109 protein-coding genes and 1 pseudogene (1 of these 110 only partly in view) are annotated in these 115,343 nt (G+C 32.1%); 85 read left to right on the top strand and 25 right to left on the bottom strand.

The annotated features are described in order from the left end of the window. Nucleotides 1-254 precede the first annotated feature (254 nt). The 29 genes from QO263_RS05820 (at nt 255) to QO263_RS05960 (ending at nt 32,625) form a co-directional block, all read left to right on the top strand. Nucleotides 255-1,577 (top strand): tyrosine-type recombinase/integrase, encoded by a 1,323-nt coding sequence (locus QO263_RS05820; RefSeq protein ID WP_285627530.1) that lies wholly within the window; start codon nt 255-257, stop codon nt 1,575-1,577. Between the two features lie 423 nt (nt 1,578-2,000). Beyond that, nucleotides 2,001-2,354, top strand: a complete 354-nt coding sequence (locus QO263_RS05825) for a hypothetical protein (RefSeq protein ID WP_285627533.1) — start codon at nt 2,001-2,003, stop codon at nt 2,352-2,354. 22 nt (nt 2,355-2,376) lie between these two features. Continuing rightward, nucleotides 2,377-2,757 (top strand): DUF3846 domain-containing protein, encoded by a 381-nt coding sequence (locus QO263_RS05830; protein WP_285627536.1) that lies wholly within the window; start codon nt 2,377-2,379, stop codon nt 2,755-2,757. Nucleotides 2,758-2,872: 115 nt separating this feature from the next. Continuing rightward, nucleotides 2,873-3,799, top strand: coding sequence for a DNA-methyltransferase (locus tag QO263_RS05835; protein ID WP_285627539.1), 927 nt, complete (start codon nt 2,873-2,875; stop codon nt 3,797-3,799). Next, complete coding sequence (locus QO263_RS05840) at nt 3,777-4,391, top strand: BglII/BstYI family type II restriction endonuclease (RefSeq protein WP_285627542.1); 615 nt, start codon at nt 3,777-3,779, stop codon at nt 4,389-4,391. Before QO263_RS05835 ends, QO263_RS05840 begins: the two co-directional genes overlap by 23 nt. 834 nt (nt 4,392-5,225) lie before the next feature. Next, complete coding sequence (locus tag QO263_RS05845) at nt 5,226-5,525, top strand: PDDEXK family nuclease (RefSeq protein WP_285627545.1); 300 nt, start codon at nt 5,226-5,228, stop codon at nt 5,523-5,525. Between the two features lie 30 nt (nt 5,526-5,555). Next, nucleotides 5,556-6,047, top strand: coding sequence for a TnsA endonuclease C-terminal domain-containing protein (locus tag QO263_RS05850; RefSeq protein WP_285629218.1), 492 nt, complete (start codon nt 5,556-5,558; stop codon nt 6,045-6,047). Next, nucleotides 6,031-8,094, top strand: coding sequence for a TnsB C-terminal domain-containing protein (locus QO263_RS05855; RefSeq protein ID WP_285627548.1), 2,064 nt, complete (start codon nt 6,031-6,033; stop codon nt 8,092-8,094). Before QO263_RS05850 ends, QO263_RS05855 begins: the two co-directional genes overlap by 17 nt. Continuing rightward, on the top strand, nt 8,075-8,923 hold the full coding sequence (locus QO263_RS05860; RefSeq protein ID WP_285627551.1) for an ATP-binding protein: 849 nt from the start codon (nt 8,075-8,077) through the stop codon (nt 8,921-8,923). The genes QO263_RS05855 and QO263_RS05860 overlap by 20 nt, the downstream gene beginning before the upstream one ends. Continuing rightward, on the top strand, nt 8,907-9,461 hold the full coding sequence (locus QO263_RS05865) for a hypothetical protein (protein WP_285627554.1): 555 nt from the start codon (nt 8,907-8,909) through the stop codon (nt 9,459-9,461). The genes QO263_RS05860 and QO263_RS05865 overlap by 17 nt, the downstream gene beginning before the upstream one ends. A gap of 146 nt (nt 9,462-9,607) precedes the next feature. Beyond that, a complete protein-coding gene (istA, locus tag QO263_RS05870) occupies nt 9,608-11,098 on the top strand; it encodes an IS21 family transposase (protein ID WP_285627557.1) in 1,491 nt (496 codons plus the stop codon). 58 nt (nt 11,099-11,156) lie between these two features. After that, nucleotides 11,157-11,900 carry an IS21-like element helper ATPase IstB gene (istB, locus tag QO263_RS05875; protein ID WP_285622950.1) on the top strand — a complete coding sequence of 248 codons (744 nt, stop codon included), beginning with the start codon at nt 11,157-11,159 and terminating at the stop codon, nt 11,898-11,900. Between the two features lie 32 nt (nt 11,901-11,932). After that, nucleotides 11,933-13,216, top strand: a complete 1,284-nt coding sequence (locus QO263_RS05880; protein WP_285627560.1) for a TnsD family Tn7-like transposition protein — start codon at nt 11,933-11,935, stop codon at nt 13,214-13,216. A 397-nt stretch (nt 13,217-13,613) separates the two neighbouring features. Further along, nucleotides 13,614-13,934, top strand: a complete 321-nt coding sequence (locus tag QO263_RS05885; RefSeq protein ID WP_285627563.1) for a hypothetical protein — start codon at nt 13,614-13,616, stop codon at nt 13,932-13,934. Nucleotides 13,935-13,946: 12 nt separating this feature from the next. After that, nucleotides 13,947-14,201 (top strand): hypothetical protein, encoded by a 255-nt coding sequence (locus QO263_RS05890; RefSeq protein WP_285627566.1) that lies wholly within the window; start codon nt 13,947-13,949, stop codon nt 14,199-14,201. A 147-nt stretch (nt 14,202-14,348) separates the two neighbouring features. Next, on the top strand, nt 14,349-14,531 hold the full coding sequence (locus tag QO263_RS05895) for a hypothetical protein (RefSeq protein WP_285627569.1): 183 nt from the start codon (nt 14,349-14,351) through the stop codon (nt 14,529-14,531). Nucleotides 14,532-14,667: 136 nt separating this feature from the next. After that, nucleotides 14,668-15,405 (top strand): IS4 family transposase, encoded by a 738-nt coding sequence (locus tag QO263_RS05900; RefSeq protein ID WP_285627571.1) that lies wholly within the window; start codon nt 14,668-14,670, stop codon nt 15,403-15,405. Nucleotides 15,406-16,173: 768 nt separating this feature from the next. Continuing rightward, the gene (locus QO263_RS05905) at nt 16,174-16,506 is read left to right on the top strand and encodes a helix-turn-helix domain-containing protein (RefSeq protein ID WP_285627573.1); all 333 of its coding nucleotides are present in this window, start codon (nt 16,174-16,176) and stop codon (nt 16,504-16,506) included. A gap of 9 nt (nt 16,507-16,515) precedes the next feature. Further along, nucleotides 16,516-17,385, top strand: coding sequence for an ImmA/IrrE family metallo-endopeptidase (locus tag QO263_RS05910; protein WP_285627575.1), 870 nt, complete (start codon nt 16,516-16,518; stop codon nt 17,383-17,385). After that, complete coding sequence (locus tag QO263_RS05915) at nt 17,372-18,229, top strand: hypothetical protein (protein ID WP_285627578.1); 858 nt, start codon at nt 17,372-17,374, stop codon at nt 18,227-18,229. The genes QO263_RS05910 and QO263_RS05915 overlap by 14 nt, the downstream gene beginning before the upstream one ends. A gap of 1,022 nt (nt 18,230-19,251) precedes the next feature. Next, nucleotides 19,252-22,548, top strand: a complete 3,297-nt coding sequence (locus tag QO263_RS05920) for a serine/threonine-protein kinase (protein WP_285627580.1) — start codon at nt 19,252-19,254, stop codon at nt 22,546-22,548. Between the two features lie 2 nt (nt 22,549-22,550). Then, nucleotides 22,551-23,885 (top strand): hypothetical protein, encoded by a 1,335-nt coding sequence (locus tag QO263_RS05925; RefSeq protein WP_285627582.1) that lies wholly within the window; start codon nt 22,551-22,553, stop codon nt 23,883-23,885. 92 nt (nt 23,886-23,977) lie between these two features. Next, the gene (locus tag QO263_RS05930) at nt 23,978-24,457 is read left to right on the top strand and encodes an NUDIX hydrolase (RefSeq protein WP_285627584.1); all 480 of its coding nucleotides are present in this window, start codon (nt 23,978-23,980) and stop codon (nt 24,455-24,457) included. A gap of 276 nt (nt 24,458-24,733) precedes the next feature. Then, on the top strand, nt 24,734-25,213 hold the full coding sequence (locus QO263_RS05935) for a hypothetical protein (RefSeq protein ID WP_285627586.1): 480 nt from the start codon (nt 24,734-24,736) through the stop codon (nt 25,211-25,213). A gap of 1,148 nt (nt 25,214-26,361) precedes the next feature. After that, complete coding sequence (glmS, locus tag QO263_RS05940) at nt 26,362-28,188, top strand: glutamine--fructose-6-phosphate transaminase (isomerizing) (protein WP_285627589.1); 1,827 nt, start codon at nt 26,362-26,364, stop codon at nt 28,186-28,188. A gap of 518 nt (nt 28,189-28,706) precedes the next feature. Then, nucleotides 28,707-29,150, top strand: a complete 444-nt coding sequence (locus QO263_RS05945) for an NUDIX domain-containing protein (protein ID WP_285627592.1) — start codon at nt 28,707-28,709, stop codon at nt 29,148-29,150. A 402-nt stretch (nt 29,151-29,552) separates the two neighbouring features. Then, nucleotides 29,553-30,635 carry a DUF1848 domain-containing protein gene (locus tag QO263_RS05950; RefSeq protein WP_285627594.1) on the top strand — a complete coding sequence of 361 codons (1,083 nt, stop codon included), beginning with the start codon at nt 29,553-29,555 and terminating at the stop codon, nt 30,633-30,635. Between the two features lie 205 nt (nt 30,636-30,840). Then, entirely contained in the window at nt 30,841-31,554 is a 714-nt protein-coding gene (cwlD, locus tag QO263_RS05955; protein ID WP_285627596.1) for an N-acetylmuramoyl-L-alanine amidase CwlD, read from the top strand. A 420-nt stretch (nt 31,555-31,974) separates the two neighbouring features. Continuing rightward, entirely contained in the window at nt 31,975-32,625 is a 651-nt protein-coding gene (locus QO263_RS05960; protein WP_285627598.1) for a phosphatase PAP2 family protein, read from the top strand. A gap of 85 nt (nt 32,626-32,710) precedes the next feature. On the opposite strand, the gene QO263_RS05965 is transcribed toward QO263_RS05960, so the two are convergent. Continuing rightward, complete coding sequence (locus QO263_RS05965; protein ID WP_285627600.1) at nt 32,711-33,811, bottom strand: AI-2E family transporter; 1,101 nt, start codon at nt 33,809-33,811, stop codon at nt 32,711-32,713. Between the two features lie 77 nt (nt 33,812-33,888). Continuing rightward, entirely contained in the window at nt 33,889-34,725 is an 837-nt protein-coding gene (locus tag QO263_RS05970; RefSeq protein ID WP_285627602.1) for a putative ABC transporter permease, read from the bottom strand. Between the two features lie 143 nt (nt 34,726-34,868). On the opposite strand from QO263_RS05970, the gene QO263_RS05975 reads away from it, so the two are divergent. Further along, entirely contained in the window at nt 34,869-35,594 is a 726-nt protein-coding gene (locus QO263_RS05975) for a TrmH family RNA methyltransferase (protein WP_285627604.1), read from the top strand. 92 nt (nt 35,595-35,686) lie between these two features. Here the strand turns inward: QO263_RS05975 and QO263_RS05980 are convergent, their stop codons facing one another. Then, nucleotides 35,687-36,118 (bottom strand): C40 family peptidase, encoded by a 432-nt coding sequence (locus QO263_RS05980; protein WP_285627606.1) that lies wholly within the window; start codon nt 36,116-36,118, stop codon nt 35,687-35,689. Between the two features lie 195 nt (nt 36,119-36,313). On the opposite strand from QO263_RS05980, the gene yedE reads away from it, so the two are divergent. Genes yedE through QO263_RS05995 form a run of 3 tightly spaced genes read left to right on the top strand, consistent with a single transcriptional unit; the run spans nt 36,314 to nt 37,945 of the window. Further along, nucleotides 36,314-37,459, top strand: a complete 1,146-nt coding sequence (gene yedE / locus QO263_RS05985) for a YedE family putative selenium transporter (protein WP_285629220.1) — start codon at nt 36,314-36,316, stop codon at nt 37,457-37,459. Beyond that, complete coding sequence (locus tag QO263_RS05990; RefSeq protein WP_285627609.1) at nt 37,452-37,661, top strand: sulfurtransferase TusA family protein; 210 nt, start codon at nt 37,452-37,454, stop codon at nt 37,659-37,661. The genes yedE and QO263_RS05990 overlap by 8 nt, the downstream gene beginning before the upstream one ends. Nucleotides 37,662-37,669: 8 nt before the next feature. Further along, a complete protein-coding gene (locus QO263_RS05995; protein WP_285627611.1) occupies nt 37,670-37,945 on the top strand; it encodes a putative Se/S carrier protein in 276 nt (91 codons plus the stop codon). Nucleotides 37,946-38,025: 80 nt separating this feature from the next. On the opposite strand, the gene QO263_RS06000 is transcribed toward QO263_RS05995, so the two are convergent. The 5 genes from QO263_RS06000 to QO263_RS06020 all read right to left on the bottom strand — a co-directional run bounded on the left by QO263_RS06000 (nt 38,026) and on the right by QO263_RS06020 (nt 43,169). Beyond that, the gene (locus tag QO263_RS06000) at nt 38,026-39,615 is read right to left on the bottom strand and encodes an ABC-F family ATP-binding cassette domain-containing protein (protein ID WP_285627614.1); all 1,590 of its coding nucleotides are present in this window, start codon (nt 39,613-39,615) and stop codon (nt 38,026-38,028) included. Nucleotides 39,616-39,841: 226 nt separating this feature from the next. Next, a complete protein-coding gene (locus QO263_RS06005; protein ID WP_285627616.1) occupies nt 39,842-40,042 on the bottom strand; it encodes a hypothetical protein in 201 nt (66 codons plus the stop codon). 3 nt (nt 40,043-40,045) lie between these two features. Next, entirely contained in the window at nt 40,046-41,368 is a 1,323-nt protein-coding gene (locus tag QO263_RS06010; protein WP_285627618.1) for a helix-turn-helix domain-containing protein, read from the bottom strand. A 319-nt stretch (nt 41,369-41,687) separates the two neighbouring features. After that, on the bottom strand, nt 41,688-41,843 hold the full coding sequence (locus QO263_RS06015) for a hypothetical protein (RefSeq protein ID WP_285627620.1): 156 nt from the start codon (nt 41,841-41,843) through the stop codon (nt 41,688-41,690). 3 nt (nt 41,844-41,846) lie between these two features. Continuing rightward, nucleotides 41,847-43,169: a helix-turn-helix domain-containing protein gene (locus QO263_RS06020; RefSeq protein WP_285627623.1), complete on the bottom strand. Its 1,323-nt coding sequence runs from the start codon at nt 43,167-43,169 to the stop codon at nt 41,847-41,849. 210 nt (nt 43,170-43,379) lie between these two features. On the opposite strand from QO263_RS06020, the gene QO263_RS06025 reads away from it, so the two are divergent. Further along, the gene (locus tag QO263_RS06025) at nt 43,380-44,372 is read left to right on the top strand and encodes a diaminopimelate dehydrogenase (protein ID WP_285627626.1); all 993 of its coding nucleotides are present in this window, start codon (nt 43,380-43,382) and stop codon (nt 44,370-44,372) included. 206 nt (nt 44,373-44,578) lie between these two features. Here QO263_RS06025 and QO263_RS06030 read toward each other — a convergent pair whose 3' ends face one another. Continuing rightward, complete coding sequence (locus tag QO263_RS06030) at nt 44,579-44,773, bottom strand: hypothetical protein (RefSeq protein WP_285627629.1); 195 nt, start codon at nt 44,771-44,773, stop codon at nt 44,579-44,581. 276 nt (nt 44,774-45,049) lie between these two features. On the opposite strand from QO263_RS06030, the gene QO263_RS06035 reads away from it, so the two are divergent. The 4 genes from QO263_RS06035 (at nt 45,050) to QO263_RS06050 (ending at nt 50,877) form a co-directional block, all read left to right on the top strand. After that, complete coding sequence (locus QO263_RS06035; RefSeq protein WP_502928700.1) at nt 45,050-45,631, top strand: TetR/AcrR family transcriptional regulator; 582 nt, start codon at nt 45,050-45,052, stop codon at nt 45,629-45,631. Between the two features lie 11 nt (nt 45,632-45,642). Continuing rightward, on the top strand, nt 45,643-47,751 hold the full coding sequence (locus tag QO263_RS06040; protein ID WP_285627632.1) for an efflux RND transporter permease subunit: 2,109 nt from the start codon (nt 45,643-45,645) through the stop codon (nt 47,749-47,751). After that, nucleotides 47,738-49,678 carry a YhgE/Pip domain-containing protein gene (locus QO263_RS06045; protein WP_285627635.1) on the top strand — a complete coding sequence of 647 codons (1,941 nt, stop codon included), beginning with the start codon at nt 47,738-47,740 and terminating at the stop codon, nt 49,676-49,678. Before QO263_RS06040 ends, QO263_RS06045 begins: the two co-directional genes overlap by 14 nt. A 305-nt stretch (nt 49,679-49,983) precedes the next feature. Further along, the gene (locus QO263_RS06050) at nt 49,984-50,877 is read left to right on the top strand and encodes a GNAT family N-acetyltransferase (RefSeq protein ID WP_285627638.1); all 894 of its coding nucleotides are present in this window, start codon (nt 49,984-49,986) and stop codon (nt 50,875-50,877) included. A 123-nt stretch (nt 50,878-51,000) separates the two neighbouring features. On the opposite strand, the gene QO263_RS06055 is transcribed toward QO263_RS06050, so the two are convergent. Further along, a complete protein-coding gene (locus QO263_RS06055) occupies nt 51,001-51,498 on the bottom strand; it encodes a hypothetical protein (RefSeq protein WP_285627641.1) in 498 nt (165 codons plus the stop codon). 526 nt (nt 51,499-52,024) lie between these two features. On the opposite strand from QO263_RS06055, the gene QO263_RS06060 reads away from it, so the two are divergent. From QO263_RS06060 to QO263_RS06070, 3 genes are read left to right on the top strand one after another with little or no spacing between them, the layout of a single operon-like run. Further along, a complete protein-coding gene (locus tag QO263_RS06060) occupies nt 52,025-52,639 on the top strand; it encodes a TetR/AcrR family transcriptional regulator (protein ID WP_285627643.1) in 615 nt (204 codons plus the stop codon). 23 nt (nt 52,640-52,662) lie between these two features. After that, nucleotides 52,663-53,466, top strand: coding sequence for an alpha/beta fold hydrolase (locus QO263_RS06065; RefSeq protein WP_285627646.1), 804 nt, complete (start codon nt 52,663-52,665; stop codon nt 53,464-53,466). 54 nt (nt 53,467-53,520) lie between these two features. Continuing rightward, nucleotides 53,521-53,871 (top strand): DUF2200 domain-containing protein, encoded by a 351-nt coding sequence (locus QO263_RS06070; protein ID WP_285627649.1) that lies wholly within the window; start codon nt 53,521-53,523, stop codon nt 53,869-53,871. 147 nt (nt 53,872-54,018) lie between these two features. Here QO263_RS06070 and QO263_RS06075 read toward each other — a convergent pair whose 3' ends face one another. Next, nucleotides 54,019-54,903 (bottom strand): LysR family transcriptional regulator, encoded by an 885-nt coding sequence (locus QO263_RS06075; protein ID WP_285627653.1) that lies wholly within the window; start codon nt 54,901-54,903, stop codon nt 54,019-54,021. Between the two features lie 254 nt (nt 54,904-55,157). On the opposite strand from QO263_RS06075, the gene QO263_RS06080 reads away from it, so the two are divergent. The 13 genes from QO263_RS06080 (at nt 55,158) to QO263_RS06140 (ending at nt 73,206) form a co-directional block, all read left to right on the top strand. After that, nucleotides 55,158-55,751 (top strand): isochorismatase family protein, encoded by a 594-nt coding sequence (locus tag QO263_RS06080; protein ID WP_285627656.1) that lies wholly within the window; start codon nt 55,158-55,160, stop codon nt 55,749-55,751. A gap of 32 nt (nt 55,752-55,783) precedes the next feature. After that, on the top strand, nt 55,784-56,848 hold the full coding sequence (locus QO263_RS06085; RefSeq protein ID WP_285627658.1) for an NCS2 family permease: 1,065 nt from the start codon (nt 55,784-55,786) through the stop codon (nt 56,846-56,848). Nucleotides 56,849-57,343: 495 nt separating this feature from the next. Beyond that, nucleotides 57,344-58,036: an IS1096 element passenger TnpR family protein gene (locus QO263_RS06090; protein ID WP_285627661.1), complete on the top strand. Its 693-nt coding sequence runs from the start codon at nt 57,344-57,346 to the stop codon at nt 58,034-58,036. Between the two features lie 164 nt (nt 58,037-58,200). After that, the gene (locus QO263_RS06095; protein ID WP_285627662.1) at nt 58,201-58,560 is read left to right on the top strand and encodes a DpnII family type II restriction endonuclease; all 360 of its coding nucleotides are present in this window, start codon (nt 58,201-58,203) and stop codon (nt 58,558-58,560) included. Nucleotides 58,561-58,755: 195 nt separating this feature from the next. Further along, nucleotides 58,756-59,352 carry a DUF1819 family protein gene (locus QO263_RS06100; RefSeq protein WP_285627665.1) on the top strand — a complete coding sequence of 199 codons (597 nt, stop codon included), beginning with the start codon at nt 58,756-58,758 and terminating at the stop codon, nt 59,350-59,352. After that, entirely contained in the window at nt 59,353-59,931 is a 579-nt protein-coding gene (locus QO263_RS06105) for a DUF1788 domain-containing protein (RefSeq protein ID WP_285627667.1), read from the top strand. It abuts the gene before it with no gap. An 18-nt stretch (nt 59,932-59,949) separates the two neighbouring features. Next, nucleotides 59,950-63,531, top strand: a complete 3,582-nt coding sequence (gene brxC, locus QO263_RS06110; protein ID WP_285627669.1) for a BREX system P-loop protein BrxC — start codon at nt 59,950-59,952, stop codon at nt 63,529-63,531. 17 nt (nt 63,532-63,548) lie between these two features. Beyond that, nucleotides 63,549-67,190 (top strand): BREX-1 system adenine-specific DNA-methyltransferase PglX, encoded by a 3,642-nt coding sequence (pglX, locus tag QO263_RS06115; RefSeq protein ID WP_285627671.1) that lies wholly within the window; start codon nt 63,549-63,551, stop codon nt 67,188-67,190. Between the two features lie 13 nt (nt 67,191-67,203). Next, nucleotides 67,204-68,268: an AAA family ATPase gene (locus QO263_RS06120; RefSeq protein WP_285627673.1), complete on the top strand. Its 1,065-nt coding sequence runs from the start codon at nt 67,204-67,206 to the stop codon at nt 68,266-68,268. Continuing rightward, nucleotides 68,265-69,008, top strand: a complete 744-nt coding sequence (locus tag QO263_RS06125; RefSeq protein ID WP_285627675.1) for a DUF3226 domain-containing protein — start codon at nt 68,265-68,267, stop codon at nt 69,006-69,008. The genes QO263_RS06120 and QO263_RS06125 overlap by 4 nt, the downstream gene beginning before the upstream one ends. Before the next feature lie 16 nt (nt 69,009-69,024). After that, entirely contained in the window at nt 69,025-71,580 is a 2,556-nt protein-coding gene (pglZ, locus tag QO263_RS06130) for a BREX-1 system phosphatase PglZ type A (protein WP_285627677.1), read from the top strand. 256 nt (nt 71,581-71,836) lie between these two features. Then, nucleotides 71,837-72,580, top strand: a complete 744-nt coding sequence (locus tag QO263_RS06135; RefSeq protein ID WP_285627680.1) for a L,D-transpeptidase family protein — start codon at nt 71,837-71,839, stop codon at nt 72,578-72,580. A 119-nt stretch (nt 72,581-72,699) separates the two neighbouring features. Next, complete coding sequence (locus QO263_RS06140) at nt 72,700-73,206, top strand: ferritin (RefSeq protein ID WP_285627682.1); 507 nt, start codon at nt 72,700-72,702, stop codon at nt 73,204-73,206. Nucleotides 73,207-73,304: 98 nt separating this feature from the next. On the opposite strand, the gene QO263_RS06145 is transcribed toward QO263_RS06140, so the two are convergent. Continuing rightward, nucleotides 73,305-73,520, bottom strand: coding sequence for an alpha/beta-type small acid-soluble spore protein (locus tag QO263_RS06145; RefSeq protein WP_285627685.1), 216 nt, complete (start codon nt 73,518-73,520; stop codon nt 73,305-73,307). A gap of 140 nt (nt 73,521-73,660) precedes the next feature. Next, entirely contained in the window at nt 73,661-74,212 is a 552-nt protein-coding gene (locus QO263_RS06150) for a manganese efflux pump MntP (RefSeq protein WP_285627687.1), read from the bottom strand. A 282-nt stretch (nt 74,213-74,494) separates the two neighbouring features. On the opposite strand from QO263_RS06150, the gene QO263_RS06155 reads away from it, so the two are divergent. The 3 genes from QO263_RS06155 to QO263_RS06165 are packed head-to-tail and all read left to right on the top strand — an operon-like array spanning nt 74,495 to nt 76,215. Then, nucleotides 74,495-75,619 carry a sodium ion-translocating decarboxylase subunit beta gene (locus QO263_RS06155; RefSeq protein WP_285627689.1) on the top strand — a complete coding sequence of 375 codons (1,125 nt, stop codon included), beginning with the start codon at nt 74,495-74,497 and terminating at the stop codon, nt 75,617-75,619. 1 nt (nt 75,620) lies between these two features. Next, nucleotides 75,621-75,740 carry an OadG family protein gene (locus tag QO263_RS06160; RefSeq protein WP_285627691.1) on the top strand — a complete coding sequence of 40 codons (120 nt, stop codon included), beginning with the start codon at nt 75,621-75,623 and terminating at the stop codon, nt 75,738-75,740. 52 nt (nt 75,741-75,792) lie between these two features. Further along, nucleotides 75,793-76,215 (top strand): metal-dependent transcriptional regulator, encoded by a 423-nt coding sequence (locus QO263_RS06165; RefSeq protein WP_285627695.1) that lies wholly within the window; start codon nt 75,793-75,795, stop codon nt 76,213-76,215. 50 nt (nt 76,216-76,265) lie between these two features. On the opposite strand, the pseudogene feoB reads toward QO263_RS06165, so the two are convergent. Next, a pseudogene (gene feoB / locus QO263_RS19130) lies at nt 76,266-78,443 on the bottom strand (ferrous iron transport protein B). Between the two features lie 32 nt (nt 78,444-78,475). After that, nucleotides 78,476-78,754 (bottom strand): FeoA family protein, encoded by a 279-nt coding sequence (locus QO263_RS06180; protein WP_285627705.1) that lies wholly within the window; start codon nt 78,752-78,754, stop codon nt 78,476-78,478. A 438-nt stretch (nt 78,755-79,192) separates the two neighbouring features. Here QO263_RS06180 and QO263_RS06185 point away from each other — a divergent pair, with 438 nt between their 5' ends. Then, nucleotides 79,193-80,479, top strand: a complete 1,287-nt coding sequence (locus QO263_RS06185) for a histidine--tRNA ligase (protein ID WP_285627707.1) — start codon at nt 79,193-79,195, stop codon at nt 80,477-80,479. A 166-nt stretch (nt 80,480-80,645) separates the two neighbouring features. Here the strand turns inward: QO263_RS06185 and QO263_RS06190 are convergent, their stop codons facing one another. The 3 genes from QO263_RS06190 to QO263_RS06200 are packed head-to-tail and all read right to left on the bottom strand — an operon-like array spanning nt 80,646 to nt 81,704. Next, entirely contained in the window at nt 80,646-81,218 is a 573-nt protein-coding gene (locus QO263_RS06190) for a manganese catalase family protein (RefSeq protein ID WP_285627710.1), read from the bottom strand. A 16-nt stretch (nt 81,219-81,234) separates the two neighbouring features. Continuing rightward, a complete protein-coding gene (locus QO263_RS06195; protein ID WP_285627713.1) occupies nt 81,235-81,501 on the bottom strand; it encodes a spore coat protein CotJB in 267 nt (88 codons plus the stop codon). A gap of 20 nt (nt 81,502-81,521) precedes the next feature. Further along, nucleotides 81,522-81,704, bottom strand: coding sequence for a spore coat associated protein CotJA (locus QO263_RS06200; RefSeq protein WP_285627716.1), 183 nt, complete (start codon nt 81,702-81,704; stop codon nt 81,522-81,524). 526 nt (nt 81,705-82,230) lie between these two features. Between QO263_RS06200 and QO263_RS06205 the strand changes: the two genes are divergently transcribed. Further along, the gene (locus tag QO263_RS06205; protein ID WP_285627719.1) at nt 82,231-82,608 is read left to right on the top strand and encodes a hypothetical protein; all 378 of its coding nucleotides are present in this window, start codon (nt 82,231-82,233) and stop codon (nt 82,606-82,608) included. A gap of 137 nt (nt 82,609-82,745) precedes the next feature. After that, nucleotides 82,746-83,150: a GNAT family N-acetyltransferase gene (locus tag QO263_RS06210; protein ID WP_285627722.1), complete on the top strand. Its 405-nt coding sequence runs from the start codon at nt 82,746-82,748 to the stop codon at nt 83,148-83,150. A 226-nt stretch (nt 83,151-83,376) separates the two neighbouring features. On the opposite strand, the gene QO263_RS06215 is transcribed toward QO263_RS06210, so the two are convergent. Together QO263_RS06215 and QO263_RS06220 are read right to left on the bottom strand one after the other, a co-directional pair. After that, nucleotides 83,377-83,718 carry a hypothetical protein gene (locus tag QO263_RS06215; RefSeq protein ID WP_285627726.1) on the bottom strand — a complete coding sequence of 114 codons (342 nt, stop codon included), beginning with the start codon at nt 83,716-83,718 and terminating at the stop codon, nt 83,377-83,379. Continuing rightward, nucleotides 83,719-84,990, bottom strand: coding sequence for a DUF1576 domain-containing protein (locus tag QO263_RS06220; RefSeq protein WP_285627729.1), 1,272 nt, complete (start codon nt 84,988-84,990; stop codon nt 83,719-83,721). 335 nt (nt 84,991-85,325) lie between these two features. Between QO263_RS06220 and QO263_RS06225 the strand changes: the two genes are divergently transcribed. From QO263_RS06225 to QO263_RS06305, 17 genes are all read left to right on the top strand, one after another. After that, nucleotides 85,326-85,874, top strand: coding sequence for a rubrerythrin family protein (locus tag QO263_RS06225; protein ID WP_285627731.1), 549 nt, complete (start codon nt 85,326-85,328; stop codon nt 85,872-85,874). Nucleotides 85,875-85,971: 97 nt separating this feature from the next. After that, the gene (locus QO263_RS06230; RefSeq protein WP_285627734.1) at nt 85,972-86,115 is read left to right on the top strand and encodes a hypothetical protein; all 144 of its coding nucleotides are present in this window, start codon (nt 85,972-85,974) and stop codon (nt 86,113-86,115) included. Between the two features lie 214 nt (nt 86,116-86,329). Then, nucleotides 86,330-88,240: a ribosomal protection-like ABC-F family protein gene (gene abc-f / locus QO263_RS06235; protein ID WP_285627737.1), complete on the top strand. Its 1,911-nt coding sequence runs from the start codon at nt 86,330-86,332 to the stop codon at nt 88,238-88,240. A gap of 73 nt (nt 88,241-88,313) precedes the next feature. After that, complete coding sequence (locus QO263_RS06240) at nt 88,314-88,547, top strand: hypothetical protein (RefSeq protein ID WP_285627739.1); 234 nt, start codon at nt 88,314-88,316, stop codon at nt 88,545-88,547. Nucleotides 88,548-88,654: 107 nt separating this feature from the next. Further along, a complete protein-coding gene (locus QO263_RS06245; protein ID WP_285627741.1) occupies nt 88,655-89,365 on the top strand; it encodes a PrsW family intramembrane metalloprotease in 711 nt (236 codons plus the stop codon). A gap of 82 nt (nt 89,366-89,447) precedes the next feature. After that, nucleotides 89,448-90,668: a CapA family protein gene (locus tag QO263_RS06250; protein ID WP_285627743.1), complete on the top strand. Its 1,221-nt coding sequence runs from the start codon at nt 89,448-89,450 to the stop codon at nt 90,666-90,668. 312 nt (nt 90,669-90,980) lie between these two features. Continuing rightward, nucleotides 90,981-92,072, top strand: coding sequence for a dipeptide epimerase (locus QO263_RS06255; protein ID WP_285627745.1), 1,092 nt, complete (start codon nt 90,981-90,983; stop codon nt 92,070-92,072). 215 nt (nt 92,073-92,287) lie between these two features. Next, on the top strand, nt 92,288-93,109 hold the full coding sequence (gene cdaA, locus QO263_RS06260; RefSeq protein ID WP_285627747.1) for a diadenylate cyclase CdaA: 822 nt from the start codon (nt 92,288-92,290) through the stop codon (nt 93,107-93,109). Beyond that, nucleotides 93,102-94,319, top strand: a complete 1,218-nt coding sequence (locus tag QO263_RS06265) for a CdaR family protein (protein ID WP_285627749.1) — start codon at nt 93,102-93,104, stop codon at nt 94,317-94,319. The genes cdaA and QO263_RS06265 overlap by 8 nt, the downstream gene beginning before the upstream one ends. A gap of 128 nt (nt 94,320-94,447) precedes the next feature. Beyond that, the gene (buk, locus tag QO263_RS06270; protein ID WP_285627752.1) at nt 94,448-95,539 is read left to right on the top strand and encodes a butyrate kinase; all 1,092 of its coding nucleotides are present in this window, start codon (nt 94,448-94,450) and stop codon (nt 95,537-95,539) included. Continuing rightward, nucleotides 95,532-96,437: a phosphate butyryltransferase gene (ptb, locus tag QO263_RS06275; protein WP_285627754.1), complete on the top strand. Its 906-nt coding sequence runs from the start codon at nt 95,532-95,534 to the stop codon at nt 96,435-96,437. Before buk (QO263_RS06270) ends, ptb begins: the two co-directional genes overlap by 8 nt. Nucleotides 96,438-96,448: 11 nt before the next feature. Next, nucleotides 96,449-97,522: a butyrate kinase gene (gene buk, locus QO263_RS06280; RefSeq protein ID WP_285627756.1), complete on the top strand. Its 1,074-nt coding sequence runs from the start codon at nt 96,449-96,451 to the stop codon at nt 97,520-97,522. Nucleotides 97,523-97,539: 17 nt separating this feature from the next. After that, entirely contained in the window at nt 97,540-98,214 is a 675-nt protein-coding gene (locus QO263_RS06285; protein WP_352169483.1) for a nucleotide-binding protein, read from the top strand. Nucleotides 98,215-98,298: 84 nt separating this feature from the next. Then, on the top strand, nt 98,299-98,529 hold the full coding sequence (locus tag QO263_RS06290) for a 4Fe-4S dicluster domain-containing protein (RefSeq protein WP_285627762.1): 231 nt from the start codon (nt 98,299-98,301) through the stop codon (nt 98,527-98,529). 21 nt (nt 98,530-98,550) lie between these two features. Continuing rightward, a complete protein-coding gene (locus QO263_RS06295) occupies nt 98,551-99,612 on the top strand; it encodes a 3-methyl-2-oxobutanoate dehydrogenase subunit VorB (protein WP_285627765.1) in 1,062 nt (353 codons plus the stop codon). Next, nucleotides 99,612-100,358 carry a thiamine pyrophosphate-dependent enzyme gene (locus QO263_RS06300; protein ID WP_285627768.1) on the top strand — a complete coding sequence of 249 codons (747 nt, stop codon included), beginning with the start codon at nt 99,612-99,614 and terminating at the stop codon, nt 100,356-100,358. Before QO263_RS06295 ends, QO263_RS06300 begins: the two co-directional genes overlap by 1 nt. A gap of 1 nt (nt 100,359) precedes the next feature. Continuing rightward, on the top strand, nt 100,360-100,899 hold the full coding sequence (locus QO263_RS06305) for a 2-oxoacid:ferredoxin oxidoreductase subunit gamma family protein (protein WP_285627769.1): 540 nt from the start codon (nt 100,360-100,362) through the stop codon (nt 100,897-100,899). Between the two features lie 101 nt (nt 100,900-101,000). Here QO263_RS06305 and QO263_RS06310 read toward each other — a convergent pair whose 3' ends face one another. Genes QO263_RS06310 through QO263_RS06320 form a run of 3 tightly spaced genes read right to left on the bottom strand, consistent with a single transcriptional unit; the run spans nt 101,001 to nt 103,293 of the window. Beyond that, nucleotides 101,001-101,801: an ABC-2 transporter permease family protein gene (locus tag QO263_RS06310; RefSeq protein WP_285627772.1), complete on the bottom strand. Its 801-nt coding sequence runs from the start codon at nt 101,799-101,801 to the stop codon at nt 101,001-101,003. Then, nucleotides 101,798-102,685, bottom strand: a complete 888-nt coding sequence (locus tag QO263_RS06315) for an ABC transporter ATP-binding protein (RefSeq protein ID WP_285627775.1) — start codon at nt 102,683-102,685, stop codon at nt 101,798-101,800. Before QO263_RS06315 ends, QO263_RS06310 begins: the two co-directional genes overlap by 4 nt. Beyond that, nucleotides 102,685-103,293 carry a TetR/AcrR family transcriptional regulator gene (locus tag QO263_RS06320; protein WP_285627777.1) on the bottom strand — a complete coding sequence of 203 codons (609 nt, stop codon included), beginning with the start codon at nt 103,291-103,293 and terminating at the stop codon, nt 102,685-102,687. Before QO263_RS06320 ends, QO263_RS06315 begins: the two co-directional genes overlap by 1 nt. A gap of 180 nt (nt 103,294-103,473) precedes the next feature. Between QO263_RS06320 and QO263_RS06325 the strand changes: the two genes are divergently transcribed. The 3 genes from QO263_RS06325 to QO263_RS06335 all read left to right on the top strand — a co-directional run bounded on the left by QO263_RS06325 (nt 103,474) and on the right by QO263_RS06335 (nt 107,436). Then, nucleotides 103,474-104,436 carry a P1 family peptidase gene (locus QO263_RS06325; protein WP_285627780.1) on the top strand — a complete coding sequence of 321 codons (963 nt, stop codon included), beginning with the start codon at nt 103,474-103,476 and terminating at the stop codon, nt 104,434-104,436. 227 nt (nt 104,437-104,663) lie between these two features. Beyond that, nucleotides 104,664-106,010: a phosphoglucosamine mutase gene (glmM, locus tag QO263_RS06330; RefSeq protein WP_285627782.1), complete on the top strand. Its 1,347-nt coding sequence runs from the start codon at nt 104,664-104,666 to the stop codon at nt 106,008-106,010. Nucleotides 106,011-106,335: 325 nt separating this feature from the next. After that, nucleotides 106,336-107,436, top strand: coding sequence for a C39 family peptidase (locus tag QO263_RS06335; RefSeq protein WP_285627785.1), 1,101 nt, complete (start codon nt 106,336-106,338; stop codon nt 107,434-107,436). A gap of 106 nt (nt 107,437-107,542) precedes the next feature. Here QO263_RS06335 and cuyB read toward each other — a convergent pair whose 3' ends face one another. Then, complete coding sequence (gene cuyB / locus QO263_RS06340; protein ID WP_285627787.1) at nt 107,543-108,277, bottom strand: cysteate racemase; 735 nt, start codon at nt 108,275-108,277, stop codon at nt 107,543-107,545. A 422-nt stretch (nt 108,278-108,699) separates the two neighbouring features. On the opposite strand from cuyB, the gene QO263_RS06345 reads away from it, so the two are divergent. From QO263_RS06345 to QO263_RS06365, 5 genes are all read left to right on the top strand, one after another. Continuing rightward, nucleotides 108,700-109,437: an OmpA/MotB family protein gene (locus QO263_RS06345; RefSeq protein ID WP_285627789.1), complete on the top strand. Its 738-nt coding sequence runs from the start codon at nt 108,700-108,702 to the stop codon at nt 109,435-109,437. 139 nt (nt 109,438-109,576) lie between these two features. After that, nucleotides 109,577-110,767: a carboxylate--amine ligase gene (locus QO263_RS06350; protein WP_285627792.1), complete on the top strand. Its 1,191-nt coding sequence runs from the start codon at nt 109,577-109,579 to the stop codon at nt 110,765-110,767. Between the two features lie 33 nt (nt 110,768-110,800). Continuing rightward, nucleotides 110,801-112,285 carry a UDP-N-acetylmuramoyl-L-alanyl-D-glutamate--2,6-diaminopimelate ligase gene (locus QO263_RS06355; protein ID WP_285627795.1) on the top strand — a complete coding sequence of 495 codons (1,485 nt, stop codon included), beginning with the start codon at nt 110,801-110,803 and terminating at the stop codon, nt 112,283-112,285. Nucleotides 112,286-112,334: 49 nt separating this feature from the next. Next, nucleotides 112,335-114,182 (top strand): asparagine synthase (glutamine-hydrolyzing), encoded by a 1,848-nt coding sequence (gene asnB, locus QO263_RS06360; RefSeq protein ID WP_285627798.1) that lies wholly within the window; start codon nt 112,335-112,337, stop codon nt 114,180-114,182. Between the two features lie 214 nt (nt 114,183-114,396). After that, entirely contained in the window at nt 114,397-114,717 is a 321-nt protein-coding gene (locus tag QO263_RS06365; protein WP_285627801.1) for a putative heavy metal-binding protein, read from the top strand. A 133-nt stretch (nt 114,718-114,850) separates the two neighbouring features. On the opposite strand, the gene ytaF is transcribed toward QO263_RS06365, so the two are convergent. Beyond that, nucleotides 114,851-115,343, bottom strand: the 3' portion of a protein-coding gene (gene ytaF, locus QO263_RS06370) for a sporulation membrane protein YtaF (RefSeq protein WP_285627803.1). The gene runs 131 nt beyond the window's last position; only the last 493 of its 624 coding nucleotides appear in the window; its start codon lies off the right edge, out of view; its stop codon occupies nt 114,851-114,853.

A 115,343-nucleotide genomic window follows, 5' to 3' on the forward strand; every position in this document is an offset into this window, starting at 1 on the left:
ATTGGAAGGGGGTGTAGCCAAAATAGCACCAGAGCAATTTAAAGGGTGTTTCCAGGGATTTTAAGGTTGAATTGGTATGGAAGTATGGGTAGGGGTGTAAAAGTGGTTTAAAACAAATTCTGTGGGTTGGGTGTTTTTGTAAAGTGAAAAAAGAAAGAAATATTTATAGGTTTCTATTGAAAATGTGTAATTTCTCAGTTACAATCCCACACCTAGTTGTAGGAAGTTTAAAACAAATAAGGAGGATATAAACAATGGCAAGTATAGAACACAGAGGTGGAAAGAGTTACAGAGCTTCCTTTTATCATAAAGGAAACAGAGCTACTAAGGTATTCGAGGCAAAGGATGAGAAAGATGCAAAACTAAAAGCAGCAGTCATGGAAGTTAGATTTAGAGAAACAGGTAGTGTAGATGGAGAAACAAAGGCTGATAAAGAGGGTTTACTGGTAGCTGACTTAGCACAGGAATACATGAACATTAAAACAAGGGGAGATGACCCAATAAAAGAGAAGACTAGACAGAAATATCAAGACCTATTAGATAACTATATACTTCCATATTGGAAAGGACGTATAGCAAACTCAATTACACCTTTTGAGGTAGAAAAGTTTAAACAGTTTCTATGTACACCAGAGGCAAGAGTAAATAAAAATAAGAAAGAACCATTTGCTAAGAGTACAATATCAGAGATATATAAGCTGTTTGCTTACATGATGAATAAAGCTGAAATATGGGAATTCATAGATAAGAACCCCTGTAGAAAGATAGAAATGCCTAAAGTACCAAAGAGGGAGAAAATATATTATAGACCTGAAGAAATAACGGAGTTGCTAAGTTTAATCAAAAGGGATACTCAATTAGAGTTAGCTAGGACAGAGCTAATGAAGGAACAGACTAATTTTAAACCATTCACGGTACAGAAAAAAATAATAACAGCATTGAAAAATCAATTGGTAATAAACATTGCAATTAAAACTGGGTCAAGACGTGGAGCAATTGCAGCATTGAGAAGAGGTGATATTAATCTAACAGATAAGTATATTACATTTAGTAGGCAGGTAGTGTATACACCAGGTAAAGGAACATATTTAGAAGAAGGATTAAAGACACAGGATAAGAACACAGTATTTATCAATGACAGTTTAGTTGAGATGATAGAGAGATACTATGTAGAGCTTGATAAATTGTTTGAACTATCAGATGGAAAAATACCGAAGACTGATTTGTTATTTATGAAAATGAGTGATACACAGAAATACAAAGCAGGTGATTTATTAAATCCAGATAATATCAGTAGTGAATTTAAACGGTATATTAAAAGGAAAGGCTTAAGGGAGATACCATTTCATAAACTTAGGAGTACAAATATAACCTATCTTGCAAATAGTGGGGTAGATTTAGTAACTGTATCTGAATTAGCTGGACATAGTGATACTTCTGTAACTAAGGACTATTATGTGGCAAGTTATGATTCGTCAAAAGTGGATGCAGCTAACAAGTTCAATACAATAGATGAAATGGTTAAGAACTATGGTAAGGAAGATAACTCAAGTGGTTTATTAGAAGAAAGACTATAGTTTACAAGGTACACATGAACACTAATAGGACAAGTCAATATTGGTGTTCATTGTGTACATATATAATAGGAAGGAATTGCAAGTACGAACAGAACGAAACAATATTGGTGAAGACTATATACAATCTATGTAATGAGAAATATCAAGACCTAATAGGACAGAACAATATTAGTGAAAACTATGAACTATGGTATTGATGGTAGATATAGGAGTAACTAATAGGACGAAACAATATTGGTGAAAACTGTAGACTATGGTAGTAATGAATGTACATTTAGTAATCAAGTGTTGTTTAATTGTTACCTATATATAATAGAACAAAACAATATTGTGGAAAAAGCTAAACAATGGTAAATGAAAATCGGCTAATAAACAGACATAGTTTTTATTATTAAATAAATCAATTATTAGGAGGAAGAAACTATGGATGACTTAACTAAACTATTAAAGTATATTGAGGGAGAAAATTGTGAAAAGAGTTACGAGGAAACTTTAAAAGAAAGGATAACAGAGTTAGAGAACCAGATAACATTAAAGGATATGGAGATTAAGCAATTAAAAGAAGAAAATGTTGAATTAGAAAAGAAGTTGAACCATAAGAATTCATCAGACAAGCCTAAAACAATGCGTGGTTACAATAATAGAGTACCAGAGCATAAGGTGAAATATATGGTTGAGCAATACAGTAAAGGTGATTCAATTGCTTCAATTCATAGAGCTATTGGTGTTAGTGAAAATACAATTAGTAAGATACTAAAGAAACAAGGCTTGAAATAATAATCATTAGGAGGAGATTAGAATGAAAGTAGTTTATATAGAACCAAATAAGAATGCAGAGATTAGAGAGATTGGTTCAAGACTTGAAGATATGCAAGGCATAGTAGGTGGTAGTATAGAAATGACACGTCCATTTAATGATCCAGTTGCTATAATAAGTAACGATGAAGGAAAATTGATGGGTTTAGAACCAAACAGAGGGTTAACATATAACAATGGAGAATTATACGATATAATAGTAGGAACATTCTTCATATGTTTAGCAAGACCAGATAGTGAAGATTTTGAAAGCTTAACAGATGAATTAGCCAGCAAGTATTTAAAAATGTTTTACGAGTCAGAGAAATTTATGGTAGTCAATGGAGTGTTATTATCATTCAAATGTGATACAGAGCATATATAATTTAAACGTGAAGACAGCAGCTATATCAGTTGCTGTCTTTGTGTTTAGAAAATTAAAGATTGAAATAATTGTTTAGTTGTGATAAAATTATACGTTGACGAAGGAGACTGATAAAATGGAATTATTAGACTTTAGATATGAATGTGAAGACGCTTTAGAATTTAGTAAAAAATTAGAGGATAACTCTGTTAAATTGATTATAACATCACCACCATATAATATAGGAAAAGAATATGAAACGAAAACAAGTATAGAAGAATATATATCAAATATGGAACCAATGATAGCTGAATTTGTTAGAATACTCAGAGAAGATGGTAGTATATGCTGGCAAGTAGGAAATTACGTAGATAACGGAGAAGTGTTCCCATTAGATATATACTTCTACATGATGTTTAAGAAACATGGCTTGAAATTAAGGAATAGAATCATCTGGCATTTTGGTCATGGACTACATTGCACTAATAGGTTTAGCGGAAGATATGAAACAATACTATGGTTTACTAAGAGTGATGACTACACGTTTAACTTAGATGACGTAAGAGTTCCAGCTAAATACCCAGGTAAGAGATATTACAAAGGAGATAAAAAAGGACAAGTTAGTGGAAATCCAAAAGGAAAGAACCCTGAGGACGTATGGGAAATGACATTAGATAGATTATATGATGACTGGGAGAAGTTAGTTTGGAATATACCAAATGTTAAGGCTAACCATGTAGAGAAAGTGGATCACCCTTGTCAATTTCCAATAGAACTTGTAGAGCGTTGTGTTTTAGCAATGACAAATGAGAATGACATAGTATATGACCCCTTTGCAGGTGTTGGTTCTACATTACTTGGAGCATTGAAGAATAACAGAGTTGCATATGGAACAGAACTTGAGCAGAAATACATTGACACTGGTTTATCCAGAATAGACCAATTAAAACAAGGCACCTTAAAGACTAGACCTATATATAAAGAAATTCATAAGCCGAAACCGACGGATAAGGTTGCTCAGATACCAGAGGAGTGGAAGGATGAAAATAGCACAGGTATATAGTCATTTGAATGGACTTGAGTTTTTAATGGTACACAAGCCTCAATTATGGGAAGAAATAAAACAGGCAATAGAGGCTGTTGATGCTTCTTTAGTTATGGATAAGATAAGCAAAGAGAAAACTATGGTAGGCAGAAAGTTATATAGTCCATCTGGTTTAAATAAGTTATTCAAAGCAGAGTTTAAACAGAGAGATTGGGAAGAGGTCAGAGTACCATATTGTGTAAACGAGGATTTAGATACTACAAGACAGATTGCCAACATTTTAGATAGAAACGAGCAAAGAAAGATTATAGAAGAGAATGGGTTTAGAAGTTTCAATACATATAATCAAATTGACTTCGTTAAGGATAGAGTAGCAATCGAGATACAATTTGGTAAGTACTTTTCAGTTCAATATGACTTACACGTAAAGCATACTTTCTTCTATGGTATAGGAGATATAGACGTAGGAATTGAAATAATACCAAATCATAATCTTATGAGTCAAATGTCTACAGGTGTAGCTTGGTACGAGAACGAGCTAATGAATATAGTTCGTGAGGGTAGGTCAAATCCATCAGTGCCAATTATACTTATAGGTATAGAACCTTGAGAAATAAATATGAACATTTGGAGTTAAAAATAAGGATTTTTGAAAAACTACCCATAGATCTCACATTTTTAAAGTGTGTAGAAAAAAATTAAGAAATTGAGAAGTGTTGAAAGCATTGATATGGCTGGTTTGTAGAAGTTATATTAATGAAAAAATAATTTGATACCACAGTTCTCAAAGAGATAGAAAAGTGTCGACATACACAAAAGTATGTTTACAATTACAAAGATTGTTCACGAAAGATACAGAGCGTCAGACTGGGAAACCAGCCTGGCGTTTTTTAGTTGTGTAAAACCAGATCCTCCCGCCTCAAACATTTCCGAAATCCCAAAACCCTATTTCCCCGCAGCCTAGTAAAATCAATATATATAAAAATATAAATAAATACCCCCCTATGCATATCGCACTTACATCTCATATAATTGTTCCTATTTTTCCACGAGCAAACTTTGTCATTCTTCACTGCTCATGAGCAAACTCGCTTGTCATTTTCTCATTTTTTATCTCTTTTTTTCTATTTTTTAAGTAAATGCAACCCACGAACAAACTTTGTCACTTAAAGTAACTTATGGGCGATAGGGCTTGCAACCACTCGCTTACCAGCCGAGCAAACATTGTCAGTGGATGAGCAAACTCGCGTGTAACTGGACATAGTAGAAAAAATAAAAAGCATAAAAATAAAGTAAGATTCTGAAGAAATATTCCAATACCTGTTCTTTTGTATTTAGAAAAATTAATTGAACTAGTTAAAATTTAATAAATACTATATATTGAAAACTTTTATGTTCTGCGTTAACATCACATCCAAGAAGTATGAAAGAAAGGAAGATTTATATGGCAAAAAGAGATACTACTTGGACTGTGGCTAAGTATAAAAGGTTTTTGTCTGAAAATCGTGGTGGTGGTGAGTTATCCTCGTATAGGCCTTGGCTTTCAATACAAGACTTTCCGTCAAAAGGCAGAGTATCACGTGTAAAAGGCTGGAAGACAAATAGAATACATCATTTCTTTTCAGATATACAAACGAGATGTTTTTATATGTTTGAATGGAATGATGAAGTATTAGATATTAGAGAGCATTATCCACTTTTAGATTTAGTAGAGGTAGTGAAAGAGGATAAAGACCTTAAATAAGATTTTTTTACTAATGAAGAGCCTCCATATATCCTTACTACTACATTTATACTTACTTTAAGAAATCATAAATATGTTGCAAGGACAGTAAAATCATCAAGTGAGTTAGAGAAAAAGTCTGTATTAGAAAGATTGGAAATAGAAAGGCGATACTGGACAGCAAAAGAAATTGATTTTGGAATAATTACTCAAAAAGAAATACCAATTAAAATGGTAAAAAATATAGAGTGGGTACATCAAAGTTTATATACTTTTGAAGAAAGAGGTTTAACAAAAAGTTTATTGGAGAATTATTGTACCATTCTAATTAATAAATTTAGAGACAGTAATTATTCAATAAGGAAAATAACTTCAGATTTTGATAAAGAAAATAATGTATCAGATGGCACAGGACTATACATATTTAAATACCTTCTAGCATCTAAATTTATAACTATTGAAATGAATGAATCAATAGATATAACAAAAAGTAATCCAAAAATAGTTATTGATTGGGGTGCAAGATATGCTTCGAATCAATAGTGTGATTTTATTTGAAACAAGTCAGGGTAAAAGATATGAACGAATTCTATACCGTTACAAGGATATTATTTACCTAATTGATATTTACGATAATTCAATGCCTACTGCAGTTCCAGAATCCTTTATTCGGAATGGGTTGAATGATGGGACAATACTTGTTTTGGAAAATGAACCATATATGATAATCAAAGATGAAGAGGATATTCTCCCTAAACATAAAGCCATAAGAGATAAGGCTTATAATGCCATTAAAAATATTGTTATATTTGAGCCTGATATATACATCTCTGATAAGAGAGTTAAACTTGTCAGAGAATATGTTGATAATATCCACGAAGCAACAGTTATGAGATATCTAAAGCGGTTTTGGCAGAGAGGTATGCATAAAAACTCCTTACTACCTGACTATTATAAATGTGGGAAGACACAAGGTGATAAAGTAATCAATAATACTTTTATTATTACCCCAGAAACGGTAAAAATTTTCAATGCTGCTCTTAATAGATTTTATTATAATTCATCACAGAAGACATTGACATTAACCTATGAACTTATGATTAAGGAATACTTTAGTGAAAATGGAATAGTAAATGATGAAATTCCTACCCTAAGACAATTTAGATATTGGTTTAATAAGGAAAGAAATATCAAAAAGGAAGTATCGACTAGACAAAGTGCAAAGCGATATGAATTACAACATAGGGGACTTACAGGATCTGCTACTGAAGAAGCCTTTGGTCCGGGAGCAATATTTCAAATAGATGCAACTGTGGGGGATGTGTATTTAGTGTCCCAATATAATGGAAATTGGATTATAGGAAGACCAGTTATATATACTGTTATGGATGTATTTTCACGTTGTGTAGTAGGAATTAATATATCTTTGGAAGGACCAAGTTGGATTGGAGCAAGTATCGCCTTAATTAATGCTGCTACTGATAAAGTGTCATTTTGCAGGAAGTACAATATAGAGATTAATAATGATGAGTGGAATTATTGTAGTACCTTACCTGAAGCAATTGTGGCAGATAGAGGAGAATTGGAAGGTGAAAATATAGAGTCCTTAATATCAGCATTTGGAATAAGGGTCCTAAATACTAGCCCATATAGAGGCGATATGAAAGGAATTATCGAAAGGTATTTTGATACACTAAACCAACATACTAAGCCATTTTTACCCGGAGCAATCAAAAGCCAATACCGTGAAAGAGGAGAACAAGATTATAGACTCTCAGCAACTCTTGATTTGAAACAGTTTACTCAAATTATAATTAAATGTGTATTGTATCATAACAATCATCACTATTTAAAAAATTATACCAGAAGTGAAGATATGATTGCAGACGGAGTGGAGCCCATACCCAAGTTAATCTGGGAGTGGGGCATTGCTAATCGAACAGGACGGTTAAGAACAGTCAATGAAGATTTATTGAAACTAAATCTACTACCAAATGACAAAGCAACTGTAACGCAGCACGGGATAAAATTTAAAGGTATGCTCTTTGGTTCTAAAATTTCAGTAAAAGAACGATGGTTTGAGAAGGCTAGAAACAATGGGGCTTGGAAAGTTGACATATCATATGATCCACGAGATATGAGTTATATTTATATTAAGTACGAAGATGGTAGAAAGTTCGATAAGTGTTTTTTACTAGAACATCAGTCAAGATATAGGGAAAAATCTATCGAAGAAATAACCTATCTACTAGAATATGAAAAGATGCAGGCTAAAGCCTCAAAGAAGATAGAACTGCAAAATAAGATTAATCTATTAGAAGATATAGAGAATATTATAGAGCAGGCAAAAGATGATACTAAAAATGAAGTTGAAGAAGGTATAAGTAAAAAGAGGCGTATTCAAAATATTAGAGATAATCGTAATTTTGAGAAGCAACAGGAGAGGAAACAAAATATTATCGAAATAAGACCAGAAGAGACTAAGATAGTAGTTGAAGAAAAGTCTTATGGTGATACAGAGCAAGATATGGTTGAATTACTGTTAAAAGTGCAGAAGGAGGGGAAAGACCGTGCAGGATTTGATACATAATGCAGAATATAAGGAACAGATTATTTCAGAATATAAAGGTAATCCATTTATAGAAGCATTACCTGAGATTACATCGTCAAATGAAATAGTATCAAAGTTAGCATATTTTCCTCCCTATGATAAAGAGGAAAGACAATTAGATAGTCAATATAGAACTCATCTTGTTGGCCGTCTATATGATGTTTTTCAGCCTCTAATGATACATTTAGATTTGGAAAGCAGAATTAGTAGAGTTTTAAGGCAAGGATATATAGGAAGAAATATATTGGATAAAGCCTATGTTTCAAACCATTATCGTAGCACTGCAGGCTCTTTCACACTTTTAGGAGTCTCAGGTATGGGGAAAACCACTGTTGTAAATAGGATATTAACAAGGTATCCACAAGTTATTGTCCATAGCAAATATAAAGATAGAGAACTTTCAAGATATCAGGTAGTTTTCTTAAGACTAGAATGCTCTTACGATGGAAGTATTAAAGGCTTATGTTTATCATTCTTTAATAAGGTTGACGAAGTATTAGGAACTGACTACTATTCAAGATTTGGCAGCGGTAAACTTTCAGTTGATAATATGCTTGTCGCTATGACTAATATTGCTAAAAATATTTCATTGGGACTTTTAGTAATTGATGAGATACAAAACCTTAGTAAATCCAAATCCGGAGAAGCCGATAGGATGTTGAACTTTTTTGTTAACTTAGTCAATACTATAGGATTGCCAGTATTGTTAATCGGGACTCCTGAGGCTATGGGGGTATTACAAGGAAAGTTTAGACAGGCTAGGAGGGGCTCAGGGCAAGGAGATTTAGTATTTGAAAGGTTTAGATAATGATATGAACTTCAGATTACTTATAAACGTAATATGGGGCTATCAATGGACTAAAAAACCTACTGTATTGACAGACGAACTGACAGATACTCTATATGATCAATCCCAAGGAATTATTGATATAACAGTGAAACTTTATGACCTTGCTCAAACAAAGGCAATTTCAAGTGGGAAAGAGGCTCTTACTCCTGAATTAATAAAACAAGTGGCTAATGAAAGTTTAAGGTTAGTAAAGCCAATGTTAAATGCACTTCGTACAGGGAATGTAAGGGAGATAGCAAAATATCCTGACATATACACTGGAAATATTGATTTGAATTATGAGGAGTCGCATAAAGATAAGTTTGTAATACCTACTATTAATAAACCATCTGTAGTAGAGAGTGATGAAAAGCCAGTAAAAATTAAAACAAAGAAGATACCTCCAAGTGAAGAAAATGATATTAGAGTTATTGTACAAAATGATGCAGGAGAAGGATTAACTACCTATGTGATATTAAAAAATTACGGATTAATTAAAGGGTTTGAGGTTGTATGATGACATTCTTTCCTACACCTGTGACTGGTATAATAAAAGGGAGAAATTTTGGCAAACAAAAACGGAGAATATTTTCCAACTTAATACAATAATACCTTATCTTCTGATAAAATTAAAGATAAGTTTTATCAGGGGAGGAATACAGCTTGAAGGGATGGAATATGTTTGCTGAAATTAAGCAGTATAAATTAAAAGGATTCAATAAGTCTCAAGTAAGTAGATTTCTTAATATTAACTACAAAACAGTAGATAAATACTGGAACATGTCTTATGAAGAATATGCAGAACTAAAGGAGGATGCTAAGAGTAGAAGTAAAAAGGTTGATAAATATATGGAGCTAATATTATCTTGGATAAAGGAATTTAGAGATATTTCAACTGCTCAAATATTTGATTGGCTTAGAGAAAGGTATGGTGAAGTGGATTTTAGTGATAGAACATTAAGACTTTATGTAAAAGATTTAAGAGAAAAACATGGACTGCCTAAAGTTCCTTGTGCAAGGCAGTACGAGGAGATTCCAGAGCTTCCAATGGGATATCAAGCACAAGTAGATTTAGGTCAAACTTGGTTATCCAAGCGTGATGGCTCAAAAATTAAAGCATATTGTTTTGCAATGGTACTTTCTCATTCAAGATATAAATTTCTATGGTGGAGAGACAAGCCTTTTAATACCCTATCATTCATAGAAGCTCATAATAAAGCTTTCGAATACTTTGGAGGCATGCCAAAAGAAATAGTATATGACCAAGATAGGATTTTGGCAGTATCAGAAAACCATGGAGATATTATCTTCACTGAAATGTTTCAAAACTACATAAGTAGCATGAAATTTAAGACTAGGCTATGCAGAGCTTTTGACCCAGAAAGCAAAGGAAAAATAGAAGCAGTAGTCAAATATGCAAAATATAACTTTGCAAAGCATAGAGCCTTTATAGATATTGATTTACTAAATGAAGACTCATTTAAATGGTTAGATAGAACTGGTAATGCTAAAGTACATGAAATAACAAGAAAGGTACCTAAAGAAGTGTTTACTCTGGAAAAGGAACACTTACAGAAAGTACCTAGCCTGTTTGAAAATATTCAACTTAATGATAGTTTAACCTATTCTGTCAGAAAAAACAATACCATATCATACAAACAGAATAGATATCAGGTTCCAAAAGGTACATATAGACCAGGTAAAGAAGTTAGGCTAATAATAAAAGATAATAAAATGAGTATAGTTGATTTAGATACTGAATTAGTTATTGCAACTCACAGTATCAGTAATCAAAAGGGCAAGCTAATTCAAATATATCATCCAGAAAGAGAAAAAAAGAAAACCAAAGATCAAATGTATGATAAAGCCTTTAAAGCTCTTGGAATGACAGATGAAGCAAAAGAGCTATTAGATAACATACGAAAAGAAAAAGAGAGATATTGTAGAGATCAGTTTGGATTAATAATATCAGTAGTAAAGGATTATGACGAAAAGCTAGTAGGACAAGCAGTAGAATACTGTGTAAAACGAAAGCTATTTAGTGCAGGAATGTTTAAAGATACACTAGAATATTTGAGTATAAAAAAGAAACAGGTTCAGAAAAGAAATATGATAAAGCAAATCTATCCATCTCTTCAAAGTACCAAGATGTAAAACCAGAGATCAGAAACATTGATGAATATATAAATGCTTTGAAGGGAGATAAAAAGACATGGATAAACTAGAGCAAATTAAAGAACATGCAAAAGAACTTAGCCTGAATTACTTAAGAATTAACGCAGATAAAATTATTGAGGAAGCTGATTTAAACGATTACTCATATCAAGATATATTAATAAAAATACTTGAAAATGAAATAGAAATAAGAGATAAAAAAGCACAAGAAAGAAGATTAAAGAATGCAGGATTTCCGGTAATAAAGAAAATAGAAGACTTTGACTTAGATTTTCAAAAATCTATAACAAAGAAACAGATAAATAGGCTATTAGAAATGGAGTGGATAGATAGGATGTATAATCTTATCTTCCTAGGCCCTCCAGGTGTAGGAAAGACGCATCTATCAATTTCATTAGGATATAAAGCAGTAGAATTAGGGTATAAGGTTAGCTTTGTAACAATGGATAACCTGATGCACGTACTAAAAACACACGAAATATCAAGAAAGAGCAAAGGAAAAATGAATAGAATACTATCTTCAAGCCTTGTAATAATAGACGAACTAGGTTACCTTCCAATAACAAGAGAAGAAGCAAATCTATTTTTTCAGTTAGTATCGGCACTTCATGAACAGGCTTCAATTATTATCACATCTAATAAAGGCTTAGAAGATTGGACAGAGCTATTAGGAGATCCTGCTTTAACAACAGCAGTATTAGACAGAATTACATACAGATGTGAGCTTTTTAGCATGTCTGGCAAGAGCTATAGACTAGAACACAGAAAGTCATTATTCTAATGTTCAAACTGGGAAAAATTCAGTAAAATTATTTGCCGAAATTTCTCCAAAAACACTTGCCAGTAACAACACCATATCAAGATGAAATACTATACAGTGTTTTTGCTAGATATCACGATAAAAGTCCAAATTTCAATGGTAGTGAAACTGCAAGGGATCTATTTAGTGTAAATCGTATAGTGTGTAGTCTGGAAATTCCAACACTATTGGCTAATTTGCTCCAAAATATGCCCTTAAACAGTCCTTTCGATGCAGACAGGCTAATAGTCGAACATACACTATTTCCGTTTTATGCAGCCTTTTTAAGCCTTAAGAATAAGAATATAATAAGACAGTATTTGTTATATGGAGATGTTGAGATATATAATAAAATTACAAGTATTATAAACCCATTGGCTGAAAATAAATTCTTAAGATTTTGCTCAAAGTGCAATAAAGAGGATTTGGATATATATGGCGAACTATATTGGCATAGGATTCATCAGGTAAGAGGTATTTATATTTGTCCCATTCATAAAACACCTATTTATGATAGTAATGTATCATTTGAAGAGAATAAATATAAATATGTAGTAGCAACGGAGAAAAACTGTATTGTTGAAAGTGAAATTGCGTATGAGCCAAAGACCTATGAAAGATTACTGATTATTGCAGAGGATATGGACTGGATTTTAAATAATCCAGTTATTAATACTAATATTAAGGACCAATACTTAAATCAGTTGAAGATATTGGAGTATGCTACAGTCAATGGAGGCCTACGCCAAAGAAATCTTATTGCTGACTTTGAGGCCTTTTGGGGTAATGAAGTACTTCAAATGACACAAAATACGATTACTAAAACTAATAACTGTAATTGGCTTTTTAAGATGGGATGGAATAAAGCAACTATAGAAGATCCATTAAAGCATATATTACTTATGAGGTTTTTAAGTCTACCACCAGATGTGCTATTTAACCATAATATAGAGTATCTTCCTTTTGGTAAAGGACCATATCCTTGTTTAAATCCTGTCTGTGTACAGTATGAGAATGAAATAATTGAAAATGTAGAAATTAGGAATAGTTATAAAACTAAAAGTCCAATCGGATATTTTACCTGTCCAGAATGTGGTTTTTCTTATTTAAGACGTGGTCCAGATGAGAAAATAGAAGATAGATATAGGTATTCAAGGATTGTGGATTACGGGTATTACTGGAGAGAAGAATTAATGCGGTTATTAAAATATAATAGCGTGCCAAAGGTTGCAAAGATAATGGGGACAACCCATACTACTGTTTATGATTATATAAGAAGGTTAGGAGTTAGAAAGTAACTGAAGCAGTAATAGAATCTGACAAATATCTCGAAAAATATTGATATAAATATTTGACAAAAGAAAAATGTTGAGTTATTATCTAAGCATAAAACACTACAGATTCCATATTTGAAGATACTTTTGTTAATAGGTTGATAAATGACTTTATAAGATATGTAACTGAACTGTAATGTTACTGAGCAAGAAGTTGTGGTAATATATATATTAGTATATATTTTTTTATCGATTAGGTACAGACAATTAAATAATTAATAATTATAGAATTCTAACAGAGCAAAATTTAATCAGTGTTATGTAACACTGGTGTTTTGCTCTGTTTTTGTTTTCTTAAAAGGAGGTGTAACCTAGTATGAAAATAAAAATGTTGTGAGTGTTTGGAAAGGAGGTTGAATAGATGGCAATTATTTATGCTAATGAAAGTACAGGAGTTATAGCAAAAGCATCTGATCTAACTGGTATTAAAGAATTGGCAGGAGATCTTGGTTTCAAGATACTGATTAATAATTATAGGTCTTTCTTCTATGGAATCTATAGAAGATTCAATTCTGAAACCAAGAAATATGAGTTCAGAAAAGTATCTAAAATTAACGAGGAAAAAGAACAAGTGCTCTTAAATCAAGGATTCGAAAAGATAAAAGATGCTTATAGTAATCAAATTCCAAAGGAATTCTTATGGAAATGTGCCTATGAAAATAGCAACTCTAATATTTATTAAGGGGGTTATAGAATGCGTGATGAGACAAGTATTATGGATGTACTTCGCTATATAGCGAGAAGAATGGAGGATATTGAAAATTGTGGAAAGGTTGTTGACAAGAAACAAGATGATAAGTTTCTTATCCTCAAAAAAAGATATGATGAATTAGCAAAACAAATGGAAATTGTAGACTCCATATATTATGAGTATGCAATGTATATTCAGGATCTAACTACTAAAATAATCTCAGAAGAAAAAACCATAACCAGTAATACTGAAATTTAGATTAATTATTTAATAGGGCAAAAGAAGAAAAACAAAAGTATGTAACATAATACAATGAAAGCATTCTATCAAAGCATAAAGAAAAAAGAAAACTATAGCATTCTAACATAGCAAGCCCTTTTGTGGTAAAGCAAAGGAGGTAAATAAATGGAGGAAAAAAGATTCATTTCACAAGATGTAGACTATGATTATGATATAGCAGAAATAAACTTGCAAAGAAAATGGGATTCTCCATATGAATACACTACATCTGAAGATTATTGTGATGAATATGGTTGCTTTATTTGTTTTAAGTGTAAAAGATTAATAAATATCACTAGTGTTCAATAAATGGATAAAATATCCATTAACAAAACCTAAGTACCATTCATTGAATCTATTACCATAAATTTAGATATAAAAAAGCTAGTAACCTTTGCTTTAATATAATTATCCCCAATTACAATAAGCAGGAGGTTACTAGCCATTGAACAAGAATAATTATATCACTATTTTTGAAGAACTTTTAGATATCATTAATTGGAATTTATTGAAACAATCTACTTACAAGCTAAACACTGACTATTTCGCTGCACAAAATCATTTGAAAGCCTTGATTTACTTTCATATAGCTAAGTTGGATAGTTTAAGAGACCTTCATAATTTTATGCAATCTGATTCAGATATAAAAGAAATAATTCAAGGTGTTAGTCTTGGGTCGTTGTCTAACTACAACAACAATATTAAATTCGAAGCATATATGCCAATAATGAATGAAGTTATTAAAAAAGCTATGATTTTACTACCTATAAATAAAGATTTTCAAATACCGTACCCTGTTAAGTTAATAGATTCTTCTACTGTTGGTATGACTTTAACATATTTTAAATGGGCAGAATTTCGTTCAACTAAAGCTGGAATAAAGCTCCATACTAAATATGACCTTGGAAGAGGTATTCCAGAAGTTATTGTTGTCTCAAATGCCAAACATCACGATAAAAGTAAAATGAATCAGTTAATGACAGATAAAAATTGTATTTACGTTTGTGATAAGGGTTATGTCGATTATAAAAAGTTTGACCAATTTACTAATGATGAAAAACTCTTTGTAACAAGATTAAAAGATAATGCAGTAGTAGAAGAAGTTGAAAACCTTAAGGTTTCTCACTGTGATATACCACTTTTAGATAAAAACATAACTATTGTTTGTATATCTAGGCAATAAATATATAAATAAAACTAAAAACAAGTACAGAATTATCAAAGTGATAGATGCTGAAAATAAAGAATTAACTTTTGTAACAAATATCCAAGACTTATCTAGTGAAGAAATAGCATGGTTATACTGAAAATGGATATAAGGTTGGTTTTGTAAAAGGAAGGTCTTTCGCCTATTTTATCTATTACAAAGAGATACCTCCTTTATATGAAAAAGTTAGCGGTATTGATAAGAATTTCTTAATTCATCAGTGCAATACTCTTTTATTTATTATTAATATTCAAGAATTTTCAAAAAGAATACTTCATTTTTTTGAGAATACTAATGATAGAATAACATCAGAAGGTTTGAATACATTAATTTGTAATTATCTAACTCTTGTTTATGGTAGCGTGGAAAATTATCAAAAGAAAAAAGAAGAATTTAGAGAATTGTATGAGGAAAAAATTAGGGAAGAGAGTGAAGAGTAATCTCCATTTCTTTTACTATAGCCTAGGGATACTAGAAAAATATATTTCATTCGATATCCTCAACATAATATAAATTATGCTGCCGAAGGATGCTTTCTACTGTAATACATTATATATATACTGAAAATTCTTCATAGTTTACAGGTTGTATAAGGTTTAAAGTGCAACATAACTTATAGGGTTTACTTTTGAATAAATTTTTTCCCTCGTAAAATTGCATATTAGAAATTATTGTGAGTTGATTTGAATAAAAAGTTGCTAAAATAGAAATAATAGAATATACTATTATTGAGGAGTGATGATTATGAAGACTATTGGTGAAAAAATTAAAGAGTTAAGAGAGTCTAAAGATTTAAGCGCGAAAGACCTCTGTGCTTTTATTGATATTAATACTTCAACTTACAGTAAATTAGAAAACGATAAAAAATCAATCGATGTTGAGGAACTTAAAAAACTTACAAATTTTTATGATGTGTCTGCAGATTATATATTAGGCACTAATGATATCCAAGAAGATATTGTTATGTATATGAAAAGAGATAAGAATTTAAATAATAGTGATATTGAAGAAGTTCAAATGATATTATCAATGATGGATGAAGCAATAACACTTCAAAATATGAGAGAACGAATCTAGGAGGTTTTTATGTTATCACCACAAGAGATAGAAAGAATTGAGAAGAAGGCTGTTGAGCAGCGTAAGATATATGATTTAGGTGATGAATCTCCAATTGGGCTCAAAATATTTAGTTATATAGAAAATATTTTCGATTCGTATATATTACTTTATCCACTAAAGACGAGAAAAATTGCTGGATTTACGAGAAAGCAAGGAGAGACAATCCAAATCTTTGTAAATACAAGTTTTAATTTGAGTTTTCAGGTATTTGCTGCTGCGCATGAACTATATCATTTGATTGATTTAAAAGAAAAGAGAATAGATAAATTTATAGTTTGCAATGATGAAGATATTTCTGAAAGTATCGATGATAGTGGTTCAAGTATTGAAGAGATAAAGGCAAACTATTTCGCGGCTGCATTTTTAATGCCAAAAGTTGTAATAGAAAATAGATTTAGCAATCTTAAAAGTAAAAAGTGTTTAGAAGTAGATCTTGTTCTTGAAATTATGAAACTCCAATATGAATATGAAATTCCTTATAAAACAATCTTAAAAAGACTTAAAGAATTAAGAATAATAGGCAATGAAGAATTTCAAAAACTTAAGGACTATGATGAACAGATCTTAGAATATTGTAAGATGTTGGATGAAGAAATGCGCAAGCGTGTTGATGAACTTGAGCATACCAACGGAAGGAAATATCATTCTTTAAATGTCCCCAAGATCGCTTATGATGTATATCGTAATAATATCATTTCAATTAGCAAACTAGAAAGTATAGTTAATAAATATGATAAGACACTTGATGATTTTAAGGTTGTAAAGCCAGAAGTAAACACAATAAAAATAGACTTTTCGAATTTCGGGACAGGAGATGATAAAGATGAGGAAGATTAGTTCTCCTGTCCTTTTTGATGCTAATATACTTATAAATTTTAAAGGACAGTTAAAATTCCTGTTCAGTTTTTTTGAAAATGTAATAATACATAGAAAAGTTTTTAATGAAATTGTTGGACAAGCACTTAAGGATGAGTTAATATCGGTATCAAATGTTTCTAATATTATTTATGTAGAAGACAATTTCCCGACCGATGAGGTTGGAAAGAAATTACTTGAAGAATGTGATAAAGAACTGAAAGATTCTTTTAATATAGAAGATTTAAAAGATCTGGGTGAATATAAAACTCTACTATACGCTAAATTTAATAATGTATTTATTCTTTCTTCACAAGATACAACAGTTTGGAGATTTGTTACTGAATCAAAATACTTTAAAGGATTGAAATGTATAACAGTGCAAGACTTTGCCTATTTATTGTTTTTAAATGCCGAAAATAAAAGTGATAGAAAAATTGCTAGAAATCTTTACAAGGCTTTCGCCAGAGAAGAACATCCATTTGAATGTTTTAAAATATTTATGGAGCGAAATGATAATGAAATCCCGGTATTTATAGAATTTGAAAATAATAGGATAAGTAATTTTCAACAATTGGTTCAGGGATATTTTAACTATTATGTAGATACATCGTATTGTGAAAGTAAAGAGGTAGAATATGAGATATCCAATTTAGCAAGTAACAATACAGGAAATTGCTTAAGTTGTATTTACTCTAGGATTGATAAAAATAATGTAGATTATTCTATAAGAAAATGTTTGTTTGATTATTCATTAAATGATGAGCAATGCTCTGAAATTCGAGAAGGATTTTCTATGAGGATTAGAAATAGAATCAAAGAATAATTATCTATAGCCCGTAAATTCGGGCTTTTACTATATCAGTTAGTATTTTATCCAGACATAAAACCCTTTAAAATAATATAAATTGTATCGTCATAAAAAAGAAAAGGTGACTAGCTTGACTTTTAATTTTTATATAATCTTCAACTCGAGTGTAACACAATTAAAAAAGAGTTAATCTCATAAAATGGCTTAAAGCCTTGAAAAATAAACATTCCTTTAATAATGCCATAATTTATGTCTTATTAGTGTAACATATTGGGCTGCCTTATAACAGTAAGCGTGATATAATGAGACAAGCATTAAGAATAGTAAAGAAATTAGCGGTCGCCTATATTATCTATATGAAAACATTGAGGGATTTACCAAAGAAGACATTATAAATAAAGCCAAAGAGATTCAACATTGTATATATGAAAGAAGAAAAAACTATGCCCCTATTCCAAATATATTCTATCACTTGAACAGGAAGAAGTACCAAAGTTTCTCTAACCAGTATATTTTGGATCTAAAGAAAAAATTACAAAATTCATCTGAATGATATTTATATATAAGAATAATTGAATTAAAATTATGGATTCATTATTACACTATATATAATGTAGGAAAATTTTATTAATAGTAAAATCTAATATTATATTATTACAATAGATTTATTGTTCATTGCCAACATACACAAAAGTATGTTTACAATTACAAACTTTATTCACGAAAGATACAGAGCATCAGACTGGGAAACTAATTTAGTGCATTTTATTTTTGTAAAAGAACACTCTCCCGCTAGAAAGAAATCCAATATTATTTTAGAACGAATAGAAGACGGTGATTAATATTAGTCAGTCTTCTATTTTTTGTGGCAAGAATTTACAATATCATATATAATTATAATAATAGATTTAGTCGATACCAAGTATAAAAGTATAACTATGTATCATTATGTTGTATTGGTCGCGTTAATTCGTCATTTTATTAGAACAAGATGTATTGAATGAATGCAATAAAGAAGTAAGGAGGGGTTGGGTAGGATGGTACTAAGCAAATATGAAGTCGTAAGAATATTAAAGCCAGGAAATAACAGTTATTCAGAGGTATCTAAGATTAAGGATATATCCACAGAGAAACATTATGCTATGAAAATAATTAAGGGAATTAATACTCCTTTGTATAATGTAATTTTTGAAAGAGAAGTAGGGGCATTAACAAAATTAAGAATGTGTAGTAATATTGTCAGATTAGAACATTATGATATTCACAATGATGATAATTATGGAAAATGTGGACGAGTATTTCTAGAATATATTGAAGGGGAACAACTGCAAAAAATTGATGTTCTAGAATTAAATACTATTGAAAAAGTCAAAATTATAGAGCAATTGATAAGTGCTATTCAGATAGCACACGAAAATAATATAATACATAGAGATATAAATCCTAAGAACATAATGATTACTCCAGATAAACAAGTTAAATTAATTGATTTTGGAATTAGTAAAATAAAAGATATGGTAAACTCTGATACATTATTTCAGTTTGCCACCAATAAATATGCTGCCCCAGAAGTCCATACTCATAGTGAGAATGCTACGGAAAAAAGTGATATATATTCATTAGGAGCAGTATTATATTTTATATTTACGGGAGAAGAGCCACCAATAGCAAATGAGTTTGAAGCAAAATTAGAAAAGACTGGTGGAATTGATATAGAATTTAAAGAAATAATCAAAAAAATGGTAAAGTTATCGCCTGAGGATAGATACAATAATATTTTTGAAGTTAGAAAGGTATTAATAAAGTTATTTAATAGATTTACTAAGCAAAATAGAACTTATATCTTTTCAATTGATTCAAGTAAAATAGTACATATGAGAAATCTTTCTTTAGTTCCTAATAATGATAATTTTGCTGACATAATAGAAAATTACATTAATGAAGATTTTTTGGAAGCCTATATATTTATTGAAAATGATGATAAAGAAGATAAAACAGAGGAGTTATATACGCTTTATGGTATTCACTATTATTTTGAGTGTTATTATGATGATAAGAACCAGATATTCCGTATTACTAAAGTAGATAAGTTACAACCTTATAAAAGAGAGCATATTAAGAGAAAAGCAATGTATGTTAATGGGGATGTTAAGTTTATTTTGAGTGGAAAAAGAATACCTTCTAATAATAATTTTGAATTAACAATTAGTACTAAAGATAGCAAAAAGGACTTCTTATCTTCTTCTAATGTCAATAACGAATACACGAAGAAGTTTTTCGCGTGGCATAAATTACTGGATATAATGGAAATAGAATATAAGAAGAATGTTATTAGAGTAAACTATGATTCATTTAAAATAGAAGATAATGTTTGTGTTTTTTCTATTAATGAACAGGATTATTATTTACTTGATGAAAATAAGGATGAAATTACATTTATATATGAAAATACGAAGGGCAAAAGAAATAAGGTTGTTGAGATAGGAAATCTAAAGAGTATTTATATTGATAATGAAAAATTCTATTTAAAATTAAATAATATAAATACAGGGTTGAAGTCAAAGTTACCTAAAAGTGGAGTTATATGTGAAGATTATAGAAGAAATCTTTCTTTGATTAATAGAGAAAAAAAGGCCTTAAATTCTTTTAATAATGAAGACTATGTAAGTCCCTCAAATTTAAAAAGCATCTTTTCTGGCATACAATCAGCAAGTTTTTTTAATGCACCTACAGGAAGAGTTTATTTTAACGAATTACTAGATGGAACACAGAAAAAGGCAGTTACTAAAGCGTTAAATTCTCAAGATATATCACTTATACAAGGGCCACCGGGTACAGGAAAAACTAATGTAATAATCGAGATTTTAAGACAAATACTTGAAATGAACAACCAAGGGCAAATATTTAAACAGAAAATTTTGCTAGTATCTCAAGCACACGCTGCTGTGGACAAGATGCTTGAAGATTTAGATCAAACTTCTAGTGATAATATAAAAGTTATTAGAATAGGAAGAGATGAAAATTTATCAGATACTGTTAGGGAGAAATATGCCGTAGATTATGCACAATCAAGATGGGTTAATAGAATTATTGACGGTAGTAATAATTTTGCACAAAATTTGTTATCATCTTTAGAAGTTGATAAGGAAGAGTTCGATAAGTATTGTGAAGCGATTATGGAAACTAAGTTTTCTAAGGGAGAAGATGAAAAATCATATGAAAGTGCTATGTCTTTTATAACATATTTCGAAGAAAAGTATAAAGAACTATTAGAGACAAAGGACTTCAAATCTCTTCAAATACAAAAAGATTGGGTAAATAGAATTGTTGGTAGAATGGATATTCAGCAGCACTTTATAAAAAATGCTGAGATTGTTTCAGGAACTTGTACAGGTGTTATATCCAATTATGTAATAAATGATATGGTATTTGACTATGTAATAATCGATGAAGCAGCAAAAGCAACATTTCCAGAATTATTAATATCCATTATTAGAGCAAAAAAAATTATAATGGTTGGCGATCATAAGCAACTTCCACCAGTATTGGACGAAGAACTAATAAAGAATAGTAAGCAAACATTTATTGAGAGCAACTTAGATTTTAATACATTATATAATAGTATATTTATGAAACTATTTGAACATCTTCCTAGTGAAAATAAGCAAGTGTTAAATACACAATATAGAATGCACCCCACTATTGGAACAATGATAAGTCAACTTTTTTATGATAATCAAATTTTAAATGGAGTTTCAATAAAAGATAGAAAGCATAATATCAAGAAGTATATGGACTTAGCCATTGTTTGGCTAGATACCTCAAAGTCACCAGATAGATTTGAGGAGAATATTTCAACTACGTATAGGAATTTGCTAGAGGCAAATATTGTAAAAGAACAATTAAAACTTATAAATAACAGTATAGATAGTTCTGAGTATGATGTAGGGGTTATTACACCATACAGTGGGCAAAAGAATTTAATTCGTAATGAAATACAGCAAAATACCTATGATAACATAAATAGTAATGTAGTAGTGAATTCAGTTGATGCTTTTCAGGGCGGTCAAAAGGATATAATAATTTATTCTACTGTCAGAAGCAGTGATAAACACAAAAATATTGGATTTCTAAAATCCGAAGAAAGATTAAATGTTGCATTTTCAAGAGCGAAAAGACTTTTAATAATAATTGGAGATGCTGAGTTTTTAAGTGATACAAGCATTAATGACAACAAGTTTCCATTAATAATAAAATATATAAAGGAAAATCCGGAACATTGCAGGATCATTGATTATCTTTCTTTAAATGCAGACGGAAAGAGGGAGGTTTAAATATGTGGAATATTGCTTATGATTTAAATAGATTAATTCCTCCTATAAAAAGTGGCTATAACTTTATTAAATCGATAAAGTTATATATACCGTATAAAGAAATAGGACTTAAGACATTGGTTAGAAAAGAACAACCATTACCCTTTTTTTATGAAATAATACTGAAGTTAGTTGACTGTAAATATAATGAAATACATAATATTTCAGAATTGACTGGTGTAGAAGAAGAAATTTTAAATGATGTAGTAGGTGAGATGTCAGGGAGCGACTTATTATACATCAAGAGTAACATAATTACTTTAACACCTAAAGGAAAGGAATCATTGAATAAATTAAAAAGGACTGTTATTGAAAAAGAGGAATTAAATAGGATTTATATAAATGCTATTACTGGTGAAATCAAGGATTTAGATCGTACATATAAAAAACCTGATTATATGTGTCCTTGTTTAGACGAAAAAATTAAAATTACTGATGAATTTATTACAAACCATTTTAGTGATTTTGATGAATATTACCAAAAGAGACAGGAAGACTACGAAGTTAAAGAACAACACAATAGTGTTAGAAATGAAATTTACCAGATTATTGGGAAAGAATATGAAAAATTATGTTATGTTGAAGAAAGAGCATTTATATATAAGAATATAAGAGATAATGATTTATTATTTGAATGTGAAAATGATCCAGAGAATATATATGGAAACACTCTTGCAAGACAAGTATATGACTGCACTGGCGCAAGAAGTTTTTTAGTTCCTCCTTTTCATTGTGATAAGTATTTAGATATACAAGTTGGTATAGATGGTGAAAAAAAGGAGAATACTGAAAAGTTAGTACAAGTTTTATCGAATAATGCTACTTTAGACAATAAAGATAAGGAAGAGATAGAAGAATACTTTTTTATGGATAGATATTTATTAGAGAATGAGTATTTCGATATCCTAACTTCATTAAAAAATATTAAACCATCGGAAGTTGTAATATCATCAGGAGAATTATCGAAGATATTAAATGATGAAGTTATTTCAGCATTACAATCAATTATTAATAAAACTAAAATTTATATTATATGTGATAAGAATGAATATAAGATTAGTCAATTAAAAAGTAGATTTATGAATTATATTAAGAAAAATCGAAATAGAATACAGTGGATTGAACAAGAGAACATTACTCAAACGGATATAGTATTATATCCTCAATGTTTAATTAACATTGAATATAACCCTATTCCAGTTGGAAAAGACTATTTAATAGAAGAGGTTCCAGAGATAATCTTTGATAGAGAAAAGATAAAGATTAAGAAAGATAGTCTATTAACCAAGAGTAAATGATTCTTTATCAATTTTAAAACTAGTTTGCTTGGAATTTACTAATAATCATTTATATTGGTAACTGAAAATACGAATCTAGAAGGGGGATATAAATGAAGTATGATTGTGGATTTACCAAAGACAATGGATGGTTCAGATATAAAGCAGCAGCAATAATTATTGAAAATGGGAGTGTACTTTTTGCTAAAAACGATAGGGATGATTATTACTATCCAGTTGGAGGAGGTGTTCATATAGGTGAAATGGCTGAAGAGGCTGTTGTGAGAGAGGTATATGAAGAAACAGGTATACACTATGAAATTGATAGGTTAGCATTTATTCACGAGAAATTCTTTACTGGTAGTGGTAGTCTTGAAGGTTATAATTGCCACGAAATTGCATTTTACTTTTTAATGAAGCCAAGGGGAACACAAAAACTTAATTGTAATAGTTATTCAGGTGGGTTTAAAGAGTATATGCATTGGCTACCAATAAATAACCTATCAAATTACAAGGCATTTCCTACTTTTTTTATTGATAAATTATCAAATATACAAAGATACGTAGAACATATTGTTACGGATGAAAGATAGATAGATAAATTGTAAGTTTATGGTTAGGTTAATACGCAATCTTTACATCTTATGTCATAGTGCTAGATTTATATTGACTCAAGAATAGTTTTAATAATTAAATAAATGGATCACAAATAGATTATTCAGATAAATTTTGTTTTATTGGAAAAACAGATGAGGAGTTATCATTGGTATGCAACACAAGATTGGTACCCCAAAATGCAATTGAATGTGATAATGGTTGGAGGCTTTTTATTTTGGGATAATTAAAAATGAAGCAAAACCCATTAATTTTTGGAGGGAGAGGCTACGAAAAGAATTATTGCATTTGTATCTACTTTATTGGTTATGACATTACTCTATGCTGGATGTTCTAATACCATAGAGAGTCCTGAAACAATAATATTTCCAATTATATCATTGAAAAGTACAGGGGAAGAAATAAATCCTAAATACTATGAAAATGGATTCGATTTTAATTATGACAATCTTCCAACATTAGAACTAATAGAAAATGAAGACATATTAGAGATATATTCATTAGATGACTTTTCTAAAACGGTTGTTATTGGTGAGGATTATTACGAATATACAGAAAATACAGGAACCGTATATAAGGAAACTTATGAACTAGATAAAGAAAGCAATAATATCGTTTCACTTCCTATTAATAGACGCGGTAATGTGAAAAATGAACAGGCAATTTATTATCTAGCAAATGGCGAAGCAAGACTTGTTTTTCGAGTGATACTGCCAATAGGTAAAACAGGTTAAGACAACGTAACATTAATTTTGATTTTGTTTTTATTATTCCTAAAGGTATTCTATACTTTAAAGACGAAGGAGTAACAACCATAAACTATCTGATGTTAAGATTTATAAATACCCTATATATATAAATACCCTATATATAATGTAGGAAAATTTTTATTAATGATAAAGATCTAATAATTGAAATTTGTTACAATAGATTTATTTGTTCATTGTCGACATACACAAAAGTATGTTTACAATTACAAAGATTGTTCACGAAAGATACAGAGCGTCAGACTGGGAAACCAGCCTGGCGTTTTTTAGTTGTGTAAAACCAGATCCTCCCGCCTCAAACATTTCCGAAATCCCAAAACCCTATTTTCCCGCAGCCTAATAAAATCAATATATATAAAAATATAAATAAATACCCCCCTATGCATATCGCACTTACATCTCATATAATTGTTCGTATTTTTCCACGAGCAAACTTTGTCATTCTTCACTGCTCACGAGCAAACTCGCTTGTCATTTTCTCATTTTTTATCTCTTTTTTTCTATTTTTTAAGTAAATGCAACCCACGAACAAACTTTGTCACTCAAAGTAACTTATGGGCGATAGGGCTTTCAACCACTCGCTTACCAGCCGAGCAAACATTGTCAGTGGATGAGCAAACTCGTGTGTAACTGGATAAAAAGAGTTTAAAGCGTCAGAGGAAAACACCTCTGGCGTTTTTTGTAGAATTTTATATAAAAAAGGTTTATATAAAAAAATTAAAAGAATTTCGCTAAATTGTTGCAAAATCATGAAAAATAACATATAATACTATTACTGTGTTTTAATTACTGATTCCCGATTATTTTAGGAGGTGAGGCTTATAGAATACGAGACGACAATTAAATATTAAGCGCCAGAACTCAATAATTTGAGTTGACGAGGTCATGGTTTATCGAAAAATTCGGCGGGTGCCATGCGGTGTTACTACCACCGTCAACGGTTGTACAAAATCCATAAGCAATTATGGGGACAAAAACGACTAGGTAGGCTTAAGCTCATTAATCAATGGGCTTGTTTGTCATGTCTAAAAAAGACATTTATTTGAAAGACTAAGAATATAGGAATCTAGAGTATTATAAAAAGATATAAAACGAATTATAAGGAAGTGATAATTATGTGTGGAATAATAGGATATATAGGAGCTAAGGAGGCTTCACAAATACTAATAGATGGATTAGAAAAGTTAGAATATAGAGGATATGATTCAGCAGGAGTTGCAATATTAAATGAAGGAAAAATTGAAGTAAGGAAATTCAAAGGAAGATTATCTGTACTAGAAGAGAATATAAAAGAAAAACCTGTAAAGGGCAGTATGGGCATAGGACATACTAGATGGGCAACTCATGGGGAGCCATCTGATGTAAATTCCCATCCTCATAAGAGTAATGATAATAAAATAGCAGTAGTTCATAATGGAATAATCGAAAACTACATGGAAATAAAGGAAGAGCTTCAGAAACTAGGATATAGCTTCATATCGGAGACGGATACAGAAGTAATATCACATTTATTAGATCATTACTATAATGGGGACATTTTAGACACAGTGAAAAAAGTAATAAATAAAATTGATGGAGCATATGCACTAGGAATAATCCATGCAGACAATCCAGATATGCTCATAGCAGTGAAAAAAGATAGTCCACTGATAGTAGGCATAGGAGAAGATGAAAACTTCATAGCATCAGACATACCTGCTGTATTGAAGTATACAAGAAAGGTATATATATTAGAAAGCGGAGAAATGGCTATAGTAAAGAAGGATAGCATAAGCCTAATGAAAACAGACGGTACTCCAATCACTAAGGATATATATGATGTGACATGGGATATAGAGGCAGCAGAAAAAGGTGGATATGAGCATTTTATGCTAAAAGAAATCTATGAACAGCCAAAGGCGATTAAAGACACATTATTACCAAGAGTAAGTAATAATGGGGAGGTTAAGCTTGACTCTATTAATCTATCAAAAGAATATATAAAAGGCACTAAAAGAATCTATATAGTTGCATGTGGAACAGCTTATCACGCTGGCCTGCTTGGTAAGGACATGATAGAAAAGTATGCTAAGATCCCAGTGATAGTAGATGTAGCATCAGAATTTAGATATAGTGAACCATTCATAGACCAAAATACACTTGTAATAGTAGTAAGTCAATCAGGAGAGACAGCCGATACGTTAGCTGCCTTGAGACTATCTAAAGAAAAAGGCGCTAGAGTTTTAGCAATAACTAATGTGGTGGGTAGTTCCATCTCTAGAGAGTCAGATGATGTATTATATACTTGGGCTGGTCCAGAGATTGCAGTAGCCTCTACAAAAGCATATACTACGCAGATAGTAGCCTTGGCTCTAGTAGCATTAGAAATGGCTAAAAAGAAAAATAGTATAACTGATGAAGAGATAAACATGATTATTAAAAGCTTAAAAAAACTTCCCAGCAGACTTGAGGAAGTATTATCAAATGTTGAAAGCATAAAAGATACTGCCGAAAGAATCTATAGCTCACAAAGCATATTCTATATCGGTAGAGGGATAGATTATGATGTATCTAGAGAAGGCTCCCTTAAGCTAAAAGAAATATCCTATATACATTCTGAAGCCATAGCAGCAGGTGAATTAAAACATGGTACATTAGCATTGATAGAAGAAGGCACACCAGTAATTGCATTGGTAACACAGGATAAATTATACGATAAGATGCTAAGCAATATTAAAGAAGTAAAGGCAAGAGGCGCATATGTCGTAGCAATAGCAAAGGAAGGAAATATAGAAATTGAAAAATCAGCTGATAGGGTGATTTTCATTCCAAAGACAATAGATGAAGTTTCTTCAGTACTAAGCATAGTTCCCCTCCAACTGCTGTCATATTATGTAGCATATAAAAGGGGCTGTGACATAGATAAACCGAAAAATTTAGCTAAAAGTGTAACTGTAGAATAAATATCATATTTCCTAGGAAATAGTGTCGAATGTCCCATAAAAAGATTTCTCAAAACTAATCTATAAATATTAAAAACTCGTATAAAAAAATAAAAAAGTCATGGTGAAAATAGAGTAGAAGACCTATTAGAGCCATGGCTTTTTATTTTGCATAAGGAATAAATCTGAAATCATTAAAATTAAAGGGCATGAAGGGCATGGAGTTTTGACATGAGCTTTTTATTTGCATATATAGTTAGGGTAGAGAGATAAGGGAAAAATAAAGAAACTTATGTCAAAAATAATAAAGCTGTATCAAATAAATAATGAAGTTATGGTAATAAATTTAATATATAATAGTATATAGTGTGACCAATTTGTTTATTGAAATGGAGGACTATTATGGAGATAAATACCATCAAAGAGAATAATATTGAAATTGCTATTGTAAGAAGTAGCGAAATATTCATAAAAGATGCTCAGTCGGCATTGGATTTTATGGCGACAGTAAGATAAAATCGGAGGTGTCATATAGAATTATGATTAAATATCCTGAACCAACTGTAAGTGCTATTATTTATAATCCTGAAGGGAAAATATTACTATGCAAATCTCATAAATGGGAAAACAAATATGTAATTCCTGGAGGCCATATTGAATTAGGAGAAAAAATGGAGGAAGCATTGAAAAGAGAGATACTAGAAGAGACAGGTTTAGATATTTATGATATTAAGTTGATTGGCTTAAAAGAAAGTATATATAGCGATACGTTCTACGAGAAGAAACACTTTATTTTCATTGATTATCTATGTAGGACAGACTCAAACCATGTTTCCTTAAATGATGAAGCAGAAGAATATGAATGGGTTGATATAAAGGAAATTGAAAATTATGATTTAGGGGGATTTACAAAAGAATTATTATTGAGATTAAGAAATAAGAATGAACCTCAAGATTATATAGAGATATTTTATAATTATTAGAGGTAGTTTTTCTTTCAAGGTGACACAACATAAAGAAAAATATTTAGAGTTAGAGTTTAAGACAAGAAATAGGTATGGTAAATAAGTAATAAATGCATAATTCATTTGGGGATATGCTTATTGCTATTTTTCAAACAACAAATAAAGTGAAAAATAGCAATAAGCAACTTTTTTGATGTTAACATTTTATATCTATTGTTTATCTATGATCAATTGACGTTGTAGGAATTAAACAATGTTTGCATTTAATAATTGATGCTTTGAGATAGTATGTAAGCTATTACCTTCTTTGTGTTATAATATGCCAAAGAAGGTGATTTTTCATATTAAAAGAGAGATACGACTTTATCATTTTTTAAAGCAGAGAAGTAAATTACTGAATATTAACTGGGAGTGTTTTTAATGGCTTCAAATAAGTGGGATACTATTGATATAGATACCAGTGAAGGTAGAGTAAAGGGGATTGCACCAATTATTATTTCAGCGAGCCGTTCAACAGATATACCTGCATTTTATTCTGAGTGGTTTATTAATAGATTAAAAGAAGGATATGTTAAATGGATAAATCCCTTCAATGGGAAGCCACAATATGTATCTTTCCACAAGACTCGAGTAATAGTATTTTGGACGAAGGATGCTGAGCCTATTATCCCACATCTGAAAGAGATTGACAGTAGAAGAATCAATTATTATTTCACATTTACAATAAATGATTATGAAAAAGAAGGTTTTGAGCTAGGGGTAAGGAGATTGGACAGAAGAATAGATACCTTTAAGAGGCTTTCAGAAAAGATAGGGAAAGAGAAAATGATTTGGAGATTTGATCCACTAATAATTACGGATAAAATTAACGTGGAAGCCTTATTAGATAAGATTGCTAAGATTGGAAATGGGCTTCCAGATTATACCAATAAACTTGTAATAAGCTTTGCAGATATTTCTGCATATAGAAATGTACAAAATAATTTGAGAAAAAATAATGTTAACTATATTGAGTTTACTCCTGAGACGATGGAAGCTGTAGCTAAAGGATTGTACGAGATTAATAAAGATTGGAAGCTAGAAATAGCAACTTGCTCAGAAGGCATTGATTTAAGCAGATATAATATTAAAAAGAATAAGTGTATTGATGACGATTTAATGATTAATGTGTTTTCAGATGATAAAGAACTAATGGATTTTTTAGATTATGATAATATTGGCAGCACAACGAAAGCTAATGAGCAAATACAATTAAACTTTATTGAAAACACGTACGAGTACATCCTAGGAAAGAATGCTGATAATAGCTTTGATAGATGGAGAAGGCTTAAAGACAAAGGGCAAAGGGAATGCTGTGGATGCATAATAAGTAAGGACATTGGGCAATACGATACTTGTAGCCATCACTGTATATACTGTTATGCCAACAAAACACCACATATTGCAAAGAATAATTATCAAAGATATTTAAAGTCTAATAAAAATGGGGAGTCAATAATTTGATATAGGTGTAAATTATAAAATATGATTTTTAAGGAAAGCACGGCGTCAGATTGTATATCAATTTGACGTTTTTTTATTATGTATAAAAGCTTAAGATTGTAGCATTCTAAATATTCCCATAACATAATAGTAATATCGCCATCAATATAAAAATAGTATTAAGTATCATCTTTTTTAGGTAAATATGTTAAGGGGTGTTATTTTAATGAGGTTAGTAATGATAAGAAAAGAAGTACTATTAGTTTTACCTTTACTTATAATAGGGATAGTCTTTGTGTTTATGGAAAAAAACGATTCAGTTCCTACAATGTATCTGCCTATTACTGATAAAATAATAGCCATAGATGCAGGGCATGGGGGAATTGATCCAGGGGCAGTAGGGAAGCAAGGAGTTGAAGAAGATGAAATAAACCTTCAAATAGCTTTAAAGCTTAGAAAGTTAATAGAGGAAAATGGTGGGATAGCTATACTCACAAGAAATGATGGAGAAGGTCTATATACTGGAGAATCAAAAACCGTCAGAGATAAAAAGAATGAAGATCTTAGAAATAGAAAAATAGAAGTCAATAATAGTGAACCAGATGTATTATTGTCAATTCACTTAAATAGTTTTCCAAAATCACAATATTATGGAGCACAGACCTTCTATAAAGCTGGATGTGAGAAAAGCAAAAATCTAGCATACTTAATTCAAGAAGAGCTTAAGAATGTATTAGATAAAAATAATAAAAGAATTCCTCAGTCAAGAGACAATATTTATTTAATAAGAGAAGCAGAAGTCCCAGCAGTTTTAGTTGAATGCGGTTTTTTATCAAATCTCCAAGAAGAAAGCAAGCTAAAAGATCCTAAGTATCAACAAAAAATAGCATGGGGAATTTATATAGGAGTTATGAGATACTTTAATGAATATGAAAAATGACTGTGAATCAGAAATACTAAAAATGCCATTTCAATAGATAATGAAAATCATAATTTGCTGTGTTAATAATATGTGAATAATATTTTGTGGATAACTTCAAAGACTGTGGAAAACCTATTATTATGTAAAGTATAGCCTTGTATTACTTTTAAATTAGATATTAGTTATGTTTACATAAGTTATCCACCACCGATTGTGGATAATGTGGATAAAGTGGATAGAAAATTGAGAATCTATATCAACTGAAAGAACTAGGAATTAAGTACTAATTATCTTAGATATTTAGTTGCAAAGATATAATGGAATTTTTCTATAAATAAAACTTTGATAATTTTAGATTCTATAATAGAATATGAATAAGGCAATGGATAAAAATTTATGCTACTTTGGCGACAAATGAATCATAAGGTGGTTGATAGAATGATAAAAAATAAATCTACTATAATTGGGGCTATAATTTCTCTAATATTATTAACAGTATTCGTTTTTTTAGCTATAAAGGTATCAGCAATAGATGGAGGAATATTATTTGATCATAAGATTATTTCTTCTGTTCATGAAAATATTAATCCAGTTGTAAAGAATTTTATGATTGCAATTAGTTTTATGGGATCAGCCAAATTTTACTTTATTATAGCACCATTTTTAATATGGTATTTACTAAAGAAAAAGCATTGGATAGAGCTTTGTGCCTTAATAATATCTATATTGGGAAGTGTATTAATAAATCATTTATTAAAAATATCCCTTGAAAGAGCTAGACCCTATGAATTCTTTTTAGTTGAGCAAGGTGGCTTTAGCTTTCCCAGCGGGCACTCAATGAATACTCTTAGCTTTTATGGAATGGCTGCATATCTTTACTTAAGGAACAAAAAGTTGGACTTAAGCAAAGTACTTATTTGGATATTTACCATAGCTTTTATAGGTCTTATGGGATTCAGCAGAGTATATCTAGGAGTGCATTGGCCTACAGATATAATCGCAGGCTATAGTGCGGGCTTTATATGGATATATATATGTATATTAGGTGTAGAGGCTGTACATAAAAGATTAAAATATAAAAGCGACTAACTTAAAACAAATTAGTCGCTTTTGTAATCCTAGAGATTTTTGATAGAATATATTGATGCGTTAAGTATTGATTAATGTTTTTTATTTATAGACTTATATTTTTCTCAGATAATTTAGCTTCTACATATTTCTGAATCATTGTCTTAATAACGGCTGTGACAGGTACTGCTAGAAGCATTCCCATTACTCCAGCTACTCCTCCGCCAATGGTTACAGCAGTTATTATCCAGAATGGACTTAGGCCTACATGCATACCCAGTATCTTTGGACCTAAATATAACCCATCAAACTGTTGTAGCAGGAATATAAATATTAATACCCATAATGCTTTAATTGGGCTGTAGAACAAAGTGATTACAGTAGCAGGTATCATGCCTATAAATGGTCCGAAGTAAGGTATCATATTGGTTACACCTACTATAGTACTTAATATCAATGCATAAGGTGTTCTTAGCATAGCCAAGCCTATAAAACACAATATGCCTATTATAGTTGAGTCAATTATCTTTCCAATTAAAAAGCTGGAAAACTGCAGATTGCATTCTCTACCTACTTCAATTATTTTTTCTGCTTTCTCAGGTGTAAAAATAGCATACATAAGAGCCTTAAATTGCTTTTTAAATAATTCCTTATCCTTAAGCATGTATATAGATATGATTAAGCCTAAGGCAAGGTTTATCAAGATAGATGTTAAAGCTGATGTAATAGATATAAGCTGAGCTATGGTTCTATTTAGTACTGGGTTTAAGTAAGAAGTTATTTGATTAATAATATTAGAAAGATTTTCATAGAGATAATCTGTTACTCCAAATCTATCCAGTATACCAAAATTCAAAGTATGGGTGTTAAAATATTCTTCAGTGATTTTAACGAACTTTGGAATTTCATTAAATAAATTTTTCAAGCCTATTGCAATTTTAGGAGTAAGAATTGTTATTATTAAAGTTATGCAAACCAATAGTATTGCATAAACAATCAATATGTTCCATATTCTTTTGAATTTAAACCTTTTTTCAATTTGACAGAGCAATGGATTTAGTATATAGGCAATGGAAAATGCCCATATAAGTGGCTGCAACAGAGTAATGAACGGCGAGAATGAGCCGGGAACAGTGATGAATTTGAATAATAGTATTGATATAATTATGATCGGCAATAAGTGTAAATAACCTCTTTTTTTCTTCATAGTAATCCACTCCTAAATAGTAATTATCTTCATTATATCATTAGTTAAGCAGAAATCGTATAGTATAGGAATTTTGTTTATTTATTAATTTCTTTTTTTATCTCATTAAGAGCACGTTTAAATTTGTCTATTTTTAAATGTGGAAAGGCTTTAATAATTCTCTTATGTGAGGAACTTCGCTTTTGAAGTAATTCCTCGTATTCTGCCTTAAATCCTTTAATTTTATGTCTAATATCAATTAACACTTCACTGATATCTTCTTTCTTCCCATGCAATACTCCTTCTAGTTTAGCTACCACTTCCTTCTTTTCTTGAACTAAGTGTTCCTTAATAGCGGCTTTATCAAGATTTTCTAGTTTTTCTGTCAAGTCTCTAAGTAATTGATGCAGCTTTAAAATATTTGCTACAGTAGTGACAAGATCTATAGACATCCCAATAAGTATGATATAAGTCAGACTATATATTATAGAAGACGGAATAGAATGTATAAACCCTTCAATAAATGGATGGATAAATAAAACAACTATTGAGGCTGCAATACCCCAGATAACAGAGAAGCTTAAGCAAATATAACCGCTTAAGTTATATGGAACATTACTGTAGTCCCACCATTTTGCATGAAATATCGATTCTAATAAATAGCCAGTTATATATTCTAATACAGAAGTAACAAATACAGCACTAAAAAATAATAATATAATATTGCTGCTAACAGGTCTTAATAACAATAATACCAACAAAACACCAAATCCATAAACAGGGCAATATGGTCCGGCTAAAAAGCCACGGTTAATAAATCTATTTTCTTTCCAATATGCATAACATACTTCTGTACACCATCCTAGAAAAGAATAAACTATGAAATAACTAAGTAATTCTTTAATAGAAATAGAAAAAAGGTAAATATCATCCATATGATTTCCTCCTTTAGCATATAGGTATTATAGCATAATAAAAAAAAGAAGAGCAATAAAAAAACTATAGATATTATATATTCAAATGAAAAAAATAGTATAATAATATTATGACTATACAAAGATAAGGTGGAGGTGATTTTATGGACATTCAATTAAAACCATATAAGAAGGATTTCGAATATGCATATTCAATAGGAGTATTTCCAACATTAGAATTACTTAAGTATAAGAAAGAAGAAGTCCTAATGGTTCTACTAGGCTCTGCTGGTAAGGAAAATGAAGGAGTAAAAAAAATAATAGATTTATGTAATGAATATAATATTCAAATTCAAATAAATGATAAGGCTATAAATAGAATATCAAAAAAAGAAAATAGCTATGCTGTAGGAGTGTTTAAAAAATATGAGCAAAGGCTAGATGAGCAAAAGAATCATGTTGTATTAGTGAATCCTAGTGACATGGGAAACTTAGGAACTATTATAAGAACTATTTTAGGCTTTGGAATAAAAGATTTAGCAATAATTAGACCTGGAGTGGATATATTTGATTCTAAAGCTATAAGAGCATCTATGGGAGCCATGTTTAGACTTTCGTGTCAGTACTTTGAAGATTTCGACAGCTATAATGCTACATACAATCGAGATATATATACATTCATGCTCAATGCAAAAAAAAGTCTGCATGAAATCCAAATAGAGGCTAACAGACCATTTTCATTAGTCTTTGGAAATGAGGGAAGTGGTCTAGGGGATGAATTTAAAGACATAGGTACAAGTATAATAATTCCCCATAGCAATGAAATAGACTCATTGAATCTTTCCATTGCAGTGGGGATAGCAGTTTATGAGTTTACGAAAAATTTATAAATCCTTCTAGAACTCAGGATGATAGTCTTCATGTCATACTGAACGTAGATACATTCGCTTCGCTCAGTATGACAGTAAAAATAGTAGTAGAATTATTCTATAAGCCTTATTGCTCCTCTAAATCTTCTTCCCCAATGGCGTTCAAGCTTACTAATAAGCAGACCGCTCTTTGGAGACATGTGAACAAATTCCCTATTGCTTATCATGATTCCCGCATGGGTAATTACATCATGACTGATTACGAAATAAGCCAAATCAAGAGGTTGCAGCTCGTCAATACTGACATTCTTGTAGCCTAAGCTTTTTATACCCCGGATATATCTTTCAGGATCAGTTCTATACCATTCTTCTTCTATAGGCTTTCCATCATCACTTGGAATGTCTATTCCAAAATCTTTGTAAAAAAGCTTTATAAATCCAAGACAATCGATGCCTTCCTCTAAATTTCTTCCATTACGGAGAAATTTAGCATACTGATATTTTCTAATACCTTCGTTAATTTTTTCCTGGATATTTTTATTCATAGGAATTATCCCTCCAAAATATGTATATGAAGTAAATAAACAATCATATTACATAATATGAATTGACTATGTAAATATTGAATAGATAGTAAAAAATATATTTTCCCTTGTATGGACACATTTGTAAAACCTATAAGGCAAGCATATGTTATAGATAAATTTAATTGTTAATAATGTGACAAGCTTAATATAATTATATATGGTAGTACAAATAAACAAGAATGGAGTGATAACATGAGGAATGCAAAATGGAAGATAATAGGCTCAGGAGCAGTGCTAGGAATACTTGCAGCACTACTTGTGAAGTTTGGCAACCCAGTGAATATGGGCATATGTGTTGCTTGCTTCTATAGAGACATTGCAGGAGCCTTAGGTCTTCACAGAGCAGCAGTAGTACAATATATAAGGCCTGAAATAATTGGATTTATACTTGGTGCATTTATATTTGCTAAGGCCAAAGGAGAATTTAAGGCAAGAGGTGGTTCTTCACCAATTTTACGTTTCGTATTTGGATTTTTCATGATGGTAGGTGCATTAGTATTTTTGGGCTGTCCACTTAGAATGATTCTAAGACTTGCAAATGGAGACCTAAATGCACTAGTAGGCTTAGTAGGTTATATAGTCGGTATTTTAGTAGGTATACAGTTCTTAAAGAGAGGCTTCACGCTGGGCAAGAGTACAAAACAACCTGAAATATCAGGATACATAATGCCTGTAATAGCAGTAGTATTATTAATATTCTTAGTTGTAGCACCTGCATTCATATTCTTTAGTACAGAAGGACCTGGATCTAAGACAGCTCCTATTTTAATGTCATTAGCAGCAGGACTTATAGTAGGACTAATGCTTCAAAGAACTAGACTTTGTACAGCAGGTGGATTTAGAGATGCATTTTTAATAAAAGATTTTCATTTTTTATGGGGTATAATAGGAGTATTTGTATTTGCACTTATAAGTAATCTAGTATTTAATCCAGCTGCCTTTAAAGTTGGTTTTGCAGAGCAGCCAATAGCACATAGCGAACATTTGTGGAACTTCTTAGGTATGGCTTTAGTAGGTATTACAGCAGTGTTACTTGGAGGTTGTCCATTGAGACAAACTATTCTAGCAGGAGAAGGAGATACAGATGCAGCTGTAACTATACTAGGATTAATCGTAGGAGCAGCATTTGCTCATAACTTTGGTTTGGCATCTAGTGCATCTGGAACCACTGCAAATGGAAGAATTGCAGTTATAGTTGGATTCGTAGTAGTCATAGCTATTGCAATATCAGTGGTAGCTACAGCAAATAAGAATAAAAAGAATTTTGCTCAAAAAGAAGGGGGTCAGGTAAATGGCTAATATAGTTGATGCAAGAGGAAGATCTTGTCCTGAGCCAGTTATAATGACTAAGAAAGCAATAGATAGTGGATGTGAAAATATAGAAGTTCTTGTGGATGCAAAAGTAGCAGTTGAAAATATCAAGAGATTTGCTACTAGTAAGGGATACACAGTAAACGTAGAAGAAAAAGAGGATGAATTTACTCTAAATATAAGAAAATAGGTGGAGCTGTGAGAAATTATTATTGCATAGTTACATTTCATACTACTAATCATGCTCTTACATTTGAAAAGATGTTAAAGAGAAAAGGAATAGATGTTAAGCTAATGCCTGTACCTAGACAAGTCAGTTCAAGCTGCGGAACAGCAGCACAATTCCCATGTGAACTGAGAGATAAAATTAGTACGATATGCTTGGAGCAGCATATAGAAATAGATGAAATTCACAAAATAGAAGAAAAACATAACAACGGGATATTGTCAAAATTGTTTGGGCAGACAAGCTAAAAGGCAGAATTGATAAGGGATATGTGCAAAGAGCCATATCCCTTATCTTTATTATTTCACACTTCTAATGGAATTTGAGTTTACTTCTCTACAGATTCAAGATATTCATCGTAAGTCGTTATTCTATCAATTAATCCCGAAGGAGTGATTTCAATAATTCTATTGGCTATGGTTTGTATAAACTGATGGTCATGAGAAGTAAATAGAATGTTGCTTTTATAATCCCTAAGACCATTATTTAACGCTGTAATAGATTCTAGGTCTAAATGGTTTGTAGGCTGGTCTAAAAGCAAAACATTTGCCGTACTTAGCATCATCTTAGAAAGCATACATCTTACTCTTTCTCCACCAGAGAGTACTTTAGCTTTTTTCAAGGCTTCTTCACCTGAAAACAGCATCCTACCTAAAAATCCTCTCAAATAGCTTTCGGATTTTTCTTCAGAGAATTGACGCATCCAATCTACAAGATTTAATTCCACATCATTAAAGAATTCAGAATTATCCTTAGGAAAATAAGCTGTAGTTATGGTAACACCCCATTTAAATTCTCCACTATCAGGCTCCATTTCTCCCATTAGTATTTTAAACAGCGTAGTATTAGCTATTTCATTTTCTCCTACAAAGGCTATTTTATCATCCTTAGCCACTGTAAAACTAATATTATCTAATACCTTTACTCCATCTATGGTTTTTGACAATCCTTCTACAGATAAGATATTGTTACCTACTTCTCTTTCTGGCTTAAAGCCGACATAAGGATATCTTCTACTAGAAGGCTGGATATCATCTAGAGATATTTTTTCGAGAAGCTTCTTACGAGAAGTTGCTTGCTTAGATTTAGAAGCATTTGCACTAAATCTGGCAATGAATTCTTGAAGGTCCTTAATTTTTTCTTCTTTTTTCTTGTTTTGATCCTTCATCATTTGAAGCGCTAGCTGACTTGATTCGTACCAAAAGTCGTAGTTACCCACGTACAGCTTTATCTTTCCAAAATCTATATCAGCCATATGAGTACATACCTTATTAAGGAAGTACCTATCATGAGATACTACTATGACAGTGCCCTCAAATTCTATTAAAAATTCTTCAAGCCATGATATAGCCTTGATATCTAAGTGGTTAGTAGGCTCATCTAGTATTAAAATTCCTGGCTTGCCAAATAAGGCTTGAGCAAGAAGAACCTTAATCTTATCATTTCCTGAAAGCTCTTTTACTTTTTTATCATGCATTTCTGTACCTATGCCTAGGCCTTGAAGTAGAGAGGAGGCTTCGGATTCTGCTTCCCATCCATCTAATTCTGCAAACTCACACTCAAGCTCAGAGGCTTTTATTCCGTCTTCGTCTGTAAATTCTGGTTTAGCATACAGAGCTTCTTTTTCCTTCATTATTTCATACAGTCTTGCATTTCCCATTATGACAGTTTCTAATACCTGATGTTCATCATATTGGAAATGATCCTGCTTTAATACAGACATACGAGCATTAGGAGCTACACCTACTTCTCCTGTAGTTGATTCTATTTCACCAGATAAAATTTTTAAAAATGTACTTTTTCCTGCGCCATTTGCTCCAATAACTCCATAACAGTTTCCCGGAGTGAATTTTATATTTACATCTGAAAAGAGCTTGCGCCCTCCAAACTGTAAGCTTAAATTTGTAACAGTAATCATATAAAAATACCTTCCTTCCCTAAATTAACAATCCTCGTGATATTGTACCATAAAAAGAACTAATATAGAAGATTTAAAATAAACCCAATTATATATAAAAAAATAAGCCTTATTTTGAATAAGGCTTATTTTGGGAAAAGCTTGTCCATTGTTAGGATAAAGAATATGTATTGTTATATGGATTTAGTACAGCTAGGTTTAGTTAGCAATCAAACTTATAAATAATTTATTCTCTAATTGGTTCAGGATTTATTTCACCAAAAGGAACAACGATATAATCTCTAATAGGCTCTGGATTTATTTCGCCTGCTATAGAAGCCTTAACTTCTCTAATAGGCTCTGGATTTATTTCTCCTGCCAAAACTATACTGCTGAAACTACTTAAAATTATTAGAACTGATAATAGTACAAGTATTTTCTTTTTCATTATTTATACCTCCTTTTCTTTTTTTAATAGATTTATTATTATATCTTCTGCTGCTTTATGATTATTTTGTTTCATATAATAAAGCAACAGTTTGAGTACTAGTGTAATTTCTTCGTTTAATTTAATATTACTGAATTCATTTTCTAAGATACTCATTAAATTATGTAGCTTATCTATCCAGTTTGCTTGAATGTATAATTCTACTAAACTAGAAATAAATTTTTTATAAAGATTATGTTTTCCGCTTTTTTTTGATAAAGCTAAGGCTGCATTCAAATGTTTTTCAGAAGCTTCGTAGTTTTCTAAATATAAATATATATTAGATGTTTCATAATATATTTCAGGAAGATAAAATGAGTCTTCATTTACATAAGGAAGATTCATCATTACTTTGTCAAAACATTTAATCACTTTCTCTTTATCGTTTTTTGCTATGTAAATTTGTATTATGTTGATGTAAGCTACACAGATTTCATCAATGTCATTTTTTTCTTCTGATATTTTTAATATTTCATTATAGCTTTTCAATGCTCTAGTATGCTTTCCAGTTCTAAAATGACAAACTCCCTCTAGCATTAGTACCTTTTTTAAATCTTTATTACTGCTATCTTTAAAATATTTTTTTGCATTGTCTAAGGCTATCAAGCATTTATCAATTTCCAATAGATATTTATATCCCAGTGCTTTATTATAATAAAAAGCACCTTTATATTTATTTGGTATACTTTTTTGGCTTAACAACATATAGTCACATAAATTAATTGCTTCCTCATTTTTTCCTGTGATGATGCAGTTATATACCAGCTTTAAAGCAAGCTTGTACCGTTCTTTCATATTTGGATAATCATAAGAAGCTTCTAAAGCCTTGAAATAATAATAATATTCCTTATTTAAATTATTTGAAATATAAAAAATATCTCCTAACAATTCATATATTTTTACTTTTTTATCTACTAAATCCCATTGATTTAAAAAAGCTTCTATTTCGTTTAGTTTTTCTGATTCAATATAGAATTCTTTTTTAATTAAAATATTTTCTAGTTCCTCTATATATGTATCTGCTTTTTTCCTAGCATCATATCTCTCAGGGTTAAGTAGGTCTTCAGGCTTAATAAAAATACTTATATCTCTTTCATACATAATTTTATTCATGTTTTTAGCCATAATATTAGCTGCAGTATCATATAATACAGCTCTGTTGTTTTCAATAAGACTGATTAAGTTTCTAGTAATATCCTCACCGGCTATTTCATGCTGTCTTAATCCCAATTCTTTTCTTATTCGCTTTAAGTTTTCTCCTGCAGAAACTTCATTTTCATTTCTCATAAAGACCAGCCCTTTAACTTGAATATTTTTACCTTGAAATAAGGATACCATATAAAAAAAATAAAGTAAAGAGGTTTACTTACATTTTTTTATGTTTTTCACTCTTTCGGCAATTTAAAAAACAAAATTTGTTACTATCCATTAAAATAGTGAAAGTAAAATTTATCAAATGTACGTTACTTGATATATAAAAAAATAAGCCTTACTTGAGTAAGGCCTATTTAGGAAAAATTTATATATTGTTAGGATATAAAGAATATGTATTGTTATATGGATTTAGTACAGATAGGTCTAATTAGCACCTAAACTTATAAATAGTTTAGTCTTTGGTAGGTTCTGGAAAAATCACACCATATGTGTTAACTGAATCTGGTCTAGTAGGTTCTGGGAATATAGGACCTGCAAAAGCTATGCTACTTAAATTACTAAGAATTATTACTAAGATTGATGATAATATAAGTATTTTCTTTTTCATAGACTATCCCTCCTTTTCTTTTTGTAATAAGTTGGTTATTATAATTTCAGTTGCTTTATGATCATCTTGGCTTACATAATAAAGCAACAGTTTAAGTACCAGTATAAATTCTTCGTTTAATTTAATATTGTAAATTTTATCTTCTAAGGAATTCATTAAATCACGTAGTTTATCTAACCAATTTGCTTGAATGTATAAATCTATTAAAGTAGAAACAAACTTTTTATAAAGATTGTGGTTCTCGCTTTTTTGGGATAAAGCTAGGGCTGCATTCAAATATTTTTCAGAAGCTTCATAGTTCTCTAAGTATAAATATATATTAGATGTTTCATAATATATTTCTGGAAGATAAAATGAATCTTCATTTACATAAGGAAGGTTCGACATTACTTTATCAAAATATTTAATTACTTGTTCTTTATCGTTTTTTGCTATGTATACCTGTATTATGTTAATGTAAGTCACGCAGGTTTCATCGGCAATATTCTTTCCTTCTAATATTTTCAATAATTCATTGTAGCTTTTTAATGCTTTACTATAATTTTTAGTTGTATAATAACAGATGCCCTCTAATATTAGAACTTTCTTTAAATCCATATTGTTTTTATAAGTAAAATGTTTTTTTGCATTTTTTAATGCCTCTAAAGATTTATCAATTTCTTCTAATTTACCATGAACTAAAGCTATATCATAATAAAAAACTCCCTTAAATCTATCAGGAATATCTTTTTCATTTAACAGCATATAGTTGCATAAGTTAATTACCTCCTCATTTTTGTCTGTGACAACACAGTTATATACTAGCTTTAAAGCTAGCTTGTACCTTTTTTTCATATTTGGATAATCATAAGAAGCTTCTAAGGCCTTGAAATAATAATAATATTCTCTATTCAAATTATTTGAAATATAAAAAATATCTCCTAACAATTCATATATTCTTACTTTTTTATCTACCAAATCCCATTGATTTAAAAAAGCTTCTATTTCATTTAGCTTTTCTGGTTCAATATTGAATTTTTTTTCGATTAAAATATTTTCTAATTTTTCTATATATGTATTAGCTTTTTTCCTAGCGTTATATCTTTCAGGGTTAAGTAGGTCCTCTGGTTTAATAAAAATATTTATATCTCTTTCATACATAATTTTATTCATGTTTTTAGCTATAATATTGGCTGCAGTATCATATAATATGGCTCTGTTATTTTCAATAAGACTGATTAAGTTTCTAGTAATATCCTCACCGGCTATTTCATGCTGTCTTAATCCCAATTCTTTTCTTATTCGTTTTAAATTCTCTCCAGCAGAAACCTTATTTTCATTTCTCATAAAGACCAGCCCTTCAATTTGAAATTATTACCTTGAAACAAGAATACCATATAGAGAAAATAAAGTAAAGGGGTTTACTTGCATTTTTTTAGGTTTTTCAGTCTTTTTTTTACTTTTAATTAATATTATTAATAGAATAAAAGATTTAGATTTATAGAATTGCATTTATTCTTGTATAACTTGGAATATAATGGGGAGGGAGAGTATACATTGAAGGACAAAATCAGAGTTGGGATTGTTGGATACGGCAAACTAGGCAGGGGAGTAGAGATCGCTATTAAACAAAATACAGATATGGAATTAGTAGTTATATTTACTAGAAGACCTGTAAATTCTATAAGAAGCTATGATGAGGATATAAAGATTTTAGATGTCAACATATCAAATGATTATGTAAACGACATAGATGTTATGATTTTATGTGGAGGCTCTGCCACAGATCTTCCAATACAAGGTCCTTATTTTGCAAGCATGTACAATACAGTTGATAGTTATGACAATCATGGGAATATTCCAGAATACTTAAATGCTATGAATAAAGCCTCTATGGCTAGGGGCAAGACTAGCGCTGTATGCATAGGGTGGGATCCAGGACTATTTTCAATGAATAGAGTTTTATTTGATTCTATCCTGTCAAGTGGAATAACATATACATTTTGGGGGCCAGGTGTTAGTCAAGGCCATTCAGATGCCATAAGAAGAATAGCAGGAGTCAAAAATGCAGTTCAGTATACTATTCCTAATGAGGAAGTAGTTAGAAAAATAAGAAGTGGAGAGACTCTCAAATTAGCTACTAGAGATAGACATGTTAGATGGTGCTATGTAGCAGTTGACAAAGGAGCAGATAAAAATAAAATTGAAAATGAAATTAAAGTAATGCCTAATTACTTTGCTGATTATGATACTAAAGTAATATTTATTGATGAAGAAGAAATACAAAAAGATCACTCCAAAACGTTTCATGGAGGTTTTGTCATCAGAAATGGGAGAACAGGAGAAGATTGTTCTACTAATCATGTATTAGAATTTTCTTTAAAACTAGACAGCAATTCTGAATTTACTGCCAGCATATTAGTAGCATATGCAAGGGCTGTGTATCGATTAAACAAAGAAGGGAATGTTGGAGCGAAGACTGTTTTTGATATACCATTAAGCTATATAACTGATAAATCTATAGCAGATTTGTGTAAAAATCAGCTGTGAAGCTATAAATTTCTTTCAGTTTTATTAATATTTAATTTTTAAAATATAGAAAGATTTTTTCAAAACTAGATACAGGAAAATAGTATTTTAAATCTCAATAATTGTTCTAATAGTAGTTTTACTGGTAAAACCTTATCAGATCGTAAAGCATTACTGTGAAAGAAAAATATAATAACTAAAAAAATTCAAAAGGCCTCTTTGGATTATTATGATCTAAAGAGGCCTTTTTCTGGCTCATATGGATCTTCTTCATAGTCGAACTCAGTTTTTTTCTTGGTTGCTTTGTTAGTAAAGACTTTATATTTATTATTATTTCTGCTCATGTTTTTTAATCTATCATAATCGTCCTCTTCATAATCAAATGTTGTCTTAAAAAAACTATTTTTTTTAATGATAATCACGACCTTTCCAATATTGAATAATTAAAATATAGATTTGAAGATTTTAGCACATCTCACAATATTATATTATCACATACAGCTTATCCTGTCTAAGGATACTAAAATAAGTTGCTGTTAAACTAAAAGTCACTACTTGTTTCTCATTATAAACACATTTAAAACATCAAATCATAGCAGAAAGAAAAAATCTTGAATAAAAAAGTTGACCATTGGTCATTATGATGCTATAATCATATTCATGATTGACCGATGGTCATTTTAAAAGGAGGTATTTGATTGGTGTCAAAGGTTGAAAACAATAAAAAGCAAAAGGAAAGCTCTCTATATGACGCTGCCTATAACTTATTTACTACAAAAGGAATAAATGATACAGCCATTAGCGATATAGTTAAAAAGGCGGGAGTAGCTAAGGGGACCTTTTACCTGTACTTTAAAGATAAATATGACATATTAGATAGAATTATTTTAAACAAAAGTGCTCATGTGTTAAGCAAAGCTATTAATCAAACTAAGGTAATGGCATTCGAAAACTTTGAAGAGGAGCTTCTATACTTTATAGATTACATTATTGAATATTTTAAAAGTGAAAGGCTGATGCTCAAGCTAATATATAAAAATTTATCCTGGGGAGTATTCAAAAAAGCTTATAAGGACTATGAAGAAGTATATGAAATATACAGCATGTTTGAGAGAGGATATGAAAAAACACAGCTGTCTAAGAATGAAATAGAAAAGATGTTATTTATGATTATAGAGCTAACAGGCTCAGTATGCTATAGTTCCATAATATTAAAGGAACCTGATGATATAGATGAAATGAAGCCAATTCTTTTTGATACCATAAAGAAAATTATTTAGGAGATGATTACATGAACAAATTTGGCCTTTTTGTAGCAAAGCATAGAAAATTGGTTCTAATAATTGCTACAGTACTATTGCTGCCAGCCATATATGGGGCAGTTATGACAAAGATTAACTACGATATTTTAACCTATTTGCCTAAGAGCCTGGAATCAGTACAGGGTCAGGAAATACTGAACAATGTATTTAACAGCTCTGCAACAGGTATGCTAGTAATCGAAAACATGGAAGCAAAAGATGTAGTAAAGGTAAAGGATAAAATATCTAAGGTAAATGGTGTGGAAAATGTAGTATGGATAGATGATTTTGTAGATATTTCCATACCAAAGGAAATTTTACCAGATGAACTAAAGGAAATGTTCTACAGGGAGAATTCTACTTTGTTAATGATAAAATTTAGCAACGAATCATCATCAGCTGTAACTCAGCAAGCCATAGTAGATATAAGAAGTATGCTAAACAAACAATGTTTCTTGAGTGGAATGTCAGCAGTATTAAAGGATACTGTAGATTTAGCAGACAAACAAATGCCAATTTATGTGCTATTAGCTGTAGCATTGGCAACTATAGTATTGATGCTAACACTAGAATCTACAATTGTACCATTTATAATACTAATAAGCATAGGATATGCCATACTGTATAATTTTGGAACCAATTTAATCTTTGGAGAAATATCTTATATAACTCAATCCTTGGCAGCAGTATTGCAACTAGGAGTTACTATGGATTATTCCATATTCCTGCTTCATAGATACGAAGAAGAATGCAAAAGCATAGAAGACAAGAACCAAGCAATGGCAAAAGCCATAGCGAAAACAGCTTCTTCTATAGTAGGCAGCTCTATGACGACAGTAGCTGGCTTCTTGGCCATAGCTGTTATGGAATTAACCATAGGAAAAGATATAGGTTTTGTAATGGCTAAGGGAGTACTGTTTGGAGTATTATCTGTGCTAACTGTACTACCTGCATTTATATTAACCTTTGACAAAGCTATAAATCGTTTCAACCATGGTACAATACTGCCAGAGTTTAGAGGATTGGCACAATTAGTTACTAAGCATTATAAAGTGTTAATACTTTTAGCTATATTAATATTCTTTCCAGCTTTCTATGGAGAGAAAAATAACGACATCTATTATAATCTAGATGAATCTTTACCAGATGATATGGAATCTATAGTAGCATTTAGAAAGCTTAAAGACGACTACAATATGATGACAACACATATGGTGCTACTATCAAAAGATGTGCCCAATTATGAAATAAAGAAGATGATAGGAGAAATTGAAAAGGTAGAAGGAATAGAAAGCGTGTTATCTTATCAAAAGCTAATAGGACCAAGTATACCAGAGAGCTTCATACCATCTTCGATAAAGGATAGGTTTGAACAAGGGGATTACAAACAAATACTTATTAATTCTAAGTTTAAAGCAGCAACAGAAGAAGAAAATGCTCAAATAGAAATGATAGATAGAATAGTTAAGAAATACGACAAAACAGCTATATTGACAGGAGAAGGAGTACTTACAAAGGATCTAGTGGATATAGCAGATAAAGACTTTAAAAGAGTGAATTCCTTATCTACACTAGCTGTATTTGCCATAATCCTAATGGTATTTACATCATTATTTATACCGTTATTTCTGATAATCCTAATAATGTTAGCTATATTCATCAATATGAGTATTCCTTACTATTTAGGACATTCTATACCATTTATAGCAAGTATAGTGATAGGATCAATCCAGCTTGGAGCGACAGTAGACTATGCCATATTGCTGACTACTAGGTTTAGAGAAGAGCTAAGAAATGGTCATGATAAATTTAAAGCCATGGAGATAACTGTGAGGGAATCTTCAAAATCTATTATTACCAGTGGTTTAACTTTCTTTGCATCTACTGTTGGAGTAGCGATTATATCTGAAATCGAGATTATAAAAAGCTTAAGCTCCATGATAGCAAGAGGAGCATTAATCAGTACAGGTGTAATATTGTTTATCCTGCCTGGAGTACTGATAGCCGGTGAAGGACTTATAAGAGCTACATCTAAAAACTGGAATAATAGTATAAAGAAAAAGATAGGGGAAGGAATGATAGCATATGAAAACAAATAGGAAAACAGCTAAAATACTTACTTTAGTAATGGCTTTATCCATGTTAACATCTAGCATTGCTTTTGCAGGAGGTAGGGTTACCAAGGAGGAAACAGTTTATGTAAACTTAAGCAGTAAAGGTGAAGTCATAGATACAACCTCTAGTATCTGGCTTCATTCTGATTCAATTTTAGAAAAAGTAGAAGATAATACAACACTAAAAGAAGTAATAAGTGTAAAAGGTGATGAGGTACCAACATCACAACAAGGCAAGCTCATATGGCAATCTGATAAAAAGGACATTTATTATCAAGGAAAAACAGACAAAGAACTGCCAATAAAAATAGAAATAAAATATTTTTTAGATGGAAAGCTAGTAGAGCCAGAAAATATTGTGGGAAAATCAGGTGATATTAGGATTACAATAGATATAGAAAACAGAGATAAAAGAGGTACAATCTATGCTCCATATATGATCGCTGCGGCCGTAGATTTACCTATGGATAAATTTACAGATGTAAAAATCAACACTGGAAAAATAGTATCAGATGGTAGCAATCAAATAATCACTTTTGTATCATTGCCAGGATTGAAGGAAAGCTTAGGAGTAGAAAAAAACATAGTAGACCTGACAAATGGTTTAGAAATAAAAGCAGTAGTTAAGGATTTTGAAATGAAGCCTATAGCATTCACTGCTACCTCCGAAATACCTGAAATTAATGGATTAGACGATGCAAAAAATTTAGACGAACTAATAGATGGCATAGAAAAGATAAAGGAAGCCAGCGAAAAATTAAATGAAGCTACTGAAAAACTATATGATGGTCAAGTTAAATTAGATGGTGGAATAGATGAGTTGATAAACGGGGTAAATCTCATATCTCAAAGCGTTGATCAATTAGGACAAGGATTTGTAGGCTTAGGTAATGGCTCAGTGGAGTTTAGTTCTAAGGCTATGGAATTCTCTCAAGGAGCAGCTAAGGCAGCAGAAGGCATAGCTAAGATTCCGGAAAGTACTAAGGCTTTAAGTGGAGGAATGGAAGAATTAATACAAGGAACAGAAGGCCTAAAAAATGGTCAAGACAGTTTAACTCAGGGATTGGACAAGAGCCTAAAAGCATTGGAGCAAATTAAAGCAGGAAAAGAAAAGGAAGGAAAAGCAGTAGGCCTATTGTTAAAAGGTGTAGAGGGACTAGAAACCATAGCTAAAGGCATAGGAAAGATTCCTGGAGCAGATGGATTAGCTGAAAAGATGCTAGAAGGATTAGGACAACAAAAAGTAGCTTTGCAAGAGCTTAAAAAATCTAGCAGCGAGCTATTAACAGCATTGACACAGGTAGAAGAGGGACTAAAGGAAGCAGAAGGAGCATCGGCACAGTTAGCTACAGGAATAGAAAGTATAAATCAAGGACAAAGAAAAATAGGTAGTGGATTAAATGAATTAGCCACAGGCACAGAAGGATTAAAAGAAGCTTCAAGTCAACTAATAGAAGGAAGTAAAGGACTACAACAGGGGGCGGGACAGCTAAAGGAAAATGCCTTGAAGGCAAAAGAAGGCTCAGATAGTTTTGTGGAAGGCTCACAAAGACTTGCGATAGAGGGACAAAAACTGAAAGAAGGCAGCAAACAATTAGTTGAAGGTACAAAAGAGCTAAATGAAGGAATGAACCAGTTTCATAACGAGGGCATAGCAAAAATGACCGATGAAGTAAATAATAACGATCTTGACATAACAAAGGTATTAGAAAACAAAGATCAGTTAGTAAATCTATCAAAGAACAATAAGAGCTTTACAGGAATAAGTGAAGATATGGACGGAAATCTTAAGTTTATAATGAAAACAGAAGGAATAAAGGGTGAAGAAAAGAAACAAAAACTAGAGATAAAGACAGATGTAGAGGAGCAAAAAGGATTTATAAGCTGGCTAAGGAGAATATTTAAAAAGTAGGAAAAAATCAAAGAATATTGTGAGAAAAACCTATGGGTAACCGTAGGTTTTTTATAATGAATAGGAAAGTTCTACTTTATAATATTTGATTAAGATGAACTTTCCGTAATGAGTTTCAAAAAAGGCTTCCTTAATTTATTTAATGCTTCGATAGAAGCCTTCTTTACAATTTATGTTTTCTCTAATAGAAGTCCTATTTCTTAGATAGCATCTTCTTTTTATTTGTGCTTTGTTATATAATGGAAGCTAATACAAGCGATTTATAATTAAAATTGTAAATTTGCAATTAAAGGGGAGATATATAAATGAAAGTTGAGGCTTTAAAGAGCGAGAAAATTGAAGATTTCATAAATTATTGCAAGAAGCACAAAATGGAAATCGATGATTCATTTTTGTATGACGAAGATTTAAGAGATTTTGAACCTAATGAAGAAAATCCTACTTATATAGTAACAGATAATCAGGACGAATTAAAAGCAACAGCTTCACTTATAATGAATGATTATAATAAAAGAGGAAAAAAGGCACGATTTAGGATATTTCATTCAGAAATTGAGGATATCGAATGTTATAAAATGCTCATGCAGGCTATTTTAAAACATACGGAAGGCTTAGACAGTATATTTGTGTTTGTGCCACTTATAAATAAGAAATTGATGAATTTTATTGAAGAACTAAAGTTCATGGCAGATAGATACTCTTTTCTGCTTGTAAGAGAGGATTTAGATGTGCCTGAGTTCAATTTTCCAGAGGATTATACTATCAGACTGCTAAAACCAGGTCGTGATGAACAAATCTGGTGTGATGTTAGGAATGCTGGGTTTGCAAAGCTCAAAGGAAGTGAAATTCCTATTACACCACAAATAGTGTCAAAAATGATTGCAGGAGAAGACAATATAGAGGGTGGTTTAATGGTACTATATCATAAGGAAAGACCTATAGGAATTGTTAGAGGATCAAAGGACGAATATGAAAATTCACCAATAATGAATATAGGACCTCTTGCCATAATACCAGAGTACCAAGGTAAAGGATTAGGAAGAATGTTACTAAGGGCTTCTCTAAACTTTGCAAAAGAAAAATCTTATAAAAGGACGATACTTTGTGTAAATGCAGAGAATGAGAAGGCAAAGGCACTATATATTCAAGAGGGATTCAAGCAGGTAGAGGCTGTTGTATGCTATAAATATGATATATAAAACATTGTGTTTCAAAATCTGTGCACTACTATGCTAATGATTTAGTTTTACCATTAACGTAGTAGTGCACAGATTATTTTACATTAGCTTAAGCTTAGCACTTTCATCATTAAAAAAATAAGACTATATTCTAGGACAAATGACAATAATCTTGTATGGCGTAGTTTGTGCCGGAATGCTCCTTGTAGTTGGTCCATATAAGACAATTAAGTCATGATTTGCAGGGTTTCCAGTAAAGGATTGCCCATTTTCTAATATTATCTGGGTAGAAGGAGCTATATTTAGCTTTAAAGTACCATCGCTGCTTATTAGCTGTTCATCAAAGTAATCCACCTTCACATTATATTCGGATACAAGCTTAGCCATAACAATTGCTTGTAATTGTGGCGGATAAATTAAAGGAACAGCGGCATTTAGATCATAATATCCTATTACTGTATCTCCTATTGACATCATTGCATGGTCTACAAAATAAGTAGTAGGTGTTATTACGAAATTTACAATGCTTTTATCACTTGCTTGCACAGTCATTATTTTATAGCATCCTATCGATTCTTCAGTCCCTGACCCAGTATCATAAATATTTGTTATTACACCGTAAAAAGACCCCCAATTTATCAATTTTATTCCTCCATATCTATATATACTTTCTTACTATATAGCATATGCATTTTTAAAGCGTACAGATACACTTGAATAGATGTGGAAGCCATGTTTCTTACATTTATATAATAATAATTGAAATTATGAATGAGTCTAGTGTGCCTTTCGAAATGTAAAAAATTCATTATGCTATTGAGTTTTTATAAACAATAAATTAAGATAGCACTAATTCTAATGATTAATATTCTCTCAGAAAAACACCACTTATGATGCGCTGAACCCTATCATAAATAGGATAAGCGATATTGATTTATATGACAATATAGTTTCATTGATAAAGAAGAAATAATATGAAGCTAAAAGGGTAGAGAAATCTAGCCTTTTTGTATTTCCAATATATTGGGAATAGGTCTTTTAAAGCGTAACTGTATTAATTGCTTACTTTAAAGCTTGACAATTGCTGAAAATAATTATAGTATTATCCTAGAGACCATGTGGTCACTAAATGAATTTTAAGTAGTTACTAAATGTGAGGGAGATAAATATGCCTAAAGAGCTATTTTATCAATTGGATATAGATAAAAGAAATCGAATTATCAATGCTGGGTTAAGTGAATTTGCACAATATAGCTACAATGAGGCATCCACCAATAGCATTGTCAAAAAAGCTTCTATAGGAAAAGGGAGTTTATTTAAATACTTTGTTAATAAAGAGGAGTTATATTTTTATATATTAGATTATGTCATAGATGATTTTGTAAAGGATTTAAAGGATGAGTTGCCAAAGCTTAAAGGAGAGATATTTCAATTTATTCTTACATATGCAGAGGCAGAATTCAATTGGTACATAGAGAATATTGATAAATATAATCTTATAAAGCGCGCTTTTAATGATGACAATTCAAGTATATACAAGAAGACTGTGGAAAGATATAAACTTACTGGACATTCTTTTTATAATAAAATAATAGAAGGTGCTGAAACACAAGTATTAAAGTGGGAAAAGGAAAAGGCTTTAAATGTTATAAAATGGGTTCTAGAGGGGCTTAATGAAAAATTTATTAAAGAAGCAGACCAATATTCCAATATCAATGATATTAAGGACTGCTATATGGGAGAACTTAGGAAATATATTGAGATGCTAAAAAAGGGATTATGAGATTAAATGAGGGGGGTATTATGATGTTTTATGAGGCAAAAGAAGGGAAAGTAAATGTTGGTAGAACAGATATGGACTATGCTACTTTTGGTAGTGGTCAAAAAGCTTTTATTATTATACCGGGATTAGGAGATGGATTAAGAACTGTCAAAGGAACAAAAATATTGCTTGCAAGAATGTATAAACTATTTGCTAAAGAATATAAAGTATATGTTTTTAGCAGAAAGAATCATATTGAAGAAGGGTATTCGATTAGAGATATGGCAGAAGACCAAAAGATTGCCATGGAGAATCTAGGCATAAAAAATGCTTATATAATGGGTGTTTCACAAGGAGGAATGATATCTCAATATCTTGCTATTGATTACCCTGAAATGGTAGATAAACTTGTTATAGGGGTATCTGTTTCGAAGCAGAATGATATTATGCAGAAAGTTATAAAAAACTGGATAACATTAGCTGAGAATAATGATTATAGAAATTTAATTATAGATACTATGGAGAAAACCTTTACAGAAGATAAACTTAAAAAATATAGGGTGTTTTATCCCATTCTTACAAGGGTTGGGAAACCAAAAAACTTTAAAAGACTCATTATTCAGGCTAATGCATGTCTTCATCATAATGCTTATGATGAACTAGATAAAATTAAATGTTCTACTTTAATAATAGGTGGTGATAGCGATAAAGTCGTAGGAAAAAATGCAAGCGAAGAAATGGCTGAGAGAATAAATAAAAGCAAGTTGATTTTGTATAAAGGCCTTGGACATGGGGCATATGAAGAGGCTAAGGATTTTAATCAGCAAGTACTAAGGTTTTTTATATGAACCCGACTATTTTTCGTGATACAATAAATAAAATTATAGAAGCGAGGATGTATTATGACAAAACATCATATCTATACAATGAGTTTCTCAAGTGTTTATCCCCATTATGTTACAAAGGCAGAGAAAAAAGGACGTACGAAAACAGAAGTCGATGAAATCATCCGTTGGTTGACAGGATATAGCCAGGAAGAATTAGAGGTTCAACTGGAAAAACAGATAGACTTTGAAACCTTCTTTGCGGAAGCTCCTCAACTGAATCCCTCACGGACTTTGATCAAAGGTGTGGTCTGCGGTGTCCGAGTGGAAGACATCGAAGAACCGACTATGCAAGAAATTCGCTATTTAGATAAGCTGATCGATGAGTTAGCAAAGGGAAAAGTGATGAATAAGATTTTACGGAAATGATAATTAATAATGAAGAAGCACTGATTTCATATATAAAATATAAAAGGATCGGTGTTTTTTGTTGAATCAACAATAATCTTGAAAAGCATCTGCGCATTCTGTCAGAGTTTTACATAAGAAATATGACAGATTTATACCGCCATTAAATCATTTTTCTATATTGTTTTTAATAAGCTCTATCAGTTCCTTGGCTTCTCGAGTAAGATGGCGATCACGGCGATAAACCACGGATATTTGAGACTGTGGTGTCAAGCCCTTTATATTATAATAATTGAGTCCACCTACTAGTCTGGACATTAAATCAGGTATAATAGCTATTCCCACCCCTGCCTTCACCATGTGAAGGGCGGTTTCAAGATTATAACATTCCACTACTGTCCTAGGAACAAACCCACTTCTTTTGCATAGATCATGAGTTACATTGTAGAGAAATTGTCCTTCTTCCATCATAACAAAAGGTGCATCTGCAAAATCAGCAAGATCCACTTCCCCAACAGTTTCATTGTCAGGAGAAAAATCAGGAGTTACCGCCAAGACTATTTTTTCGTCATAAAGAGGCTCACTGCAATATGTAAACGTATTGGGGTGGGTAAGACCTACAATAAAATCCAAATCAGAGTTTTCTAGACTATCTTGAAGATCATTGCTGCTTAATTCATGAATTTGAACATATCGCTTGGGGTTTGTCTCTCGAAAAGCTTTTAGGGGAGCAGGAAGTATAAAAGCACTACATTCTGGAAGTATACCTATTCGAAGAACTGAAGCCTCATTTGTTGAAAAATCCTGTAAATGCCGTTCCATATTCTCATGTATGGATACTATTTGACGTGCCCAACGGACATATTCATGACCTGCATCTGTGAGAGTTATTGGGTTGTTACTCCTATCAAACAGCAAAATACCTAGCTTTTTCTCCTCATTTTTGATTATTTGACTCAAGGAAGGCTGAGAAATATAGAGCTTCTTAGCAGCCCTAGTAAAGTTCCCTTCTTCAGCTACTGTGATGATGTAACGAAGTATGTTATAGTTCATATTCTGACCTCCTTATATAATAAAAAATATCCATCGATAATTGTATAGTTGAAAGCAATATCATTATAATACGCATTTTAAGAACAAAATATTATTTACTATAGGAAAAACCTATTGAATTTATAATATATTATATATTTTGATCTATAAACATGCAATGATATAATTAAATTAATCAGAAAATTATGAAAACACAATGGTATCTATAAAATGTATTACACCAAAAAAATTAAAAGATAAAAGGAGAGATGAAAATGGCTATAAACAATTTATCGAAGGTGAAAAAGGAGGATTGTGCACTAATTATTATTGATATGCAAAACGATTTCCTAGCGGAGGGTGCACCTATTGAATGTCCCGGAGGTAGAGAGTTAATTCCAAACATTTTAAAAATGAAGAATTGGGCGTATGAAAACGATGTGCCTATTTTTTACACTCAGGAGATGCACAATAAAAAGAAAACTGATTTCGGAATGGAGCTAGAGAGAAGCGAGCCAGAGCATTGTGTTGAAGGAACAGAAGGTGTAAAAATAGTAGATTCACTAGTTCCTGACGAAAGAGATTATGTAATCGTTAAAAGAAGATATTCAAGTTTTTATCTTACAGATTTAGATATTTTGATGAAAGGCTTAGACAAAAAAGCACTAATTATAACAGGAGTAGCAACAAATGTCTGTGTGTTTGCAACAGTTTTAGATACTCATCAAAGAGATATGCGTGCCATTGTATTATCAGACTGCGTAGCAGGTACAAGCCCTGACCTACATGATGCATATCTGAAAAATGTTGACTATGTATTTGGTGATGTTGTTACAAGTGAAGAACTGATAAATCATTTCGCAAAGTAGAGAAATAAAAAAACATACAAGGGGTGAGTATTATGTTTTTTGAGGATTTATTGGCAGCAATAGCTGTTGTAGTAAATGGACTACCTCAAGGTCTTTTGTCCCTTAGCTACGGTTTTGGACTGTTACCAACTGCGGCTGGTTTTTTGATTGGTTCAGTGGGCATGTTGGTATTTGGACAGGTAGCCCCTATTTCTTTCCAAGCAGAATCTATTGTTATGGCAGGAACATTAGGTAAAAATAGAAATGAAAGATTAAATATAGTATTCTTAACGGGTATTGTAATGGCAATTATTGGTGGTTTGGGCCTTCTTAATCCTACCATTGATTTTATCGGCCCAGCTGTTTTAAACAGTATGATGGCAGGTGTAGGTATTATGCTTGCCAAAACAGGTATAATGATGTGCAAGGAGAACAAGATAGCAGGTGGTATTGCTATGGCTTCCGCTATTTTGGTTTATTTTTTAACTGATAATAATTTGATATACACTATCGTTGTCAGTGTATTTGTCAGTACCCTAGTGCATATTTTGATGAAACGCTTCTCACAAAAAACTGAAAATGAAGAAAGTCCTTTAGATTTAAGCAACGAAAAGTTTGAACCATTGAAATTCATGTTTAATTATAATGTTATTCGTAGTGTTCTTGCTCTAGTTACTTTGCAAATAGGAGGTAATATCGCTTATGCAAGTGTTACAGGAAGTATTGCAGGAGCAGCAGTAAATGTTGACAAGATTACCTTATATTCTGGTCTTGCCGACTCTGCAAGCGCTTTCCTTGGCGGCGGTCCTGTAGAGGCTATCATCAGTGGTACTGCAGCAGCGCCAAATCCCGTAAGAAGTGGTATTATGATGATGGTTTTTATGGCAATTATTCTTCTTGTCAAGTTTTTACCTAAAGTTGCTAAGTATGTTCCAAGTGAATCCATTGCAGGATTTCTATTCGTTTTAGGTGCATTGGTAGTATTCCCTGGTAATGCTAGTGCTGCCCTTAGTGAGGCTCCTATGGTAGCAGGTGTAACTACTATAGTTACTTCTGTTACAGATCCTTTTGTTGGGATGATAGCAGGCTTGATAGTAAGATTTTTTACAGGTTTATAAGGGTATCATCTGAGATTTTAGGAAATGAAAAATCCTGTTTGGAATATATTCTGAACAGGATTTTTTATGTAATTTATTGTTATATCACCTTCATTAAATTTGGAATATCAATGAAATTTTTTCACATAATATTAAAACGGTGTAATTAAGAATAGACACTAAAGTAAAGAACTATATATCTGCGTTTTTTATTTTTAAAAGATGTCAAAAATTTAGTTGTTGACTATTATGTCGTGGGGTGTATGACATTTTGTACCCTCCATGAACTATACACTTTAAATGTATAGGGTTATTGAAAGATAGGTATAATTATAGTGTTAATAATATTGTATAAATTAAAAGAAATATCTAACTATTAGTCATATTAAATTGAATAGGGTATTAATAAGCTATATAATTGTTTTGTATAAAACAATTAACACAGATAAAAATTATAGAATATTACTTGATTTTTGCTGTTAGACATATAAAATGATAGAAAATGGGGGGAAGGAAATGGCAAGAACAACAAGCACAAAAGGAAGATGTTATATTTGCAAAAAAGAACTAGGAAAAGGTGCAATGAAAACTCACTTGCTTAAATGTAATAATTTAGGTGAAGGAAAAACGAATTATTTTATGATAAAAGTGGAAGGTTTTTATAATAAAGATTATTGGCTTTATATACAAGTAAAAGAGAGTGCTACATTAAGTGATTTAGATTCTTTCTTAAGAGATATATGGTTAGAATGCTGTGGACATTTAAGTGCATTTAAAATAGGAGATGCTCTTTATGAAGATAATATAGATGATTCAAATTTCGGTCTATTTAGAAGAGAAGTAAAGGATATGAGCAAAACTAAATTAAAAGATGTATTTAGTATAGGGCGAGTGTTTAAACATGATTACGATTTTGGAAGTACAACTACTTTGAAGCTTGAAGTAGTAGCACAATATAGCGGAATTGCTACAAAGGATAAAGTGACTTTACTTGCAAGAAATAATATGCAGGAATATACCTGTGAGAAGTGTGGAGAAAAGGCTACTTACATAGCAATGGGAAGTGAATGGAGTGATTATACACCTCTTTGTGAAAAATGTATGGAAGAGTATGATGATGAAGAATGTTATGTAATGAATATTACAAACTCACCACGTATGGGAGTATGTGGATATAGCGGCGAAAATGATATTTATCAATTAGATTAAATAGTAGGTATCGACACAGTATTTACAATATAAAAAATTATATTACCTAAAGAAGGAACTGTGAAGCTAAAACCGCCGATATAATGATATGGTGAACCATACCACTAATGACTACGGTTTTTTTATAAGTACTATGCTCTGGGACATAAAACATTGAATGGTATGTGCAGGAGATCTGTAAGAATTTAAGTTTAAAATATATTTCACAAGCAACAAAATCCAAAATTAAAAACGAGTGGAATATTGACTTATCAGTAGATAAATCATCAAGGCAGTATGATTTTGCTATTAATAATAATGGCAGACTAGTATTGATGGAAACCAACTTCTTTTTAGGTGGTGGTTCAAAATTAAAATCAGTAGCGGGTGAATTCACGGCCTTAAATGATTATCTCAAAGATAAGGATACTATTGACAAATCTATATGGATTACTGATGGCATAGGTTGGGAAACTTCTCAAAAGCCTCTGAACAACAACTTATTAATGATAATATATGTTTTTAAACAACTGAAAATAATATAAAACTAATAATTGTTTTTCATACATATTATTAATATAAATACCCCGACCTAAGTCGAGGTATTTTATTTTTCAATACATAGAATTTATGTCTATGAAAAATTATTCTTTAAAAATTACTTTTACTAGACATCCATCCCCACAATGATATAATATAACTAACAAAGTGGCCCATTTGAAAGGAAGTGATTATAAAATATGTTACAATATACATCGATTTTGAAAGCCAGACCTTTTTTATATCTAGAATTAAAGAAGGCAATATCCTTGAGAATTCAAGGATTTAGCGAACAAGATATAAAAAACGAATCACTAGAGGAAAATATTTTCTCTGTCAATACAGAAACCCGAAAAAAAGAAATTGCTTCAGCAGTTATTAATAGAATACAAGTATTAGATGATTACATATTAGATAAAATCGCAAATGGTAGCTTACAAACAAGTAAACAGCTAACTATTTATAGCATACTCAAAACAGACAGGCTTTTTTTCGAGTTCATGAAAGAAGTCTATAGAGAAAAAATATTATTAAAAGATTACAGCATAGAAGACAAAGATTTTAATATATTCTTTAGAATAAAAGCGGAGCAAAGTGAAAAGGTTGCATCATGGCAAGACTATACCTATTATAAGCTTAAACAAGTATATAAAAGAATTCTATCAGAAGCGGGATTCATCAAGAACACAAAAAATGAAGTAAAAATTATACCTCAGATAATAGAGGAAGAAGTTAAAAATCATCTAATAGATATAGGTGACACAGTATACCTAGGAGTCATGTTGGGGGAGATGTAAATGGATATATATGAAAGACTAGATAAAATTCTTCCTAAGCTACAGGAGAAGAGATTTAGAGAAAACAAAGGATTAGGTAATGAAATAGGGTATTATATATTTGACTATGATCCCAGTGATGAGCTTATAGTTAGGGAGCATATTAGATACCTAAAGCAGAAAATAAATAGTGATAGCTCTGAAATAAAGATTAAAGAATTCGACTTATATGAGATCATGTTAGAAGTTCTAGAAAACAAAGGGTATTTAAACAAGGTTCTTGATATGGAAAAACAAAAAGGCACAGAGCACATACTAAAGGCTATTAAGAAAACCCTTAGATTAACTCAAAATAATGATCTAGTAGTAGAGTATATAAGAGATAGAGTAGAGAAAAATGACATAGTATTTTTGACTGGAGTAGGAAAAGCATGGCCTATTATCAGATCTCATACAGTTTTAAACACATTACATTCAGTCATTGACGAAGTACCGCTTATAATGTTTTTTCCAGGTGTATATGATGGACTTGAGCTTAAGCTATTTGACGAAATAAAGGATGACAATTATTATAGGGCATTTAAGTTGATTGAAAGATAAACAAAAAGGGGAGATATTATGCAACTTAGGAAAATGTTTTATAAAGAGATAGACAGGGATATTAAAGGAGTGATTAAGATTGGACAAGATAATGAATCAAATGTCTACCAAGAGCTTGAAGAATATGTTGTAACTAGAGAATTGGCTAAACACTTTAGTGAATTCTTTGAAGCATATAAAAAAGGTATAAATAGCTACACAGATAAAATGGGGGTATGGATATCAGGCTTCTTTGGAAGCGGTAAGTCTCACTTTTTAAAAATACTATCATATCTATTAGAAAATAAAGAAGTAAAGGGTCAAAATGCTATTCACTATTTTGATGATAAAATAGAGGATTCTATGATGCTAGCTGATATAAAAATGGCTGGAGATACTAGTACAGATGTGATTTTGTTTAATATAGATTCCAAATCAGACTCTACTTCAAAAGCTAATAAGGATGCTATTGTTAAAGTTTTCATGAAGGTCTTCAATGAAATGCAAGACTTTTGCGCTGCACTTCCTTGGGTTGCTGAGCTAGAAAGACAACTTGTAAAAGATGGTACATATGATACTTTCAAAACCAAATTTGAAGAGCTATCAGGTAACACTTGGGAAGATTCAAGAGAAGACTTTTATTTTGAAGAAGATAATATAGTAAAAGCACTATCAGAAACAACAAAAATGAGCGAGGAAGCAGCTAGAAGCTGGTACAATAAGGCTGAACAAAATTACTCATTAAGTATAGAAAAATTCGCTAACCTAGTTAAGGAATATATAGAGTCAAAAGGAAACAATCATCATGTTGTTTTTTTAGTTGATGAAATAGGACAATACATAGGCGATGATGTAGGCCTAATGCTTAATCTCCAAACAGTAGTAGAAGACTTAGGTACCCACTGTGGTGGAAGAGCTTGGGTCATTGTTACATCACAACAGGACATAGATTCTATCACTAAAGTAAAAGGTAACGACTTTTCAAAAATTCAAGGTAGATTTAATACTAGACTTATTTTATCATCAGCAAATGTGGACGAAGTCATAAAGAAAAGAATTCTTCGAAAAACTGAAGTAGCTAGAGAAACATTAAAACTATTATATCAAGATAAAGAAGCTATTTTGAAAAATCTAATTACTTTTTCAGCTGATACACCAGAAATGAAGATTTATAAAACAGAAGAAGACTTTGTAAATGTATATCCATTTATACCATATCAATTTAATTTGCTTCAATCTGTATTTACAGGTATTAGGCTGCATGGAGCTAGTGGTAAACACTTGTCAGAAGGAGAGCGTTCATTACTTAGTGCATTCCAAGAGTCAGCTATTATCTATGCAGATAGTGAAATAGGCACACTTATACCATTTGGGGCCTTCTATGAAACTGTAGAAGCATTTTTAGATTCAAATATTAGAACAGTCATTATAAAAGCCGAGGACAATGAACGTTTAACAAAAGAAGATGTAGAAGTCTTAAAAGTACTATTTTTAATTAAATACGTAAAAGAAATGCCTTCAAATATAGAAAATATAGCGACCTTAATGGTTAGACATATTGACGATGACAAAATTGAACTGAAAAAACAAATAGAAGAATCATTAAAGAGACTATTAAAAGAAACTCTAATCCAAAAAAATGGTGACGAGTATATTTTCCTTACTCACGAAGAACAGGATGTAAACAAAGAAATTCAAAACATTCCTATTGATATGAGCGAGACTATATTGAAAATAGGAGAAGAAATCTTCGAAGGAATTTACGATGAAAAGAAATATAGATATAATTCCAGATATCATTTTGACTTCAATAAGATAATAGACGATAGATTATTGTCACCTCAAAGGAATGAAATAGGATTAAAGATTATAACCCCATATTATGATACAGGTGTAGAACTAACAGACCAAGAGCTTAAAATGATGTCTACAAGAGAAAACAATCTAATTGTAAAGCTGCCTATGGATACTACTTTCTTAGAGGAAATGGAAGAGGTATTAAAGATTCAAACCTACTTAATGAGAAAAGGCGGAGCTGCAGCTACTCCAGAAATAGAAGAAATTAAGATTAGAAAATCTAGGGAAGTAAAGGAAAGAGGAGATAGGGTAACGTCATCACTTATTGAAGCTATAAAATCAGCAGAACTCTATGCTAACTCACAAAAACTAGACATTCGGTCAAAGAATCCAGTAGAGAGAATAAACGAAGGCTTTAAAGTACTTATTGAGAGCATGTACAATAAGCTTAGTTACATCACAACATTTGTAGAAAGCAACAAAGATCTAAACGATATCATATTAGAAGAAGACATGCAGCTAAAAATAACAGATGATATGCCAAATAAATTAGCAGTAGATGAGGTTGATGGCTTTATAGAGAGAAACACAGATAGAAATATTCCTATGACAATAAAGTCTATAGTTAGTTTATATTCAAAAGCTCCTTATGGATGGAAGGACTTAGATATAGTAGGTATAGTACTAAGACTATTTAAAGCTCAGGAAGTGAAGCTACAGCTAGGAAGTGAATATATCGGTATATTTGATAAGGATTTAATCAATTATCTAACTAAAAGAGATTATCAAGATAGACTAGTTATTAAGAAAAGAACTAAAGTTCCGGCAAAATATATAAACAATGTAAAAAGCTTAGCCAAGGAAGTCTTTGATACTACAGCAATGCCAAATGATGAAGATGGACTAATGGAAAGATTCAAAAAGCTATGTGAGCAAGAACTAAACTTGATAAGTACAGATACAAATGATTATGGAATATGTTTTCTACTAGAGAATTATAAAAACAATATATATTATCCGGGAAAAGAAGTATTAGAAAGAGGTCAGAAGCTATTTGAAGAAATATTGGCCCTAAGAGATAGCACTGAATTTTACGAAAAAGTATATGAGTTAAAAGATAAGCTATTAAATTATGAAGAAGATGTATTTGAAGTAAAGAAGTTTTTCAAAAATCAAAGAGAGCAGTTTGACAATGCTATTAAGCAGTTAGACATATACAAACATAATAGCACCTATGTAGTTGACAAGGAAACTATCAAGTTGATTGGAGATATAGAAAGAATAGTTAAAGCAAAAGAGCCATATTCTGAAATCCACAAACTACCTAACTTAATAGATCAATTTATAGATAAATTTACAAAGTTACTAGAAGAAGAATGTAAGCCAGTGAGAAATGTAATTAAAAGCGACTGTGAAAAGGTATTAAATGAATTATCCATATATGAATTTAAGGATGAACTATACACCAAGTTTAAAGATTTGTTCGATAATCTATTAAAACGCCTAGACAGTGCAAATAACTTCTATGAAGCAATAGCAATGAAGGAAGAATCAGATAGAATAAAGATTCGCTGTTTTGATGAAATAGATAAAGAAAAGCAGAAGAGAAAAACAGCAGTAGGTGGCAATAAACCACCAACAACTTCAGGTGAAGGAGAGACACCACCATATGTAACTAAGAAAACCATACATGTAAGTATATCTAACATGCTACATGGTGCAAAGGAAATTGAGACTGATAAAGATATAGAAGAAGTATTAGAACAAATTCGTAAGAGTCTAAAAGAGCAGCTAACTGAAAACACAAAACTAAAACTAATCTAAGAGCAGGAGGGTCATAGATGAACAAATCTGCTATAAAGAATTTTGCAGTAAGAGCAAGAAATAAACTCATAGAAGATATTACCCAAAAAGCATATGAACTAGGTATTACAAAAAATGAAATAAAGGATATAGAAACCTTTGAAGGTGGATTTAGAGTAAAAGGCATTGAAAATAGCAAAGTCTATAAGAAGTATGAAATAAAACAAAGAGAAAAACTAGTATCTAGCATAAAGACAAAAGGATTTGAACAAGTAATAGAAGAGGTAGCCTACACATGGTTTAATAGATTAATTGCCCTCCGTTTTATGGAGGTCAATGAATACCTTCCTACAGGTGTAAGAGTGCTATCATCAGTGGAAGAAGGTAAAACAGAGCCAGATATTATAAAAGAAGCATTAAATCTAGACTTAGACTTAGACTTAGATAAAGAAATTGCATACAGACTAATAGATTCTAATGATACACAGGACTTATATAAATACCTTTTAATAAAACAGTGTAATGAACTAGGTAAAATAATGCCTATGGTATTTGAAGAAATATCTGACTACACAGAGCTACTATTACCAGACAATCTTTTAGGAGAAGGCTCTGTTATAAGGGATTTAGTAGAGTCCATAGAAGAAGATGATTATAAAGATCAAGTAGAGATTATAGGCTGGCTTTATCAATACTATATATCGGAAAAGAAAGACGAAGTATTTGCAGACTTAAAGAAAAACAAGAAGATTACAAAAGAAAACATACCTGCTGCTACCCAGCTATTTACTCCAAAGTGGATAGTAAAATACATGGTAGAAAACTCACTAGGCAGACTTTGGCTAGAATCCTACCCAGACGAAGAATTAAAAGCACAATGGAAATATTACCTAGAAGAAGCAGAACAAGAGCCAGAGGTACAAAAGAAGCTTGATGAACTAAAAGATCCTAACTTAAACCCAGAAAATATAAAGGTACTAGACCCAGCCATGGGAAGTGGCCATATTTTAGTCTATGCTTTTGATGTACTTTATGATATCTACTTAAAAGCAGGCTATTCAGAAAGAGACATACCTCAACTAATATTAGAGAAAAATCTATATGGACTAGATATAGATGATAGAGCAGGGCAACTAGCAGCCTTTGCACTTATGATGAAGGCAAGGAGTAAGAATAGAAGGATATTTAGAAGAAAAGTAGAGTTAAATGTTTGTTCGATTCAAGAAAGTAATGGGATAACAAAGGAAGCCATTGAATATCTAGTTAACCCTAAAGATATTACATTAGAGAAGCACATTGGCAAAGAGGATGTTGAATATTTAATAGAAGCATTTAATGATGCTAAAGAATATGGCTCAATACTAGATGTCAAGAAAGTAGATTTTGATGCTATTGAGAGAAGGATAGAAGCGATAAAAGATAGAGAAACTTTAGATTTATTTGAGTTGCAGTATAAGGAAGTTATACTAGAGAAATTACCTGTACTTGTTAAACAGGGAAGGATAATGAGTGAGAAGTATGATGTGGTTTGTACTAATCCGCCGTATATGGGTAACGCAGGCATGAATCCTAAATTATCTGATTATCTGAGTAAAAATTTCCCTAATTCGAAAGCAGATTTATTTGCCGTATTCATGGAATTAGATGAAAAATATTTAAAAGATGAAGGTTTCTTATCTATGATAAATCAGCATTCCTGGATGTTTTTATCTAGTTTTGAAAAACTAAGAAAAAAATTAATTGAGGATAGCACTATTGTTTCTATGCTTCATCTGGGGGCAAGAACTTTTGAAGAAATAGGCGGTGAGGTTGTACAATCAACAGCTTTTATATGTAGGAACAATACATTGGATAACTATAATGGAGTTTATATTAGACTAGTTGATTATAAGAAGGCAATCGAAAAGGAAGAAAAAACTCTAAAGGCAATAAGAGAACGAGAAATAGAGTATAGATATAAATCTTGCACTAAAGATTTTGCAAAAATACCAGGAAGTCCTATAGCATATTGGGTAAATGGAAATGTAAAAAATTCTTTCGTAAAGTACCCATCTTTACGAAGTAAATCAGTTAATATAAGTGAAGGGATAAAAACGGGTAACAATGAAAGATATATACGATTTTGGTATGAAATAGATATTAGTATATTTTACCCTGCAAACAAGGTAAGAGAAAAAGCTAGATGGATTGCACATCACAAGGGTGGAGAATACAGGAGATGGTATGGAAATAAAACATATGCAATATTTTGGGAAAATGATGGTGCTGAAATAAGAAGTAGAAAAAACTCAGGAATCCAAGGTGAAAATATGTTTTTTAAAAGATTCCTCAGCTGGTCTAAAACATCTGGTTCATATTTTGGTATTAGATTTTATGAAGATCAACTTTTTGACTCAGCAAGTCCTGCAATCTTGCCCAAGGGAAATATATATTATGTATTGGGTTTTTTATCTTCGAAAGCAGGTGTTTTCTATACAAAATTCATTAATCCAACTCTAAGCCTTCAGGTTGGTAATGTAGGAATAATTCCATTTATGGAGAGGAAGGATTTAGAAGATGTAATTGAAAATATAGTACAAAGAAATATTGATATTTCAAAAAAAGACTGGGATTCCTTCGAAACCTCATGGGATTTCAAACGTCACCCTCTAATAAATGGAGAATTGAGAATTGAGAATGTAGAATTTAAAAAGGAAAATAGAACTATAGAATCAGCCTTCAATGCATGGAGTGAATTCACACAATCACAATTCAACCAACTTAAAGCAAACGAAGAAGAACTAAACCGTATCTTCATAGATATATATGGACTACAAGACGAACTAACTTCAGAAGTAGAGGACAAAGACATAACCATAAGAAAAGCAGATAGGGAAAGAGATATAAAATCCTTCATCTCCTATGCAGTAGGCTGTATGTTTGGTAGATACTCCTTAGATGAAGAAGGTCTAATCTATGCAGGTGGAGAGTTTAGAGATAAATTTATAATCGAAAACGGACAACTGAAAGTTAAAACAAAAGAAGGATGGCAAAACTCATCTGTAGATGTAACTATGGACAATGTAATACCTATAGTAGATGACGATTATTTTGAAGATGATATAGTAAATAGATTTGTAGAATTTGTAAAGATTGCCTTTGGAGAGAAAACACTAGAGGAAAATCTAGACTATATAGCAGAAACATTAGGACAAAAAACTGGCGAAACTTCAAGACAGACCATAAGAAGATATTTCTTAAAAGATTTCTATAATGACCATATAAAAACTTATCAAAAACGTCCTATATACTGGCTATTTGATAGTGGAAAACAAAACGGGCTTAAAACTCTTATATACATGCACCGCTATGATTTATCAACAGTAGCAAGGGTTAGAACAGATTACCTTCATAAACTGCAAAAAATGTACGAAGCAGAAGTAAGGAGACTAGACATACTCATAGAATCTAACCTATCACCAAGAGAAAAAGCTACTGCAATGAAGAAAAAAGACTCAATAAATAAACAAATACAAGAATGTCTAGCCTACGACCAAGTAATAGCCCATGTTGCAAACCAAAAGATAGATATAGACTTAGATGATGGAGTAGTAGTAAACTACGATAAATTCCAAGGAGTTCAAGTTCCACAAGGGGAAGGAAGGAAACCATTAAAAGCTGATTTATTGGCAAAAATATAATGGAGGTGAAAAAATGAAGTATATAGATTCAGTATATATAGATGGGTTTAGAGGATTTAAAGATTTTAAATTATCGAATTTGAAAGATATCAACTTTATTGTAGGAGAAAATAATACTGGCAAAACCTCTTTAATGGAAGCCATTAATATATTGGAATATCCAGGGGAAATAGGACACTTTATAAATGTGTTGAGACAAAGGGAAGGCTTCGATCTAAGTACTCCTTTTCATAGTTTTGAAAACAGCTTAAGTAAAAATAATTTTAATGGTTATAAAAATGTTCAGATTGAAGCAATTATCAAAAATAAAAGTATAATATGCAATGTACATGTTTTACCTTTTGAAACAATAAAGAGCGGTTCATTTAAACCTAAAGTTAAAGCCTTTGAGGGATTTATAGCATATGAGGAAATTGATTTTGAAGCAAATAGATTTGAAAATAAATTATACATAGACGAAGAAACTGATAGGCTAAAGGTTACTGATAGTGATAGTTTTTCTCCTATAAAGATGACAAGGGTAATGCCATTTGATCATGTTGATAAAGAAATAATAAATGGAGTTATCAAAAAGGGCAAAAAGTCTGAGATTATCGAAGTTATAAAACTATTTGACAAAGATATCATTGGAATAGAGACTATCCAAGAAGAAAATGGAGTTAAAACCTATATACAACACAAAACCACAGGCATGTTGCCTATTTCTGCTTATGGAGATGGATTAAAAAAAGTGATTTATCTATCTTCAGGTATAATCAATACAAAAGAAGGGGTCTTACTAATTGACGAAATAGAAACTGCAATTCATTACAATGCATTGAAGGAAGTATTTGAATGGATTATAGAAGCTGCCAATAGGTATAAAGTACAGATATTTGCAACAACTCATAGCTCAGAGGCCCTAGATGCATTGATGGAATGTGCTATGGGATTAAAGGGAGAACAATATTTAAAAGAATCTATAAATATCATTACCTTAAAAAAAGGTGATGATTATTACCATACCAAGGTAAGAGTTTTAGATGGCCTCGAGGCATATAAATTTAGAGAAGATTTTAATATGGAGTTGAGAGGATGAAAAATATAATTTTTTGTGAGGGGAAAACAGATGCAATCCTTCTGAGCTATTATCTTGGTGAAGTAGTAAGGTGGAGCTTTAATAAAAAGTTAACCAAAAACATTGGGCTACCAATAAGAAATTTTGAGAATGAAGAAGTTAATGTATATACAAAAGGTGAAGATGAACTAGTCATCTGGGCAGTAGGAGGAGCAAGTAATTTTAATTTTGCTCTAACCAATATTATCGAAGCCAACAAGGCTTTTGAAAAAGAGAATTCCTATAAAAAGCTTGTTATTCTAACGGATCGTGACCAAGCTGAAGATGATAGAGAAATATTAGAAAGATTTGAGTGCAATCTCATTAATCAAGAAATTCGTGTAGGCACTTTAAGGAATAATGAATGGAGTACTTGTAGTTACTTAAATAAATATGATGAGGAAAATGAAGTGAAAGTACTACCTATCATTATTCCTTTTAATAAAAAGGGTGGCCTAGAAACTTTTATTTTAGATGCTATTACTGATTTTGGTGAAGAGGAAGCATATATAGTAAACAAGAGTAAAGAATATATCAATGGATTTGATTTGATTAACTATCTAAATAATCAAAGACTCAAACTAAAAGGTGAATTAGCAGTTACACTTGGAACAATGTTTCCTCAAAAAACATTTACACCTATTGATTCTATGCTAAAAGATATTAACTGGGAAGAATATAGGACAATACAAGAAGGATTTAGAAAGCTAGAAGAAATATAAATAAGTAGGTGATGAAGTGAACTTAACAGAAATAAAAAAGATACTAGAAGAAAATTTAAATAAAGAGCCATCTGATGGAAAACGTAGAAATATAGTATTCTGGTATGACTCAGATGGAGAATTTACAGAAGAAATTAATGAACTAGAACTTGAAAACGCTAAGATTTTGCACTTAACTGATAGAAACAGCTTTTATATAAAGCATATACTCGAAAAAGAAGACACAACTTCAAATTATCTGATTTATTCACCTAACCCTAAGCCATTACCAAGAGAAAACTGGCTATTAGATATTGAAAAGTACAGTACACAGTTTTCAACTGACAAAGCAACTGTCATGATGAGAAATCTAGGGGTAGAGGATGAAACTCTAAGAAATGTATTTAAGAAACATATAAAATTCTTTAATAACAAGGAAAGATATAAAAAGTTTTCCTCATATAATATTCAAAACTATACAGAGGAAAAGGTTGAAGTTGGAGTTTTATCTTCTCTTTGTAAACTACCGATCATAGACTTTGATTTAGTAGTCAAAACTCTACTGATAGAAGAAATAAAGGGTGAGGATAGATATTTAGAAGAGATTAATAAGTTTGGGGATATAGATGTATTCTGGAACATAGTAGAGAAAAAGTATGGATATCACCTAGAAGAAAGAAATCTTGAACAGCTAATGCTTATGTTCTTAATAACAAGCTTAAGCTCTAATCTAGAGGCAAGAATATCAAGTACCTGGGAGAAGTTCATTTCCTCAAAGAAAAGTGATGTCATTATATTTATTGACCATTTTATGAGTCATTCTGTGGACCATGAAATGTATGATGCTATGGCTAATAATATGGAGAAAAAGCTAAATATAAAGGAATATATCAAGAGATGGGACATAGAGGATTATATTAAATGTGATAACTTCAGAGCTTTCGATGAAGAAATAATAAGTAGATTAATTACAAATTTAGTAGAAAACACTGGAGAATATGAGAATTATAGAAAGATCATTAACAGAAGAAAAACTACTCATTGGTACAATAAATTAAGTAATGAGTATGAAACACTATATTACGGAATGGAAATTTTAAGGCTAGAAAACGAATTACAGAAATCTATTAAAGGATTCACAGCATATGAACTATTAGAAAACTATACTAAAGCCTATTATCTTTTCGACTATTTTTATAGGAAATTCTATTTAGCTTATGACAACATAGATAATAAAGACAGTTTTTCTGAGCTTGTAGAGGTAATTGAAAATATTTATACAAATTGGTATTTAGAAGAACTGTCTATGAAATGGTCCCAAATTATTGAAAATGAGCTTATTAATGATATAAGAATTAGTGGACTTACAAAACAGCATGATTTTTATTCTCAATATGTTTCACCATATATACGAAATGAGGAAAGAGTATTTGTAATCATATCAGATGCATTCAGATATGAAGCTGCAAAGGAATTTAGTGATATACTAAATAGAGATAGAAGAGGTAAGGCTGAGCTTTCATTTATGCAGGGAGTCATGCCTTCTTATACAAAGCTAGGAATGGCGACACTACTTCCACATAAGCAAATAGAGATTAATGATAAATCCGAGGTAATAGTAGATGGCTTAAATTCATCAGGAACAGAAAACAGGCAAAAAATACTTTCAAACTACTCAACAGATGTAGTAGCTATACAGTATAACCATATTAAGGATATGAGTAGGGCAGAATACAAGGAAGTATTTGAGGGAAAGAAGCTAATCTATATCTATCACAATGCTATTGATGCTATAGGGGACAAGGCTTCTACGGAAAGAGATGTATTTCCAGCAGTTGAAAAGACATTTGAGGATTTAAATAACTTAATTAAGAATCTAGTCAACAATGTAAGTGCTACAAATATTTACATTACAGCAGATCATGGATTTATTTACAGAAGGTCATCATTACAGGAATATAACAAAATAGGAAAAGCTGATGTAAAGGCAATAGATGAGGGAAGAAGATTTATCCTTTCTGAAGACAAGATTGAAGAGCAGGGGCTGTTATCTATACCTATGAAGTATTTACTTGGAGAAGAATCAAGGCTAAATGCAATAATTCCAAAAGGCGTTACTAGATTTAGAGTACAAGGTGCTGGTGATAATTATGTTCATGGTGGTGGTGCTCTTCAGGAAATAATCATTCCTGTGATTAAGTTTAAAAATATCAGAAAAGACGAATTCAAATCATCTAAGGTAGAAGTGAAGCTTACAAATATATCAAGGAAGATTACAAATAGAATTATCTACCTAGAATTCTTCCAAACAGAAAAGGTAGAGGAAAAGAAAACTCCTATTAGATTGAGACTTTACTTTGTAGATGAGGAAGATAACAGAATTTCTAATGAAAATATTATTATTGCTGATAGTAGATCATCCAAACCTGAAGAACGTACATTTAGAGAGAGATTTACATTAAAGGATCAAGCTTATGATAAGGGTAAAAAATATTATTTAGTTATGGAAGATGAGGATGAAACAGCAGAAAAAGTCTACGACAAAGTACCATTTATGATTGACTTAGCAATTGTAAATGACTTTGGATTTTAATAGTAGGTAGGTGGGCTACGTGGAAATCACAGACAAAGAAACAAACTTAAAAGAAAAATTAAATAAACATTTTGCTGGAATAATAGTGAGAAAGGACTTAACTAAAAAACAAAGAAGGTGCTAATGTACCTGTATATGTACTAGAGTACCTTCTAGTATAGGAGGAACAATATTTACTAATTATTTTCCCCCAGTACAAGTTTTATTTCACGCATATTCCCCATATAATGTAACTATAATGGGGAGGGGTTTGTTTATGTCTAGGCGCACTTTTATAGTTACTGTAGGTTTTTTATGCATACTTGTAGTTCTTCTCATAGGAGACTTTATTATAACCAATACAAGCACCTATAAAAATAAGAATAGAGACGGAAAGCTTGTAGAAATATATAATGAAAATGATGATTTGAAAGATAGAAACTTATCTATACTCATAGAGATAGATTCAAAGTTGCTATATTTAATTGATACTGATACTAATGAGATAGTAAAAAAATATGTTGTGGCTACAGGAAAGCCAGAAACTCCAACTCCCATTGGAAGCTTTAAGATAGCACATAAGGCAATTTGGGGTGAAGGCTTTGGAACTAGATGGATGGGGCTAGATGTTCCTTGGGGAAGATATGGAATCCATGGTACAAACAAACCTCAATCTATTGGCTTTAATGCTTCTCAAGGATGTATTAGAATGAACAATAGAGATGTGGAGGAGCTTTATGATTTTGTAAAGCAGGGAACTAGTGTTGCAATAGTAGGAGGACCCTATGGACCCTTTAATCATGGATTCAGGGTTTTAATGCATGGAGATAGGGGAGCAGATGTACAAGAGGTTCAGAAAAGGCTGAAACAATTAGGATATTATACTGGATCAATAGACGGTGTATTTGGTAATGGACTTAGGGCAGCTGTCATTAAATTCTATGCTGCTAATAAAATGCCTAAGAATGATAGGATAGACTTAGATGTCTATGAAAAGCTTAATATAGTTTTAATGGATTAGTTTTATATTAATCATCGAATAATATAATTATAGATATGATTAATTTATAACAATCTGGGTATAAACATGACATATGACAGAAAATCATAATAATTTCAAGGTACTTAGGAGGGAAAATAATGTTATCAGAAAAACTAGAAAAAGCATTAAATGATCAAATGAATTTTGAATTTTTATCAGCTCATTATTATCTTGCTATGGCAGCATATTTTGAAGATCAAGATTTAAGTGGTTTTGGCCATTTCTTTATAGTTCAGGCAGAAGAAGAAAGATTCCATGCAATGAAGTTCTATAACTTTATCAATGAAATGGATGAAAGAGCCACTATACAGGCTATAAGTGAACCTCAAAACGAATTCAAATCTTATATTGATGTATTTGAAACTGCATTAAAGCATGAAAAAGAAGTGACTAAAAGAATCTATAATTTAATGGATATAGCAACTGAAGAAAGAGAGCATGCGACTATAAGCTTCCTAAAATGGTTTATAGATGAACAAGTAGAAGAAGAAGCAAGCATGAAAAATATTATCAAGAAGCTACAAAGAATAGGCGATGACAATCATGCTGTGTATGCACTAGACCAAGAATTATCAGCACGTGTATTTACTCCTCCAGCTGAATAATTGGCGCAGAAAAGTACATTAAACAAAAAAACAAAGGCAGCTTTATGCTACCTTTGTTTTTTTATTTGTATTATATTATATGGACATTTTATTCACTACTATCTAGTAGTTCCACCTAAGTTTCTTTGGGCCATTTCTACTAGTCTTTTTGTCATATATCCACCAACATAACCATTTTGTCTAGAAGATAGATTTCCTTTATCTGTTGTTTGGTAGTTGCTTAAACCAAGTTCGCTAGCTATTTCAGTCTTCATTTGATTAAGAGCTTGACGAGCCTCAGGAACTACTATTTTGTTATTGTTATTGTTAGGCATTGTTATCCTCCCTTCATTAGTTATTTAATGCTTTGTAGTAGTATTATGTGTAATTATTGTTGGTGTAAACCAAGTAAATTTAACTATTAGTGGATTACAATACCAAGATATTGATAAAGTTTACAGTATAAAAATCAAAATTAGCAGAGTGCCATTTTAATTCCAAATAGTATCAATATGATTCCACCTAAAAGAGTTGCGTAATTCTTTAGGAAAAAACTTTTACGCATTTTTTTACTAATTATTAAACCGATAGCTGTAAGCAAAGAGCATATAAACCCTATAACAGAAGAATTTCTCACTATAAGTGTTTCGATATTAAAATTGCTAAACAGAGTAAATCCTATAACTAAGGCATCAATACTTACGCATATACCTAAAAGCATAATTATTATGAAATTTAAATTGCTCAATTTTTCTTCCTTTGAAAGGCCTTCCTTAAACATTAGCATGCCAACTAAAAAAACTATTATACCTCCAAGCCTAGATGATAAATGAAATATATACATGTTAAAAAGCCCACCAAAGCAACCACCCACAGTAACAAATAAAAACTGAAAAAAACCAAAAACCATTATCAATATAACTGCCTTTTTTTTAGTGGTCTTTTTATTAAGACCTACCGAAAATGCAATACTAAAGGCATCAAGTCCAAGAGCTATAGAGATAATGGTTAAGTTATAAAAATGCATAAAAATCCCCCTAAGCGATTTTTACTAAAAAAGTATAGCTACAACTATCATATTAACAATACTGTGCTAAATATTAATAAATGTTGTAAAAAGCTTGAGATAATATTATAATGAATGTGATATTGAGTAATAAAGGGGAGTAGCTAGCAGGAGACTGTTTAATTAGTCGTCAGCACGGCCTAAGGCCCGGCTAATTATTTATAGCAAGACCTTTATTTAGACATTTTTATGTTTAAATAGAGGTCTTTTTATATATAAAAAAATAAACAAGGGGGAAAAAACTTGGAGCAATTAACAATGGGAATTAAAAGTCTTACACTTGGAAATCTAGGAATGTTTATTATAGGTGGCTTTTTAATATACCTAGCAATAAAAAAAGATTTCGAACCTATGCTTCTTTTGCCTATTGGATTTGGAGCGATTTTGACAAATCTTCCTGTTATTGAGGGCATACCTGGCATAGCAAGTCCAGAGGGCGTATTAGGAATACTAAAAGATGCAGGTATAACTACAGAACTATTTCCTGCATTAATATTTATTGCAGTGGGGGCAATGATAGATTTTGAGCCGCTTTTGAAGATGCCTTCCATGTTATTCTTTGGAGCAGCAGCACAGTTTGGAATATTTATGACATTATTATTTGCACTACTTCTAGGTTTTGATATAAATGATGCTGCAGCCATAGGTATTATAGGAGCAGCAGATGGACCTACTTCCATCTTTGTTGCCAGTAGGTTTTCGCCTAAATATTTTGGGGCTATATCTGTAGCCGCATATTCTTATATGGCTTTAGTACCATTAATACAGCCACCAGTTATTAAATTGCTTACTACAAAAGATGAACGAAAAATAAGAATGGAGTATAAAGATGTAAAGATATCTAAGATGGTAAAGATACTTTTTCCTATTCTGGTTACAATTGTGGCTGGAATTATAGCGCCTATTAGTGTTACACTAGTTGGCTTATTGATGTTTGGAAACTTAATAAGAGAATCCGGAGTTCTAGAAAGACTTTCAAAATCTGCTCAAAATGAATTAGCAAACCTTGTAACCTTACTTTTGGGTATAACAATTGGTTCCACAATGCATGCATCAGAATTTTTACAGCTTGATACATTGAAGATATTGGGATTAGGACTATTTGCTTTCGTATTTGATACAGCGGGTGGAGTAATATTTGCAAAATTTTTAAACCTATTCGTAAAGAAAAAGTACAATCCTATGGTTGGAGCAGCTGGTATTTCAGCTTTTCCTATGTCAGCTAGGGTAATACAAAGGCTTGCAAAGGAAGAGGACCCAACAAACTTCATATTGATGCAGGCTGTAAGTGCAAACGTGGCAGGACAGATAGGCTCTATCATTGCGGGAAGCGTAATAGTCGCATTGCTTTCTCAAGGAGGTTTTTAATATGGAGAATATTGGAGCAGGCTTAGAAATGATGCTATATGGCATAGCAACCACTTTTTCAATTTTAATCATATTTTATTTTGGAATCAAATTCTTAACAAAAATATTCCCTGAAAAATAATACATAATCATCCTCTTTTTTAAATATGCATATATAAGAAGGGGATGATTTTATGTTGTCACCAAGCTTAGAGGATTATCTAGAAGAGGCCTATAGGCTAAGTACTTATAATAAAGAAATAAGGATAAAGGATGTCTCTGAATGCTTAAATGTTTCTATGCCATCTGTTGTAAAAGGCCTTAGAAAATTAAATCGATTAGGATATATAGTATATCAACCATATGAAAAAATTGAATTAACTGATAGAGGAAAGATAAAAGGCTCTTTTCTTGTGGAGAGAAATAAAATACTAAAGGATTTTGTTGGAATGATTGGGGCAGATTGTGATATAAAACAGGAAGCAGAAGCAATGGAGCATTACCTTACCATATCTACTATAAAAGCCATCGAAAAGCTAGTGAAGTTTTTTACCGAAAATGAAAAGCTTCTATTAGAGTTTAGAAATTATAAAGCTGAAAGTATATTGGATGATTAACAAAAGGTATGTTTGCAAGGATAAGCAAACATACCTTTTGTGTAATTACGCTATGCTATACCCAAAACAGTAAACAAGATTCTTATAGCAAAGGTAACAGCTATAGCTATTCCTGTAGTTAGTACAAGTGTAAATAGAGGCCATTTTATACCATTGGATTCCTTGCGCATTGTCAATAAAGTAGTTGCACATGGAAAATGTAATAGAGAGAAAAGCATAAAGTTGAATCCAGTTACCCAAGTCCAGCCATTGTCTATTAGAAGGCTCTTTAGTGTATGCAGGTTATCAAATTCAAGCATAGCCCCTTGAGACATATAGCTCATTATCAGTATTGGAAGAACAATTTCATTGGCTGGAAGACCTAGTATAAAGGCCATAAGTATAAATCCATCTAAACCTAGGAGTTTTCCAAAGGGCTGAAGAAATCCAGCACTTAAATTTAACAAGCTAGTATCGCCTATCATAATATTTGCAAATAGCCAGGTTATAGCACCAGCAGGAGCTGCAACTATAATTGCTCTGCCAAGTACAAACAGGGTTCTATCTAGGAGAGATCTCACAAGTATTTTACCAATCTGTGGTTTTCTATAGGGAGGTAGCTCTAGAGTAAATGATGAAGGAACTCCCTTTAAAATTGTGGATGATAAGAGCCTAGATACTATTAGGGTGACAATTATTCCAATAAGTATCATAAAGACCACAGATAATGTTGCCAATATGGAGCTGGACCTTTCACCAATTATGCCCAACCCACCAAAAAAAATAGTTGATATAGCTATAAGTGTTGGAAATCTACCATTACATGGAACAAAATTATTAGTTATCATTGCTATTAGCCTTTCTCTTGGCGAATCTATAATACGGCAGGCTACTATTCCAGCAGCATTGCAACCAAAGCCCATGCTCATAGTTAGAGATTGCTTTCCATGGGTGCCTGCTTTTCTAAATGCATTATCTAAATTAAAGGCGACTCTAGGCAGGTATCCTAAGTCTTCTAAAAGAGTAAATAAGGGGAAAAATATAGCCATTGGAGGAAGCATTACTGCAACTACCCATGCTAAAGTCCTATACATTCCAAGAATTAGTATTCCATGCAACCAATTAGGTGCATTAACATATATGAAAAAGCTGCTTAAATTATCTTCAAACCCAAATAGTACATTTGCAAGCAATTGAGAAGGATAGTTTGCTCCTTCTATAGTTATCCAAAATACTACACCTAACAGAAGCAGCATGATAGGGTATCCCGTTAATTTTGAAGTCAAAATATCATCTAGCTTTTTATCCCAGTTTATTTTTCTTTTATCATTGACAAGAACAACTGAGTTAGCTATGTTTTCAGCCTTTTCATATATTGTTGCGACAATACTATCACCGAGAGATTCACTATCCATGATTTTTTTAGATATGAATTCTTCTAGATTATTAATGGATATGTCAGTTTTATAATCCATATTTTACACCTCAGCTTCCATATGAACATCTTTCATTAAAAATTCCTGTATAGATTCTAATATACTATTGTCGCCGTCAATAAGTCTCAATGCTATCCATCTTGCATTATAATTTTCTCTTACAAACTCAGGGAGATTTTCTATTATTTCAGATACTAAAGATTCAATTTTATCATTGTAGATAATTTTCAAAGGCTTTGGCTGAAGTTTTTCTTCTATCATCTCATCTATTGTTTCCTTTAACATATCTACTCCCGTTCCATCTCTAGCAACCATTGGAATTACAGGTATTTTTAGCTCTTCTTCTAATTTAGATATATCAATTTTTATACCTTTTCTGGCGGCTTCATCTATTAAATTGAGACAAAGTATTACATTATCAGCTAATTCCATTATTTGAAGTGTGAGATTTAGATTTCTTTCAAGGCATGTAGCATCTGCAATAACTATTGTAATCTTAGGATTTCCAAAGCATATGAAATCTCTAGCAACTTCTTCTTCCTGAGAGTTAGCGAGAATAGAATAGGTTCCAGGTAAATCGACTAATAAATATTCCTTATCCTTGTACTTAAAGCTTCCCTGAGCATTTGAAACGGTTTTGCCAGGCCAATTTCCTGTATGTTGATTTAATCCTGTGAGATAATTAAACAAAGTGCTTTTTCCTGTGTTTGGATTACCTGCAAGGGCAATAATAATTTGTTCCTCAGCTTTTTTTGTTAAATTAAACTTTTCCTTTAAAAGCGATAATCCGCTAGATTGACTAGTGAGACCCATCCTTTTCCTCCTTGATATTTCATATTTCTAAATTATAGTGGCTTTACAATTATATTTTGTGCTTCTTCTTTTCTTAAAGCAATTATAGAACCTCTTATATTAAAGGCTATAGGATTGCCTGATGGACTTAACCTCTCTACAGAAATAGTAGAGTTTGGAATAATCCCTAAATCAAGAAATCTTCTTCTAGTTATACCGCTATTTAATATTTCTTTAATTCTTGCTGTTTTACCTACTGGTAATTGATTCAGTAGTATATTTTCATGTTTTAACTGGTTAAATTTTATTGAAACATTATTATAAGTTTCCATTTTCATACCCCCAATTTAGTAGTTATGTATTAGCCTGGGCTAACAATTGTAAAAAATTAGCCTAGGCTAATGATTATAATAAAAAAATAATCATATTATGTTATTGGGCTTTTCAGTTTTTTCTCTGATATTGTCATTATATTTTTTACTAAAAAAAGTGTTACATTTACACCTTGAAGAATATGAATTAATATGCTAGTATAAAGAAAAGCTTAAAGGAAGCTGGTTAATATGCTATATAATTCTTTTATAAATCAAATAAATAAGGTTCATCATCACTAGAGAGAGTTTGTGTCTATAAGATATAAGTGTAGATGCAAGCTCTATTGGTATTTGTTTAGAGCTTGCATCTAGTGGTGATAACTGTTTTGAATCAGAGCCATGTAGGTGCGTACCTATGTGGTTTTTTTATTAAAAAAATTGAGGAGGAATAGAGAAATGAAATTACAGAATTTAAAGGGAACAAAGGATTTTTTACCAGAAGAGCAGATAATAAGAGATAAGATTAAAAGAACACTGGAGGACACATTTCAAAGATATGGATATATGCCTCTGGAAACACCTATGCTTTGTAGCTTTAACCTTTTAGCTTATAAGTATGGAGGAGGAGATGAAATATTAAAAGAGATTTATAGATTAAGTGACCAAGGCAGTAGAGAACTGGGATTGAGATATGACTTAACTACTCCTCTTGCAAAGGTAATAGGAATGAATCCTTATCTTAATATGCCATTTAAGCGATATGAAATTGGAAAGGTTTTTAGAGATGGCCCTGTAAAAACAGGTAGAATGAGAGAATTCATTCAATGTGATGTAGATATAGCAGGGTTAAAATCTATGATGGCAGAGGCAGAGCTTATGTCAATGGTAGTCAGCGTATTTGATGAACTGAAATTAGAAGTATATATTTCGTATAATAACCGAAAGCTTCTCTATGGCATTTTAATAGGAGTTGGAGTAGCGGAACAAGAGATTAATGAGGTAGTACTTACATTAGATAAGCTAGAAAAAATAGGGCAAGATGGCATTCAAAAGGAAATGCTTGAAAAGGGAATAGATGAAAGTATAATAGATAAAATACTCATATTAATAAATGATAAGAACCTGTGTAACCTTGAATATCTTTTAAAAGCCTATGATAATCCACTAGTTAATGAGGGCATAGATGAGCTTAAAGAGTTAAATGATTTTCTAGAGGAACTAGGTATAATTAAGTATACTAAATTTAATCCATTCTTAGCTAGAGGCTTAGATATATATACTGGAACTGTGTATGAAGTATTTTTATCAGATAATAGTATATCTTCAAGTATAGCGGCAGGCGGTAGATATGACAAAATAATTGGTTCATTTTTAAATAATGGCAATGAATACCCAGCAGTAGGTTTAACTTTTGGACTCGATGTAATATATGCAGCTATGACCTTAAGGCCTGAAATTCAATCCACATCTTTAATTGATATATTAATAATACCAGTTGGAACAGAAAAAGAATCCTTAAAGCTGGCATGGGATTTAAGAAAGCAGGGAATTAAAGTCGATATAGAAATGAGCGGTAAAAAGCTCAATAAAAGCCTAAATGCTGCAAATAAAAAAGGAATCCCATACGTTATAGTCCTTGGGCAGGAGGAAATACAGTCAGGAAGAGTCACTATAAAAGATATGCTTAAGGGTGAAAGTATTGAGGTGAGTGTGTCAGAAATAAAAGAAAAAATTATGTACTAGGACGGTAAAACCGCCAGACTGTGTGAAAAGATGAATTTTCCCTCTGTCGTTCTGAATGAATGTGAAGAGTAGTACTTTTTAAAACCAGATATGTTGTTTGCGTTCAGAATGACAGATTGCGCACAGCCTACCGCCCCATGTTAATTATATATTCTGGTAATTTTGGCTAGTAATGCTTTTTACTACACATATGCTCCTGTACTATGCAAAGAGCCTCTCCAAATCTTTGAAAATGTACTACTTCTCTTTCTCTTAAAAATCTTAGAGTATCTATGACACCAGGGTCATCACTTACACGTATTAGATATTCATAGGTTGTTCTTGCTTTTTGTTCAGCTGCCATATCTTCATGTAGGTCAGTTACTGGATCGGCTTTAGATTGAATATATGAAGCAGTCCAAGCTTGACCGCCAGCATTATGTGGGAATGGACTTTTGCCATGATTTACATAATGAGCCTCAAAGGGAGTTCCTTTTATCTGCTCAATAGTAGCATCTTTAGTTAATTTATAAACAAGTGTACCTATGATCTCCCAATGGGCTAGTTCCTCTGTACCAATATCATTTAATACAGCTTTTGCTTTTCCTGTAGGCATAGTCCATCTCTGAGTAAGATATCTAATACCTGCAGAGAGTTCACCATCTGGACCACCAAATTGTTCTATAATCATAGCGGCCAGGGTTGGGTTAGTAGTATTTACTTTAACTGGATATTCTAGCTTTTTTTCATAAATCCACATTTCTTAGCCTCCTTTATTAGCATCTACATTTTCCAAAATCTACATCCCATGGCCAAGGTTCATCTACATACTGCCATGGAAATCTACTCATACTTGTAAACTTCAATGGGCCATATTGTGATTCATAGAAACAGGTAAGCTCATCATATTTTTGAGAAAAAGTATTATGAAGTCTCAATGCCCTTTCATCCTCTGGATGAGTATCTAGATATAAATTAGTTTCTACTAATACAAATCCTACCTCCATAAGCTGTTCAAGCAGTTCTGCTTGGTTATTTTTCATAAATTGCACCCCCTAAAAGTTTATTTACAATATATTTCTTTTTTATATGGCTCATGAAGCTCTGGGAACAATGTTCCTTTTTTTAACGCCTCAGCAGGACAGAAAACTTTATCCATAATTTGAAATGGTACGTAGGCATTAGCAAGTCTTGTATATGGCTCCATAGGCGGAATACAGTATATACAATTGTCCTTGTTTTTCATGAAAAAAACCTCCTTTATAATTATGTTCTGCAATACCATATTACGCTAAGGCTATATTAAATGTGATATTATAATGACGATAAAAACTAGATTAAAAGAGTATAGTCAAATCATTTTTTTTATTTGAAAAAATGCAAATTAGAATTAGTAATGTAATATTTATAAATCCATATAAATCCAAGGGGGGATGGTGGTATAATTTGTTTGTAATCTGTTCCACATTTAGAAAAGACGAAATGAACTTAAATCTGTGCCTTCATACTTTGAAAATCATAATGCATTATTGCAAAGACATAATATCGAAGTGTTTAGAGGTGTGAAGGCAATCTCAGTAGATATTAATAATCAAATAGTAAAAATTACTGATGATAAAAAGAAAATATTAAAGAATATAAGTATGATAAAAGCCTAACTTTTAGCAACTGCTAGATCCATGAGTGATTTCTCCATATAGCACTTACTTTTTACATAAAAGTGGCTCTTAATGAAGATAATATTATTAAAATATATTTGCGAGGTGTTTTAAATGAAGAAATATAAGATTTTTCCTTTAATAGCGTTTTTGATTATACTAACATTTGGCTGTAGTGCAGAAACCATCCAATCAGTAAAATCTTTAAATTTCCCCTTAAGAGATGATATGAACCTAGAGTCAACTAATACCAGCACAGTAAACGATGTCGAGATTGAATCTTCCACTTATACAGTTCAAAATGGAGATTTAAGTTCTTTTTTGTTTGAATATGAGAAAAACCTTAATGAAAAAGGTTGGGCAACTGTTAATGATCTAAAGCCTAGTGGTTTAGTAGTTGAGAAAAGCAATAAAACAGTAACTATTCTTGCCTATGAGCAAGATAATAAACTTATGGTTGATATACTTCCTACCCCAAAGGCAAAAGAATAGATTACCTTTGGGGTAGTTTAATATCTCGGTATAAGCTTGGGATTATATTAAATAATAATTCTTCTATATAGCGTTTCTTATCCATAATCTTTTGCTATAATTAATATAGTTAGAAATGACATGGAGGGAAATAAAATATGAAGAATATTAAAATAATTGAAAGGAAACCTTCAGTTGAAGAATACATTAAATTAAGAAATTCTGTTGGTTGGAAGATTTTACAGCATGATAAAATTGAAAAAGGGTTGGATAATTCAATTTACTGCATTTGTGTGGAAGATCAAGATAATATAATAGGATTAGGTAGAATCATTGGAGATGGCGGAACGGTTTTTTACATACAAGACATAATAGTTGTACCATCATATCAAAAGCAAAAAATCGGCACATTAATTATGACGAAACTAATGGAGTACATTGATAATAATTGTATAAATGAGGCTATTATTGGTCTGATTGCAATAAGTGAATTGGATAAGTTCTATAAAAAATTTGGGTTTACAAATAACCAGAATAATCGTTTTTATAGATATAATGGCTAAGTTTTGCAAATAGAGTAAGATCGTTTTTATCTAATATTTACCTAGGAATATTGACCAGCTTGTCAAATGTGCATAATTCTACCGTGAATCTGTTATATATAAAAGGAGGGCTTGCCAACGATTACCCTCCTATATAGTCGTATTACCAATAACTTTATCTAACAGAGCTAAAATATTTTATCAATTAAGCGATAAAGTAAATGAGCCAATTGTGATTCAAAAGTTTTTATTTATATCTATGAAGTTCTATTAGAAGATTGTTATCCTCATAAATTACCTTAGCATGGTCAGTCATCATACCAACTAAGGCTATTTCTGTGGTCATATCATTGTCCCCAGCTAGCTCCCAGTAATACTCTTCGGCAGCTCTTTGACGTGGAGCATTTAAAAGCTCTCTTAGATTATTCACACTTTCATTAGTTCGATTAACATTCCTAGCATTTATTAATAACTTAAACATATCGTTATTATTTTCTATAGAAACATCTACTTTTTCTGCATCTCCAAGCATTGCAAAAGTAACCATTTCACTTACAATTTTAGTGATTTTCTTAACCTCAACATTCACTCATTCATTCCTCCTTTTAAAGACATCTAACATAGGAACCAATAATGTAGCGATGATTCCAGTGGAAAAACCATTGTTATATAGATTTATTCCACCATGAAGTACTCCAACATTCATAGTTACAGAAAGATGTATAAAGCCTGCAATTATTCCAGCAATAGCGCCATATTCTCCAGCAATTGGACACAGACTTGTGCTAAAAAGAGCAGCTATAATTACAGTAGTGGAGCTAGTACCCCATACTTTAAAAATACTAGCTATAAATACCCCCAACATTACAGGTATGCAATTCTTAGGATGCTTTCCAAAGGAAGCAAATCCTACTATAGTAAGGAGTCCACCAACTATTGGTCCATTCATGACTCCCTTTGATATAAATACATAAGCTAAACCTATAATGCCCATAATGCCCATATTAATTAACGTCATACCGAATCCTGCAAGAAAGGTAAAATCTGTTACTAGCTTTCCCGAAGAATTAAGTATTTTTGTATACCCCTTAAACAAACTTTTATCATTTAAAAAATAGCCAATAACTATAAGTAAAATAAAGAACATAGAAAGAAAAACCTTTAAGAACAGATCATGTTCAGTAGATAGTATCATCCTTGGTTCATTAATAAATCCATAGCTTTTCATAAACGACATTATTACAGTGCCAATAAATCCTGCTGCAAACCCAACATTATAAAGATTATACCCATCATGAGCTCTCAATAAATGTGAAGCAATAGGAGGGAGAAAGAATCCAACAACTATTCCTGCTAGTATGGCGAACGCTAAACCCCAATGATTTGATGGACCTATGGCACGTGCGACCTCAAAAATCATTGGAGAAAGAGCAGTGCCGAACATTGATATTACAATAATACTTCTAAATCTCTTTTTCTGTTGCTTTGCATATAGATACCCACCTATGTATATAGGCCAAACATTGAAAATATTTTTCCCGAAAAAGGCAAAGCCAGCTATGATAAAGAGCGCTGATATGGGGAAACCTCCCATGTGAAAATTCAGCCTCCATAAAAAGAAAATATTGATTAAGGTAAGCAGAGCTGAGTTCATGAGAGCAGCACCTAGTCCACCTACTTTTATATAGTCTGTAATAAGCACATCAGGTTGAATAATTATTTTATAAAGGCCATTTATTATCTCATTGAAATCGCTTACAAAAAAAGCTAAGATAAATGAAGCAACAGGAAATATTGATATTATTATAAATTTAGTTTTCTCGCTTACTTGCTTATAGCTACTCAAATTTTCTTTAGTCATAAACTTCTCCAATCTTATTATAAAATTTTTGTATAACTATTATTCTTCTTGAGTATAAATTGAAATTCTAATTTTGTTTATTTTATCATAAAATTAATTGAAAAGAAAACATAAATGTAAAAAAATAAAATTGATATATACATTCATATATTATAATATAAGTATCCGGTAAACATGGCAGCCTTTCTTATACTTTTTCACTTCATTTTAAGTACAAGACAAGAAGCTATTTTCAAAATAGAAATATTTTGAAATCATTTGTTTATTAACAAACTATCAGGGTATATAGAGGAATAGTCGAGAGAAAAGAATTAAATCTAAAGGGAGGAATTACAATGAACGATATGACAGCTCAAAACTTAAGATCAGCTTTTGGTGGTGAAAGCCAAGCACATATGAGATATAAAGCTTGGGGGGACAAGGCATTAAAAGATGGTTTTCCAACAGTAGCTACATTATTTAGTGCTATTTCTTATGCAGAAGAAATACACGCAAAAGGACATTTTAGATTACTAAAAGATGTAAAGGGTGACTTTTTAGTTGCATCAGGAGCAGGCTTTGGAATAGGGACTACATCAGAAAATCTTCAAGGAGCAGCTAATGGAGAGCTTTTTGAAGTAAATCAAATGTATCCAGCATATGTAGCTGTAGCAGAAGTACAAGGAGAAAAAGCAGCGGCTAATTTGATGAAGGGAATAATTGAAGCAGAAAAAACTCATGCTGACCTTTACCTAAGAGCAAAAGAATATACAGATGCAGGTAAAGATGTAGAATTTACTAATATTCATGTATGTGAAGTATGCGGATATGCAGCAGAAGGAGAAATGGTTGACAAATGCCCTATCTGTAATGCATCAAATGAAAAATTCAGAGTATTTAAATAAGATATACATAGGCGTGCCAAATTATGGTGCGCTTTTCTATTGCCAAAATAATAACTATATGATAGAATGAAGAAAATATATATTTGGAGGTGTAAAGATGAAAAACTTGACTTTAGTTGGCATTAATTTAGACAGATTACCATTAATAATAGCAGCAAATATTTTAAACCAAGGGGGTAGTATGTCTAAAATTAAATATTATGTCAACCAGAAGCAAGTAAATCGTCTTGGTAAATCTTAAATATATTGTTTTGAATGATGTGCCTAGGTAGGATTTTGCTTGCCTAGGCTTTTTATATTTATATTTATATGTATATGTATATAGACTTAAGTTCAAGGACCACATATTCATTTTACCTTTGATAGGGGCCTCAGAACTTATAACCAAAAAATAATAGCCTAGGCAGAGATTTACTTGTCTAGGCTATTATTTTTTGAATAAGGGAGGAACTAACATGATAGACATTAGTTTAAACGAAATAAGTAAATATTATGGAGCAAACAAGGTATTAGAAGATATCACATTTGAAATTCATAGTGGAGATAGAATAGGATTAATAGGGAAAAACGGCACAGGGAAAACGACTATATTAAAGATTATAGCTGGTATAGAAAATAGTGATGGAGGCATATTGTCTATAAGAAAAAATGCGACTATAGGGTACCTAGCCCAGATGCCAGATTATCCTAAAGAATACAAGGTTATAGATGTGCTTAATACTGCATTTGAAAGACAAAATGAGATAAAAGCTAAAATGAGAGAGCTTGAAAATAAGATGTCAAGCAGTAATGAGGATGAAATAGAGAAGATAATGAAAAACTATGGAGAGTTGCAGTATACTTATGAACATATAGGTGGATATGAAATTGAAGAGAAGCTTAATAGGGTATGCACTGGTCTTAAGTTCACAGAATCTATGCTAGAAAGAAACTTTGGCAATTTAAGCGGAGGAGAAAAGACCACTGTAATGCTAGGAAATATGCTATTACAAAACCCAGACATACTTCTATTAGATGAGCCATCAAATCATCTTGATTTAGAGTCTGTTGAGTGGCTTGAAGAATTTATTAAAGAATATCAAGGCTCCGTTTTAGTAATATCTCACGATAGGTATTTTTTAGACAATATAGCAACAAAGATAATAGAGGTAGAATCAAAAAAATCTAAGACCTATATAGGTAACTATAGCTTTTATGTGCAATATAAAGAAGAAATGCTAAATTTACAGCTTGAAGCTTATAAAACACAGCAAAAGAAGATTAAACAAATGGAAGAGGCTATAAAAAGATTTAGAGAATGGGGAACTATAGCTGGTGATGAACCTATGTTCAAAAAAGCCGCAAATATGGAAAAACGAATTGAAAAAATGGATAAAGTTGAAAAACCAATTTTAAATCAGCCCAAAATAAAGGTTAATTTTACACGGGGCGAGAGATCTGCTAATGAAGTAGTACGCATAAATGGATTAAAAAAATCCTTTGGTGAAAATGTAATATTAGAAAATTTAGACTTAAGTGTGAGATACAAAGAGAGGTTATGTATATTAGGCAAAAACGGCAGTGGAAAATCTACATTAATTAAATTACTTCTTAATAAATATACTCAGGACGAGGGAGAAATTATATTAGGTTCAAGAGTCAGGATAGGATATTTAGAGCAGGAAATCTTCTTTGAAGATGAAGAAAAGACTGTATTAGAGGCAATTAATGAATATTTTATGGTACCAGAAGGGGAAGGAAGAAGAATATTAGCAGGATTTTTATTTCGTGGACAAGATGTATTCAAAAAAATAAAAAGCCTCTCTGGAGGAGAAAAAAGCAGACTTAGACTATGCATTATGATGCAGGAACAAAATAATCTCCTTATATTAGATGAGCCTACTAACCATTTAGATATTGATTCCAGAGAAATGTTGGAGAAGGCATTAGAAAACTATGATGGAACCATAATTTTTATATCACATGATAGATATTTTATAAACAAGCTAGCAGAGAGAATAGTAGAAATAGACAATAGAAAGCTAATAGAGTATTTAGGAGACTATAATTATTATAAAGAGAAGAAGTCAGAAATTAAGATGGCTTTAATAGCTGATAAAATCAAAGCTCATGAGGTAAAGCCAATCAATAAAAGGCATAAGGATAATAACATTAGCCCTGAGGCTGAAGAAGCAAAGAAAAAGAGGAAAGCTTCTTTCCTTGAGGAAGAAATTCAGGAGCTTGAAGACCTTATTTCACAAATAGATAGTCAGATGGAAAAGGTAGCTTATGATCATGAAAAGCTAAGTGAGCTTTATAACGAAAAAGAAAGCCTAACAAGTAAATATGAAGGTTTATTGGCAAAATGGGTAGAATTAAGCTCCTAACATAAATGTATATATAGAATATTATAATTCACAAAAGCAAATACTAACAAAAAGCTTATGGAAGGATGATTTTGTGGAAGATAATAGAACTATACAGGAAATTATCAATCAATTAAATATGATAGAAAAGGATCATCAGCATATTCTAGAACATGTAAATAGTATAGATCTTTTAATGGTATCTAATGAAAATGGAAGGGTCAAAGATTCCAATGTAGCAAAGAAAATTGATGGTTTAAAGCAAAAAATAGAAGATGTAGTTGAAACCTCAAACGAAATAACCTCTATGCTCAACAGACACATATAAAACTGTACCTAATAAGTACAGTTTTTTTATGACCTAACCCGATTTATGAATTATTATCATCACTATATCAAATAATATTCATTATAAACGATGAAAGGATGAATAAATTGAATACAAGACTATTTATAATAGCTATAGTTCCAGCTGCTTCCATAGCATACGCAGTATATTTAAGTGATAGATACGATAAAGAACCAATATCTCTTTTATTTAAGACATTTATATTTGGTGCACTGTCAGTTATTCCTACTATAATTGTAGAAAGGTTTTTGTCTTCCATAAACGCATTTTCAGGCTTGCTTGGCATAGCGATTACTGCCTTTGTAGTTGCAGGCTTTACAGAAGAATACTTTAAAAGATTGGTAGTTATCAAACTAATGTGTAAAAACAAATATTTTGACGAAAAGCTTGATGGAATAGTATACTCTGTATTTTCAGCCCTAGGCTTTGCTACTGTAGAAAATGTCATATATGTAGTGTTTAGGTATAGTTACAATTCATATATAGGATTATACAGGGGCATATTATCTGTTCCTGCTCACGCTATTTTTGGTGTGACAATGGGCTACTATCTATCATTATCTAAATTTGCCTCTACCAAGGAAAGGGCTAGGGCAAATTTTAGAAAATCGTTGTATATGCCTATGCTTTTACACGGAGCATTTGACTTTATACTTATGGCAGGAGTTCCAGAGGCAGGTATAATTATTGCAATATATGCGATATATCTATGGATAACAAATCAGAAAAAACTAAACACATATATTTATGATTCATATTCAAGGTTTAACAGATTACATTATGATGACGAGGAATAATATTAAAGAAATGTAGAAAAAAATTGAGAAATAATATAGAATGAATGAAGAAACATTATTTTTCCAAGGGGAGAATGATTTGATGAATAGAAAGAGAATAGCTCTAGGTATAATTATCTTATTGTTTTTTGTAACCTTATTATCTGCTGGTTATATTTTAGATAAATTAGGACCTAGATTAGGAAATGATATTGATGCTGGTGAAATTGGGAGTGGTAAAGAAATAGGAGAATTACCTGAGGAGGAAGAAGTCATTCCTCCCAATATTGAAGTCACCATTGTAGCTGCCGGTGATATTATGTTTCATTCTCCACAGATAAAGGGGGCCTATAATCCTGAAACAAATGAATATGATTTTAGATTTGCCTTTGAGCATGTTAAAAAATATATAGAAAGCGCTGACTTAGCTGTAGGAAATTTTGAGACAGTTACTGCAGGAGAAGAATACGGATATAAAGGATATCCTACGTTTAATTCTCCAAACTCTACTGTAATAGCTTTGAAGGAGGCCGGTTTTGATATACTTTCTACTGCAAACAATCATAGTCTTGACAAAGGAAAAAAAGGTATAATTAACACTATAGACAATATATTGGAGCATGGACTAGTAAATGTAGGCACATATAAAGAGCCTACTGATGAGGTGCATATACAAGACATAAATGGTATCAGAGCTGCTATCTTATCCTATACATATGGATGCAATGGCTTAGAAGGCTTGCTTACTCAAGAAGAGCTTAAATATATGGTAAATATCATAGATGAAGATAGGATAAAGCAAGATATTGAAAAGGCAGATGAAAATCAGGTAGATATAACAGTGGTTATCATTCATTGGGGCAATGAGTATCAAAGAGAGCCTTCCGAATATCAAATTGAATTGGCGAATAAAATGATTGAGTGGGGAGCTGACATAATATTAGGTAGCCACCCACATGTCATTCAAAGATCGGAGATTAGAGAATATAATGGTGAAGATAAATTTATTATTTATTCCATGGGCAATTTTATTTCGAATCAAAGAAGAGAGACACTAAACATAGGAAATAAAAAATATACCGAGGATGGAATTATTGTTAAACTTACTTTAGAGAAGGATTTTTCATTAGGAAAGACTATTATCAAGGAAGTTGACTATATACCTACATGGGTCTATAGATACAGTGAGTCAGGTGTACAAAAACATGTAATACTTCCTACATCTGAATATATAGAGCCAGAAAATGAAAACTTCAGTAAAGAAGTTCTCAACATGATTGAAGAGTCATATAATAATACGATTAAACTAATGGACCAGAGATAATATAATTCTCTGGTTTTTTATGACCTAACCCGATTTTCCGAATGCTTTTATCGGAAAATTGTTGGTAGGTCAAACGCAACGAGCACCAAATTTATGTGAGCGACAGCGAGCAAATAAATTTGTGTAGCGAGACTGCGGAAAATGACCTAACCCGATTTCCTGAACGCTTTTATCGGAAAATTAAGGAAGCTCAGAAAGCAAGTTTCTGAGTACTACAATTACGCCAAATCAAAGATTTGGGTAATTGCAGCATAGGTCAAACGCAATGAGAACCAAACTGCGGTGAAAATCAATCATGGAGGGATGGGAAGAATGAAGATAACAGATATAAAGCTAGGGCATATATCTGTTCCATTAAGAAAGCCTTTTAAGACAGCCTTAAGGACTGTACACAGTGTAGAGGACGTAGTTGTAAGAATAGAAACTGACACAGGACATGTTGGATATGGAGAAGCACCTCCCACAGGAGCAATAACAGGAGATACAGCTGGCGCTATAATAGGTGCAATAGAAGATCATATAAAGAAGCAGTTAGTTGGTATGAATATAGAAAACATGGAAGAAATAATGCTGAAATTAGATAAATCCATTGTGAAAAATACGAGTGCAAAGGCAGCAGTAGATATTGCAGTTTACGATTTATATGGGCAGCTATATAAGGCACCAGTATATAAGTTGTTAGGGGGTTATAGAAAAGAAATAGTTACTGATATAACTATAAGTGTCAATGACCCCGAGGAAATGGCTAGGGATAGTATCGAGGCAATAAATCGAGGGTATAGGACACTGAAAATCAAAGTAGGTATGGACTCGTCATTAGATTTAAAACGAATGAAAGCCATCAGAGCTGCTGTGGGATATGATATAGATTTAAGAATAGATGCAAATCAGGGCTGGACCCCCAAAGAAGCAATACATATACTAAGAAAGATGGAAGATGCAGGCTTAAATATTGAGCTTGTAGAGCAGCCAGTGCCAGGCCATGACATTGAAGGTTTAAAGCTAGTTACAGATAATGTTTCCATTCCTGTATTAGCAGATGAAAGTGTATTTTCACCAAGGGATGCTATGACAATTATTCAAATGCGAGCCGCAGATTTAGTCAACATTAAATTGATGAAAACAGGTGGTATACATAATGCTTTGAAAATATGCTCTGCTGCAGAGATTTACGGTATAGAGTGCATGATTGGGTGTATGCTAGAGGCTAAGATAAGCGTTACAGCAGCAGTTCACCTAGCAGCAGCTAAAAGTATAATTACGAAAATTGATTTAGATGGGCCGATATTGTGCAGAGAAGATCCGGTTGATGGAGGAGCTATATTTGAAGATTATAGAATCACATTAACAGATGCTCCGGGTTTTGGATTTAAGGAGATACATGGAGTAACTTATAGAGAGTAGACTTAATAAAGGATCAGGTAATAAAGTTATAAAAGCCTGACCCTTATTTTTTGACGTACTTTTTAATAATCCTTAGTCTAATTGATATGTTAAGCAATTTTTTGTAATATTTCCTATAGTAGTCTATAAACACTATTTAAATAAGGATTTATTTATTATATAATGATTATTAGGACTAATTAAATTATTTAAATATATTTATTAGAGGTGTAAAGATGCAATATTTTGCTAACTTATTCTATAATATAAGAATTAGAGATGCGATAGATATTTTAATAGTCGCATATGTGTTTTATAAGATATTTATGCTTATAAGAGAAACAAGAGCAGAGCAGCTTATAAAGGGTATAGTGGTATTGCTAGTAGCCACAAAGGTAAGTGAGGTATTAGAGCTATATACTGTCTTTTGGATACTTGAAAAGACTATGACAGTAGGAGTTATAGCTTTATTGATTGTATTTCAACCAGAGTTAAGGAGAGCTTTAGAGGTTATTGGAAGGACTAGATTTTTCACTAAATCTCTTGCAGAGATAAAAAGCGAAGAGATAGACATTATATCTAATGAGATAGTTGAAGCTGTAGCTTCTCTTTCTAGACAAAAGATAGGTGCACTAATGGTTTTTGAAAGGGAGACAGGATTAAATGAGGTAGTAGATACTGGAACAAGAATTAAAGGTAAAGTATCAAGCGGACTCTTAATAAATATATTTATACCTAATACACCTCTTCATGATGGGGCTGTTATCATAAGAGAAGACACGATTAAAGCAGCTGGATGTTTTCTTCCATTAACTGATAATATGAATTTAAGTAAGGAAATAGGGACAAGACATAGAGCAGCACTTGGTATAACTGAAAGGTCTGATAGTATAGCCATAATTGTTTCAGAAGAGACTGGAATAATATCTGTAGCAGAAAATGGAGTACTGACTAGATATTTAGATATAAAAGCATTGAAGGAAATATTAGTAAATATGTATACACCTAAGACTCCAAAGCCAAATTTGCTGTCCAAATGGAGGAATAGAAATGAATAAGGCAAAGAAAAATAATATTACCATAAGGATTGTATCAATACTAATAGCCGTTATTATGTGGTCATATGTAATGAATGAGGTTAACCCGCAAACTACTAAGCTTTTCCCTGGAATAAAAGTGGATTATATAAATCAAGATTATTTATCCGAAGCTGGATTGGCAATAATGGAGCCAAAGGAAGCCAAGATAACTGTGGAGCTTGCAGGTAGAAGAAGCGATATAAATAATATTAACCCCAATGACATAATAGTACAAGCTGATTTATTGGGATACGTAGAAGGAGTGAATAGAATGATTATCGATGTAAAAGCTCCTGAAAATGTTACTGTAAAATCTGTAAGTCCTCAATATATACAGTTAAAACTTGATAGCATAATAACTAAGGAGTTTAATGTATCCTTAGAAACTTCAGGAAATACTGAGGATGGTCATACTCCTGGTGAAGGAGAGATAAAGCCTAGTACTGTACTAATTAAGGGACCGAGAACATGGGTTAATTCTGTATACAAGGTAGTGACTACTGTCCAATTATCCAATATAAATACAGACATAAAGACTAGTTTACCTGTTAGAGCATTAGATGATAAGAAAGAAGAAGTCAGAGGCATAGAAAAGGAACCAAATACAGTAGAAGTCATCATGCCAATCTTAGGAACTAAGAATATTCCAATTCGTCCAAGGCTTAAAGGTTCTCCACTAAATGGATATATTATTACAGATATTCAAATGAACCCTGTAAGTATTAAGGTAAAAGGAAAAAAAGAAATATTAAAGGATATTGAATTTCTTGAGACAGAGCCAATTGACATTGACCTTATAAGCATATCAAAAGATGTTCCGGTAAATATCGTCTTTCCAGAAGGTGTAGAGCTAATGGATGATAAAATAAAACCGCTGGCTAAGATAAATGTAGAAAAAATAATTGAAAAGGACATTGAGCTTGACACAAGCAAGCTAACTTTCATCAATTTAGATACTAGGTATGTTGTTGATAAAACCAGTCTACCCGATAAAATTACGATAACGGTAAGGGGAGCAGAGGGCAAAATAGATGCACTAAGTGAAAATGACATTACATTCTATTCTGATTTGTCGGGATTAGAAAAAGGAACCCATAGTGTAAACGTAAAGGTAATATTGCAAGAAGATATAGAGCTTATACACACAGAACCAGAAACTATTCAACTGACCATTGAAGAAGAATTTTAACTATTTTTAATAAATTTGCAAGGGTACCTTAAATAAGGTTAATATAATAGGAGCAGGACTAAAATTTGGGAACAAATAGCTAATACTGCTCCTATTGTAGTGTAAAGAATTAAAAGGGGGAATAGCAAATGCCAAGGGAATATATTTTAGCAATCAATCCTGGGTCAACAAGCACAAAAGTGGCTTTATATAACGGCGAGGAAAAGGTTTTCAGCAGTAAAATTGAGCATCCGAGCATAGAACTTGACAGATATAGTAGTGTTATAGAGCAATATGATTATCGTTTAAATGTAATCATTAATTGGCTAAGAGAGGCAAACGTTACCACGGCTTCTCTAAGAGCAACAGTAGGACGAGGTGGTCTTCTAAGACCAATGCCTGCAGGCACTTACTTAGTTACAGATGCCATGATTAATGATTTAAAGGATAATATCGGTGGCGAGCATGCCTCAAACCTTGGAGGCATACTTGCAAAGGGAATTGCAGATAAAGAAGAAATTAAGGCTTTTATAGTGGATCCTGTTGCAGTAGATGAGATGAATCATATTGCCAGAATATCAGGAATGCCAGATATACAAAGAAGATCTCAAGTTCATGCACTAAACATAAAAGCAGTATCACATAGATATGCCCATGAGCACAATAAAAATCTTAAGGACATAAATCTAATAGTTGCTCATCTGGGCGGAGGCATATCTGTTGCTCCTATTGAAAAAGGACTCATAACAGACGTAAACAATGCTAATGAAATGGGACCTTTATCGCCTGAAAGAAGTGGCGGACTTCCAGTAGGAGATCTAGTCAAGATGTGCTATTCAGGCAAATATACATTTAACGAAATAAAAGCAAAGCTCAAGGGCAAAGGCGGCCTTGTATCTTATCTTGGAACAAATAACGCAAAAGAAGTAGAGGAAAGAGCTAACAATGGAGATGAAAGGGCTGGTCTTATTTTCATGGTCATGGCTTATCAGATAGCTAAAGAAATTGGTGCTATGGCTGCAGCATTATGTGGCAAGCTAGATGCCATAATATTGACTGGCGGATTAGCATATTCAAAGACACTTACTGATAAAATCCAGAGCATGACAGGATTCATAGCTCCAGTAGTATTGTATCCGGGAGAAGATGAGCTGAAAGCCTTAAATGAAGGTGCATTGAGGGTGCTAGAGGGAGAGGAAGCAGAAAAAATATATGAAAACGAGGTGATAATAAATGATTAAGAACTTTGAAAATGTTTTAAATCTTGCTAAGAGCAGAGGACCAAAGACAATATCTGTAGCCGTAGCTCAGGACAAAGAAGTACTTTTAGCAGTAAAGGAAGCAAATAAAATGGGAATAGTTGATGCAATACTTGTTGGAGACAAGAATGAAATAATAAAAATAGCAGAAGAAATTAGCATGGATTTAAGTAAGTGTGAGCTTATAGATATTAAAGATGTGGTAGAGGCTTCAAGGAAAGCTGTAGAGCTTGTAAGCACAGGAAAAGCTCATATAGTGATGAAGGGCTTAGTAGATACATCAATTATTTTAAAAGCAGTACTAGATGAAAAAATTGGACTTAGAACAGGCAATGTATTAAGCCATGTTGCTGTATTTAGTGTTGATACATACGAAAAGCTGCTATTAGTTACAGATGCTGCTATGAATATAGCTCCAGATCTTAGTCAAAAGAAGCAGATTGTGGAGAATGCAGTATTTTTAGCTCATTCAATAGATATAGAAAACCCAAAAGTAGCCGTTGTATGTGCAAAAGAGAAAGTGAATCCTAAAATGCCTGCAACAGTTGATGCAGAACAATTAGTACAAATGAATGAAAATGGCGAGATAGCAGGCTGTATAGTTGGAGGACCTTTTGCACTAGATAATGCAATATCAAAAGAAGCTGCAATCCATAAAGGCATAGACCATCCTGTGGCAGGAGATGCAGATATTATACTTACTCCAAACATAGAATCAGGGAATGTGTTATATAAAGCCCTTGCATTTTTAGCAAAATCGAAAAACGCTGGAATTATAGTAGGAGCAAGGGCTCCAATAGTTCTCACATCAAGAGCGGATAACGATGAGGCTAAATTAAACTCTATAGCATTAGCGGTGTTAATGGCTTCAAAAAAATAGGGGGGAATAAAATGGACGTATATAGGCTACTAGTAATAAATCCCGGCTCCACTTCTACTAAAATAGCTGTATTTCATGATGAAGGTCTTGTTCTAGAAGAGACATTAAGACATTCAAATGAAGAACTGGCTGATTACACTACAATATTTGATCAATATCAGTTCAGAAAAAGTATTATCTTAAAGATATTAGATGAGAAAGGAATAAATATTACAGAGTTAAGTGCTATTGTCGGGAGAGGTGGGCTATTAAAGCCTATACCTGGGGGGACATATAGCGTAAATAATAAGATGCTAGAGGATTTAAGAAAGGGTGTGCTTGGAGAACATGCCTCAAACCTTGGAGGAGTAATAGCTAATGAGATAGCTTCTGGGTTAAATATACCCTCTTATATAGTAGATCCAGTTGTAGTAGATGAGATGGAGGACATAGCTAGAATTTCAGGTATGCCAGACATAGAAAGAATAAGTATATTTCACGCTTTAAATCAAAAAGCGGTAGCAAGAAGATTTGCCAAAGATAAAAACAGAAAATATGAAGATTTAAACCTTATAGTTGCTCATCTAGGCGGAGGAATATCTGTTGGAGCTCATAAAAAGGGTAAAGTGGTGGATGTAAATAATGCTCTAGATGGTGAAGGCCCATTTTCACCTGAAAGAAGCGGAGGACTTCCAGTAGGTGACTTGGCAAAGCTTTGTTATTCAGGTAAATACACATTAACTGAAATGAAGAAAAAGATAAAGGGCTGTGGAGGTTTAGTAGCGTATTTAGGAACAAATGATGCTAAAAAAGTATACGAGATGATTGAAGCAGGAGATGAGAAAGCTAAGCTGGTATTTGAAGCCATGGCTTATCAGGTAGCAAAAGAAATAGGAGCCCTAAGTACTGTACTAGAAGGACAGGTAGATGGTATAATACTAACAGGTGGTATAGCCTATAATAACATGTTTACGTCTTGGATTAGGGAAAGAGTAGGATTTATTGCAGATGTTGTTGTCTATCCAGGGGAAGACGAGCTTATAGCTTTAGCAGAAGGTGGCTTAAGAGTATTAAGAGGAGAAGAAAAGGCGAAGGAATACCTATAAACACAAAGGGTGATATGATGTTAAATGATAATAGGATTAGGATAATAGTAGGACATTATGGAAGTGGCAAAACAGAATTTGCAGTAAATTATGCTGTAAAGCTGTCTGAGCTAGGTAAAAAAGTAGTTTTAGCAGATTTAGATGTAGTAAACCCTTATTTTAGAAGCAGAGAAAAAACAGATGAACTTGAAAAGCTAGGAATTAAGGTAATAGGTAGCTCCATAAAAGGAAGCGCAGTAGATGTACCTTCTGTTTCAGCAGAGGTATATGGTCCATTGCAGGATGAAAGTGTAGAGGCAATACTAGATGTAGGCGGAGACCCAGCAGGAGCTAGAGCCTTGGGCAGATATCATAGTTTTTTTGAAAAAGGTAAATATGACATGCTTTTCGTAATTAATGCAAATAGGCCTGAAACTCAAACTCTAGAAAATGTGGAAAAATATATCAGAGATATTGAAAGAGCTTCTAGGGCAAAAGTAACTGGGCTTATAAATAATACACATTTACTAAAAAGTACTACATTAGAGGATGTGTTATCTGGTCAGAAGCTAGTGGAGGAAGTGTCAGATGCTTTAAATATACCAGTAAAATATGTAGCCGCATTAGAGCATGTGGCAAAAGGCCTTCCACAGGATATAAAGGGACAGATATTTCCTATAAACCTGTTTATGCGTGAAGACTGGATGCTGTAACTAATAATTAAATTTTTTTATTCTATTTTTATAATTATCAATTCTCAAGCTTCAATTCTCAATTAATAAAAAGGGGGGATAAAAGTGGCAAAGGCAAAGGGTAAAGTTACTTTTAATGAGGACAGATGCAAAGGCTGTGAGTTATGTACAACAGCATGTCCTACAAAAATAGTAGTCATGAATAAGGATAAAATAAACGTAAAGGGTTATCACCCGGCAACAGTAATTGAAATGGACAAGTGTATAGGCTGTGCGAATTGTGCAACGATATGTCCAGATGCAGTAATAACAGTAGAAAGAGAAATGGGTGAATAATATTTAAGGGGAGGGAATTAAATGTCTAAAGTCTTGATGAAAGGAAATGAGGCAGTAGGTGCTGCAGCTATTAAAGCTGGCTGCAAATACTTCTTTGGATATCCTATAACGCCACAAAATGAAATACCTGAGTTCATGGCAAGAGAATTACCTAAAGTAGGTGGAGTTTTCCTTCAAGCAGAAAGTGAAATATCCGCGATAAATATGGTATATGGAGCAGCAGGAGCAGGTGCTAGGGTAATGACATCTTCTTCAAGTCCAGGAATCGCACTTAAACAAGAAGGAATATCATATATTGCAGGAGCAGAGCTTCCATGTGTTATAGTTAATATGGTGAGAGGGGGCCCAGGCTTAGGTGGTATACAGCCTTCTCAATCAGACTATTTCCAAGCTACAAGAGGTGGAGGAAATGGAGACTACAGACATATAGTGTATGCTCCAGCCAGTATTCAGGAAGCAGTAGATTTAGTTATGGAAGCCTTCGATGTAGCTGACTATTATAGAAATCCTGTAATAATCCTTGGTGATGGTATGATAGGACAGATGATGGAGCCAGTAGAATTTAAAGAGCCTAAGAAAAGAGAACTGCCACCAAAGAATTGGGCAACAGTAGGTACAAAAGGAGAAAGAAAACCTAATGTAATAAATTCATTGTATATAGATCCAAAAATATTAGAAGACCATGTTATTAGGCTAGAAGAAAAATATGCGAGAATGAAAGAAAACGAAGTAAGACATGAAGAGTATAATCTTGAGGATGCAGAGGTAGTAATAGTAGCCTATGGAACGACATCAAGAATAGCTAAAAATGCTATAGCAAAATGTGCTGAAGCAGGAATAAAGGTAGGACTTATAAGACCAATAACATTATGGCCTTTCCCAGATGCAGCGTTCGATAAGATTAGTGAAAAGACTAAAGCTTTACTTACAGTAGAAATGAGCACTGGTCAAATGATTGATGATGTAAAAATAGCTGTAAATGGAAGAAAACCTGTTCACTTCTATGGTAGAACAGGCGGTATGGTGCCTACTCCAGATGCTATTGCAGAAGAGATTAAGAAAATTGTTGGGGGTGACAAATAATGGCTGTAGTATTTGAAAAAACTAAAGGACTTACAGATAAGCCTTTCCATTATTGCCCAGGCTGTACCCACGGTATTATTCATAGATTAGTTGCAGAAGTACTAGAAGAGCTTGGAGTCTTAGGCGATTCTATAGGAGTAGCTCCAGTTGGCTGTGCAGTATTTGCTTATGATTACTTCAACCTTGACATGCAAGAAGCAGCACATGGTAGAGCACCAGCAGTAGCTACTGGTATAAAGAGAATTCATCCTGATAAGGTAGTGTTCACATACCAAGGTGATGGAGACTTAGCATCTATAGGAGCAGCAGAAATAGTTCATGCTGCTGTTAGAGGAGAAAAGATAACTACAATATTTGTAAACAATGCAATATATGGTATGACTGGTGGGCAGATGGCCCCTACTACATTAATAGGACAAAAGGCAACTACAGCACCATATGGAAGAGACGAAAATCATGCTGGTAAACCAATTAGAATATCTGAAATGTTAGCAACCATAGATGGTGCAAAATTTGTTGAAAGAGTTTCTGTGCATGATCCAGCTAATATAAGAAAGGCAAAAAAAGCAATTAAAAAAGCTTTTGAGCTTCAGTTATCAGGTAAAGGCTTTGGTATAGTAGAAGTACTTTCTACATGTCCTACGAACTGGGGATATACTCCAGTAGAAGCTCTTAATTGGCTAAAAGAAAATATGATTCCATATTATCCATTAGGTAACTTAAGAACGCCTGAGGAGGTGGAGTAAAGTGGAAGAAAGATTAATAATAGCTGGTTTTGGTGGTCAGGGTGTAATGTCAATGGGTCAGTTGCTGACCTATTCAGGAATGGTAGAAGATAAGAATGTTTCATGGCTTCCATCATATGGTCCTGAAATGAGAGGCGGAACTGCCAACTGTAATGTTATAGTTTCAACTGGGCTTATTGGCTCACCTATAGTAACAGAAGCTTCTACAGCGATAATCATGAATAAACCATCTCTGGATAAGTTTGAAAAAGATGTAGCAAAGGGCGGCAATATCCTAATAAACAGCTCTCTTATAGATAAAAAGACTAGTAGAGAAGATGTTAATGCATATTATGTGCCTGCAAACGATATAGCTAATGAACTGGGAGATAGCAGAATAGCTAATATGGTTATGCTAGGAGCTTATCTAGAGCTTACAAAGGCAGTTAAGATAGATTCAATAATAGAAGCCTTTAAAAAAGTATTTGGAGAGTCTAAATCACACCTAATTCCATTAAATCAACAAGCACTAGATAAGGGTGCAGAAGCCATTAGAGGATAAATCTGTATCGAATATATATAGACAGCCTCAAATCTTTTCGAAGATTTGAGGCTGTTTTGTACTGCAGTCAAACAATTGCTAAACTATAGTAGTAAAAAATTCTATACGGGTATATCCTTCTTGCTGAATACTATAATTGAGCTTGCATAAAGAATGAGGGCACCAGCAAACAGTATAGCAATTCCCCAATATGCACTTACTTCCCTAGCAAGGATTCCTTCTGTATTAAATAAAGTGAAGAAGGTAGCATACTTAGCATTTTTCAGTTTGTCTCCTACATTAGCAATCATTTGAATTATGAAGCAAAGTGAAGGAATACCTGCTCCGAAGCTTACACTAAACTTAGTATCATTGAAAATGCAGGAGCAAATAAAGCAAATGCTACTGATAAACAGTTGCAAAGCCAATGTGCCAAGATTTAGCATCAAAAACTTGCCAATTTCTAATTCTCCTGGGAAGAATATTTTGGCTGCAGTTATTCCCACTAAAGTAGAGAATAAAATCAGCATAAAAACACCTGTACATAATACACTTGCTTGAGTATAAGCAATCTTTTTTCTAGAGATAGGAGAAGCTAGAATATAGGCCATGGCTCCACGATCTATTTGACGAGCAACCAATCTGTTTGCAGTGAGAATAGAAAAGACCATTGGAAAAACCAACATAATAAATCCATATAAGTAGCTTGACATAAATCCTACTAAGGTGGTGCCAGCATAATCCATTCCAAACATTGACATTAGTTCAGGCATTGCTTTTGCAAATTCACTTAGTGCAGCACCAAGCTCTGGATCAAACATTGTGACTATAATAGTAAAATACATAGTTATGACAGCAGCTAATATAATCCATAGCCTCCAGCCTCCTTTTATGCCATGTTTGTAAAGTGGTGTACTTATCATTCCTTTTCACCTCCATAATAGTGAAGAAAAATATCCTCCAGGCTTTGATTAGGTGCTTCAATATTAGTAACAGGCCATCGATTCATTGCAGTAATCATTTTTTCTATGTTATTTTGCACAAGCACAGTTACTCTAGCTCCATCCATGCTAAGTATCTGAAGGTTTTCTTTAGCAAAGCTTTTTGCAGCTTCTTCTGTTTTCAAAGTGATTATATACTTCTTGACCTGAGCAGCTTTTAGAGATTCTACGGAATCTATGGCTACCATTTGCCCAGAGCGGATTATTCCTACTCTTTCGCAGGTGCGTTCTACTTCTTCAAACATATGGGAGGACATCAAGATGGTTTTGCCTCTCTGTTTCTCTTCTAATATCAAATCAATAAAGCGATTTTGCATCAATGGATCAAGCCCACTTGTAGGCTCATCAAGAATGAGTACTGTGGGATCATGCATAAAGGCAGTTACAATACCTACTTTTTGCTTCATTCCCTTACTCATCTTTTTTAACTTACCTTTAGCATCAAGCTCAAATCTTTCTAGAAGCTCATTCATCCTGCCGTTATCATTCATACCTCTGTATCTAGCATAGAATTCCAAAAAACCTATCCCAGTCATGTCATCAGGGAAGGACATCTCACCAGGAATGTAGCCTAGATGAAGCTGGACAGCCTTGCTTTCCTTCCAGCAATCTTTACCTAAAATACTACAGCTTCCCTGCATAGGCTTCAAAAATCCCATTAAGTGACGAATTGTAGTGGTTTTACCTGCCCCGTTGGGGCCTAGAAATCCAAACACCTCGCTTTCCTTTACTGTAAAGGAGAGGTCGAATATGCCACGGTTATTTCCATAATCCCTTGTCAATGCATTGATTTCCATAACAGTCATTACAGATATTCCTCCTTATAAAAGGTAGTTTTGAGTAAATTAACATATTCAAATGCTTCCTGTGACATTTCTTCTATACTTTTTTGTCCTATTGTACTCCGAATATATCCTTCGCTTACCCAAGTGACAGCATTTATCACCATAGTAGCATTTACACCTGGCTTAAATTTCTCCCAGTTGATGCCTTCAAACAATGCATCGAAGCCTTTCTTGATATAAGGCTGGTTACACTGCTTTATTTCCTTAGCCAGTTCAGGCACATTCTCTTTTATACAAGCTATCAGGAAATCAAACATGTCAATATACTGAGCCATGATTTTCATTTTGATAATTTGTGCTTGTCGTATGCGTTCGAAAAAATCATCTGTAACCTTCTTTATCCCTTTAAATACAGCGTTAGTTATTACATCTATACTAAATTCGTAGAGATAAAGGTATAGATTCTTCTTGCTACCAAAATAGTGGAAAATAGATGACTTAGATATATGAGCCATGGCTGCAATATCAGCTATTGAGGTTTTTTGATACCCATTCCTAGCAAAGCAGGTATATGCAGCATTTAAGATAATGTTCCTTTTTTCCTCTGGGAGGTTTTTAAAAGTTTCCATTAGGTTTCCTCCTTTGTTTTACTGGTTAACCGAATCGGTTAATTTAATCATATCAGCATTGACCGTATCGGTCAATATATTTATTTGAATTATTTTACTTTGTATTTTGCAATTATTTTAAAGGCTTTCTCATGTTTTTATCGAATTATTTGTATAAAGTAATATTAAGAGGTGAAATTGATGAAAGAAATTAAGTTTACAGACATAGATAATATAAAAGTAGGCCATGCACAGAATTTTGAGGCAGCAACAGGCTGTACTGTGATAATATGTGAAAGAGGTGCTTCGGCAGGTGTAGATGTGAGAGGAGGTTCTCCAGGAACTAGAGAAACAGACCTTTTAAATCCTGTTAATATGGTTCAGCAAATTCATGCTGTTATGCTTTCAGGGGGAAGTGCCTTTGGATTAGATGCTGCTTCTGGTGCTATGAAATATCTTGAAGAAAAAAATATAGGCTTTGATGTTCAGGTGACAAAGGTTCCTATAGTATGCTCAGCAGTACTATTTGATTTAGCTATTGGAGATTATAGAGTAAGACCAGATTTAGAAATGGGATATACAGCTTGCATGAATGCTACGAATACAGAATGTCCAAATGGCAATATAGGTGCAGGAACAGGTGCCACAGTAGGAAAATTATTAGGATTTCAAAGAGCAATGAAGGGTGGACTAGGCAGCTATGCACTGCAAGTAGGAGATTTAAAGGTAGGAGCAATAGTAGCTGTGAACTGTTTAGGTGATGTAGTTGATCCAGCGACAGGAAAAGTCTTGGCTGGATTATTAAATGAGGACTTAAAGACCTTTGCTGGTACAGAAAATAATATGATAGCTAATTATGATAGCAAAAAAAATCTCTTTAGTGGTAATACCACTATTGGAGTTATAGCTACAAATGGAGAATTTTCTAAGACAGAAATGAATAAGATAGCATCTATGGCTCATAATGGTTATGCTAGAACCATGAGACCAGCACATTCTATTTTTGATGGAGATACTATATTTGCATTATCAACAGGAAATGTACAGGCCGATATAAGTACAGTAGGCTTTTTAGCAGCAAGAGCTATGGAGCAGGCAGTAATAAATGCAGTAAAAAGCGCTAAAACCTTATATGGAATTAAAGCTCATCTAGATATTATATAAGATAATAAGTAAAATTACCTAATCAATTGACCTTGTAGTAAAGAAAAATTTTTTATATACTAAGCATTTAAGGTAACTATCACAACAGATTAAATTAGTAAGCTATTAATATAGATAAAAGTATGCTAACTAGCTCTTAAAGTTCTTTTTTACATTTTTTGTTTGTAGATAAAATGTAATTATGTTATTATTAAAAATGTAACAATTCAATATAGGGAGGATTAAATATGGGAAGACTTTTTGGAACAGATGGAGTGAGAGGAATTGCAAACAAGGAATTAACTTGTGAGCTTGCATATAAAATAGGAAGAGCAGGAGCATATGTATTAACAAAGGACAAAAAAGATGTAAAAATAGTTGTAGGAATGGATACTAGAATATCAGGAGACATGCTAGAAGCTGCTTTAGTAGCAGGGATATGCTCTGTAGGTGCAGATGTCTTGTCCGTAGGCATAGTACCTACTCCAGCAGTGGCTTATTTAACTAGAGAGCTTAAAGCAGAAGCAGGAGTAGTCATATCTGCTTCACATAATCCTGTAGAATATAATGGAATTAAATTTTTTGGAAGTACTGGCTATAAATTAAAAGATGAAGTAGAAGATGAAATAGAAAAGTATATTTTGGATGGTAAGGAAGTGCCATTATCTCCTATAGGCGAAGGAGTTGGCAGAAGGACAATAATAAGTAATGGAATAGAGATGTATGAACACTACTTAAGAAAAAGCATAAATGTTGATTTTAAAGGATTAAAGATAGCCATAGATTGTGGAAATGGTGCAGTATATAAGGCTGCTCCTGAACTCATAAGGGAGCTAGGTGCAGATATAGAGGTAATACACTATGCTCCAAACGGAGTAAATATAAATGTAAATTGTGGTTCTACTAAACCAGAAGAAGTGCAAAAGCTTGTATTAGATACAGGCGCAGATATGGGGATATCCTTTGATGGAGATGCAGATAGGCTGATAGCTGTTGATGAAAAGGGAAATATCGTTGATGGAGACCATGTTATGGCTATTTGCGGTATCCATTTAAAGAAAAAAGGAAAGCTAAAACAAGATACCGTAGTAGCTACAGTAATGAGTAATATGGGACTAGATATTTGTTTGAAAAAAGAGGGCATTAGCATTGTGAAAGCTAAGGTAGGAGATAGATATGTATTAGAAGAAATGCTAAATAGCGGCTATTCTCTGGGAGGAGAGCAATCAGGTCATATAATCTTCTTAGATCATAATACTACTGGGGATGGACTATTAACAGCCCTACAGCTTATATCAGTCATAAAAGAAACAGGTAAAAAACTTTCTGAGTTAGCAGAAGCTATGATTTCATTGCCACAGGTGCTTATAAATGCAAAAGTAAGTAACGAAAAGAAAAATCTATATATGGAAGATGAAATTATAAAAAAAGAAATTGAAAAGCTTGAAGAAAAGTTCCATGGAGAAGGCAGAGTACTTATAAGACCTTCAGGTACAGAGCCATTAGTTCGTGTTATGATAGAAGGAAAGGATCAAGAAGAAATAACGACCATGGCTCAAAGCCTGGCACATCTCATAGAAGAAAGACTAAAGTAGCTGCTTAGAATTTGTAAGCTTACTTTGGGCGAACTCGGTTTGTTAACAAACTATTTAAGCGTTGACCCAATGCAAATTCATATTAATTAGCTAATTGAGTTAAATTAGATAGGAATAAGATTAATATAGAATTAAGAAAAACAACGAAAAGTGAAAAAATAACTCATACTAAAGAATACTAAGGTCATTTCCTGGGAAATAACTGTCGAAAGATAGTTGAATTAGTAAATTGAACAATGTAATAAATCTAACTAGACAGAAATAGGAGAGACGACTCCTGTTTTATGCCTAGTTTCTTTTTGAAAGTTCATCTAAGGAGGCGCATATGAAGAAAATGACTAAAAGAAAATCAAGAAAGCTAAGATTATTTAGGTTTATATTTAGAATGATATTGCTTATATCTTTTGTATTTGTCATAGTCAAATTTGGAAAGGCTATTATTGGAAAGGATATTGAAGATAATGAACCATTTCAAATCATAAAGGACACTTTTGTAAAGCAGCAAGGAAGAATTACAATTAAAAATATTGACGGTGATAGTGAGCTGCCTATAAAAAACAGCAGGTTTAGCATAACAAATATAGATACAGGTGAAGTAGCTGATACAATCACTACTGACAAAGATGGGATAGCCGTTTCAGATTTATTAGATTATGATAATGTATATGAAATAAAGCTTATTGAATCACATCCTTACTATCAGAGTGGCAAAGATGATATTCTTACTTTAGAAATAGATCAGGAAAATCAAGAGATTATCATTCAAAACAAAATGAATGAATATATAAAGCATGTTCAACAAACCGAAGATGGTGAGTTCATCATTGATGAGGTATATATTGATGTACCAACTGTCATGCAAAACCCTGAGCTGCCAAATGGTTGTGAAATTACGTCCCTAACGTCTGTACTAAACTATAAAGGCTATAATGCGGAGAAGACAGAGATGGCAGATGTATATCTGCCTAAAGAGGCATTCTATGTGAAAAATGAAAAATTATATGGCGCTAACCCATATAAGTCATATGCAGGAAATCCTAGAGAAAAAAATGGCTTTTTTTCTTATGCTCCTCCAATTGTGGAGGCAGCAAACAGCTATTTAGATACTGTTCAAGGTAAGGAAAAACCCATTGACATAAGCAATAGTACACGTGAGGAGATTATAGACTATCTAAATCAGGGTATTCCAGTTGTGATTTGGGTAACTCTTGATCTAAGTAAGCCAAAAATAAATTATTCCTGGTATTTAAGTGATACAGGAGAAAAGACAGATATGCCTATTAACTTACATTGTGTAGTGCTCAACGGTTATGCAGGGGATAATGTTCATGTAATGAATCCATTAAAAGGGCAAGTAGCTTATGATGCAGATGCTTTTTTTCAGAGCTATGTTGAACTAGGAAGTCATGCAGTGATTTTGCATTAGGAACTTTTAAAGCTGCTAGTACAATAGGTTAATTATTACCTTTGTATATAACAACAGAGAGAAAATGATCATTTTCTCTCTGCTTATTTTTACTATTGAACCAAATCTATATCCTGTTATCTAATGATGAACTATCATTAAGATTTTTTGCTATTAAAACTGATTTTTGAGCCATAAGAGTTAAAGGATCTATTAATGGAATATCTATATCTGACTGTTCCAACACTATGCTTATTTCTGTGCAGCCTGCTATAATCGCTTCAGCTCCCCTGCCTTTTAATTTCTCGACAATTTCCGCTAGATAATCTTTTAATTTACCAGACCTATTTCCAGCCTTTACTCCATCCTTGCCATAAATAATCTCCATAACATATTCTCTTTGCTCTTCCTCAGTTGGAATTATGATTTCTTTATCCTTTAATAAATTTTGGAAAAGATTTGTTTTTACAGTTCCTGAAGTTGCAATGACACCAATTTTATTGATATTGGTACATTGTTTATCTATATATTCTTTTGTTATTTCTAAAGCATTTAAAATTGGTACATTGATTTCTTTTTGAATTTCCTTGAAATAGTAATGTGAAGTAATACAAGGAATTATGATAAAATCTACTCCTGAGTTTTGCAAATTAGCTGCTGTTTTTACTAACTCAGAAACTGGACTAACAGATTTACCTAATATAGCACCAGTACGATCAGGTATTTTAGGATTATTATCAATTATTACTCTAATATGTTCACTATCGCACTTAGCATTAGTAAATCTTATTATTCTCTCAAATAAAACACATGTTGCATCTGGTCCCATTCCGCCTAATATTCCAATTATTTTTTCTCGCAATTTTCTCACTCCAATTCCTAAATAGTATATATTAAAATAATTAAATTCTATAGAGTAATGCATTTTCTATTTTATTCTTCTAACGGAAGCTAATATTAAAGAAAGGTTTTTACTTGACAACTTATATATATATCACAGATTTTAAGATTTGTCTTTATTTTTATAGAATTCTTTACTGGAAATTATTCCGGTATAGCAGAATAGCGATTATAGGACTTATAGCATAGGTATAGCATCTTGAAATATTGTTAAACTTATATTATAATTAATTAAATATAAGTTGTTGACAAATCTCATGGAAATATGACAATCCGAGCTTTACAGGCATTTCCTGTAAAGTTTTGTTTTAGAAGGCTTCATAGTACTTTTAGAAATGGTATATTAGAAATATAAGATAAAACAAAAGGGGAGATTAACGTATTATGAGAAGGACAAGAGGAAATGCTGACGAGAAAAAAGGCGCTCCAGAATGGATGACTACCTACGGTGATATGGTTACACTTTTACTTTGTTTTTTTGTCTTATTGTTTTCCTTTTCTTCAGTTGATGCTCAGAAATTTAAGGCTATCATGAACTCTTTTAAAGGTTCATCAGGAGTACTCAATGGTGGGCAGACCGTAAACTTTAACCAATTAGAACTTGAGGGAAAAATGGAAGGATTAACTGACGAGGAAGTAGAAGCCTCAAAAGAGCTTCAAGGCATAGCAGTAGATTTAAATGAGTATCTTAAGGGAAGAGGGTTTGATGAGCAGGTTAGTATTGAATACAATGAAAGATATGTAAAGCTGAACTTCTTGGATGGGGTATTATTTGATCCTGGAAAGGCTACGCTAAAAGATGATGCTGTTCAAGTTTTAGATGCAGTTGGAGTCAAGCTTTTAGAATATGATAAAAACAGAATAAAAGTTGAGGGACATACGGACACAGTTCCGATGAAATCTGCTCAATATCCTAATAACTGGTATCTATCAGCTGCAAGAGCCATTACTGTAGCGGAATATTACATTAATGAAAAGGGATTTGATCCTAAGCGATTGTCAGCAGAAGGGTTTGGAGAATATTCTCCAATTGCTGAAAATAGTACAGCAGAAGGAAGAATGAAAAACAGGAGAATAGAGATTAAGATTTTGAGTAGTATACATAGCGGAGAAAGCTTTTAGAAGGTATGTGATTTTTGAATAATTAAAATAGCTTGTAGTGAGATTATTTATAAAGATATTGATGTGCTAGTTAATAGAAATTGTTATTAACTAGCACAGCAGATTAAATTAATTATTAGTGAAATAGGAAGGTGTTAGCATGGATAATAAGGCAGTGGTTTTAGGAACGAACTATTATATTGCACTTAGCGCAATTCGTTGCTTAGGTGTACATGGGGTAAAAGTAGTGGCTATGGATTATTCGGAGAAGGATACTTACGCTGCTAAATCGAAATACCTTTCTGAAAGATTAATCGTACCACATTATAAAAAAGATACAAAGAGATTTATAGAATTCTTAATAGATTATGCTAAAAAACAAGAAAGCCCTCCTGTACTTATACCATGTCATGACCTGCACGCAGAAGTAATTGATGCACATTTAGAGGAGCTTAAGAAATATTACCTTATACCTCAGACAGAACCAGGTTTATGGACAAAGGTTATGGACAAAGGCTCACTATATCAATTAGCAATAGAACATGGGGTAGCTGTTCCAGAAACTGTTAGACTAGATGATGAAAACTTTTTAGAAAAGGTTGAAACTATTGTCAAGTATCCTTGTATCGTTAAACCAGTAGATTCTCCATCCTTTGTTGCCAAATTTAGGAGAAAGCTATTTAAGGTTCAAAATAGAGAAGAATTAGAAGAGGCATTAGACAAAGCAAAAAATGCAGGCTTAGAGGTTATTGTACAGAGAATTATTCCGGGCTTTGATGATCATATGTATACCTTTGATGCATATTTAAATCAAGATGCCAAGGTAACACATTGGTCTACATGTCAAAAATATAGACAATTTCCTATAAATTTTGGAGCTTCTGTCTATACCGGTCACAAATATGTGCCAGAGCTTTATGAAATAGGAGCAAAGTTCTTTGAGACAATTAAATTTAAGGGCTTTGCTGAGATAGAATTTAAAAAGGATTCTGAAACAGGAAAGTTTTACATGATAGAGGTAAATGCTAGAATAACTAATTTTAACAATTTATTATATAAACTTGGGCTAAATATACCTTATATAACATATAGAGAGATGACAGGAGCACCTTTAGAGCCAAAGTCATTTAAAGAAGATCAGAATCTAGTATTTTGGTATGCGTATGAGGATATATTAGCTATTAGAGATTATATTAAATCTGGACAACTCACATTTAAGGAAATTTTCAAATCCTTATTAAGACCAAAAGCATATGCAATATGGGACTGGAAGGATCCTATGCCAGCCTTTTCATATGCAGGAATAATAATGGGTAAGGTATTTAGAAAAATTTTTAAAACTAAAGATTAGATAAAATTGTTTCCTCAGGAGGTATGGAAATAAATGCTTTTAACAAAAGTAATCAAAGAACTTGATTGTATAAAAACAATAGGTGATTTAGATAAAGAGATTAGTGGAATAGCCTATGATTCTAGAGAAGTGGCGGACAATTTCATTTTTGTAGCTATTTCTGGCTTTACAGTAGATGGGCATGATTTTATTGAAAAGGCTATAGAAAATGGCGCTAATGTCATAATAGCTGAAAAGGATGTATTTATAAATAGGGCGGATGTCACATTTTTAAAAGTTAAGGACTCAAGAAAGGCATTAGCCAAAATATCGTCTAATTATTATAACAACCCTACTAAAAAGATTAATATGATTGGTATAACTGGAACCAATGGTAAAACATCAACATCATTTTTAATCAAATCTATATTTGAACAGGCTAAAAAACCTATAGACCTTATTGGTACCATTGGAAGCGTCATAGGAAAAAGATTAGCAAAAACTAAGAACACAACTCCAGAATCCCTTAATCTGCAACAAATGTTTTCTGAAATGGTAGACATTAACACTCAAAATTGTATTATGGAAGTATCATCACATGCACTAAGCCTCGATAGAGTGGCAGAATGTGATTTCAATACAGGTATTTATACAAATCTTACACCAGACCATCTAGAGCTGCATAATAGTATGGAAGAATATTTTCATGCAAAGGCTAAGCTATTTAAGATGACAAAAGACTACAATATTATTAATATAGATGATGAGTATGGTAGGAGATTGGTAGAAGAGGCAAAAAATCTAAAGTCTAAAACAATAACATATGGAATAGATAATAAGGCTGATATTTATGCAACAAGTATTTGTTATTCTGCTGATTTTACAAGCTTTGTAGCAAATACTCCAAAGGGAAGTATAGAGATTAAGGTTAATTTTCCAGGAAAGATTTATATATACAATAGTCTGGCAGCTATTGCTTGTGCTTATTGCAATGATATAGAGCTAAAGGACATTCAGAAAGGAATCGAAGCAGTAAAAGATATAAAGGGACGATTTGAAGTAGTGTATAAGGATAAGGACTATAAAATAATTGTTGATTTTGCACATACGGAAGATGGTTTGGAAAAAGCCCTATCAGCTATAAAACCTTTCACAAAGGGCAGACTCATTTTAGTTTTCGGTGTTTATGCAGCTCCAGGAGAAAAAGGAAGAGCTAAGCGTTATGCCATGGGTAAAGTGGCAGCTAAGTATTCTGACATTGCCGTCGTAACATCTGATAACCCCAAGGATCAAGACCCTAATTCTATCATAAAGGAAATTGTAGAATCTATAAAAGAACATAATGGTACTTATGTATCTTTAGTTGATAGGAAGGAAGCAATTAGATATGCTATTGAAATAAGCAAAAAAGATGATATTATTTTTGTTGCTGGAAAAGGGCACGAAACCTCTCAGAAAATAGGTAAAATAGAAGTACCTTTTAATGAAACTGAAATTATTACGGAAATTATAAAAAGTAGTACTAAGAAAACAAGTTAATTGACTGGCACAATACATTAGGTTACAACAATAAGAGAGGGTGATAAAAGTGTGTGGTTTTGTGGGGTTTGCTGATACGACTTTAGCTATAGATAAAGAAAAAGTTATCAAAGAAATGATGGATACTATAATCCATAGAGGTCCTGATAGTGGAGGAATATATACAGATAATAATGTCGCATTCGGCTTTAGACGGCTTAAGATTATTGACTTATCAGAGGAAGCTAGTCAGCCAATGTATAATGAGGATAAAACTTGTGTAATGATTTTCAATGGGGAAATATATAATTATCAGGAGCTGAGAAGTGAGCTTCAAGAAAGAGGACATATATTTAAAAGTAATACAGATAGTGAAGTAATCATACATGCCTATGAAGAATATGGAACAGACTTATTGCATAGATTAAGAGGAATGTTTGCTTTTTCAATATGGGATACTAAAAATGAAATAATGTTTTTAGCTAGGGACTATTTTGGGATAAAGCCCCTATATTATACTCAAAATACTTCTGATAATTCATTTATATTTGGCTCTGAAATAAAATCATTTTTAAAACAGCCAACGTTCAATAAAGAATTGAATAAAGATGCATTAAAGCCATATCTTACTTTCCAATACCCAGTTCTTGATGAAACCTTTTTTAAAGGTGTATACAAGCTTAAGCCAGCTCACTATATGATATATAAAAAAGGTAAAATACAAATAAAGCGTTACTGGGATCCAATGTATAATGAAAAAGATAACAGCCTAGAATATTACGTTGACAAAATAAAAGAGACTGTGGCTGAATCAGTTAAATATCATAGAATTAGTGATGTAAAAGTAGGTTCATTTTTATCTGGTGGAGTAGATTCAAGCTATATTACGTCATTATTAATGCCTAACAAAACTTTTTCAGTAGGCTTTAGTGATTATGAAGATATGTATAATGAAACAAACTTGGCTAAAGATTTATCGGACATGTTAGGGATAGAAAATCATAGAAAATTCATATCTGCTGAAGAGTCATTCGAAATGCTTCCGACTATTCAGTACCATATGGACGAGCCACAATCAAATCCATCGGTTGTGCCGCTATACTTTTTAGCTAAGCTTGCAAGAGAGCATGTCACAGTAGTATTGTCAGGCGAGGGTGCGGATGAAATATTTGGAGGATACGCTTGGTATGAGACAACACCAACAATGAAGAAATATAAGAAGATACCTAATTTTATTAGGCGTCCAGTTTCACTAGTCTGCAAAGCATTACCCAAGAATAGGATAACCAATTTTCTAGTAAAAGGCGGGCAAAGAGTAGAAAAGTGGTTTATTGGTCAAGCCAAAGTTTTTGAAGAAGAAGATGCATTGAAAGTGCTAAAAGATGAATATAAATCTGGCCCCTCTGTACAAAGTATTACAAAGAAAGTGTACGAGAAGGTCAAGGATCAAAGTGATGTTACTAAGATGCAGTATCTTGACATGAATTTGTGGTTGCCAGGAGATATTCTTCTGAAGGCTGATAAAATGAGTTCAGCACATTCGATAGAACTAAGAGTTCCATTTCTAGACAAAGAGGTCATGTCTTTAGGAGCTCAAATACCCGTAAAATATCGTGTCAATGATAAAAATAGTAAATACGCATTGAGAATTGCTGCAAAAGATACATTGCCAAGCGAATGGGCAAATAGAACTAAGGTAGGATTTCCAGTACCAATTAGATATTGGTTCCGTGAGGAAAAGTATTATAATATGGTAAAAGAAATGTTTCAGTCGGACGTAGCAAAAGAATTCTTTAATATTGAGGAAATTGTGAAATTAATTGAAGAGCATTATACAGGTAAAGAGAACCATGCTAGACAGATATGGACAATATATGTTTTTCTTATATGGTATAAAAAGTTTTTTATAGAATTATAATAGCACTGTAGAGTAGAGTTGCTTCATCGGATAGTATTTCTTTGATGCATTTTCTATATTTGAAACATCAGAACATGTATTTCTATTATGTTTTCATGCTAGATATCTATATTTAACGCCAGATATAAATAGTATAATAGATTCAGCTGAGCAAAGAATTATTTTATTAAGGGTATAATATTATTGTATTAAGAAATAAAGTGGGAGGTATGGCATGATAGTAACTACAACACCAAATGTAGACGGTAGAAAAATAAAAGAGTATAGAGGTATAGTCTTTGGAGAAGTAATTTCAGGTGTAAATTTTCTTAAGGATTTTGCTGCTGGACTTTCAAATTTTTTTGGAGGACGTTCACAATCTTATGAGGGAGAATTGATCAAAGCTAGAGAAGATGCATTGAGAGAAATGCAATCAAGAGCTTCTGCCCTTGGATGCAACGCAGTTGTTGGAGTTGATATTGATTATGAGGTTTTAGGAGAAGGAGGCAATATGCTTATGGTAACAGCCTCTGGAACTGGAGTTGTCCTAGAATAGTGGAAAATAAAGCATAAGTTATAAGAAACGACAAAAGTCCTGAGATATGTCCCATTATGCTAGATAGCAAAACAATAGAGCTATTAGCCAAAAGGGGAGTATATCATTATTTTGTCGTTTCTTTACCGTTTTTCTATACTAATTTTAAAATTGCCAGTACTAATAATAGAGCACCTGATAACCATGATAAGTTTATTTTTGCTGTTTCAGCAAGCTTTCTACCTAAGAACAATCCGGCTAGAATAGCAATTGCACCTGCAACTAAGGAAAACAGAATTGCAAGGATGTAATTAACCTCTCCTAAACTGCTTGCAAATCCTACTGCTAACGAATCTATGGAGAGAGCTATGGCAAGGTATAAAGCCTCCCTAGGATTGAGGTTTTTTGAATTATCTAAATCAGCTCTTGTTTCATCTAAATAAATATCCAGTACAAGCTGCATATCTGCAAATCTAAATTTAATTCTTTTATTTGAGCTTTCACTTTTCCTTAAATTAGCCTTTACAATCCCTTCAAGCAAATAATATATACCTAACAGCATAAGAGCTATAAAGCTAATTGTAGTAGCAAATCTGTTTGGCAATACCATTTTCAATATGGATCCTAAAAAAAGAGAAATCGCAAGA

Origin of the sequence: Proteiniborus sp. MB09-C3 (genome assembly GCF_030263895.1) — a bacterium.
In the GTDB taxonomy this organism is placed as follows: Bacteria; Bacillota; Clostridia; order Tissierellales; family Proteiniboraceae; genus Proteiniborus.

Excerpts from the sequence above, each read along its gene's own strand:
- QO263_RS05820 (WP_285627530.1), top strand. The coding sequence starts at position 255 with ATGGCAAGTATAGAACACAGAGGTGGAAAGAGTTACAGAGCTTCCTTT.
- QO263_RS05825 (WP_285627533.1), top strand. The coding sequence starts at position 2,001 with ATGGATGACTTAACTAAACTATTAAAGTATATTGAGGGAGAAAATTGT.
- QO263_RS05830 (WP_285627536.1), top strand. The coding sequence starts at position 2,377 with ATGAAAGTAGTTTATATAGAACCAAATAAGAATGCAGAGATTAGAGAG.
- QO263_RS05835 (WP_285627539.1), top strand. The coding sequence starts at position 2,873 with ATGGAATTATTAGACTTTAGATATGAATGTGAAGACGCTTTAGAATTT.
- QO263_RS05840 (WP_285627542.1), top strand. The coding sequence starts at position 3,777 with ATGAAAATAGCACAGGTATATAGTCATTTGAATGGACTTGAGTTTTTA.
- QO263_RS05845 (WP_285627545.1), top strand. The coding sequence starts at position 5,226 with ATGGCAAAAAGAGATACTACTTGGACTGTGGCTAAGTATAAAAGGTTT.
- QO263_RS05855 (WP_285627548.1), top strand. The coding sequence starts at position 6,031 with ATGCTTCGAATCAATAGTGTGATTTTATTTGAAACAAGTCAGGGTAAA.
- istB (WP_285622950.1), top strand. The coding sequence starts at position 11,157 with ATGGATAAACTAGAGCAAATTAAAGAACATGCAAAAGAACTTAGCCTG.
- QO263_RS05885 (WP_285627563.1), top strand. The coding sequence starts at position 13,614 with ATGGCAATTATTTATGCTAATGAAAGTACAGGAGTTATAGCAAAAGCA.
- QO263_RS05890 (WP_285627566.1), top strand. The coding sequence starts at position 13,947 with ATGCGTGATGAGACAAGTATTATGGATGTACTTCGCTATATAGCGAGA.
- QO263_RS05895 (WP_285627569.1), top strand. The coding sequence starts at position 14,349 with ATGGAGGAAAAAAGATTCATTTCACAAGATGTAGACTATGATTATGAT.
- QO263_RS05905 (WP_285627573.1), top strand. The coding sequence starts at position 16,174 with ATGAAGACTATTGGTGAAAAAATTAAAGAGTTAAGAGAGTCTAAAGAT.
- QO263_RS05910 (WP_285627575.1), top strand. The coding sequence starts at position 16,516 with ATGTTATCACCACAAGAGATAGAAAGAATTGAGAAGAAGGCTGTTGAG.
- QO263_RS05915 (WP_285627578.1), top strand. The coding sequence starts at position 17,372 with ATGAGGAAGATTAGTTCTCCTGTCCTTTTTGATGCTAATATACTTATA.
- QO263_RS05920 (WP_285627580.1), top strand. The coding sequence starts at position 19,252 with ATGGTACTAAGCAAATATGAAGTCGTAAGAATATTAAAGCCAGGAAAT.
- QO263_RS05925 (WP_285627582.1), top strand. The coding sequence starts at position 22,551 with ATGTGGAATATTGCTTATGATTTAAATAGATTAATTCCTCCTATAAAA.
- QO263_RS05930 (WP_285627584.1), top strand. The coding sequence starts at position 23,978 with ATGAAGTATGATTGTGGATTTACCAAAGACAATGGATGGTTCAGATAT.
- glmS (WP_285627589.1), top strand. The coding sequence starts at position 26,362 with ATGTGTGGAATAATAGGATATATAGGAGCTAAGGAGGCTTCACAAATA.
- QO263_RS05945 (WP_285627592.1), top strand. The coding sequence starts at position 28,707 with ATGATTAAATATCCTGAACCAACTGTAAGTGCTATTATTTATAATCCT.
- QO263_RS05950 (WP_285627594.1), top strand. The coding sequence starts at position 29,553 with ATGGCTTCAAATAAGTGGGATACTATTGATATAGATACCAGTGAAGGT.
- cwlD (WP_285627596.1), top strand. The coding sequence starts at position 30,841 with ATGAGGTTAGTAATGATAAGAAAAGAAGTACTATTAGTTTTACCTTTA.
- QO263_RS05960 (WP_285627598.1), top strand. The coding sequence starts at position 31,975 with ATGATAAAAAATAAATCTACTATAATTGGGGCTATAATTTCTCTAATA.
- QO263_RS05965 (WP_285627600.1), bottom strand. The coding sequence starts at position 33,811 with ATGAAGAAAAAAAGAGGTTATTTACACTTATTGCCGATCATAATTATA.
- QO263_RS05970 (WP_285627602.1), bottom strand. The coding sequence starts at position 34,725 with ATGGATGATATTTACCTTTTTTCTATTTCTATTAAAGAATTACTTAGT.
- QO263_RS05975 (WP_285627604.1), top strand. The coding sequence starts at position 34,869 with ATGGACATTCAATTAAAACCATATAAGAAGGATTTCGAATATGCATAT.
- QO263_RS05980 (WP_285627606.1), bottom strand. The coding sequence starts at position 36,118 with ATGAATAAAAATATCCAGGAAAAAATTAACGAAGGTATTAGAAAATAT.
- QO263_RS05990 (WP_285627609.1), top strand. The coding sequence starts at position 37,452 with ATGGCTAATATAGTTGATGCAAGAGGAAGATCTTGTCCTGAGCCAGTT.
- QO263_RS06000 (WP_285627614.1), bottom strand. The coding sequence starts at position 39,615 with ATGATTACTGTTACAAATTTAAGCTTACAGTTTGGAGGGCGCAAGCTC.
- QO263_RS06005 (WP_285627616.1), bottom strand. The coding sequence starts at position 40,042 with ATGAAAAAGAAAATACTTGTACTATTATCAGTTCTAATAATTTTAAGT.
- QO263_RS06010 (WP_285627618.1), bottom strand. The coding sequence starts at position 41,368 with ATGAGAAATGAAAATGAAGTTTCTGCAGGAGAAAACTTAAAGCGAATA.
- QO263_RS06015 (WP_285627620.1), bottom strand. The coding sequence starts at position 41,843 with ATGAAAAAGAAAATACTTATATTATCATCAATCTTAGTAATAATTCTT.
- QO263_RS06020 (WP_285627623.1), bottom strand. The coding sequence starts at position 43,169 with ATGAGAAATGAAAATAAGGTTTCTGCTGGAGAGAATTTAAAACGAATA.
- QO263_RS06040 (WP_285627632.1), top strand. The coding sequence starts at position 45,643 with ATGAACAAATTTGGCCTTTTTGTAGCAAAGCATAGAAAATTGGTTCTA.
- QO263_RS06045 (WP_285627635.1), top strand. The coding sequence starts at position 47,738 with ATGAAAACAAATAGGAAAACAGCTAAAATACTTACTTTAGTAATGGCT.
- QO263_RS06050 (WP_285627638.1), top strand. The coding sequence starts at position 49,984 with ATGAAAGTTGAGGCTTTAAAGAGCGAGAAAATTGAAGATTTCATAAAT.
- QO263_RS06060 (WP_285627643.1), top strand. The coding sequence starts at position 52,025 with ATGCCTAAAGAGCTATTTTATCAATTGGATATAGATAAAAGAAATCGA.
- QO263_RS06065 (WP_285627646.1), top strand. The coding sequence starts at position 52,663 with ATGTTTTATGAGGCAAAAGAAGGGAAAGTAAATGTTGGTAGAACAGAT.
- QO263_RS06070 (WP_285627649.1), top strand. The coding sequence starts at position 53,521 with ATGACAAAACATCATATCTATACAATGAGTTTCTCAAGTGTTTATCCC.
- QO263_RS06075 (WP_285627653.1), bottom strand. The coding sequence starts at position 54,903 with ATGAACTATAACATACTTCGTTACATCATCACAGTAGCTGAAGAAGGG.
- QO263_RS06080 (WP_285627656.1), top strand. The coding sequence starts at position 55,158 with ATGGCTATAAACAATTTATCGAAGGTGAAAAAGGAGGATTGTGCACTA.
- QO263_RS06085 (WP_285627658.1), top strand. The coding sequence starts at position 55,784 with ATGTTTTTTGAGGATTTATTGGCAGCAATAGCTGTTGTAGTAAATGGA.
- QO263_RS06090 (WP_285627661.1), top strand. The coding sequence starts at position 57,344 with ATGGCAAGAACAACAAGCACAAAAGGAAGATGTTATATTTGCAAAAAA.
- QO263_RS06100 (WP_285627665.1), top strand. The coding sequence starts at position 58,756 with ATGTTACAATATACATCGATTTTGAAAGCCAGACCTTTTTTATATCTA.
- QO263_RS06105 (WP_285627667.1), top strand. The coding sequence starts at position 59,353 with ATGGATATATATGAAAGACTAGATAAAATTCTTCCTAAGCTACAGGAG.
- brxC (WP_285627669.1), top strand. The coding sequence starts at position 59,950 with ATGCAACTTAGGAAAATGTTTTATAAAGAGATAGACAGGGATATTAAA.
- pglX (WP_285627671.1), top strand. The coding sequence starts at position 63,549 with ATGAACAAATCTGCTATAAAGAATTTTGCAGTAAGAGCAAGAAATAAA.
- QO263_RS06120 (WP_285627673.1), top strand. The coding sequence starts at position 67,204 with ATGAAGTATATAGATTCAGTATATATAGATGGGTTTAGAGGATTTAAA.
- QO263_RS06125 (WP_285627675.1), top strand. The coding sequence starts at position 68,265 with ATGAAAAATATAATTTTTTGTGAGGGGAAAACAGATGCAATCCTTCTG.
- QO263_RS06135 (WP_285627680.1), top strand. The coding sequence starts at position 71,837 with ATGTCTAGGCGCACTTTTATAGTTACTGTAGGTTTTTTATGCATACTT.
- QO263_RS06140 (WP_285627682.1), top strand. The coding sequence starts at position 72,700 with ATGTTATCAGAAAAACTAGAAAAAGCATTAAATGATCAAATGAATTTT.
- QO263_RS06145 (WP_285627685.1), bottom strand. The coding sequence starts at position 73,520 with ATGCCTAACAATAACAATAACAAAATAGTAGTTCCTGAGGCTCGTCAA.
- QO263_RS06150 (WP_285627687.1), bottom strand. The coding sequence starts at position 74,212 with ATGCATTTTTATAACTTAACCATTATCTCTATAGCTCTTGGACTTGAT.
- QO263_RS06160 (WP_285627691.1), top strand. The coding sequence starts at position 75,621 with ATGGAGAATATTGGAGCAGGCTTAGAAATGATGCTATATGGCATAGCA.
- QO263_RS06165 (WP_285627695.1), top strand. The coding sequence starts at position 75,793 with ATGTTGTCACCAAGCTTAGAGGATTATCTAGAAGAGGCCTATAGGCTA.
- QO263_RS06180 (WP_285627705.1), bottom strand. The coding sequence starts at position 78,754 with ATGGAAACTTATAATAATGTTTCAATAAAATTTAACCAGTTAAAACAT.
- QO263_RS06185 (WP_285627707.1), top strand. The coding sequence starts at position 79,193 with ATGAAATTACAGAATTTAAAGGGAACAAAGGATTTTTTACCAGAAGAG.
- QO263_RS06190 (WP_285627710.1), bottom strand. The coding sequence starts at position 81,218 with ATGTGGATTTATGAAAAAAAGCTAGAATATCCAGTTAAAGTAAATACT.
- QO263_RS06195 (WP_285627713.1), bottom strand. The coding sequence starts at position 81,501 with ATGAAAAATAACCAAGCAGAACTGCTTGAACAGCTTATGGAGGTAGGA.
- QO263_RS06200 (WP_285627716.1), bottom strand. The coding sequence starts at position 81,704 with ATGAAAAACAAGGACAATTGTATATACTGTATTCCGCCTATGGAGCCA.
- QO263_RS06205 (WP_285627719.1), top strand. The coding sequence starts at position 82,231 with ATGAAGAAATATAAGATTTTTCCTTTAATAGCGTTTTTGATTATACTA.
- QO263_RS06210 (WP_285627722.1), top strand. The coding sequence starts at position 82,746 with ATGAAGAATATTAAAATAATTGAAAGGAAACCTTCAGTTGAAGAATAC.
- QO263_RS06220 (WP_285627729.1), bottom strand. The coding sequence starts at position 84,990 with ATGACTAAAGAAAATTTGAGTAGCTATAAGCAAGTAAGCGAGAAAACT.
- QO263_RS06225 (WP_285627731.1), top strand. The coding sequence starts at position 85,326 with ATGAACGATATGACAGCTCAAAACTTAAGATCAGCTTTTGGTGGTGAA.
- QO263_RS06230 (WP_285627734.1), top strand. The coding sequence starts at position 85,972 with ATGAAAAACTTGACTTTAGTTGGCATTAATTTAGACAGATTACCATTA.
- abc-f (WP_285627737.1), top strand. The coding sequence starts at position 86,330 with ATGATAGACATTAGTTTAAACGAAATAAGTAAATATTATGGAGCAAAC.
- QO263_RS06250 (WP_285627743.1), top strand. The coding sequence starts at position 89,448 with ATGAATAGAAAGAGAATAGCTCTAGGTATAATTATCTTATTGTTTTTT.
- QO263_RS06255 (WP_285627745.1), top strand. The coding sequence starts at position 90,981 with ATGAAGATAACAGATATAAAGCTAGGGCATATATCTGTTCCATTAAGA.
- cdaA (WP_285627747.1), top strand. The coding sequence starts at position 92,288 with ATGCAATATTTTGCTAACTTATTCTATAATATAAGAATTAGAGATGCG.
- QO263_RS06265 (WP_285627749.1), top strand. The coding sequence starts at position 93,102 with ATGAATAAGGCAAAGAAAAATAATATTACCATAAGGATTGTATCAATA.
- buk (WP_285627752.1), top strand. The coding sequence starts at position 94,448 with ATGCCAAGGGAATATATTTTAGCAATCAATCCTGGGTCAACAAGCACA.
- ptb (WP_285627754.1), top strand. The coding sequence starts at position 95,532 with ATGATTAAGAACTTTGAAAATGTTTTAAATCTTGCTAAGAGCAGAGGA.
- buk (WP_285627756.1), top strand. The coding sequence starts at position 96,449 with ATGGACGTATATAGGCTACTAGTAATAAATCCCGGCTCCACTTCTACT.
- QO263_RS06285 (WP_352169483.1), top strand. The coding sequence starts at position 97,540 with ATGTTAAATGATAATAGGATTAGGATAATAGTAGGACATTATGGAAGT.
- QO263_RS06295 (WP_285627765.1), top strand. The coding sequence starts at position 98,551 with ATGTCTAAAGTCTTGATGAAAGGAAATGAGGCAGTAGGTGCTGCAGCT.
- QO263_RS06300 (WP_285627768.1), top strand. The coding sequence starts at position 99,612 with ATGGCTGTAGTATTTGAAAAAACTAAAGGACTTACAGATAAGCCTTTC.
- QO263_RS06310 (WP_285627772.1), bottom strand. The coding sequence starts at position 101,801 with ATGATAAGTACACCACTTTACAAACATGGCATAAAAGGAGGCTGGAGG.
- QO263_RS06315 (WP_285627775.1), bottom strand. The coding sequence starts at position 102,685 with ATGACTGTTATGGAAATCAATGCATTGACAAGGGATTATGGAAATAAC.
- QO263_RS06320 (WP_285627777.1), bottom strand. The coding sequence starts at position 103,293 with ATGGAAACTTTTAAAAACCTCCCAGAGGAAAAAAGGAACATTATCTTA.
- QO263_RS06325 (WP_285627780.1), top strand. The coding sequence starts at position 103,474 with ATGAAAGAAATTAAGTTTACAGACATAGATAATATAAAAGTAGGCCAT.
- glmM (WP_285627782.1), top strand. The coding sequence starts at position 104,664 with ATGGGAAGACTTTTTGGAACAGATGGAGTGAGAGGAATTGCAAACAAG.
- QO263_RS06335 (WP_285627785.1), top strand. The coding sequence starts at position 106,336 with ATGAAGAAAATGACTAAAAGAAAATCAAGAAAGCTAAGATTATTTAGG.
- QO263_RS06345 (WP_285627789.1), top strand. The coding sequence starts at position 108,700 with ATGAGAAGGACAAGAGGAAATGCTGACGAGAAAAAAGGCGCTCCAGAA.
- QO263_RS06350 (WP_285627792.1), top strand. The coding sequence starts at position 109,577 with ATGGATAATAAGGCAGTGGTTTTAGGAACGAACTATTATATTGCACTT.
- QO263_RS06355 (WP_285627795.1), top strand. The coding sequence starts at position 110,801 with ATGCTTTTAACAAAAGTAATCAAAGAACTTGATTGTATAAAAACAATA.
- QO263_RS06365 (WP_285627801.1), top strand. The coding sequence starts at position 114,397 with ATGATAGTAACTACAACACCAAATGTAGACGGTAGAAAAATAAAAGAG.